The 115,343-nt window shown below is 41.5% G+C and carries 101 protein-coding genes, 7 tRNA genes, 1 CRISPR repeat array and 2 riboswitches (1 of these 111 cut by a window edge); of the genes, 90 read left to right on the top strand and 18 right to left on the bottom strand.

The window, feature by feature from the left end:
• The 26 genes from CALPO_RS0107650 to CALPO_RS0107535 all read left to right on the top strand — a co-directional run.
• Positions 1–311, top strand: partial view of a substrate-binding domain-containing protein gene (locus CALPO_RS0107650; protein WP_026486786.1) — the end only. 904 nt of this gene lie to the left of the window's left edge; 311 of the gene's 1,215 nt are visible here — the last part of the coding sequence; its start codon lies off the left edge, out of view; the stop codon is at positions 309–311.
• Between the two features lie 78 nt (positions 312–389).
• Complete coding sequence (locus tag CALPO_RS0107645; protein ID WP_026486785.1) at positions 390–1,562, top strand: levoglucosan dehydrogenase; 1,173 nt, start codon at positions 390–392, stop codon at positions 1,560–1,562.
• A 63-nt stretch (positions 1,563–1,625) separates the two neighbouring features.
• Complete coding sequence (locus CALPO_RS0107640) at positions 1,626–3,125, top strand: sugar ABC transporter ATP-binding protein (protein ID WP_026486784.1); 1,500 nt, start codon at positions 1,626–1,628, stop codon at positions 3,123–3,125.
• Positions 3,109–4,089 (top strand): ABC transporter permease, encoded by a 981-nt coding sequence (locus tag CALPO_RS0107635; RefSeq protein ID WP_026486783.1) that lies wholly within the window; start codon positions 3,109–3,111, stop codon positions 4,087–4,089. The genes CALPO_RS0107640 and CALPO_RS0107635 overlap by 17 nt, the downstream gene beginning before the upstream one ends.
• A gap of 117 nt (positions 4,090–4,206) precedes the next feature.
• Positions 4,207–5,364 carry a Gfo/Idh/MocA family protein gene (locus CALPO_RS0107630; RefSeq protein WP_026486782.1) on the top strand — a complete coding sequence of 386 codons (1,158 nt, stop codon included), beginning with the start codon at positions 4,207–4,209 and terminating at the stop codon, positions 5,362–5,364.
• A gap of 108 nt (positions 5,365–5,472) precedes the next feature.
• Complete coding sequence (locus CALPO_RS15365; RefSeq protein WP_281172765.1) at positions 5,473–5,880, top strand: sugar phosphate isomerase/epimerase family protein; 408 nt, start codon at positions 5,473–5,475, stop codon at positions 5,878–5,880.
• Positions 5,881–5,906: 26 nt separating this feature from the next.
• Complete coding sequence (locus CALPO_RS15360; protein WP_281172764.1) at positions 5,907–6,437, top strand: sugar phosphate isomerase/epimerase family protein; 531 nt, start codon at positions 5,907–5,909, stop codon at positions 6,435–6,437.
• Between the two features lie 192 nt (positions 6,438–6,629).
• Positions 6,630–8,042 carry an ABC transporter substrate-binding protein gene (locus CALPO_RS0107620; RefSeq protein WP_026486781.1) on the top strand — a complete coding sequence of 471 codons (1,413 nt, stop codon included), beginning with the start codon at positions 6,630–6,632 and terminating at the stop codon, positions 8,040–8,042.
• A 118-nt stretch (positions 8,043–8,160) separates the two neighbouring features.
• Positions 8,161–9,054, top strand: coding sequence for a carbohydrate ABC transporter permease (locus CALPO_RS0107615; RefSeq protein ID WP_026486780.1), 894 nt, complete (start codon positions 8,161–8,163; stop codon positions 9,052–9,054).
• Positions 9,055–9,069: 15 nt separating this feature from the next.
• The gene (locus CALPO_RS0107610; RefSeq protein WP_026486779.1) at positions 9,070–9,954 is read left to right on the top strand and encodes a carbohydrate ABC transporter permease; all 885 of its coding nucleotides are present in this window, start codon (positions 9,070–9,072) and stop codon (positions 9,952–9,954) included.
• 22 nt (positions 9,955–9,976) lie between these two features.
• Complete coding sequence (locus CALPO_RS0107605) at positions 9,977–12,685, top strand: alpha-mannosidase (protein ID WP_026486778.1); 2,709 nt, start codon at positions 9,977–9,979, stop codon at positions 12,683–12,685.
• A 67-nt stretch (positions 12,686–12,752) separates the two neighbouring features.
• Positions 12,753–13,721 (top strand): sugar ABC transporter substrate-binding protein, encoded by a 969-nt coding sequence (locus tag CALPO_RS0107600; protein ID WP_026486777.1) that lies wholly within the window; start codon positions 12,753–12,755, stop codon positions 13,719–13,721.
• A 109-nt stretch (positions 13,722–13,830) separates the two neighbouring features.
• Positions 13,831–15,354 carry a sugar ABC transporter ATP-binding protein gene (locus CALPO_RS0107595; protein ID WP_245589925.1) on the top strand — a complete coding sequence of 508 codons (1,524 nt, stop codon included), beginning with the start codon at positions 13,831–13,833 and terminating at the stop codon, positions 15,352–15,354.
• Entirely contained in the window at positions 15,338–16,342 is a 1,005-nt protein-coding gene (locus CALPO_RS0107590; RefSeq protein ID WP_084295231.1) for an ABC transporter permease, read from the top strand. The genes CALPO_RS0107595 and CALPO_RS0107590 overlap by 17 nt, the downstream gene beginning before the upstream one ends.
• 21 nt (positions 16,343–16,363) lie before the next feature.
• A complete protein-coding gene (locus tag CALPO_RS0107585; protein ID WP_218915172.1) occupies positions 16,364–17,269 on the top strand; it encodes a class II fructose-bisphosphate aldolase in 906 nt (301 codons plus the stop codon).
• 33 nt (positions 17,270–17,302) lie between these two features.
• Positions 17,303–18,472, top strand: coding sequence for a carbohydrate kinase family protein (locus CALPO_RS13545; protein WP_051585917.1), 1,170 nt, complete (start codon positions 17,303–17,305; stop codon positions 18,470–18,472).
• Between the two features lie 16 nt (positions 18,473–18,488).
• Positions 18,489–19,031 (top strand): D-lyxose/D-mannose family sugar isomerase, encoded by a 543-nt coding sequence (locus CALPO_RS0107575; protein WP_026486773.1) that lies wholly within the window; start codon positions 18,489–18,491, stop codon positions 19,029–19,031.
• A 245-nt stretch (positions 19,032–19,276) separates the two neighbouring features.
• Positions 19,277–20,845 carry a class I SAM-dependent DNA methyltransferase gene (locus CALPO_RS0107570; protein WP_245589924.1) on the top strand — a complete coding sequence of 523 codons (1,569 nt, stop codon included), beginning with the start codon at positions 19,277–19,279 and terminating at the stop codon, positions 20,843–20,845.
• On the top strand, positions 20,835–22,049 hold the full coding sequence (locus CALPO_RS0107565; RefSeq protein WP_026486771.1) for a restriction endonuclease subunit S: 1,215 nt from the start codon (positions 20,835–20,837) through the stop codon (positions 22,047–22,049). The genes CALPO_RS0107570 and CALPO_RS0107565 overlap by 11 nt, the downstream gene beginning before the upstream one ends.
• 35 nt (positions 22,050–22,084) lie before the next feature.
• Positions 22,085–22,864: a DUF262 domain-containing protein gene (locus tag CALPO_RS15355; RefSeq protein WP_245589923.1), complete on the top strand. Its 780-nt coding sequence runs from the start codon at positions 22,085–22,087 to the stop codon at positions 22,862–22,864.
• A 93-nt stretch (positions 22,865–22,957) separates the two neighbouring features.
• Positions 22,958–23,827: a hypothetical protein gene (locus tag CALPO_RS15350; RefSeq protein WP_245589922.1), complete on the top strand. Its 870-nt coding sequence runs from the start codon at positions 22,958–22,960 to the stop codon at positions 23,825–23,827.
• A gap of 36 nt (positions 23,828–23,863) precedes the next feature.
• Positions 23,864–26,965 carry a type I restriction endonuclease subunit R gene (locus CALPO_RS0107555; RefSeq protein ID WP_026486770.1) on the top strand — a complete coding sequence of 1,034 codons (3,102 nt, stop codon included), beginning with the start codon at positions 23,864–23,866 and terminating at the stop codon, positions 26,963–26,965.
• Between the two features lie 121 nt (positions 26,966–27,086).
• On the top strand, positions 27,087–27,983 hold the full coding sequence (gene dapA / locus CALPO_RS0107550; RefSeq protein ID WP_026486769.1) for a 4-hydroxy-tetrahydrodipicolinate synthase: 897 nt from the start codon (positions 27,087–27,089) through the stop codon (positions 27,981–27,983).
• A 32-nt stretch (positions 27,984–28,015) separates the two neighbouring features.
• On the top strand, positions 28,016–29,752 hold the full coding sequence (gene ilvD, locus CALPO_RS0107545) for a dihydroxy-acid dehydratase (protein ID WP_026486768.1): 1,737 nt from the start codon (positions 28,016–28,018) through the stop codon (positions 29,750–29,752).
• Between the two features lie 150 nt (positions 29,753–29,902).
• Entirely contained in the window at positions 29,903–30,619 is a 717-nt protein-coding gene (locus CALPO_RS0107540) for an FxLYD domain-containing protein (protein ID WP_026486767.1), read from the top strand.
• Positions 30,620–30,648: 29 nt separating this feature from the next.
• Positions 30,649–31,953, top strand: a complete 1,305-nt coding sequence (locus tag CALPO_RS0107535) for an S-layer homology domain-containing protein (RefSeq protein WP_026486766.1) — start codon at positions 30,649–30,651, stop codon at positions 31,951–31,953.
• 44 nt (positions 31,954–31,997) lie between these two features.
• Here the strand turns inward: CALPO_RS0107535 and CALPO_RS0107530 are convergent, their stop codons facing one another.
• Positions 31,998–32,258: a hypothetical protein gene (locus CALPO_RS0107530; RefSeq protein WP_026486765.1), complete on the bottom strand. Its 261-nt coding sequence runs from the start codon at positions 32,256–32,258 to the stop codon at positions 31,998–32,000.
• Between the two features lie 152 nt (positions 32,259–32,410).
• Here CALPO_RS0107530 and CALPO_RS0107525 point away from each other — a divergent pair, with 152 nt between their 5' ends.
• The 3 genes from CALPO_RS0107525 to nifJ (CALPO_RS0107515) all read left to right on the top strand — a co-directional run bounded on the left by CALPO_RS0107525 (position 32,411) and on the right by nifJ (CALPO_RS0107515) (position 37,874).
• Positions 32,411–33,223, top strand: a complete 813-nt coding sequence (locus CALPO_RS0107525; RefSeq protein WP_026486764.1) for a 5'-methylthioadenosine/S-adenosylhomocysteine nucleosidase family protein — start codon at positions 32,411–32,413, stop codon at positions 33,221–33,223.
• Positions 33,171–34,196: an SPL family radical SAM protein gene (locus tag CALPO_RS0107520; RefSeq protein WP_051585916.1), complete on the top strand. Its 1,026-nt coding sequence runs from the start codon at positions 33,171–33,173 to the stop codon at positions 34,194–34,196. The genes CALPO_RS0107525 and CALPO_RS0107520 overlap by 53 nt, the downstream gene beginning before the upstream one ends.
• A gap of 150 nt (positions 34,197–34,346) precedes the next feature.
• The gene (gene nifJ, locus CALPO_RS0107515) at positions 34,347–37,874 is read left to right on the top strand and encodes a pyruvate:ferredoxin (flavodoxin) oxidoreductase (protein ID WP_026486762.1); all 3,528 of its coding nucleotides are present in this window, start codon (positions 34,347–34,349) and stop codon (positions 37,872–37,874) included.
• Between the two features lie 32 nt (positions 37,875–37,906).
• Here nifJ (CALPO_RS0107515) and CALPO_RS0107510 read toward each other — a convergent pair whose 3' ends face one another.
• Positions 37,907–38,257 (bottom strand): phenylpyruvate tautomerase MIF-related protein, encoded by a 351-nt coding sequence (locus CALPO_RS0107510; protein ID WP_026486761.1) that lies wholly within the window; start codon positions 38,255–38,257, stop codon positions 37,907–37,909.
• Between the two features lie 171 nt (positions 38,258–38,428).
• Here CALPO_RS0107510 and CALPO_RS0107505 point away from each other — a divergent pair, with 171 nt between their 5' ends.
• The 4 genes from CALPO_RS0107505 to CALPO_RS0107490 are packed head-to-tail and all read left to right on the top strand — an operon-like array spanning position 38,429 to position 43,639.
• On the top strand, positions 38,429–40,123 hold the full coding sequence (locus CALPO_RS0107505; RefSeq protein ID WP_035172468.1) for a phospho-sugar mutase: 1,695 nt from the start codon (positions 38,429–38,431) through the stop codon (positions 40,121–40,123).
• 49 nt (positions 40,124–40,172) lie between these two features.
• Positions 40,173–41,837, top strand: a complete 1,665-nt coding sequence (locus CALPO_RS0107500; protein ID WP_026486759.1) for a B12-binding domain-containing radical SAM protein — start codon at positions 40,173–40,175, stop codon at positions 41,835–41,837.
• Positions 41,838–41,870: 33 nt separating this feature from the next.
• Positions 41,871–42,773: a radical SAM protein gene (locus CALPO_RS0107495; protein ID WP_026486758.1), complete on the top strand. Its 903-nt coding sequence runs from the start codon at positions 41,871–41,873 to the stop codon at positions 42,771–42,773.
• The gene (locus CALPO_RS0107490) at positions 42,770–43,639 is read left to right on the top strand and encodes an RluA family pseudouridine synthase (RefSeq protein ID WP_026486757.1); all 870 of its coding nucleotides are present in this window, start codon (positions 42,770–42,772) and stop codon (positions 43,637–43,639) included. Before CALPO_RS0107495 ends, CALPO_RS0107490 begins: the two co-directional genes overlap by 4 nt.
• On the opposite strand, the gene CALPO_RS0107485 is transcribed toward CALPO_RS0107490, so the two are convergent.
• Positions 43,611–45,779, bottom strand: a complete 2,169-nt coding sequence (locus CALPO_RS0107485) for a heavy metal translocating P-type ATPase (RefSeq protein WP_281172762.1) — start codon at positions 45,777–45,779, stop codon at positions 43,611–43,613. The genes CALPO_RS0107490 and CALPO_RS0107485 overlap by 29 nt on opposite strands.
• A gap of 126 nt (positions 45,780–45,905) precedes the next feature.
• Positions 45,906–46,826 (bottom strand): carbon-nitrogen hydrolase family protein, encoded by a 921-nt coding sequence (locus CALPO_RS0107480; protein WP_026486755.1) that lies wholly within the window; start codon positions 46,824–46,826, stop codon positions 45,906–45,908.
• A gap of 157 nt (positions 46,827–46,983) precedes the next feature.
• On the opposite strand from CALPO_RS0107480, the gene CALPO_RS0107475 reads away from it, so the two are divergent.
• The 5 genes from CALPO_RS0107475 (at position 46,984) to CALPO_RS14445 (ending at position 51,687) form a co-directional block, all read left to right on the top strand.
• On the top strand, positions 46,984–47,397 hold the full coding sequence (locus CALPO_RS0107475; protein WP_026486754.1) for an RrF2 family transcriptional regulator: 414 nt from the start codon (positions 46,984–46,986) through the stop codon (positions 47,395–47,397).
• Between the two features lie 77 nt (positions 47,398–47,474).
• Positions 47,475–49,358, top strand: coding sequence for an anaerobic carbon-monoxide dehydrogenase catalytic subunit (cooS, locus tag CALPO_RS0107470; protein ID WP_026486753.1), 1,884 nt, complete (start codon positions 47,475–47,477; stop codon positions 49,356–49,358).
• Positions 49,359–49,371: 13 nt separating this feature from the next.
• Positions 49,372–49,818 (top strand): 4Fe-4S dicluster domain-containing protein, encoded by a 447-nt coding sequence (locus tag CALPO_RS0107465; protein ID WP_026486752.1) that lies wholly within the window; start codon positions 49,372–49,374, stop codon positions 49,816–49,818.
• 10 nt (positions 49,819–49,828) lie between these two features.
• Positions 49,829–51,109, top strand: coding sequence for an NAD(P)/FAD-dependent oxidoreductase (locus CALPO_RS0107460; protein WP_026486751.1), 1,281 nt, complete (start codon positions 49,829–49,831; stop codon positions 51,107–51,109).
• Between the two features lie 407 nt (positions 51,110–51,516).
• Positions 51,517–51,687: a CDIF630_02480 family spore surface protein gene (locus tag CALPO_RS14445; protein ID WP_084295230.1), complete on the top strand. Its 171-nt coding sequence runs from the start codon at positions 51,517–51,519 to the stop codon at positions 51,685–51,687.
• Between the two features lie 496 nt (positions 51,688–52,183).
• A CRISPR array of direct repeats spans positions 52,184–52,947; the repeat unit is 30 nt; unit sequence GTTTTGAGTCTACCTATGAGGGATTGAAAC.
• Positions 52,948–53,079: 132 nt separating this feature from the next.
• Here the strand turns inward: CALPO_RS14445 and nifJ (CALPO_RS0107450) are convergent.
• A complete protein-coding gene (gene nifJ, locus CALPO_RS0107450) occupies positions 53,080–56,604 on the bottom strand; it encodes a pyruvate:ferredoxin (flavodoxin) oxidoreductase (protein ID WP_051585915.1) in 3,525 nt (1,174 codons plus the stop codon).
• Positions 56,605–56,739: 135 nt separating this feature from the next.
• Here nifJ (CALPO_RS0107450) and CALPO_RS0107445 point away from each other — a divergent pair, with 135 nt between their 5' ends.
• From CALPO_RS0107445 to CALPO_RS0107420, 6 genes are all read left to right on the top strand, one after another.
• Positions 56,740–57,774, top strand: a complete 1,035-nt coding sequence (locus CALPO_RS0107445; RefSeq protein WP_026486749.1) for a helix-turn-helix transcriptional regulator — start codon at positions 56,740–56,742, stop codon at positions 57,772–57,774.
• Positions 57,775–57,779: 5 nt separating this feature from the next.
• On the top strand, positions 57,780–59,585 hold the full coding sequence (pepF, locus tag CALPO_RS0107440; protein WP_026486748.1) for an oligoendopeptidase F: 1,806 nt from the start codon (positions 57,780–57,782) through the stop codon (positions 59,583–59,585).
• Positions 59,569–60,105, top strand: a complete 537-nt coding sequence (locus CALPO_RS0107435; protein WP_026486747.1) for an inorganic diphosphatase — start codon at positions 59,569–59,571, stop codon at positions 60,103–60,105. The genes pepF and CALPO_RS0107435 overlap by 17 nt, the downstream gene beginning before the upstream one ends.
• A gap of 100 nt (positions 60,106–60,205) precedes the next feature.
• A complete protein-coding gene (locus CALPO_RS0107430) occupies positions 60,206–61,153 on the top strand; it encodes an AAA family ATPase (RefSeq protein WP_026486746.1) in 948 nt (315 codons plus the stop codon).
• Positions 61,146–62,288 (top strand): DUF58 domain-containing protein, encoded by a 1,143-nt coding sequence (locus tag CALPO_RS0107425; RefSeq protein WP_026486745.1) that lies wholly within the window; start codon positions 61,146–61,148, stop codon positions 62,286–62,288. The genes CALPO_RS0107430 and CALPO_RS0107425 overlap by 8 nt, the downstream gene beginning before the upstream one ends.
• A 24-nt stretch (positions 62,289–62,312) precedes the next feature.
• Positions 62,313–64,457, top strand: coding sequence for a transglutaminase family protein (locus CALPO_RS0107420; RefSeq protein ID WP_026486744.1), 2,145 nt, complete (start codon positions 62,313–62,315; stop codon positions 64,455–64,457).
• Between the two features lie 27 nt (positions 64,458–64,484).
• Positions 64,485–64,568: riboswitch (cyclic di-GMP riboswitch) on the top strand.
• Between the two features lie 227 nt (positions 64,569–64,795).
• Here the strand turns inward: CALPO_RS0107420 and CALPO_RS0107410 are convergent.
• Both CALPO_RS0107410 and CALPO_RS0107405 read right to left on the bottom strand, forming a co-directional pair.
• Complete coding sequence (locus CALPO_RS0107410) at positions 64,796–65,992, bottom strand: Ger(x)C family spore germination protein (RefSeq protein ID WP_026486742.1); 1,197 nt, start codon at positions 65,990–65,992, stop codon at positions 64,796–64,798.
• Positions 65,989–67,575, bottom strand: a complete 1,587-nt coding sequence (locus tag CALPO_RS0107405; RefSeq protein WP_051585914.1) for a spore germination protein — start codon at positions 67,573–67,575, stop codon at positions 65,989–65,991. Before CALPO_RS0107405 ends, CALPO_RS0107410 begins: the two co-directional genes overlap by 4 nt.
• An 80-nt stretch (positions 67,576–67,655) precedes the next feature.
• Here CALPO_RS0107405 and CALPO_RS0107400 point away from each other — a divergent pair, with 80 nt between their 5' ends.
• From CALPO_RS0107400 to CALPO_RS0107340, 12 genes are all read left to right on the top strand, one after another.
• Entirely contained in the window at positions 67,656–68,780 is a 1,125-nt protein-coding gene (locus tag CALPO_RS0107400; protein ID WP_026486740.1) for a GerAB/ArcD/ProY family transporter, read from the top strand.
• Between the two features lie 168 nt (positions 68,781–68,948).
• The gene (locus CALPO_RS0107395) at positions 68,949–69,194 is read left to right on the top strand and encodes a TM1266 family iron-only hydrogenase system putative regulator (RefSeq protein WP_026486739.1); all 246 of its coding nucleotides are present in this window, start codon (positions 68,949–68,951) and stop codon (positions 69,192–69,194) included.
• A 4-nt stretch (positions 69,195–69,198) separates the two neighbouring features.
• On the top strand, positions 69,199–70,239 hold the full coding sequence (hydE, locus tag CALPO_RS0107390; protein WP_026486738.1) for a [FeFe] hydrogenase H-cluster radical SAM maturase HydE: 1,041 nt from the start codon (positions 69,199–69,201) through the stop codon (positions 70,237–70,239).
• Between the two features lie 50 nt (positions 70,240–70,289).
• The gene (gene hydG / locus CALPO_RS0107385; RefSeq protein ID WP_026486737.1) at positions 70,290–71,708 is read left to right on the top strand and encodes a [FeFe] hydrogenase H-cluster radical SAM maturase HydG; all 1,419 of its coding nucleotides are present in this window, start codon (positions 70,290–70,292) and stop codon (positions 71,706–71,708) included.
• 256 nt (positions 71,709–71,964) lie between these two features.
• A complete protein-coding gene (locus CALPO_RS0107380) occupies positions 71,965–73,284 on the top strand; it encodes an ABC transporter substrate-binding protein (RefSeq protein WP_026486736.1) in 1,320 nt (439 codons plus the stop codon).
• A 59-nt stretch (positions 73,285–73,343) separates the two neighbouring features.
• Positions 73,344–74,261: a carbohydrate ABC transporter permease gene (locus CALPO_RS0107375; RefSeq protein ID WP_051585913.1), complete on the top strand. Its 918-nt coding sequence runs from the start codon at positions 73,344–73,346 to the stop codon at positions 74,259–74,261.
• A 15-nt stretch (positions 74,262–74,276) separates the two neighbouring features.
• Positions 74,277–75,119, top strand: a complete 843-nt coding sequence (locus tag CALPO_RS0107370) for a carbohydrate ABC transporter permease (protein WP_051585912.1) — start codon at positions 74,277–74,279, stop codon at positions 75,117–75,119.
• Positions 75,120–75,176: 57 nt separating this feature from the next.
• Complete coding sequence (locus CALPO_RS0107365; protein WP_026486733.1) at positions 75,177–76,925, top strand: glycoside hydrolase family 2 protein; 1,749 nt, start codon at positions 75,177–75,179, stop codon at positions 76,923–76,925.
• A 303-nt stretch (positions 76,926–77,228) separates the two neighbouring features.
• Entirely contained in the window at positions 77,229–78,893 is a 1,665-nt protein-coding gene (locus tag CALPO_RS0107355; RefSeq protein ID WP_026486732.1) for a type 2 periplasmic-binding domain-containing protein, read from the top strand.
• Between the two features lie 82 nt (positions 78,894–78,975).
• Positions 78,976–79,107, top strand: a complete 132-nt coding sequence (locus CALPO_RS15125; RefSeq protein WP_281172761.1) for a hypothetical protein — start codon at positions 78,976–78,978, stop codon at positions 79,105–79,107.
• Positions 79,059–79,889, top strand: coding sequence for a uroporphyrinogen decarboxylase family protein (locus CALPO_RS0107345; RefSeq protein ID WP_407638228.1), 831 nt, complete (start codon positions 79,059–79,061; stop codon positions 79,887–79,889). The genes CALPO_RS15125 and CALPO_RS0107345 overlap by 49 nt, the downstream gene beginning before the upstream one ends.
• 201 nt (positions 79,890–80,090) lie before the next feature.
• A complete protein-coding gene (locus tag CALPO_RS0107340) occupies positions 80,091–80,936 on the top strand; it encodes a uroporphyrinogen decarboxylase family protein (RefSeq protein WP_026486730.1) in 846 nt (281 codons plus the stop codon).
• A 48-nt stretch (positions 80,937–80,984) separates the two neighbouring features.
• On the opposite strand, the gene CALPO_RS0107335 is transcribed toward CALPO_RS0107340, so the two are convergent.
• Positions 80,985–83,339, bottom strand: coding sequence for a beta-galactosidase (locus CALPO_RS0107335; protein WP_026486729.1), 2,355 nt, complete (start codon positions 83,337–83,339; stop codon positions 80,985–80,987).
• A gap of 272 nt (positions 83,340–83,611) precedes the next feature.
• Between CALPO_RS0107335 and CALPO_RS0107330 the strand changes: the two genes are divergently transcribed.
• The 3 genes from CALPO_RS0107330 to CALPO_RS0107320 all read left to right on the top strand — a co-directional run bounded on the left by CALPO_RS0107330 (position 83,612) and on the right by CALPO_RS0107320 (position 87,021).
• The gene (locus CALPO_RS0107330) at positions 83,612–84,673 is read left to right on the top strand and encodes a sugar phosphate nucleotidyltransferase (RefSeq protein ID WP_026486728.1); all 1,062 of its coding nucleotides are present in this window, start codon (positions 83,612–83,614) and stop codon (positions 84,671–84,673) included.
• A gap of 66 nt (positions 84,674–84,739) precedes the next feature.
• Positions 84,740–85,906: a glycosyltransferase family 4 protein gene (locus CALPO_RS0107325; RefSeq protein ID WP_026486727.1), complete on the top strand. Its 1,167-nt coding sequence runs from the start codon at positions 84,740–84,742 to the stop codon at positions 85,904–85,906.
• Positions 85,907–85,914: 8 nt separating this feature from the next.
• Positions 85,915–87,021, top strand: coding sequence for a glycosyl transferase (locus CALPO_RS0107320; protein WP_026486726.1), 1,107 nt, complete (start codon positions 85,915–85,917; stop codon positions 87,019–87,021).
• 18 nt (positions 87,022–87,039) lie between these two features.
• Here the strand turns inward: CALPO_RS0107320 and CALPO_RS0107315 are convergent, their stop codons facing one another.
• Both CALPO_RS0107315 and CALPO_RS0107310 read right to left on the bottom strand, forming a co-directional pair.
• Positions 87,040–87,978: an AEC family transporter gene (locus CALPO_RS0107315; RefSeq protein WP_026486725.1), complete on the bottom strand. Its 939-nt coding sequence runs from the start codon at positions 87,976–87,978 to the stop codon at positions 87,040–87,042.
• A 12-nt stretch (positions 87,979–87,990) separates the two neighbouring features.
• On the bottom strand, positions 87,991–88,770 hold the full coding sequence (locus tag CALPO_RS0107310; protein WP_026486724.1) for an alpha/beta hydrolase: 780 nt from the start codon (positions 88,768–88,770) through the stop codon (positions 87,991–87,993).
• A gap of 127 nt (positions 88,771–88,897) precedes the next feature.
• Positions 88,898–88,956: riboswitch (Fluoride riboswitch) on the top strand.
• A gap of 52 nt (positions 88,957–89,008) precedes the next feature.
• Between CALPO_RS0107310 and CALPO_RS15120 the strand changes: the two genes are divergently transcribed.
• The 6 genes from CALPO_RS15120 (at position 89,009) to CALPO_RS0107280 (ending at position 92,623) form a co-directional block, all read left to right on the top strand.
• Entirely contained in the window at positions 89,009–89,131 is a 123-nt protein-coding gene (locus CALPO_RS15120) for a CrcB family protein (protein ID WP_281172760.1), read from the top strand.
• Complete coding sequence (locus CALPO_RS0107300) at positions 89,128–89,475, top strand: DUF190 domain-containing protein (RefSeq protein ID WP_026486723.1); 348 nt, start codon at positions 89,128–89,130, stop codon at positions 89,473–89,475. The genes CALPO_RS15120 and CALPO_RS0107300 overlap by 4 nt, the downstream gene beginning before the upstream one ends.
• Before the next feature lie 35 nt (positions 89,476–89,510).
• Positions 89,511–90,689, top strand: coding sequence for an MFS transporter (locus tag CALPO_RS0107295; protein ID WP_026486722.1), 1,179 nt, complete (start codon positions 89,511–89,513; stop codon positions 90,687–90,689).
• 82 nt (positions 90,690–90,771) lie between these two features.
• Positions 90,772–91,143, top strand: a complete 372-nt coding sequence (locus CALPO_RS0107290; RefSeq protein ID WP_035172464.1) for a GntR family transcriptional regulator — start codon at positions 90,772–90,774, stop codon at positions 91,141–91,143.
• A complete protein-coding gene (locus tag CALPO_RS0107285) occupies positions 91,143–91,838 on the top strand; it encodes an ABC transporter ATP-binding protein (RefSeq protein ID WP_026486720.1) in 696 nt (231 codons plus the stop codon). The genes CALPO_RS0107290 and CALPO_RS0107285 overlap by 1 nt, the downstream gene beginning before the upstream one ends.
• Positions 91,835–92,623, top strand: a complete 789-nt coding sequence (locus tag CALPO_RS0107280) for a hypothetical protein (protein WP_026486719.1) — start codon at positions 91,835–91,837, stop codon at positions 92,621–92,623. Before CALPO_RS0107285 ends, CALPO_RS0107280 begins: the two co-directional genes overlap by 4 nt.
• Positions 92,624–92,664: 41 nt before the next feature.
• On the opposite strand, the gene CALPO_RS0107275 is transcribed toward CALPO_RS0107280, so the two are convergent.
• Positions 92,665–94,452: an ABC transporter ATP-binding protein gene (locus CALPO_RS0107275; RefSeq protein ID WP_026486718.1), complete on the bottom strand. Its 1,788-nt coding sequence runs from the start codon at positions 94,450–94,452 to the stop codon at positions 92,665–92,667.
• Positions 94,453–96,195: an ABC transporter ATP-binding protein gene (locus tag CALPO_RS0107270; RefSeq protein ID WP_035172462.1), complete on the bottom strand. Its 1,743-nt coding sequence runs from the start codon at positions 96,193–96,195 to the stop codon at positions 94,453–94,455.
• 239 nt (positions 96,196–96,434) lie between these two features.
• Between CALPO_RS0107270 and CALPO_RS14210 the strand changes: the two genes are divergently transcribed.
• The 4 genes from CALPO_RS14210 to CALPO_RS0107255 are packed head-to-tail and all read left to right on the top strand — an operon-like array spanning position 96,435 to position 100,840.
• On the top strand, positions 96,435–97,136 hold the full coding sequence (locus CALPO_RS14210) for a hypothetical protein (protein ID WP_051585911.1): 702 nt from the start codon (positions 96,435–96,437) through the stop codon (positions 97,134–97,136).
• A complete protein-coding gene (locus CALPO_RS13535; RefSeq protein ID WP_051585910.1) occupies positions 97,129–98,931 on the top strand; it encodes an ASKHA domain-containing protein in 1,803 nt (600 codons plus the stop codon). The genes CALPO_RS14210 and CALPO_RS13535 overlap by 8 nt, the downstream gene beginning before the upstream one ends.
• A 12-nt stretch (positions 98,932–98,943) precedes the next feature.
• Positions 98,944–100,182 carry an AraC family transcriptional regulator gene (locus CALPO_RS0107260; RefSeq protein ID WP_026486716.1) on the top strand — a complete coding sequence of 413 codons (1,239 nt, stop codon included), beginning with the start codon at positions 98,944–98,946 and terminating at the stop codon, positions 100,180–100,182.
• A gap of 22 nt (positions 100,183–100,204) precedes the next feature.
• Complete coding sequence (locus tag CALPO_RS0107255) at positions 100,205–100,840, top strand: corrinoid protein (RefSeq protein ID WP_026486715.1); 636 nt, start codon at positions 100,205–100,207, stop codon at positions 100,838–100,840.
• 9 nt (positions 100,841–100,849) lie between these two features.
• Here the strand turns inward: CALPO_RS0107255 and CALPO_RS14670 are convergent, their stop codons facing one another.
• Positions 100,850–101,023 (bottom strand): hydroxymyristoyl-ACP dehydratase, encoded by a 174-nt coding sequence (locus CALPO_RS14670; RefSeq protein WP_156940163.1) that lies wholly within the window; start codon positions 101,021–101,023, stop codon positions 100,850–100,852.
• A 149-nt stretch (positions 101,024–101,172) separates the two neighbouring features.
• Between CALPO_RS14670 and CALPO_RS0107245 the strand changes: the two genes are divergently transcribed.
• The 4 genes from CALPO_RS0107245 (at position 101,173) to CALPO_RS0107230 (ending at position 104,767) form a co-directional block, all read left to right on the top strand.
• Positions 101,173–102,870, top strand: coding sequence for an N-acetylmuramoyl-L-alanine amidase family protein (locus CALPO_RS0107245; protein WP_156940162.1), 1,698 nt, complete (start codon positions 101,173–101,175; stop codon positions 102,868–102,870).
• Positions 102,871–102,946: 76 nt separating this feature from the next.
• Positions 102,947–103,765 carry a ribonuclease PH gene (gene rph / locus CALPO_RS13530; RefSeq protein ID WP_051585909.1) on the top strand — a complete coding sequence of 273 codons (819 nt, stop codon included), beginning with the start codon at positions 102,947–102,949 and terminating at the stop codon, positions 103,763–103,765.
• A complete protein-coding gene (locus CALPO_RS0107235) occupies positions 103,689–104,288 on the top strand; it encodes an XTP/dITP diphosphatase (RefSeq protein WP_026486713.1) in 600 nt (199 codons plus the stop codon). The genes rph and CALPO_RS0107235 overlap by 77 nt, the downstream gene beginning before the upstream one ends.
• A complete protein-coding gene (locus CALPO_RS0107230) occupies positions 104,285–104,767 on the top strand; it encodes a metallophosphoesterase (protein WP_026486712.1) in 483 nt (160 codons plus the stop codon). Before CALPO_RS0107235 ends, CALPO_RS0107230 begins: the two co-directional genes overlap by 4 nt.
• 6 nt (positions 104,768–104,773) lie before the next feature.
• Here CALPO_RS0107230 and CALPO_RS0107225 read toward each other — a convergent pair whose 3' ends face one another.
• The gene (locus tag CALPO_RS0107225) at positions 104,774–105,862 is read right to left on the bottom strand and encodes a VIT1/CCC1 transporter family protein (RefSeq protein ID WP_026486711.1); all 1,089 of its coding nucleotides are present in this window, start codon (positions 105,860–105,862) and stop codon (positions 104,774–104,776) included.
• 169 nt (positions 105,863–106,031) lie between these two features.
• Between CALPO_RS0107225 and CALPO_RS0107220 the strand changes: the two genes are divergently transcribed.
• The 7 genes from CALPO_RS0107220 to CALPO_RS0107190 all read left to right on the top strand — a co-directional run bounded on the left by CALPO_RS0107220 (position 106,032) and on the right by CALPO_RS0107190 (position 106,618).
• Positions 106,032–106,102, top strand: a tRNA-Gly gene (locus tag CALPO_RS0107220).
• A 5-nt stretch (positions 106,103–106,107) separates the two neighbouring features.
• Positions 106,108–106,181, top strand: a tRNA-Arg gene (locus CALPO_RS0107215).
• A 7-nt stretch (positions 106,182–106,188) separates the two neighbouring features.
• A tRNA-His gene (locus tag CALPO_RS0107210) sits at positions 106,189–106,265 on the top strand.
• 9 nt (positions 106,266–106,274) lie between these two features.
• A tRNA-Leu gene (locus CALPO_RS0107205) sits at positions 106,275–106,358 on the top strand.
• Between the two features lie 8 nt (positions 106,359–106,366).
• Positions 106,367–106,440: transfer RNA gene (locus tag CALPO_RS0107200), tRNA-Gly, on the top strand.
• Between the two features lie 12 nt (positions 106,441–106,452).
• Positions 106,453–106,526 (top strand) — tRNA-Arg (locus tag CALPO_RS0107195).
• A 20-nt stretch (positions 106,527–106,546) separates the two neighbouring features.
• Positions 106,547–106,618, top strand: a tRNA-Gln gene (locus CALPO_RS0107190).
• A 65-nt stretch (positions 106,619–106,683) separates the two neighbouring features.
• On the opposite strand, the gene CALPO_RS0107185 is transcribed toward CALPO_RS0107190, so the two are convergent.
• From CALPO_RS0107185 to CALPO_RS0107175, 3 genes are all read right to left on the bottom strand, one after another.
• The gene (locus tag CALPO_RS0107185; protein ID WP_026486710.1) at positions 106,684–107,853 is read right to left on the bottom strand and encodes a tyrosine-type recombinase/integrase; all 1,170 of its coding nucleotides are present in this window, start codon (positions 107,851–107,853) and stop codon (positions 106,684–106,686) included.
• 77 nt (positions 107,854–107,930) lie between these two features.
• A complete protein-coding gene (locus CALPO_RS13525; protein ID WP_051585908.1) occupies positions 107,931–108,338 on the bottom strand; it encodes an ImmA/IrrE family metallo-endopeptidase in 408 nt (135 codons plus the stop codon).
• Positions 108,339–108,376: 38 nt separating this feature from the next.
• Positions 108,377–108,808 (bottom strand): helix-turn-helix domain-containing protein, encoded by a 432-nt coding sequence (locus tag CALPO_RS0107175; RefSeq protein WP_026486709.1) that lies wholly within the window; start codon positions 108,806–108,808, stop codon positions 108,377–108,379.
• Positions 108,809–108,990: 182 nt separating this feature from the next.
• On the opposite strand from CALPO_RS0107175, the gene CALPO_RS0107170 reads away from it, so the two are divergent.
• Together CALPO_RS0107170 and CALPO_RS14665 are read left to right on the top strand one after the other, a co-directional pair.
• A complete protein-coding gene (locus CALPO_RS0107170) occupies positions 108,991–109,230 on the top strand; it encodes a helix-turn-helix transcriptional regulator (protein ID WP_026486708.1) in 240 nt (79 codons plus the stop codon).
• A gap of 12 nt (positions 109,231–109,242) precedes the next feature.
• On the top strand, positions 109,243–109,404 hold the full coding sequence (locus CALPO_RS14665) for a hypothetical protein (protein ID WP_156940161.1): 162 nt from the start codon (positions 109,243–109,245) through the stop codon (positions 109,402–109,404).
• On the opposite strand, the gene CALPO_RS0107160 is transcribed toward CALPO_RS14665, so the two are convergent.
• Positions 109,393–109,716: a hypothetical protein gene (locus tag CALPO_RS0107160; RefSeq protein ID WP_218915171.1), complete on the bottom strand. Its 324-nt coding sequence runs from the start codon at positions 109,714–109,716 to the stop codon at positions 109,393–109,395. The genes CALPO_RS14665 and CALPO_RS0107160 overlap by 12 nt on opposite strands.
• A gap of 71 nt (positions 109,717–109,787) precedes the next feature.
• On the opposite strand from CALPO_RS0107160, the gene CALPO_RS0107155 reads away from it, so the two are divergent.
• The 8 genes from CALPO_RS0107155 to CALPO_RS13520 all read left to right on the top strand — a co-directional run bounded on the left by CALPO_RS0107155 (position 109,788) and on the right by CALPO_RS13520 (position 115,317).
• Entirely contained in the window at positions 109,788–110,072 is a 285-nt protein-coding gene (locus CALPO_RS0107155; protein ID WP_035172459.1) for an excisionase, read from the top strand.
• A 16-nt stretch (positions 110,073–110,088) separates the two neighbouring features.
• A complete protein-coding gene (locus CALPO_RS14660; protein ID WP_156940160.1) occupies positions 110,089–110,265 on the top strand; it encodes a hypothetical protein in 177 nt (58 codons plus the stop codon).
• Positions 110,266–110,444: 179 nt separating this feature from the next.
• A complete protein-coding gene (locus CALPO_RS0107140) occupies positions 110,445–110,660 on the top strand; it encodes a hypothetical protein (RefSeq protein ID WP_026486704.1) in 216 nt (71 codons plus the stop codon).
• Positions 110,660–110,962 (top strand): hypothetical protein, encoded by a 303-nt coding sequence (locus CALPO_RS0107135; RefSeq protein WP_026486703.1) that lies wholly within the window; start codon positions 110,660–110,662, stop codon positions 110,960–110,962. Before CALPO_RS0107140 ends, CALPO_RS0107135 begins: the two co-directional genes overlap by 1 nt.
• Positions 110,959–112,629, top strand: coding sequence for a DEAD/DEAH box helicase (locus CALPO_RS0107130; RefSeq protein WP_218915170.1), 1,671 nt, complete (start codon positions 110,959–110,961; stop codon positions 112,627–112,629). Before CALPO_RS0107135 ends, CALPO_RS0107130 begins: the two co-directional genes overlap by 4 nt.
• 14 nt (positions 112,630–112,643) lie before the next feature.
• Positions 112,644–113,048 (top strand): gp33 family protein, encoded by a 405-nt coding sequence (locus CALPO_RS0107125; RefSeq protein ID WP_026486701.1) that lies wholly within the window; start codon positions 112,644–112,646, stop codon positions 113,046–113,048.
• 24 nt (positions 113,049–113,072) lie between these two features.
• Positions 113,073–113,807, top strand: a complete 735-nt coding sequence (locus CALPO_RS0107120) for a hypothetical protein (RefSeq protein WP_026486700.1) — start codon at positions 113,073–113,075, stop codon at positions 113,805–113,807.
• Positions 113,808–113,862: 55 nt separating this feature from the next.
• Complete coding sequence (locus tag CALPO_RS13520) at positions 113,863–115,317, top strand: DUF927 domain-containing protein (protein ID WP_051585907.1); 1,455 nt, start codon at positions 113,863–113,865, stop codon at positions 115,315–115,317.
• Positions 115,318–115,343 lie beyond the last annotated feature (26 nt).

Raw genomic sequence — 115,343 nt, 5'->3', positions numbered from 1 at the left:
GTGTAGTAGCTGCGGTTAAGGCAGCTGGCAGGAAAGACCTCGTAGTGACAACAACTGACCTGGGAAATAATGTTGCTAGGATGATTGCAGAAGATGACTGTGTCAAAGGGGTTGGTGCGCAACGGCCTTATGACCAGGGTGTTGCTGAAGCTACATTGGCAGCATTCGCGCTATTAGGGAAACCAGCTCCTTCATATGTTGCTGTTCCATCTTTGGCGGTAACTAAAGATAACGTCCTTGAAGCATATAAGCAAGTTTATCATAGGAATCCACCAGAAGCTTTAATAAAGGCTGTGTCAAATACAAAATGATCCTTGGCATAGGGGTATTAAATTTGACGCAAAAATCAACTTAAATAAAGATTAAAATCAAGTGGAGGGGTGTAAGTTATGAAGAAATTTAATATTGGTTTAATTGGAGCGGGATTTATGGGTAAGGCTCATGCAATGGCATACGCTACTATGCCCATGTTTTTCTGGCCGGCGCCAGGTATACCGGTGAGGAAAATAATTGCTGACATTACAGAAGAAACTGCTAAAGATGCTGCAGCAAGGTTTGGGTTTGAAAAATATACTTCAGATTGGAGAAAAGTTATTGAAGACCCTGAAATCGATATTGTAGATATAGCAACTCCAAACGACACTCATGCAGAAATAGCTATTGCTGCTGCAAAGGCCGGAAAGCACATTTTCTGTGAAAAGCCGATAGCTAGGACTAGTGAAGAAGCTAAAAAGATGTATGAAGCAGTAAAGAATGCTGGTGTTAAAAACATGCTTGCGTTTAACTACAGAAGGACTCCAGCTGTTGCTCTTGCAAAGAAATTTATTGATGAAGGCTCGTTGGGAAAGATCTTGAACTTTAGAGGCACTTATCTACAAGATTGGTCTGCGGATCCGTTATCTCCACTTTCATGGAGATTCCAGAAGGCCATTGCAGGTTCTGGAACACTCGGTGATATTGGGACGCATGTAATTGATATGGCAAGATATCTTGTAGGTGAATTTGATGAAGTGATGGCTACGATGAAAACATATATAACAGAAAGACCAGTGCAACAGGGTACTGTTGATAAGCTCGGTACGGTAAAATTAGATAATAGTGTTAAAAAAGCACCAGTTGATGTGGATGATGAAGTATCTTTCATGATAAGGTTCAAAAATGGGGCTGTAGGGAGTATTGAAGCTACAAGAAACGGATGGGGAAGAAATAACTTTATAACATTTGAAATACATGGTGAAAAAGGTTCAATTTTCTTCAACTATGAAAGAAGAGACGAGTTGCAGGTGTACTTCGCTAGCGATCCTGCTGATAGGCGTGGTTTCAGGACAATATATACAGGACCGGCTCATCCATACGGAGAAGCTCTGTGGCCAATCCCAGCGTTAGGTATAGGCTACGGTGAAACTAAGATAATTGAGTGTCATGATTTTATTAAATCTATAGTAGAAGACACGGAAGTTTCACCGAATTTCGAGGACGGTTACAAAATTTCTTTGATATGCGATGCAATAATAGAATCATCTGAAAAGCAGAAATGGATTAAGGTAAATTTTAATAAATAAATTTTAGCCCCCATTTTGGGGGCTAAGAGTTGTTTATATTCAATTTTGTAAAGGTGGTAGGCAATGAATCAATATGCATTGGAATTAGAGGGTATTTGTAAGTCTTTTAATGGAGTCAAAGTGCTAGAAAATGTGAATTTTAAAGTTAAAAGAGGTCAAGTTCATGCTCTGGTGGGCAGTAATGGGGCTGGAAAGTCAACGCTGATGAAAATTTTAATGGGAGTTTATAGTTTCGATAAAGGAACCATAAAAATAAATGGAAAAACAGTAGAGATTAAAAATGCGAAAGATGCTCAAAAATACGGCATACGTATGATTTTTCAGGAATTAAGCCTTGTTCCTACATTGACGGTTGCAGAAAATATTTTTCTTATGAATGAACCTATTAAAAAAAGGTACGTCATTGATAAAAAAAATATGCTAAAAAGAACAAGGCATCTTCTCCAAGATCTAGGTATAAATATAGCTCCTGATACACTTGTAAGTACATTGGGAGTAGGTTATTGCCAGCTTGTTGAAATAGCAAAGGCGTTATCAAGGGATGCGAATATACTTATAATGGACGAGCCCACTGCTTCTTTATCGGAAGGTGAAACCATTATTCTATTTGACATTATAAAAAGGCTAAAGCAAAAAGATGTTTCTATTGTATATATATCGCATAGAATGAACGAAATATTTCAAGTTGCTGATGAAATAACTATTCTAAAGGATGGCAAAAACGTGATAACTACTGAAAGTAAGAATCTCAGCAAGGAAAAAATTATTGAACTGATGATAGGAGCAAATGTGGAGAAAACATTTGAGTGGAAAGAAAGGAACTATAATGGTGATGGTTCTTATATTCTTGAGGTCAAAAATCTTGACGTTGATTCTAGAATAAAAAATATATCTTTTAATCTGAAAAAAGGTGAAGTGTTAGGTATTGCAGGGCTGATGGGTAGTGGAAGGACAGAAATTTTAGAGTCGCTTTGTGGGATTCACAAGAAAATAAAAGGTGAAATCATTATAGATGGGAAAAAAGTTGAAATAAGAAATGTTAAAGACGCTATGAGGGAAGGTATAGTACTGGTCCCGGAAGATAGAAGACGACAGGGGCTTGTACTTATGCATAGTGTTAAGGAAAATATTGTATTACCTAATTTAAAAAAATTATTGAAAGCATTTGTAGTAATCGATGATAAGAAAGCTAGTACTATAGTGCAAGAAAATATCAAAAAACTAGCTATAAAAACGGACGATATGAATAAGCAAGTTAAATTTCTTTCAGGCGGGAATCAGCAGAAGGTTGTTATATCAAAATGGTTAGAAACCAATCCCAAAATTTTATTGCTTGATGAACCAACTGCTGGCATTGATGTTGCTGCCAAAGGTGAAATTATTGATATAATCCGTAATTTTGCGGATACGGGTAAAGGAGTAATTATAGTTTCTTCTGAATTAGCGGAGTTATTAGCTATTTGCGATAGGATTCTAATATTGAAGAAAGGTAAAATAACAGGAGAAATACTTAGAAAAGATATTAAGTCAGAGGAGGAGTTGCAATATGCAATCCAAGAGTAATATTAGCAATAACACATTTAGTGGTTTTAAAAAGATTGAATGGAGAAAATACATAGTTTATATTGCATTTGTAGCAGTATTCGTGTTTTTTGCTATTACTTTGCATTCTGAAGGATTTACAACTTTAACAAATTTATTAAACATTACCCGTCAAACAGCTATGATTTCAATTATGGCTGTGGCAATGACTTTTGTAATTGCTGCAGGGCAAATCGACTTATCAGTAGGCTCCATTACGGCTCTTACCTCTTTAGTAACTGCATTGATACTGGCTCATAATGGCAGCATTTTTCTCGCGGTACTTGGCGGTTTTTTAATAGGTGCTGCTATAGGTGCTATTAATGGTCTTCTTATAACTAAGACCGGCATCCCCGCGTTCTTGGCAACTTTAGGCACAATGGGAATTGCAAGAGGTCTTGCAATGTGGATTACTAATACTGCCCCTGTACCGATTTTAAACGAAACGTATAATTTTCTTTTTGGTACAGGTGATATAGGGGGATTTCCTGTACTTTTCATATGGACAATAATTGTTCTTATTATTGGGCACTTTGTTTTAAACCATACCCCGTATGGAAAACAAACCCTGGCTACAGGTGGTAATGAAATAGCTGCGAAATATACAGGGATCAATACCCAAAAAATAAAATTTATTGTAATGACGGTTTCAGGCATTGCAGCAAGTTTCGCCGGAATGTTATACGCAGGTAGAATGCAGGCTGGTAGGTATTCTTTTGGTGATGGTGATGAGCTTTCTGTTATCGCAGCTGTGATACTCGGAGGTACCAGTATGGCAGGTGGAACAGGTTCTATTATAGGTTCAGTAATTGGCTCACTTCTAATGGGAATGATTAATAATGGTCTTATTATAGCAGGATTAGATGTAAGTCAACAGATGGTAGTTAGGGGGATTATTATTATACTTGCAGTGGCGCTTGGGAATAAATACCAGAACAAGGACTGATAGAAAAGTTAGATATATTGATACTATTTTCGAAACAGGATAGGAGTGTATGGAGATTACAGAAAATCGAAAAAGATTGAGATACAGTGCAAAAATGATGTACGGAGGGGGTACAAAATGCAGAAAATAAAAGTAGGCATAATAGGCACTGGCTTTATAGGCCCTGCTCATGTTGAGGCGCTAAGAAGACTTGGGTTTGTAGATATTGTAGCTCTTGCGGACATTAACGAAGAAGTAGCAAAGCAAAAAGCGGAATTGCTAAATATAGAAAAGTATTATGGTGATTATAAAAGCTTACTAAACGATAAAGAAATAGAAGTAGTGCATGTATGTACTCCAAACCACCTTCATTACAAGATATCAAAGGAAGCCTTGCTAGCGGGTAAGCATGTTGTGTGTGAAAAACCGCTTGCTATGAATTCTTTTGAAGGAGCTGAACTTATTAAAATTGCAAAGGAAAAGAAACTTGTGAATGCAGTAAATTTCAATTTAAGGTTTTATCCTTTAATGCATCACGCAAGGAAAATAATTGAGAGTGGCGAATTAGGTAAGATTTTTGCCGTGAACGGTTCTTACCAACAAGATTGGCTTTTCTACGAAACTGACTTTAACTGGAGGCTTCAGCCTGAGTTTAGTGGGGATTCTAGAGCAGTTGCGGATATAGGGTCGCATTGGCTAGACTTGATTGAATTTGTAACAAGTATTAATGTAAGTTCGGTATGTGCTGATTTTGCAACATTCCATTCTGTAAGAAAAAAACCTCTAAAACCTGTTGAAACTTACTCTGGTAAAATACTGAGCCCTGAAGATTACGAGGATATTGAGATTAATACTGAAGATTATGCAACAGTGTTGCTAAGGTTTAACAATGGAGCTCATGGTTCTATGACCGTAAACCAGGTTGCCGCAGGAAGAAAAAATAGGCTCTACTTTGAAATTTATGGCTCAAAAAAAGCAATAGGTTGGAATTCTGAAAGGCCTAACGAGCTTTGGATCGGAAAAAGAGATGGGAATAACGAAGTTTTAGTTAAGGATCCATCGTTACTGAGTCCATATGCAAGGGAGATAGTCAGTTATCCAGGTGGTCATAACGAAGGATTCCCTGACACTCTAAAACAAATGTTTGCGAAATTTTACAAATATATTATACGAAAAGGTCACATTAAAGGAGAACCTCCTGAATTCCCGACATTCGAAGATGGGTATAGAGAATTATTACTTTGTGAAGCGATAGTTAAATCAGCTAAGAGTAATAAGTGGATAGAAATTGAATAAGGGATAGTAATCGCAGTTTCCACCTGAAGTTTTTCGGCGATACCATGTTTCCTGCAGTGTTGACAATAAGCAGAACTTCGTTAGTCTCTGAAAGAAAGGGGTTTTTTGATGAAATTAGGCGTTTTTATGGTGCTTTTTCAGGACAGAAAGCTGGAGGATGCCCTGGACCACATCGTGGAGCTGGGTGTGAACGTGGTAGAGGTGGGTTCTGGCGGCTACCCCGGAAAAGCCCATTGCAATCCTGAAGAGCTTCTTAAAGATCCGGCTAGCATAAAGAAGTTTAAAAAGGCTTTTGATGACAGAGGGGTGGAAATCAGCGCGCTGAGCACCCATGGCAACCCTGTACATCCTGACAAAGAAATCGCCAGGAAATTTGACGAGGATTTTAAGAATACCGTGCTTTTGGCAGAACAGCTGGGAATTGATAGGGTTATAACCTTTCGGGTTGTCCCGGGGACTCCCCTAATTCTAAGTATCCTAACTGGGTTACATGTCCGTGGCCTGAGGATTTTCTGAAGGTACTGGATTATCAATGGAATGAGGTGCTGATTCCTTACTGGGAGAAAGCGGTCAAATTTGCCAATGAACACGGCGTAAAGAGGATAGCGCTGGAGATGCATCCTGGTTTTTGCGTGTACAATCCTGAGACGCTGCTAAAGCTGAGGAAAGCGGTAGGGCCTACTATCGGCGCCAACTTAGATCCCAGCCATCTCTTCTGGCAAGGTATAGATCCGGTGGCTGCTATAAGGTATCTGGGCGACGCCATATACTTCTTCCACGCCAAGGACACCAAGATAGACCCCATAAATGCGCCAAGGATAGGAGTTCTGGACACCAAGCACTACAGTGATGAGGTAAACAGGGCGTGGATATTCAGATCTGTAGGCTATGGACATGATTATCAGTTGTGGAAAGACATCGTCAGCAATTTGAGAATGGTGGGGTACGACGATGTTCTGAGCATAGAACACGAAGACAGCTTGTTTACAGCGGAAGAGGGATTTAAAAAGGCCGTGGCGTTTTTAAAAGAAGTCATACCTTTTGAAGCAAAAGGCGGAATGTACTGGGCTTAACAGCCCAGTTTTTATATATTTTGTCTTTCCAAATACATACCGAATTTTTTTTATGTTGAGAAATTAATAATAGCAATCAAAGGATTTTAACGCTATCATAAATGTCCTAAAGTCGTCATAAATATTGTAAAGAGATAAATGTTTAAACCTGAACACAAAACCCATTAATTTAAGAAAAGGGGGATTGTATTGATGAAAAAACTGTTTTCCTTTTTACTGATATTTGTGTTTGTTATATCATTAATTGGTTGCGGTTCAAATAAAACATCGAACTCATCCAAGGCAAATAGCACAAAGACAGATAGTGTCTCATCAGGTGAAAAAGTAAAAGTAATCGTATGGGGACTTAATCCCATGGCGGTTGGCAGTGGTAATAAAGAAATGATAGACGCTTTTAATAAAACTCATCCTAATATTCAAATTGTACCCCAGTCTACTCCTGGCACAGGAGGTTACGCAACGCAAGATGTTACTAAATTACTCTCAGCTATAGCGAGTGGTTCCCCGCCAGATGTTACATGGCTAGACAGGTTTACTGCAGCGCAATTTGCGGCTAGAAATGCTTTAACACCGCTGGATGAATATATAAAAGCTAGTGATTTAGATATGAGTCAATATGCTAAATATACTGTAGATGAAGTAACGTTTAATGGCAACATATGGGCATTACCTTGGGATACTGATACAAGAATACTATTCTGGAATAAAGATTTATTTAAAAAAGCAGGTTTAGATCCAGATAGGCCGCCACAGGATTGGGATGAATTGCTAGATTATAGTAAAAAATTAACGATAACGGATAACAAGGGCAATTTCAAACAGATAGGCTTTATACCTAATTTTGGTAACAGTTGGTTATATTTATTTGGTTTTCAAAATGGTGGCAAGTTTTTGAGTGATGACGGGAGAACCGCACTTCTAAACTCACCTGAGATTGTTCAAGCTTTGGAATTTATGGTAAAAGGATATGATATATTGGGCGGAGCTAAGAAAATCAATGCTTATGCTTCTACTTTTCAGAGTGAAGCTAATGATCCTTTTTTGACTGGACAGGTAGCAATGTTGATTACCGTTAACAATGCAATATCCAGCTATGCGAGATATAAACCTGATTTAAATTATGGTGCAGCTTTACCACCAGCTCCAAAAGGTAAGCAAAAGATTACATGGAGCGGCGGATGGAGCTGGGCTATTCCTAGAGGAGCTAAACATCCCAAAGAAGCTTTTGAAGTTATTAAATGGCTTACTACTGAAGGAATAAAAGAGCAAGCTGCTGGAGCTGCAGCTTTTAATAAGAGCCAGGGTAGAAAATATTATGTACCTTTCCCTGCAGCGTATTTGCCAGCAAATGAAGAATTGATTAAAACATATGTTGATCCGATCGATAATCCATCTATAAAAAATGCAATAAAGGTAGGAATGGATGCTATGAGTGTGTCTAGAGCCCGTCCTGTATCGCCTGTAGGAGAAACCCTATGGACGGAACATAGTAGGGCTATAGATAAAGCTATTTATCATGAGATGGGCGCAAAAGAAGCTTTAGATGCAGCAAATCAAAATGTTCAGAAAGAATTAGATAAATTCTGGTCTAGTTTTAATAAATAAAATTCATAATTATAGCTAAACCGGCAGAACTCAGACCGGCTGGACGATGATATAAATGGGTGGCGGTCAATTACCGTCCCCCTATCCTGATTATTAATAAAAATATTGGGGTGAGTATATGAAAAAGCATATGAGCACTATGGCACGTAAAGAAGCGATTGCAGGTTATCTGTTTGCATCGCCATGGTTTATAGGCGTAATTCTTTTTACTATATACCCAATTATTGCTTCCATAGTATATAGCTTTATGGATTATAATATATTAGAAACGCCTTCCTGGATTGGGATTAAAAATTATATAGACATGTTCCATGATGATTTATTCTGGAAATCATTGGGCAATACTTTTTATTATGTGGTGTTTAGTGTACCTTTGACAATAATAATAGGTTTGGCAATAGCACTTCTACTAAATAACGATATAAAAGGGATAGCAGTTTATCGTACACTTTATTATATGCCGTCTATTGTTCCGCTAGTCGCTGGTTCCATATTGTGGGCATGGATATTTAATCCAAATTTTGGGATATTGACTAATCTAGTTGAATCATTTGGAATAGAGGCTCCGGGCTGGCTTTCAGATCCTGCATGGGCAAAACCATCATTAATACTCATGTCTTTGTGGGGCGCTGGTGGCGGTATGATAATTTATCTGGCAGGGCTAAAAAATATTCCACGAGTTTATTATGAAGCAGCTGAGTTAGATGGAGCAGGGACCTTACGGAAATTCTTTTATATTACCTTACCTATGTTAAGCCCTACATTATTTTTTCAATTGATTATGGGCATTATTGGATCATTTCAAGTATTTACGCAAGCTTTTATTATGACAAATGGAGGACCAAACGATGCGACTCTCTTTTATGTATTCTATCTATTTAACAATGCTTTTCGCTTTTGGAAAATGGGTTATGCTTCAGCGTTAGCATGGGTATTATTTGCAATTATTATGTTCTTTACATGGGTGAACTTTAAAATGTCAAAATATTGGGTGTTTTATGATCAGACATAAAGGGAGTGAAATGATATGTCTGTACATTTATACAGTGAAACGGCGTGGAAAAGACGTGCAAAGGCAAGAAAAATGGTATTAAAGGTAATAAATCATTTAATATTAATTGCTGGAAGCGTCGTATTTATTTTTCCTTTATTATGGCTGGTATCAACATCACTCAAACCTGATACACAGATATTTAAGGTACCTCCTGAATTGATTCCAAAACCTTTCGTATGGAAAAATTATGTAGATATGTGGATATATTTTCCGTTTATGCAATTTTTAAAAAATACATTAATAGTCGTTATTTTGAGCATGGCTGGGGTTTTGATAACAGCACCTTTAGTAGCGTATGCATTTGCTCGTTTAAAGTGGCCAGGTCGAGATATATTTTTTATGATCGTACTTGCAACAATGATGCTGCCTGGACAAGTAACAATGATTCCATTATATATATTGTTTCGTAGATTAGGCTGGGTAGATACTTTTTTGCCTTTGTGGGTACCGGCGTGGTTTGGCGGAGGAGCATTTTATATATTCCTTATTCGTCAGTTTTTATTAACGATACCAAAAGAACTGGAGGAAAGCGCTATTATCGATGGTGCAAACTATTGGCAAATTTATGCTAAAATAATGCTTCCGTTGATACAACCTGTGCTTACTACAATAGCTATATTTCAATTTATGGGTGCATGGAATGACTTTATGGGACCATTAATTTATATAAACGATCAAGCCAAATACACTTTATCTCTTGGCTTGAGATTATTTCAACAACAAACAAGTAGTTCACAAACAGAATTTGGTATGATGATGGCGGCTACTACACTGATGGTAATACCTGTTATTATATTCTTTTTCCTGGGACAGCGAAGGTTTATCGAAGGTGTTGTATTGACAGGTATGAAAGCATAGAAATATTTAGGAGGGAGTTATTGTGGATATATCATTGGAAAGTGTAAGTAAATATCTGTCGACTTTAGAAGGTACTATTGACGATATGCAAAAGGATTTAAAGCGTTTTTCTTATGAAATAAGGTTTGTGGAAAAATTAATGGAAGCATATCCTGATAAAAAAGAAGAATGGGCAAATTTAGTGGAGGAAGCCGTTAAAGGTTTAAGAGGAGATCTAGAAAGAGGTATCTCTGTAAAAGATGCTGTTACTAAAGCTGAGGATTATCTAAAACCTATTGCAGTGGTGGCCAAGGAGTTTACCATTCACTATGTGGGTCACGCACATATTGATATGAACTGGCTCTGGCCATGGCAGGAAACGGTAGATACCTGCTATAAAACCTTTAATACAGCAGATAAACTCATGAATGAATATCCCGATTTTAAATTTTCACAGAGCCAGACTTCTGTATACAAAGCCATGGAAGATTACAGCCCCGATACCTATGAGATGATCCGAAAGAGAGTCAAAAGCGGCCAATGGGAAATAACTGCCAACACATGGGTAGAAGGCGATAAAAACATGGCATCAGGTGAAGCATTGGTTCGCCAGATACTCTATACTAAGAGGTATTTTAAGGAGAAGTTTGGTTTGCCCTATGATGCAGTAAAAATAGATTGGGAACCAGATACATTCGGCCATGCGTGGACATATCCTCAGATACTGGTAAAGGCAGGTATAAAAAGGTATTACTTCTGCAGAGCAGGGAAAGGCTATAGGTTATTCTTATGGCAAGCGCCTGATGGGTCAAAAGTTTTGGCATGGAACGACGAAAAACTATGGTATCTAGGAGCTGTCAAACCCGAGGATGTGGTGGAAGCGGTAGATCATTATAAAGCCACCGGCATGAAAGATTATATGATAGTTTATGGTGTAGGCGATCATGGAGGTGGACCGACCAGAAAACATCTTGATACAATAAAAGAGATGGAAAAATGGCCTGTATTCCCTAAGGTAAAATTCAGCACCACAGACGAATACTTTACTATTGCTGAACGCTATATCGATAATCTCCCCGTGGTAAATGATGAACTTAACTTTACATTTAGGGGCTGTTACACATCTCAGAGCAATATAAAGAAGGCTAACAGATTTTCAGAGAATATGTTAGGCCAAGCTGAGGTCTACGCTTTACTAGCTAACAAGATAGTTTCACTGCCATATCCTGAAAAGCAGATTTACAAGGGCTGGGTCAATACTATGTTTAATCAATTTCACGATATACTCCCGGGCTCCGGTATTCATGCTACATATGAGTATTCCCAGGGTCTGTACCAGGATACCAAGGCACATACAGATATGGTAAAAGAACGATCAATTAGGGCTATTTCCAATCGTATCAATACAAAAGGAAAAGGCGATGTGGCTATTACGGTTTTCAACCCCTTGGCATGGACCAGAACTGACATGGTTACGGTAAATGTCTACGAGAAATTCGACAAGGATGTTAAATTTATTCTTGTCGATAATAAAGACAAGCAAATACCTGTTCAGTATACTTTTAACAGTTGGTTTGGATTTAACTTTCACACTATAACGTTTACAGCAGAGAATGTTCCAGGCTGCGGTTATAAAACTTATTACTTAAAGAAGACTATTTCACCTTCTGATGTAGGTGGTGCAAGGGTGGCCTTTGACGGCATGAATGAGAAGGTAATAGAGAATGAATACTTGAAATTACGTGTGGAGTCAGGTTCAGGCGCTATAGTAAGCCTTGTCGATAAGAAGTCAAATGTAGAATATGTACCCCAGGGCAAAAAATTGGGCATTCTACAGGTGTTGCATGAGGCTCCTAATAACATGTCAGCATGGGTTATAGGTCAAATTCTGGGGACCACAGATCTGGATAAAGATGCTTATTTGGAGATCGTAGAAAGAGGGCCGGTTAAGGCGACGATCCGAACTAGGAGGAAATACAACAAATCAGAGATCATTATGGATATATCATTATACACAGGTATACCTAGAGTGGATTTTAAGCTCGATGTAAACTGGCTGGAGATAGGTGATAAAAACTATGGTGCGCCGTTTTTGAAAATAGCATTTCCTATTAACGCCAGTAGTACCTGTGCTACATATGAAATACCCTTTGGTAGCATAAAGAGGGATAAAGGAGAGGATGTACCAGCGCAAAAATGGGTTGACATAATGGGTAAGGATGATAAAGGCGGTAGGCTCGGATTGTGTATCGTCAATGACTGTAAATACGGTTTTGACCATATTGATGATGCCCTAAGGATGTCGTTAATAAGGAGCACATTTAACCCTGATCCGTTACCTGAATTGGGTAAACATGAAATAGAGTTTGCCGTATACCCACATGGAGGGCAGTGGAAAGATTCTGATTCGACCAGGTGTGGTTATGAGTTTAATAACAGATTGGAAGCTCATTATGATGATCCTCATGAGGGTATACTGGATGATGTTTTGTCTGTTGTTGAAGTCATACCAAAGAATATTGTACCTTCAGCTATTAAGAAAGCCGAAGATGATGACTCAATTGTAATTAGAATGTTTGAAACCGATGGTGTTGAGGCAAATGCGAATATAAATGTACTTCTTCCTGTAAAAGAGGCAGTGGAAACGGATTTACTGGAAAAACCCATAGGTGATACCCTTAAAATCAATAATGGCATCTTAAGTGCTGTGTTTAAGCCATATGAAATAAAGACATTTAAAATAACTAAGTAAAGCTTCTCCTCCTTGGTAGGAATTTAAATGAAAAATTGTAAAGACCATATTATTGGAGGGAATTAAAATGAAAAAAGTTAAAAAATTGTTAACTATTTTATTAACAATTTTCCTGGTAGCTATATTATTTGTGGGGTGTAATTCTAGTAAATCTTCACAAACATCCAAATCAAATACAAAAAAACATTATAAATTTGGCTATACATGTATGACGATGAACAATCCATTTTTCCAAGTTATTGCGAAAACCATGAAAAGCGAAATAGAAAAGAATGGTGATGAATTGATTATTACAGATCCAGCAATGGATGTTTCCAAACAAATAAATCAAATCGAAGACATGATTGCTCAAGGTATCGATGCAATTTTATTAAATCCTGTTGATTGGGAGGGAATTAGGCCTGCTCTTGTTGAACTTAAAAGAGCTGGTATTCCAATTATTAATTTTGATACAGAGGTTAAAGATTTTAATTACGTTACTGCTTATGTCGGTTCGGATAATAAGAATGCGGGCAAAGTTTGTGGAGAAGATCTTGTAAAGAGGTTTCCTAAAGGTGGTAAGATTGCCATACTCGATTCTCCTACGATGAATTCTATAAATGACAGAATTGCTGGTTTTATGAGTGCAATTAAAGGAAAGGGTTTTACAATTGTTGCTCAGCAGGATGCTAAAGGCGATTTGCAAACTGCCATGCAATTAACGGAGGATATACTTCAGGCTCATCCTGATATTGTAGCTATAATGGGTGGGAATGATCCCACAGCTTTAGGTGCTTTAGCGGCAGCTAAAGCTGCCCATAGAACTGATATTTTAATTTACGGTGTTGATGGGTCTCCTGATGCTAAATCTGAGATTGCAAAGGGTGGACAGTTTGTAGGGAGCGGTGCACAGTCTCCAAAACAGATAGCTATTAAATCTGTAGAAGTGGCATATAAAATTCTTAAAGGTGAGCCTTACCAAAAAAGGACTCCGGTTCCAACTTTTCTTATAAATAAAGACAATGTTGATAAATATGGCATAACAGGATGGCAGTGAAGTTTAGGCTTTTAGTACTAGATAAGACATATTTAGTACTAAAAGCCTAAATAAGATAGGAAACATATATATTCCAATGTTATAGCTGTTGTTAAATTTTGAGAGGGAGATGGCAAGCCTAATGAGTGCTTCTTCTTTGCTACAATTAAAAAATGTTAGTAAACATTTCCCGGGTGTTAACGCTTTGGTGGATGTTGATTTTGAACTTCAGGAAGGCGAAATACACGCTCTCCTAGGAGAAAATGGAGCAGGAAAGTCTACTTTAATGAAGATTTTAGGTGGCATATATAGTATGGATAAAGGCGAAGTTTATATTTGCGGTAAAAAAGTAGAGATTAAGTCAGTTGAAGATGCTCGTGCATATGGGATAAGTATTATTCATCAAGAATTGGCGTTAGTTCCATATATGACGGTAGCAGAAAATATTTTTTTAGGAAGAGAACTTGTTGGCTTTGCAAAATTGGTTAATAAAAAGGCAATGATACAAGAAGCCCAGAAACTATTAGACAATTTTAAAGTTAATATAGATGCGACTTCCTTGGTTGCTAATCTAACAGGCGCACAACAGCAGATTGTTGAAATAATCAAAGCGATTGCTTTTAATGCAAAGATTCTTGTTATGGATGAACCAACATCGTATTTAACTGAAAGGGAAGTTAAATTTCTTTTTGAAATAATGAGAACCCTAAAAAGACAAGGTGTTGGAATTATATTTATATCTCATAGAATGTCGGAGCTATTTGAAATATCCGACAGGATAACTGTTATGAGAGATGGTCATTACATAGGTACAAAAGTTACCAAGCAAACTACGGTTGATGAATTGGTTTCGATGATGGTTGGTCGTGAACTTACCAATTATTATGTAAGAACCTACAATAAACCTGGTGAAACTATTTTGGAAGTTAAGCACCTGACAAGAAAAGGAGTATTTAATGATATATCTTTCAGTCTTAAAAAAGGTGAAATTTTGGGTTTCGCCGGTTTGATGGGAGCTGGTCGTTCGGAAGTTATGCGAGCCATATTTGGCCTTGATCCTATAGATTCTGGAGAAATCTTCATTAAAGGGAAAAAGGTAAATATAAAAGATCCGAACCAAGCGATGCAAATGGGAATCGCTTTGGTTCCTGAGAACAGAAAGGAAGAGGGGCTTTTTCTCATTGATAGTGTAAAATTTAATATTACTATAAAAGTATTGCAAGAATTTATAAAATTTATTAAAGTAAATAAAAAATTGGAAGATAAGATTGCCAGTAAATACGTAGATAGTTTATCCATCAAAGCATCGTCACTATTGCAGAAAGTAGGAGATCTTAGTGGTGGCAACCAGCAAAAAATCGTCATTGCTAAATGGTTAGCAACTAAGCCTGATATTTTAATTTTGGATGAACCGACTCGAGGTGTGGATGTAGGCGCGAAAGCTGAAATTTACGCAATTATGAATAGACTTGTTGCATCTGGAGTATCCATTATTATGATATCTTCTGAGTTGCCCGAGATTATTAACATGTGTGATCGCGTTGTGGTTATGTGTAATGGGACTATTACCGGCATTTTAGAACGAAATGAATTTTCACAAGAGTCAATAATGCATTACGCGATAGGGAGGAAAGAATATGTACGCACAAACTGACGTAACGAAAAAAAATGAGAATTTAGTTATTCGCTTTTTAAATCCTGTTCTTCAATATTTAAAAGATAATCTAGGAATTTTAGTTGGGTTTATTGCTATGTGCATTTTTTTATCATTTATATCACCATCGTTTCTTACTCAAACTAATATAATGAATGTACTTCGTCAAGTATCTACAAATTTGTATCTTGCTTGTGCTATGACCATGGTAATTATTTTGGGAGGCATTGATCTATCAGTAGGATCTATCATAGCCTTATCAGGTGTTATTACCGGTGGCATGATTGCTTTTAATGGATATTCTGTTCCAGTGGCGGTATGTATCGGACTATTGGTAGGCTTGTTAATTGGCGTGTTTAACGGAATTGTTGTTGCTAAAACTACTATACCACCTTTTATAGTTACCCTTGCAACTATGAATATCGCTCGTGGCCTTGCCTATATCTATACCGGAGGGCAACCCATACGCGTTATGTCTGATCAATTTACTTTTATTGGCGCCGGTTATTTGTGGGATGTTATCCCTACCCCAGTTATATATTTGATTGTCATAGTAATTATTTCGATGCTAATACTAAATAACACAAAACTAGGAAGGTATATGTACGCTGTGGGAGGAAATCGTGAAGCTGCGAGATTTTCAGGAATAAAAATTCCGAGAGTACTCTTTTTCGCTTATGCTTACAGTGGCTTAATGGCGGCTATTGCCGGAGTTGTATTAGCTTCTCGTATGTTCTCAGGGCAGCCAACAGCTGGTCAAGGAGCAGAAATGGACGCTATAGCCGCTGTTGTTCTTGGTGGTACTAGTATGAGCGGAGGGTATGGAACCATAGGTGGAACTATAATCGGGGCGCTTATAATTGGTGTGTTGAGTAATGGATTGAATTTGATGAACGTCAACTCTTTTTGGCAATATGTAGCCAAAGGTGTTGTGATTTTGATTGCTGTTTATATAGATTATCTGAAGAGGGGAAAAGTTAAATTATAAGTGTTCTATGGAGAAGTAGATTTGTTCTTGCCTAAAATAAAAGATATAGAGAGAAGGTATGTGAAAATGCTTGTAAGTCTTGCTGAATTGCTTTATGAGGCTCAAAAAAAGCAATATGCAATCGGAGCTTTTAATACACCTTCATTGGAGGCAATTAGGGCTGTTATTGCCGCTGCAGAAGAATTATCATTGCCAGTAATCATTTCTCATGCTGAAGTGCATCAAAAGTTTGTGCCTATTGAAATAATAGGTCCAATTATGTTGGCAGCAGCAAAATCAGCGGAAGTTCCTGTTTGTGTCCATTTGGATCATGGCCGAAGCCTTGAGTTAATTTATAAAGCTATGGATATGGGTTTTACCTCGGTGATGTTTGATGGATCGAATTTACCCTATGAAAAAAATATTGAAGTGACTTGTCAAATAGTTAAGGATGCTCATCATAAGGGTATTTCTGTAGAGGCTGAACTTGGAACAATGATTGAGTCTGAGCATAGCACTGAGATTACAAGTTCAAAAAGTGATATTAATTATATTTATACTGATCCAGATTTGGCTGCCGACTTTGTTCAGAGGACTGGTATAAATGCATTAGCAGCGTCTTTTGGAACTGTTCATGGTTTGTATTTAACATCTCCTAAGTTGGACTTTCAAAGATTGAGTGAAATTTATAAAAAAACCATGGTACCAATTGTAATGCACGGTGGATCTGGACTTGGCGAAAAGGATTACCATAAGGCAATTGTTAATGGTGTAAGGAAAATTAATTACTATACTTATATGGCCAGAGATGCTGGTGAGACTATCCGGGAAAAGTTAACTGAGTTAAGAGGTCCGGTATTTTATCACGATATTACAAGTTGGGCTATTGATTCTATGAAACAACACGCTATGAAAGTCATGAAAATTTTCGCCATGAAAAGCTATTAAAAACTAAATTTAAAACATGAAGGGAGGAAAGTAATGGGCAGTTATAATAAAATAGTAGTAGCAGGGTATATAAGTCTAGATATAATACCTGGCTGGACAAAAGGCGACTTATCTATGCTTATTCCGGGTCATTTGCTTAAAATGGAGGATATAAGCTTATCTACGGGAGGAGCCGTGTCTAATACAGGGATTGCTTTAAGAAAATTAGGTATTGATGTTTGCATGATTGGGAAAGTGGGGGATGACTACTTTGGAAAGATACTACTGGATATGTTGAGGCGTGAGAGTGAAGAAATTGCACAAAATATAATAATAAGTACCGGAGAAAAGACTTCTTATACTGTAGTACTAAATCCGCCAGATACTGATAGGATATTTCTTCATTATTCAGGTGTTAACGATACTTTTTCGGAGGAAGATATACCTTATGAAAGACTAATAGATGCCCTTATATTCCATTTTGGCTATCCGCCTCTTATGCGGCAGTTTTATATTGATGACGGAATTCATTTAAAGAATATGTATGAAAAGGTAAAAACGTCAGGAGTCATAACCAGTTTAGATATGGCCATGCCCGATCCAAACACAGATGCAGGTAAAGCCGATTGGGTAAAAGTGCTGAAAAACACACTTCCATATGTAGATATTTTTTTGCCCAGTATTGATGAATTGTTATATATGATTGATAAAGAGACCTATGGAAAATTAAATAGAGCTTCAAGGAAGGAAGAAGTAATAACAGTTGATCTGTTAAGTGATTTATCCAGAAAACTGCTGGATATGGGAAGCAAAATTATTGTCATTAAATTAGGAAATCAAGGCCTTTATCTCAGGACGGCAAATAGAGAGATTTTAGAGGAGTCTGCTTTGAATAAAGCAATAGACGTAGTCCAATGGAGCAACAGAGAACTTATAGCTCCGTGCTTTGATGCTCCAGTAGTAGGCACTACGGGTTCAGGTGATGCTACTATTGCCGGTTTTCTCGCTGCCATAGCTGAAGGAGCATCGCCTGAAATGGCAGTAAAGACTGCTATTGGCGTTGGTTCATTTAGTGTAGGATCTATAGATGCTACAAGTGGGATAAGGCCGTTAACAGAGGTGATTAAAAGGATGGAAGGTGGTTGGAAATGTCTTCCCCTAAATATTCCTCACAAAGATTGGGTACATAAGGATTTTTATGGTGATATATTTTATTTAAGATAAAGGAAGGTGGATTTTAGTGAAGTTTGAGGAATATAAAAAATTACAGGAAAAGACGTATGAATACCTTAAAAAAGCAAATATTGTTATAACTGAAGAAGAAAAGGAGAATATAGAAATCGCAGATTTTGGTTTAAACGACATAGAAAGAACTGGATTACAATTAGTTGTATATGTTAATACAGAAAGGGTTTGTGCAAAAGAATTGGTGTTATTCCCTGGTCAAACTTGTCCTGAGCATAAGCATCCAGAAGTTGACGGAAAACCAGGAAAAGAAGAAACTTTTAGGTGCAGATACGGTAAAGTTTACCTATACGTAGAAGGGGAACCTACTCAAAACAGGAAATGCAACCCACCTCATGGAGATGAACAATGTTATACAGTATTCCATGAAGTAGAATTAAATCCGGGAGAACAATATACTATTATGCCGAATACTCTTCACTGGTTTCAGGCCGGAGAAGAGGGAGCGGTGGTATCTGAATTTTCAACAAAAAGTATGGATGAATACGACGTATTTACAGATAAGAGAATTAAAAGGATACCTGTAATAGAAAGATAAAGTAATACTTTTATCAAAAGTCGGTGTAGCATATAGCATACATTGCTGATGTTTTAGTAAAGTAAATAAATTAAGATAAGCTCCACTTTTTAATGTATGTAGGAAGTGGGGCTTGTTTTATGCGGTTTTATGTGGGAGTATTTATTTTAGTTTTGACGAGAAAATATGGTATAACAGCAATAGATTGAATGTGTTTTAGCAAAATGATGTGTTATAATTGAAGTATCTAAAGAAAACGGAGGAAGTTGAAGGAAGGGGTAAAAACAGAAGTGGGTCAAAATAACGATGGAGTTTTAAATTTTGCTTCAACCCTTTGGGCAGCTGCTGATAGGTTGCGAAACAATATGGAGCCCTCGGAATACAAACATATTGTTCTTGGACTTATCTTTTTGAAATATATTTCCGATGCGTTTAAACAACGTCAGGAGGAATTACAGTATCTAATAAAAGACCCAAGCAACGAAGAATATTATTGTACAAACGATGAAGAAGTACAATTTATATTGGAAGATAAAGACGAATACATGGCAGTAAATGTATTTTATGTACCACAGGAAGCTCGATATGAGTACATTATGGCCAATGCTCAACGAAGCGATATTGGGAAGCTCATTGATAATGCCATGGATTTGATTGAAAAAGAAAATCCTAAACAACTAAGAGGAGTTCTACCTAAAGTATATACCAGAGCACCTTTGGATCCACATACTCTCGGCGAAATTGTTAATTTGATTGGAAGCATTGATTTTAACAAAGACGATGAAAAAGATATTTTGGGTAGGGTTTATGAATATTTCCTTTCTATGTTTGCACAGAAAGAGGGTAAAGGTGGCGGCGAATTCTTTACTCCGCACAGCGTGGTTAAATTGCTCGTCGAAATGATTCAACCTTTGCATGGCAGGGTTTTTGATCCCTGTTGTGGTTCTGGAGGTATGTTTGTCCAGAGTATGCGCTTTGTAGAAGCCCATGCGGGTAAAAAAGGAGATATATCGGTATATGGCCAGGAATCTAACCCGACTACTTATAGATTGTGTAAAATGAACCTTGCCATTCGAGGTATTGAAGCGGATATAAAGCTGGGTAATTCATATATAGATGATCAATTCAAGGATTTAAGAGCACATTACATATTGGCCAATCCACCGTTTAACGACAGTGTTTGGGGAGCAGATAGAGTAGCAGATGATGTAAGATGGAAATACGGGTTACCACCAGATTCCAATGCAAATTATGCGTGGATACAGCATTTTATTTATCACCTTGCGCCAAATGGTGTGGCTGGTTTTGTACTTGCCAACGGTTCTATGACTACAAGCAATAATGCGGAATACGAAATAAGGAAAAGAATTATAGAGGATAACCTGGTGGATTGTATGGTAGCACTGCCACCACAGCTATTTTATACAACAGGAATTCCTGCATGTTTGTGGTTTATCCGCAAAAGCAGGGAAACAAAAGAAACACTTTTTATTGATGCACGGAAAATGGGCGTTATGGTAGATAGGACCCATAGAGAGTTTACAGATGAAGAAATTCAAAAGATTGCTGATACATACCACAAGTGGAGGGATAAAAAGGGCTACGAGGATATCAAGGGCTTCTGTGCTGCTGTGCCAATGGAGGTCATTGCCGCAAATGACTACGTATTGGCTCCAGGTAGGTATGTGGGTATAGAAGATGCAGAAGATGACGGTATACCTTTTGAAGAAAAAATGGCAGAACTAACCGAGAAACTTTATCAACAAATGAAAGAAGCAAGAAGGCTTGATGAAATCATAAAGGCAAATCTGGAGGAGTTGGGATATGGGGAGTGAGTGGAAAGAAGTTGAGTTAGGTCAAGTGTTAGATGTTGTAACAAACTCATACAAGCCAAATGAAAATGAGGTTTTACCATATTTAGGATTAGAACATATAGAACAAGGAACTTTAAGGCTTTCTGGAATAGGAGTGTCTACCGATGTTATAAGTAATAAATACAGATTTGAACCGAATGATATATTATTTGGTAAGTTGAGACCTTATTTTAGGAAGGTATATAAACCACGCTTTAGTGGTGTTTGTTCAACTGATATAATGGTTTTGAGAACTAAAGATTGCGATATAGCAGATCAAAGTTTTCTTTTTTATGTTATAGCTTCAAAAAAATTTATCGATATAGCCACTGCTTCTTCTAAAGGAACTAAAATGCCAAGAGCAGATTGGGATCATTTAAAAAAAATGATGATTAAGCTTCCCTCAATTAAAATACAACAAAAAATTGCATCAATCCTTTCAGCTTTCGACGATAAAATCGAACTCAATAATGAGATGAACAAAACCCTTGAAGAAATAGCACAGGCCATATTTAAGCATTGGTTTATTGATTTTGAATTTCCAAACGAAAATGGTGAACCTTATAAATCCAGCGGGGGAGAGTTCGTAGATAGTGAATTGGGGCCAATACCGAAGGGGTGGGAAGTTAAAGCCCTTGATGAAATTGCCGATTTTTTAAACGGATTAGCAATGCAAAAATATCGCCCCGTCGATGAGAATAATTATCTCCCTGTATTAAAAATAAGAGAACTGAAACAGGGTGCAACCTCTTCCGATAGCGATAAATGTAGGACGGATATTGATCCAAGATATATTGTAGATGACGGAGATGTAATTTTTTCATGGTCAGGTAGTTTGGAAGTAAGAGTATGGTGTGGCGGCAAAGCAGGGTTAAATCAGCATTTATTCAAAGTTTCATCTGAGAAGTATCCTAAATGGTTTTATTATTATTGGATAAAATATCATCTTAACGATTTTAGAAGAATTGCTGAAGATAAAGCAACAACAATGGGTCACATCAAGCGAGAACATTTGAGTCAGGCAAAAGTAATCGTACCAGATGATGAATGGCTGAAGGAATTTGACAGAATATTAAGTCCTTTAATTGAGTTTTATATAAGCAACGGAAGAGAAGTGAAAATTTTATCCCAACTTCGCGATACCTTGCTTCCCAAACTTATATCAGGCGAAATAAGGGTAATGTGAAAATTGATTAACAACCTTGAAAGGAGTATAAAGACATGTCATTTCAAACACCGATTACGATATATGATGCCATAAAAAATATAAGTAGCAGGAAATATCTGCTTCCTGCGATACAAAGGGAGTTTGTTTGGAGCGAAGAGCAAATAGAACGGCTTTTTGATTCAATCATGAGGGGTTATCCTATTGGTTCTTTTCTTTTTTGGAAGGTTTCAAAGGAAAGCGTAAAAAAATATCAGTTTTATGAATTTATCTGCCACTATCATCAGGGCAAAAGCCACAATCAGAAAGCAGTTTTGATGGGTGATGAAGAAATTATATCAGTGCTTGATGGACAACAGAGACTTACTTCCCTTTATATTGCTTTAAAAGGAAGTTATGCATCAAAAATTCCTTATATGCGATGGGATAATCCTGCTGCTTTTCCGAAGAAATATCTCTATTTGAATTTACTTAAAGAAGCTGATGATGAAGATTTGAAATATGATTTCAGATTTCTTACCGAGGAAGATGCAAAAAAAAGAGATGAAAACACTTTTTGGTTTAAAGTAGGAGATATTCTTGATGAAAAGAAATTTAATCGTGAAGATCCTTCACTGATTAATGATTTTTTGATTGAAAATCAGCTTGCTACAAATAAATTTGCATCTAGAACACTTTTTAGATTATCAGATGTTATTTTTAAGCGAACATTGATAAATTATTACCTTGAAGAAGATCAAGAACTTGATAAGGTGTTGAATATTTTTATACGTGTAAATAGTGGCGGCACGGAGTTGAGTTATTCTGATTTGCTACTTTCAATTGCTACTGCCTAATGGTATAAAAGGGATGCACGAGAGGAAATTATAAAGTTCGTAGATGAAATTAATGATATTGGAAGAGGATTTACATTTAATAAAGACTTTGTCTTGAAGACTTGCCTTGTCCTCTGCGATATTAGTGATATCAGATTTAAAGTTGACAATTTTAACGCTCAAAATATGGCGGTTATTCAAGATAACTGGGATAAGATAAAGGAAAGCATAAGGACAAGCGTAGAATTAATAAATACATTCGGCTTTGATTATCAGACCTTAACTTCAAATAATGCAATTATACCAATAGCTTATTATTTGTATAAAAAAGGTCTAAATGGTAGTTTTGTAACTTCTGTTAAGTTTGGGGATGAAAGAGAAAAGATAAAAAAATGGCTTCATATTGTTCTTTTGAAGCAAATTTTTGGCGGGCAATCAGATAATATTTTAAGGACTATAAGAGAGGTTATAAGAGATAACTTGAATAGTTTCCCAGTTGACAATATGAAACAAAGGCTGAAAGGCACACCGAAATCGTTGGATTTTGGCGAAGATGAAATAGAAAATCTATTGGAATATGAATACGGCAAAAGATATACTTTTTCGGTCTTAGCTCTTTTATATCCCACACTAAATTATAACAATCTATTTCATCAGGACCATATTCATCCCAAAAGTTTCTTTACGAGTAGAGAAAAACTCCTAAAATTAGGAGTGAAACCAGAAGATATTGAATTTTGCATTGAAAATTATAATAAGATTCCCAATTTACAGCTTTTAGAAGGTAACGTAAATATGTCGAAGAGTGCAAAACCTTTCATCGAATGGTTCGATGAAAACTATAAAGATGACATTGCCAAAAATCAATATAAAGATCTTCACTATTTGAGAGGTTTGGATCTTTCTATTGTTAATTTTAAAGACTTTTTCTATAAGCGCAAAGAAATGATGAAGGATAAGCTTATGCAGATTTTAATGTTCTAAACAATATAGTGAATGGTATAAAGGGGTGAATTGACGATGTCTTTAAACGCTAATTTCGAGAGTGTTGTAGAGGAAGCAGCCATCAAATGGTTTAAAGACATAGGGTATGAATACCTGCACGGCAGCGAAATACCAATTGAGGATAGGGAAGACTACAGGGAGGTTATCTTAAAGAATAGGCTTTATAATGCACTGATAAAATTAAATCCCCTCCTTCCATCAAGCTGTATTGAAGATGCTATGCGCCAGCTAAAAAACTTTCAGTATCCAAGGATTGAGCTAAACAACAAGGAGATACACAAAATATACCGCAATGGTGCAGTGGTTACAAGACGCAACAATGAAGGTGAAGAAATTGGAGAAATAGTAAAGATATTTGATTATGAAAACCCAGAAAACAACGATTTTCTTGTCTGCAATCAGGTGAAAATCAAAGGTGCAGGTGTAAGAATTCCTGATATTATCGTCTATATCAATGGCCTGCCAGTTGGAGTATTTGAACTTAAAAATCCATTGGATGAGACAGCTACGATAGAAGGAGCGTATAGACAGCTTGAATTGTATAAAAGGGATATTCCAGACCTTTTTGCTTATAACGAGATCTGCGTTGTATCCGATGGGACGGAAGCAAAAGCAGGAACGCTTACTGCACCATGGGAGAGATTCTCTGCATGGAAGTCCATTGACGGAATACATAGCGTAGAGGGAATGCCAGCCCTTGAGGTATTGATAAAAGGTATGTTTGATAAAAACAGGGTGCTGGATATCATCAGGAACTTTGTCACTTTTACCACTACAAAAGACGAGGTAATTAAAATTATGGCCATGTATCACCAATATTACGGTGTAAATAAGGCAGTAGAAGAAACAATTAAAGCAACATCTCCTGATGGTGATAGGAGAATAGGTACGTTCTGGCATACGCAGGGTAGCGGTAAGAGCCTTTCTATGGTGTTTTATACAGGGAAGGTTATACAGCTTAAAGAACTTCAGAACCCTACAATTGTAGTTATTACAGACCGCAACGATCTTGATGACCAGTTGTATGGGACTTTCTGCAATTCAAGCGACTTAATTCCTTATCCAAAACAGGCAGAAAGCGTGGAAGACTTAAAAGAAAAACTTTCGCAAGTTGCAGCAGGTGGTATCTTTTTTACCACCATTCAGAAATTCCAGGCTGAAGCAGAAGAAGGTTTAGAAGTTATTGATCCCAAATTCAAAAGAGCCTTAAACAAAAGCAAAACCTACCCTCTGCTTTCTGACCGCAACAACATCATTGTCATTGTTGATGAGGCCCATAGGTCGCACTATGAGTTTATCGATGGTCTTGCCAAAAATATAAGACAGGCACTTCCTAACGCCAGCTTTATTGGCTTTACCGGAACGCCTATTGAGTTGGGGGACAAATCTACCCTTCAGGTATTTGGAGATTATATCAGCATTTATGATATGAAACAGGCAGTAGAAGACAAAGCTATTGTACCCATTTACTACGAAGGAAGATTGGTAAAACTTCACCTAATAAATGAGGATATTGACAGAGATTTTGAAGAAGTGACTGAGGGCGAGGAAGAAGAAGTAAAGAATAAGTTAAAGACAAAGTGGGCAGCTCTAGAAGCCATGGTGGGAACACAGGAAAGGCTTGAAACTGTGGCAAGGGACATTGTTGAGCATTTTGAAGAAAGATGCAAAGTGCTTGAAGGCAAGGGCATGATAGTCTGTATGAGCCGCAGGATTTGTGTTGACCTCTACAACGAAATAATAAAAATAAGACCGCACTGGCACAGCGATGATTTAGACAAAGGTGTAATTAAAATCGTAATGTCGGGGAATGCATCAAAAGATCCCAAGGAATTTTTGCCCCATCTGTATACCAAGTCCCAGATCAAAGAAATCGAAAAGAGGATGAAAGACCCCAAAGACCCTCTTAAGCTGGTAATTGTCAGGGATATGTGGCTTACAGGCTTTGATGTGCCATGTTTGCACACCATGTATATCGACAAGCCCATGAAGGGGCACAATTTAATGCAGGCCATAGCCAGAGTCAACAGGGTGTTCAAGGATAAACCAGCGGGATTGGTAGTAGATTATATCGGTATTGCTGATGATTTAAAACGGGCACTGGCGAATTACACCATAAGTACAGGCAAGGAGTCTGCTACCTTACCCATCGATGAAGCCATAAGGATTATGCAGGAAAAGTATGATATTGTCTGTTCATACATCCACGGTATTGATTTTGCAGGATGGGAAGGAAAAAGTGCAGACGATAAGCTTTATCTTCTGAAGCAGGCTATGGAATTAATCAACAGAGACGAAAACATAAAGAAAGATTTTCTTGATCAGTGCAATGCTTTAAGTAAGGCTTTTGCCCTTGTTGTACCGCGAGAAGAAGCAATGCGTATTCGCTCTGATGTAGCTTTTTTCCAAGCAGTAAGGAGTAATGTCGTCAAATACACTCCACCTAAAGGATTGTCGATTGAACAACTGGATAGTGCCGTAAAACAGATCATTTCTGAAGGTGTTGCGGCAAGCGACAAACCGATTGATATTTTTGATGCAGCTGGATTGAAGAAACCAGATTTATCTATTTTAAGTGATGAGTTTCTAGATGAACTTATGGGACATGAAAATAAAAACCTGCAGATTGAGGTTTTGCGCAAACTACTTAATGACGAAGTCAAGGCCAAAAGCAGAAAGAACCAGATAAAGTATGCTTCTTTTAAAGAGATGATAGAAAAGGTTTTAAATCAATATCACAATCGTGCAATCACATCTGCAGAGGTTATAAAACACCTTATTGATTTAGCCAAAGAAATGCAGAACATGGATAAACGGGCAAAAGAGATGGATTTAACAGAAGAGGAAGTTGCATTTTATGATATTGTTAGTCAAGGAAAAGAAGCGATTTTAAATGACGAAGAAGCAAAAGAGATTGCCAGGGAACTGGTGAGGATAATAAAGAATAAAACCGAAGGACAGGTAGATTGGACGATTAAAGAAAACATCAAAGCTTCTATTCGGGCAACGGTCAAGAGATTGCTGCGCCGAAAGGGCTTTAAAGACCAGGAAGAACTAGACAATGTAGTAAAAATGGTCATTGAACAGGCTGTAGCCTTATTTGAAGATGCGGCGTAGTTAAGTTTGCGTTGCAGAACCCATTTAAAGCGGGGTATATTGGTTATAAAAGCAAAACAAAAAGGGATAAACGTGGTCAGGCTATTTTATTAGTTCGAAAATGAAAAAGGATGGTGAGATCATGTTAAAAGGTGCTATTTGCCCGATGATAACGATTTTTGATGAAAATGGTAAAATAGACTATAAGGGTAATGAAATGATGATAAATAACTTAATAAATAATAAAATAAACGGTATCCTGTTTGCAGGAAGTATGGGCGAGTTTTTTAATATGACGTTACATGAGAAAAAGGAGATTATAGATCTGGCGGTTAGATCTGTTAACAAGAGAGTACCAGTTTTAATCGGTACAGGTGGTACTGTAATGGAAGAGGTAATTGAATTGACCAAGTACGCACAGAAATCAGGAGTAGACGGGGTTGTAGTTATATCGCCATACTATTTTAAACTGGACGAAGAAAGCATATACAGGTATTATGCTGAAATAGCAAAATGCGTAGATATACCTATTATTTTGTATAACTTTCCTGATAGAACATCAGTAAATTTAAGCCCTCATTTAGTTTTAAGATTGGCAAGAGATTTCAAAAATATTGTGGGAATTAAAGACACTGTGGACAACATGAGTCATACAAGGAGATTAATAGAGACCGTAAAATCTGAAGTAAATTACTTTATGGTTTTTTCAGGTTTTGATGAATATTTTATTCCAAATTTGATGGCTGGAGGAGACGGCGTAATTGGTGGATTAACTAATGTAGCTCCAGCGCTATTTGCAAAGCTATTAGAGGCTTTTAGGGAAAATGATATGGAAACAGTGTCATTGTTGCAAAAAAAAGTAAACAAACTCATGAATATTTACGATATATCACAGCCTTTTGTATCGGCTATAAAAGCTGCTGTATCTATGGTTTTAAAAGATATATCATCTACGCCCCGAAAGCCAGCTATCAAAATCAATGATGAACAGGCTAAAAAAATTAAAGATATTCTTTTAAGTGCAGGAGTGTTGTTATAAATTTTTAGGTAAAAGAGAAGGGAGAGGCACATATGTACAGTTCTACTAATCATCCAGTCAGTTCGTACGCCCGTAAGCTATGGGCTCAGTTTGACTGCTTGCAATTGGGTATGGACTGGGAAGAAGAGGATTTGAAGAAACCACAGATATTGATTGAGGATGTTTTTGGCGATAGCCACCCAGGTAGTGTACACCTCGCGAATCTTGCTCATCAAGCCAGTATTGGTGTATACGAAAAAGGTGGTAGGCCAGCTAATTTCCATGTAACAGATATATGCGATGGCTGTGCCCAAGGACACGACGGTATGAATTACGTGTTGATTTCTAGGGAAATTATTGCGGATATGGTGGAGATCCATGCGTCGTTTGTTCCTTGGGATGGTCTTATTTTAATTTCATCCTGCGATAAGTCTATTCCTGCACATCTTAAGGTGGCAGCCCGACTAAATCTGCCAACAATTTTTATACCAGGTGGTAGTATGCGACCCGGGCCTGATATGTCTACTTCAATTAAAGCAGGTGATATATCTCTTAGAGAAAAAAGGGAAGGTAGCATAACTTCAAAAGAAGTGCGCGATTATAAGTTGACAGGGTGCCCCTCGCCAGGAGCATGTCAGTTTTTAGGGACAGCTAGTACTATGCAGTGTTTAGCTGAAGCCCTGGGGTTAGCTTTACCTGGGAGTGCTTTGGTGCCGGCTACAATGAGGGATATTATAGCCATGGCAAGGAAAGCAGGAAGGCAAATAATGGATTTGGTTAAAAATAACATTAAAGTCCAAGATATCCTGACACCAGAGGCTTTTTATAATGCCATAAAGGTTCATGCAGCTATTGGCGGTTCTACCAATGCGCTGTTGCATTTACCCTCGATAGCCAGGGAAATGAATTTTGATTTGGATCTGGAAATTTTTGATAAGATAAACAGGTATATCCCTCATATAGGAAATATCTATCCTAGTGGCAAGTATCCTACAGAGGCGTTTTGGTTTGCTGGTGGAGTACCTATGGTGCAATGGCTATTGAGAGACTATCTTGATCTAGATGTGCTTACGGTAACCGGCAAGACGTTAAGACAAAACCTGAAAGACCTTGAAGAAGATGGATTTTTTGAAAGGGTTGAAGGGTACTTGCGCAATTACGGGCTTACAAGGGATGACGCGATAATGCCGGTTGAAAAAGCTAGAGAAAAAGGTTCTATAGCAATACTAAAAGGTAACTTAGCACCAGAAGGTGCTGTAATAAAGTACTCGGCTGTGGAAGAAAAAATGATGCATCATATAGGGAAAGCTCGAGTTTTTGACTGCGAAGAGGATTGCTATAGAGCGATTGTGGAAGGAAAGATAGAACCTGGCTGTGTTCTAATAATTCGTTACGAAGGTCCACGGGGTTCTGGAATGCCGGAAATGCTTATGACGACCGAAGCTATAGTCTACGATGAGAAGCTAAATGGGTCAACGGTGTTGATCACAGATGGACGTTTTTCAGGTGCTACCAGAGGACCTTGTGTTGGGCACGTATCCCCAGAGGCTTTTGTGGGGGGACCTATAGCTTTGGTTGAAGATGATGACATTATCGAATTAGATATACCAAACAGGAAATTAAATATAGTGGGTATTTCTGGGAAAGTTTGTTCAAATGAAGAGATTGAAAAGGTTTTAGCAGAGAGAAAATCCCGGTGGCAACCTCCTGACAAGAAAGTGCGTAAAGGGGTTTTTAAACGTTATACAGATAATGCTTTATCTGCTATAAAAGGTGCAGGACTTGAATAGAGGGATATAGTACCTTCGTTTTTTTACCTGATCCGGAACCCCTCAAAAGTTTTGGGCAACAGACAATATCCTGACATGGCGCGGTGTTATAATTTGGGTAGGTACAGGATAGAAAAGCAGTGGATAATACAATTTAAGGAGGTATGTTTTATGAGACTTAAAAATTGGCGATTTTGGATTGTCGCCATGGTAATTGTCATAGCTATCATAGCTGCTTTTGAGGGGTGTGGTGCATCTGATCAATCAGCGAGGGTTACCACAGGTAACATAGCTTCCTCTGATGCTAAAACGGGGAAGGACACAGTTAAGCCTAAAGAGTTGATAACATTTTCAAATGTGGTGTTGCATACAGAGGGTGGTGTAACAACTGTAAATGGTGAGGCTAAAAATAACGATAATGAAATGCATAGTTTTACACTAAAGGTAAGTTTTTATGACGCAAGCAAAAAACTTTTGGGAACAGCCGTGGGAGCCGTAAATGAACTTGCGCCTGGCGATACTAAGATTTTTACCGCTATGGCTACGGAGGATTATAGCAAAGCTGCTAGCTATAAAGTAGAAGTCGATACCATGGTGCAGTCGGTTAAATCGTATACAAGACCTAAAATTGAATTCTCAAACATTGTTGTTAAAGGACAAATGGGTGTCACCCAGGTAGATGGTGAAGTAAAAAATGGAGATAGCGTAAAACACTCATTTACATTAGTGGTAGGCTTTTACGATGGAAATGGCAAACTTCTTGGAACCGCTGCTGGAGCAGTAAATGATTTGGATGCAGGGTCGACAAAGACGTTTACGGCTATGAGCAGTGGTGATTATAGTAAAGCAGCTAATGTAAAAGTACAAATTGACAGTATGGTGGAGTAAGCACATAGTGTTAGGAGGTTTTCTTTCATATGTGTAATAGGAAAAACTATATTATTTGTCTTTTTATTTCTGCATTATTATTGCTTACATTTCTTCCTGTTAATACCGCATATGCTGTACAAAAAAAACTAGTAAAAGCCCATGACGGAGTAAAGTTGTATGAAGTAATTGATAATCCCAATGATTTTTTCCCAAGCGGATGGGAAATTAAAGTAAAGGGTTTTACGATTAAAGAAGGTGGGTACGTAGACGTAGATTTTGATTTAAATGATGTAAATGGCGATGGCAGAAGTGATCTTATCGTTTACTTATGCTCTGGGGGAAGTTCAGGTGCTACGGATTTAAGAATATACGACATTTCTAAATTATCGCCTAAGATAATATTTAATGAGAATAATTTGATGGACTATGATAAATATAATTTTGAGGTAAATTACGTAGGCGGTTTTAAAGTCAGTATTTATAATCCTGTAATGGATAAGACTTATGAAATACAGCTTAATCCAGACAATTACAAAGATTATCAGTATTTGTCTCAAATTGATACATGGCTAGATCCAGTGTATAATTATTTGGTAAAAGATATAGATAATGATGGAAAAATGGAAATAAATGCAGAACAAAGGTTTTGCGGTGTAGCTCATGCAGATACCATTGCTATATTAAGTACTATATATAAATTGCAAGATAATGAGTATAAGCCCTTTAAGATTTATTTAAGAGATTTAAGTGGTGATACATATGATATAACAAGTGACTTTGTAAAAATACATAGCAGCACACCAAGTCCTTGGGCTAAAAAAGCAGTTGATGCTTTTAATTTGTATAACTTAGCTGAACCTCTTTTTATGGATGATTATCAAAATTATATAAATCGGGAAGAACTTGCTATGCTTATTGTAAAAACATACGAAAAGATAAAAGAAAGCTTTATAGAAATACCTGTAGGCCTTGCATATTATCCATATTATGATAATTATGATGAAATGTATAAAGATTATATAATAAAAGTCAGTTACCTTGGAATAATGAATGGTTACGATAACAATAGATTTGGGGCCTGTGAACCAGTTACGAGGGAACAGATGGTTGTGACAATTGTGAGAATGTTAAAACTTCTGTATCCTGATGAAGATTATGATAATGTACCAAATATAGCATTTAAAGATGGTAATAAAATATCAAGTTGGGCTAAAAAAGATATAATGTACGCATATAAAGTAGGTATAATTAAAGGGTCGGGGAGTATTATTGCTCCTCAAAGTTATGCTACGAGGGAGCAGGCGATTACTGTATTGTATAGGTTGTTGATTGATAAAGGAATAATAAACTGATACAGTCGTATTTTGATACCGCGATGTAGGCAGGAGGTTAACAATTACTTACCTCCTGCCTTATTGCTTCTGAAAATTTCTATGGTATTTTTTGTACCGCTGTATAGCCCTGTTGCTGCTAATCCAATAGCTAATCCTTCTAAAATTCCTTTTAATATGTCTCCTGGGGCGATATAAAATATCCCTATTATAATGCCAATAATTGCGGAGGCTAAGGCGGACCATTTTTCTGGTAAGCCCAGTCGTTTGAGGACTTCAACAACGCCTACTATAAGGGGTATTATGGGCAAATTGTATATTTCCATAATATTCCCTGCCTTTTGACAATTAGATTTTTTTCAATATAATATATGAAAATAGGTTAAATAAAGCGCAAACAAATTTAAGGTTAATAATTTTCTATGGTTTATGACCTATGGTATAATTGATGAGAATAGATAATCCAGGGGGCTTTTGGATGCTTTATATATCTACAGCTTTACATGCCGGAGCGAAGCCTTTGATAAAGCATTACAGGTTAAAAAGGGATATGAGCGAGAATAGGTTTCAGATATTTAGCAATGATGATATTAAGCTGGTAATTACGGGCACAGGTAATGCGAATAGCGCTATAGGGGTAGCACACATGTTGGCGACAAATCCGGTGCAAGAGGCGGATTATATCGTCAACATAGGGGTATGTGGATCTTTGTGCAGCGATAGGGGGACTATTTATATTGTAAATAAAATCAGGGATCACGATACCTTGAGGGATTTTTACCCGGATATCTTGTTAAAGCATCCTTTTGAAGAAGCCTCAATAGAGGCTTCTTCACATCCTTTGAGAGACAGCCAGTTGTCAGAAGAGCTGTGGGATATGGAGAGCAGCGGTTTTTTTATGGCGGCGTCCAGATATGCAGATGTTCACAGAGTGTGGCTTATAAAAATCGCTGCGGGTAAGCTCGACGGCATCTCAGATGAGAAATTTGTAGAGTCACTGGTTGGCGAAAAAATGGCGGATATTGCGGTATTTTTATCGCGTTTAAAAGATACATCTATCGTTAAGCCGATTCTCAGTAGCGATGAAATTCAGACCATAGAAGATATAGCTTTAAATATTCGCTTGACCGAAAGTCAGAAAGCGCAGCTTCTTAAAGCCTGTATGGGGTACAAATCCAGAACAGGCAATGATATAGATTTTTTGCGAGAATACGCGAATTTAAAGGTGATGACCAAAGATGAAAGAAAAAGAGTGTTTCACTCATTGCTCGCAAGGCTTGGATCTTTTTAGCAGATTTTCCCATGTTTACGTGGAAGAGGACGCGATAGGATATCCGGTATCCAGCGATATATTGCAAAAATTGCCTAAAGCAAGGGTGATTACGGTTAAAAACTACAAAGACGTGTTTAACAAGGCTTCTCAGGATTTTGAAGCTCAGAAGAAGTCTCAGAAGCTCATACTGGCCAAAAAGAGGGGAGATATGGTGTACAGAGGTTCTACCCTCTGCGAGGATTTCGGTTATGAAAATTTTTACTACTCGTCCAGTGTGCTCAATTGCATTTACGATTGCGATTATTGTTATTTGCAGGGCGTGTACCCATCTTCAAACATCGTGGTCTTTGTCAACGTAGAGGATTTTTTCCACGCGGTTTCCTCGCTTACGCGAGATAAATTTATATACCTGTCTATTTCCTATGATTCGGATCTTTTGGCCCTTGAACGATTAACAGGACTTGCCACGCGATGGATACAGTATGCCGGATCTAATGAAAATTTGTTGGTGGAGATAAAGACGAAAAGCGGCTGTTACAGCTCTATTTCTGACATGAATATACCGCAAAACGTGGTACTGGCTTGGACGCTGTCGCCAGATGAGGTAATAGACCGATACGAAAGACTTACTCCCTCTCTGGATATAAGGATAGAAAATATCCGGAAGGCCATAGCAGGTGGACTGAAAGTGAGACTATCCTTTGAACCTATAATGATGATAGACAACTTTGAGGAGGTCTATTCTAATTTTTTTGAAAAAGTATTTAATGCCATACCTCTGCATGGCATAAGAGATGTAAATGCAGGGATATTTCGCATGAGCGAGGTACAGGCTAAGAGGTTTAATAAAAGGCGCAAACCTGCTGTTTTTTGCTATCCTATGGCAAAAAAGGATGGCGTGGTCACTTACAAGAGCTATGAAATCATGAGGGGTTTTGTGTGCGATCAACTGTCTAAATACCTGGGTAGTGAAAAAGTTTTTGTGAATTAATTCACTTTTTTATGCATTTGTGCTATAATATATTCGGTTGTAGAATTATTATTTTGCATACAATATGCAGGCATTTAATCAGCGGTTTATTTTGTCGGGTTGTTGTGATTTCTTAAATGCTTAGCTTATTATAAGGGAAGGGGAGAAAATATGGCAAAGGTTATGAAGACGATGGATGGCAACCAGGCAGCTGCCCATGTGGCATATGCCTTTACTGAAGTGGCCACCATCTATCCTATCACTCCTTCATCTCCGATGGCTGAATACGTAGACGAGTGGAGTGCCCATGGGAGGAAGAATATATTCGGTCAGCCGGTAAGAGTAGTAGAGATGCAGTCAGAAGCGGGTGCCGCAGGAGCGGTACACGGATCGCTTCAAGGCGGGGCTTTGACTACAACCTTTACAGCATCTCAGGGATTGCTGCTCATGATACCTAATATGTACAAAATTGCAGGAGAGTTATTGCCAGGCGTCTTTCACGTAAGCGCTCGTGCTGTGGCGACTCATGCCCTGTCCATTTTTGGCGATCATTCTGACGTGATGGCGTGCCGCCAGACGGGTTTTGCCCTTTTAGCTTCGGGAAGTGTACAGGAAGTTATGGATTTAGGCGGTGTCGCTCACCTATCGGCGATAAAGGGAAGAGTTCCGTTCCTGCATTTCTTTGATGGATTCAGGACGTCCCATGAGATTCAGAAGATTGAGGTCATCGAATACGACGATTTCGCAAAGTTGGTGGACTATAACGCGTTAAGGGAGTTCAGAAAAAGGGCTTTAAATCCAGAACATCCGGTGACGAGAGGTACTGCGCAGAATCCTGATATATTCTTCCAGAATCGCGAAGCGGCCAATAAGTTCTACATGGCTATACCTGAAATCGTAGAGAGCTACATGGCAGAGATAAAGAAGATAACGGGAAGAGAGTATCATCTGTTTAATTATTATGGCGCACCGGATGCTGAGAGAGTAATAGTGGCTATGGGCTCTGTGTGCGAGACCATTGAAGAGACAGTGGATTATTTGATGTCCAAAGGAGAAAAAGTCGGAGTAGTTAAGGTGCATCTTTACAGGCCGTTCTCCGTTGAGCATTTCTTAAAGGCTATGCCCGAGACGGTCAAAAAGATAGCCGTACTCGACAGGACAAAAGAGCCTGGTTCGCTAGGTGAGCCCTTGTATGAGGACGTGTGCGCTGCCTATTACGAAAAAGCCAATAGGCCTGTGATAGTAGGTGGCCGCTATGGTCTTGGCTCCAAGGACACGACGCCAGGACAGATAATAGCTGTGTACGAGAATCTGAAAGCTCAGCAGCCCAAGAACCACTTTACCATAGGCATTGTGGACGATGTAACGCTCACATCGTTGCCTTACAATGACGATATAGATACTGTGCCGGAAGGTACCGTAAGCTGCAAATTCTGGGGACTTGGCTCCGACGGTACGGTGGGCGCTAACAAGAACTCAATAAAGATAATCGGCGACCATACCGATATGTACGCACAGGGTTATTTTGCCTACGACTCCAAGAAGTCCGGAGGCGTTACTATATCCCACTTGAGGTTTGGCAAAAAGCCTATAAGGTCTACCTATCTGGTAAAGAAGGCCGACTTTGTGGCATGCCATAATCCCTCTTATGTGGATAAATACGACATGGTGTCTGATTTGAAGGATGGAGGCACATTCCTCCTAAACTGCAGCTGGTCTCCACAAGAGCTGGACAGCAAGTTGCCTGCGGCCATGAAGAGGTATATAGCAAAGCACAATATAAATCTTTATATCATCGATGCTGTTAATATAGCAAAGGAAATAGGGTTAGGTGGAAGGATTAACACCATAATGCAGGCGGCTTTCTTCAAACTGGCCAACATCATACCCATCGATGACGCTGTAAAGTACATGAAGAAGGCTATTGTGGATGCTTATGGCAAAAAAGGCGAAAAAGTCGTAAACATGAACTACGAGGCAGTGGACAGAGGTATAAGCTCTGTGATTAAAGTGGATGTACCGGCTAGCTGGGCTGAGGCACAGGATGAAGTTAAAGAGGAAAAGCCCGTTCCTGCGTTTATAAAGAACATCATGGAGCCTATGAATAGACAGGAAGGCGATAAATTGCCGGTCAGCGCCTTTGTGGGAATGGAAGATGGTACGTTCCCGCCTGGTACGGCTCAGTATGAGAAGAGGGGTATAGCTGTAGATGTGCCTGAGTGGATAATGGACAACTGTATCCAGTGCAATCAGTGCTCTTATGTCTGTCCTCATGCTGCCATAAGGCCGTTCTTGCTAAATGAAGAAGAGGTAAAAAATGCGCCGGCAGGCTTTACGTCAAAGAAAGCTATAGGTAGGGGTTTTGAAGGGTTGAACTTCAGGATTCAGGTAGATGTGCTTGATTGCACGGGCTGCGGCAATTGCGCTCAGGTATGCCCGGCGAAGGAAAAAGCCCTGGTAATGAAGCCCATTGAAACCCAAATGGGTCAGGTAACCAATTGGGAGTACGCCATGAGCCTGTCCCGTAAAGAGAACCCTGCTAATGTGGAGACGGTAAAAGGCAGCCAGTTTGAGCAACCACTTCTGGAGTTCTCAGGGGCCTGTGCTGGATGCGGTGAGACTCCGTATGCTAAGCTGATCACCCAGCTGTTTGGCGACAGGATGATGATCGCCAATGCCACAGGTTGTTCGTCTATATGGGGTGGCAGCGCACCATCGACGCCTTATACCACCAACAAAGACGGTCATGGACCTGCGTGGGCTAATTCGCTGTTTGAGGACAATGCCGAGTACGGTTTTGGAATGTACCTTGCCGTAAAGCAGATAAGAGAGAGGCTGGCTAACATGGCGAGGGAAGCCCTTGAACTCAACATAAGCGATAGCGTCAAAGACGCCCTCAAGGCATGGCTTGACAATATGTACGATGGCAAAGGTTCAAAGAAGGCGGCTTTGCAGCTGGTCTCGGTTTTAAAGGATTACCAGCCTGAGGACGATAGGGCAAAGAGCTTGCTCCACGAGATATACGACAACAGGGAATTCCTTGTCAAGAAGTCTCACTGGATCTTTGGCGGCGACGGTTGGGCTTATGATATAGGTTTTGGTGGACTCGACCATGTGCTGGCTTCAGGAGAAGACGTAAATGTACTTGTGTTTGACACAGAGGTATACTCCAACACAGGCGGTCAATCCTCAAAGGCGACTCCAACAGCTGCTGTAGCACAGTTTGCTGCTGCAGGTAAGAGGATAAGGAAAAAGGACCTAGGCATGATGGCTATGAGTTACGGCTACGTTTACGTGGCGCAGGTTGCCATGGGGGCCAACCAGAACCAGCTCATAAAAGCGCTGGTGGAAGCAGAAGCTTATCCCGGGCCCTCGCTGATAATCGCCTATGCTCCGTGCATTAACCACGGCATAAGGGGAGGCATGGGCTGCGCTCAACTGGAGCAGAAGAGAGCGGTAGAAGCCGGGTACTGGCACCTCTACAGGTATAACCCGCTGTTGAAAGAGCAGGGTAAGAATCCGTTTATACTGGATTCTAAAGAGCCTACGGCGTCCTTCAGGGATTTCCTCATGGGTGAAGTGCGTTATTCGGCGCTTACCAGGACGTTCCCGGAGATCGCTGAGGACCTGTTCTCAAAGGCAGAGAAAGATGCCAGAGAGAGATACGAAAATTACAAGAGACTGGCAAAAACCGAATAGGGAAATAAAAAAGGGCCTTTTAAGGCCCTTTTTTAAAACGTTGAGCCGTTCCAGCCCCAGTTGGAACCCTGGTATTCTTCAATGGTGACGTATATGTTTTCTCCTTTAAAAGAGGCTTTTTCAGAGTACAGGTCGCATATCTCCTTGACTAAGGCTTTTTTCTGATCGGGGCTTAAGGAGCCGATGAGTTTTATGTCTACCAGGGCGCCGTCTTGTACTTTTTCACCTCTGAAGTACAGCGTGTCGTCTTCGCTAAACCGCACCATAAGCCATGATTCGCTTTTGCCTGCGACCCTGTTCATTATTTCGCCTATACCTGACTTAAGCGCGTCTTTAGTGCTTTCATCTAGCGCTTTTGGCGTTATGGATGTTACAAGTGGCATAATACTGCTCCTTTCCGATGTATTTAGTAATATATTCTATACCATTATTCTATAATAAGGTAGTGAGAAATACAATAGCGGTGCACCTCTTGTATCCTGACCGTTTTGTTGTTACAATACTTGCTGTAGGGTGTGATCGTTTTTTAAATCCAGTAGAAGGAGGTTGTGCTGATGTACAAAGATGAATATAATTTCTGGTTGAACTCTGATTATTTTGATGAGGCTACTAAAAAAGAATTGAGGGCTATCGCCGGAGATGAGAAGGAGATAGAAGACAGATTTTACAAGGAGCTGGAATTTGGCACAGGGGGACTAAGAGGTAAGATCGGCGCTGGAACCAATCGCATGAATATATACACGGTCAGGAAAGCCACCCAGGGGTTAGCTGATTACATAACTTCACTAGGGGAGGACTATAAAGCCAGGGGAGTAGTTATCGCCCATGATTCAAGGCACGGTTCCAGGGAATTTGCTTTAGAGAGCGCTGGGGTGCTTAACGCCAACGGTATAAAAGCTTACGTATTTGATGGATTGAGGCCCACGCCTGAGCTGTCTTTTGCCGTAAGGAAATTAAAGGCGGCGGCCGGGATAGTGATTACGGCGAGCCATAATCCACCGCAGTACAACGGCTACAAGGTTTACCTGGAAGATGGGGGACAGGCCGTTTCCCCTTATGTCAATGAGATTATGGAAAGGATTAAAAAGATAAAAGATATAACGGCAATAAAAGTGATGGAAGAAAAAGAGGCCAGAGAAAAGGGCCTGTTTGTAATCCTGGATAAGAGCATAGACGACCAGTACGTGGATATGGTGAAATCCCAGGTTTTAAATCCCCAGCTTTTAAAAGAAAAAGGTGGAGAGCTGAGCATAATTTATACGCCTTTGCACGGTACGGGCAATGTTCCTGTGCGCAGGGTGCTTAAAGAGCTCGGCTTTACCGATGTAAGGGTTGTACCCCAACAGGAGGTGCCGGATCCTGATTTTTCCACAGTCAGGTCTCCCAACCCGGAAGAACACGATGCCTTTGAGCTGGCCCTCAGCATGGCCAAGGAGAGAGGTGCCGATATAATCCTGGGGACAGACCCTGATAGCGACAGGGTAGGTGTGATAGTGAGGGATAGACAAGGGCAATACGTTGCCCTAACAGGTCATCAACAGGGTATACTTTTGACATACTATATTTTGAGCCAGTTGAAGGAGAGAGGGCAGATACCCAAAAACGGCGTTGTCATCAAGACCATTGCTACGACGGATATGCTAGAACCTATTGCCAAGGATTTTGGCGTTGAAGTAGAGAACACCCTTATAGGTTTTAAGTTTATCGGAGAGAAGATAAAAGAATACGAGAGCACCGGTAAAGAGTTTGTATTCGGCTTTGAGGAAAGCTATGGTTATCTAAGAGGTACGCAGGTAAGGGATAAAGACGGGGTAATCGCATCAGCGCTTTTCAGTGAAATGGCTTTGTATTACAAGATGAAAGGCATGACGCTGTTAGACGTCATGGAGGAGCTCTATAAGAAATACGGGTATTATACCGAGTACCTCAAGTCCATCGTGATGGAAGGCAAAGAGGGTATGGAGAGGATTAACGGCATCATGTCAAAGCTGAGGGAGATGGACATAAAGGATTTTGCAGGATATGAGGTGGAGTGGAGGGACGATTACCTGACAGGTCAGGCCAGGTTGAGGTTACCTAAGTCCAATGTGCTCAGGTATAACTTCAAAGGGGGTGGCTACCTACTGGTAAGGCCGTCGGGCACCGAGCCCAAGATAAAGATATACATTTCCGCTGTGGATAGCAGCAAGGAAAAATCGGAGGAGAAAGTCAACAAGATAAAAGACGCGATACTGGATCTGGTAAAATAGCCGCTGATAATGCGGCTGTTTTACATTGTTTAAATTCAGGAGGAAAACAATGAAAGTGCTGTTAGTGGCGTTAAACGCCAGTTATTGTCACACAAGTCCTGCTGTAAGGCTTCTGGCGCGTTATTGCCAGCAAGACGGCGTAGATGTGGAATACCAGGAGTATACTATAAACGACAGCATGGATCTTGTCCTTGAGCGGATAGCGTCGTACGATGCTGATGTGGTTGGGTTTTCGTGTTATATATGGAATATCCAGCAGACCATGTACCTTTGTGAAAACCTGAAAAAGGTGAGACCACGGGTAAAAATAGTGTTGGGAGGGCCTGAAGTATCCTACAGTGCAGAAGAGATTTTGTCTCAGTGGAATTTTGTGGACTTCGTGGTCATGGGCGAAGGGGAAGAGAGCTTTAGGCAGCTTATTAGGCGCATAGCCCGTGGAGATGTAAAAAGGTGCGTGGTTAAACCGCCGGCCCAACCCGTGGATATGAATATGCTGCCTTTTGCCTATGACGTGGACGAGGATTACAGCAACCGATACATTTACTATGAGACGTCAAGGGGATGCCCTTTTGGGTGCAAATACTGCCTGTCCTCACGGGATAATGGCGTGAGGTACGCCAGTTTAGACAAGGTAAAGGAGGACCTCTACAGGATAGCTCAATCCAATGTAGGTGTCGTCAAGTTAGTGGACAGGTCATTTAACTGCGACACCGAGCGGGCTGTGGAGATATTTAACATCATTCGAGGGTTGCCCAGAGATGTGGTATTTCAGTGCGAGGTAAACCCTGAGCTGATCTCCGATGAGTTTATAGAGGCCATGAAAGGAATAGAGCACAGGCTTCAATTTGAGGCTGGCTTGCAGACCACAAATCCCGATTCGCTAAGGGCAGTAGGAAGAAATCCCAACGTAAACAGGGCTTTGGGCGAAATAAGGCGTCTGGTGGATTCAGGGGTAAAGGTACACGCTGATTTGATCGCAGGGCTTCCTTATGATACTTACGAGACCTTTGCCAGGGCATTTGACGATCTGTACATGTGCAGACCCCATGAGATACAGCTAGGGTTTCTCAAGCTATTAAAGGGCACGGCTCTCAGGGATATGGCAGGGGAATACGGTATTGTTTACAGGTCTCAGCCACCTTATGAAATACTGTACAATAGGTGGATGAGCTATGAAGACCTATGCGCCTTAAAAGGCATTGCATTCCTTGTAAACAAATATTATAACACGGGCAAATTTAAATACACCCTGGATTACGCCGTATCGCGCTATAAAAGCCCTTTCGCTTTTTACGAAGACTTTAAAAGATTCTGGTCAGCAAAAGGGCTTTATGGTCATAATTTATCCCTTGTCAATCTCTATAAATTGCTGCTAGAATACCTAAAGTGTAAAGAGGGCATTTATGCCCTGGAGTTTATAGGCGATATGGTTAAATTTGATTACATGCTAAACCATAATACCGCATCGGTTCCCGATTTTATGCCGTCAAGGTCTGATAAAAGAGATAGGGAGTATGTAAAATCCCTCTTAAAAGATAAAAAATGGGTGGATGAGCATATACCCGAGTTGACAGGCAGGTCTTTAGGGCAGATTTTAAAATGGGTTACCTTTGAGCGATTTTACCATGATGTACCCGCAAGCGAAAAGAAGGTGGATAAGTACGTAGTATTTGTTCACGGAAAAGTAAACAGGTATATAGACGTTTACATTTGAGCTTATAATACCGGTATTCAGTGGAGGAATCCTATGTGGAAAGAACTTTATAAATGCGAGCTTTGCCCACGAAGGTGTGGGGTAGACAGAAACATGGGAGAAAAGGGATTTTGTGGTGCCACCAGTGATATCGTGGTGGCAAAGGCATACCTGCATCGATGGGAGGAGCCCCCTATAAGCGGTACCCGCGGTTCTGGCACGGTTTTTTTCTCTCATTGCAATTTAAAGTGTCTTTTTTGCCAGAATTACAGGATAAGCCAGGAAAATTACGGGCGGGTGATTTCCGTGGAAAAGCTGGCCGATATCTTTGTGCACCTGCAGGATATGGGGGCTCACAACGTGAATCTGGTAACACCTACGGTATATATTCCCCAGATAAAGGACGCTATTATATTAGCCAGGGGAAAAGGGCTTAAATTGCCTGTGGTGTACAATACCAGCGCATACGAAAACGTGGAAGCCCTTGAAATGCTAGATGGCCTGGTGGACGTTTACCTTCCCGATTTGAAGTACTATGATGATACACTGGCAACCAGGTATTCAGGGGCTAAGGATTATTTCTTTTACGCCACCAGGGCTATTATGGAGATGTTCAGGCAGGTAGGTGAGCCTAGGTTTGACAGCGATGGTATTATGACAGGTGGGCTTATGATAAGACATCTCCTGTTGCCGGGTAAGGTAGAGGATTCTAAAAAAGTGCTGGATTGGATAAGGGATAACCTCCCTTCAGGTGTATACGTAAATTTGATGTCTCAGTACACGCCGTATTATAAAGCGGTGAATTACCCTGAGCTCAATAAAAAGGTAAGTGAAAAAGAGTACCAAGATCTTATCGAATATTTTTTCAATATAGGATTGGAAAATGGGTTTGTTCAGGAAGGAGAAGCGGCCTGTGAGGAATTTATACCCGATTTTGATCTGGAGGGGCTTGAATGAGGCTTAAAGTTGATGCCGAATGCGCCGGTATGAGCGTAGGGGAATTTTTAAAGCACATGAGGTTTTCCAAGAGGGCTTTACACAGGTTAAAATCCACAGGTAAGATATTTTTAAACGGCGAGATAGCGCATCCGTGGGATCGAGTGGAATGCGGCGATGTAGTGGACATAGACCTTGCGGAAGACTGCGACATAGTGCCATCGCCTGTACCTCTGGATATTATGTACGAAGATGAGGATATACTGGTGCTGAACAAGCAAGCCGGGGTGGTCGTCCATCCCACGGCGTATCATTACGATGACACCATAGGCAATGGAGTGATTTACTATTTTAGTAAAAAGGGCTTAAAGAGAGGATTCCATCCCGTAAACCGCCTTGATAGGGACACGTCGGGGGTTCTGATAATCGCCTTAAATCAATACGCCCACAACGCGATACAGCAGTACGGTCACATGGAGAAGGCTTATATAGCTATAGTAGAGGGCGTAATGGAAAAAGACGAGGGTACCATTGATGCGCCTATAGCCCGCAAACCAGGCAGCGTCATTGAAAGGTGGGTTTCTCAAGACGGCCAGAGGGCGGTTACTCATTACCGCACGTTGAAAAGGCTCGAGGACATGACGGCGCTTTTACTTAAGCTGGAAACAGGGCGTACTCACCAGATAAGGGTACATTTAAGTTATGCAGGGCATCCCATAGTAGGGGATACCCTTTACGGCCATGAAGATGAACGCATAATAAGGCAAGCGTTGCATTGTTGCGAGATGTCCTTTTCGCATCCCCGCACGGGCGAAAGAGTGCGTTTTGAAGCGCCGCTGCCCCAGGATATGAAAAGGCTTATTGGTATTGAACCCGCATTGAGTTAACTACTGCTATAAGTGCGACACCAACATCGGCAAATACCGCTTCCCACATGGTGGCTATACCGCCAGCACCTAACGCCAGTACGATAATCTTTACGCCCAGTGAAAATATTATATTCTGCCATACAATACGGCGTGTCCTTTTGGCAATCTTTATAGCGCTCACAAGCTTTGAAGGTTCGTCAGTCATTAATACCACATCAGCAGCTTCAATTGCTGCGTCAGAGCCTAAACCGCCCATTGCTACCCCGACATCTGCACGGGCTAACACGGGGGCGTCGTTGATACCATCCCCAACGAATACAAGCTTCCCTTTAGGTGATTTCTGCTTTTCCAGCATTTCAAGCTTTTCGACCTTTTGGTCGGGGAGAAGTTCGGCATGGACTTCATCAAGCCCTAACTGGTTGCCAATCTTTTCAGCTACTGCCTTACTGTCACCTGTAAGCATGACGAGCTTTCTTACGCCGATGCTTTTTAAGGCTTTCAGGGCATTGGCGGAGTCCTCTTTTACTTCGTCGGATATTACTATAAATCCGGCATATACGCCGTCTACCGCTATGTGTACGACTGTACCTACAGCGTCGGTATTAACATAGGCGATATTTTCCTGTGCCATAAGCTTTGCATTTCCTGCAAGGACTGTTCTTCCTCTTACCTTTACCTTTATTCCGTGGCCTGAAATTTCTTCATAATTTTCAATCTCGTTTTTATCTACTTCCTTACCATAAGCCTTCAAAATCGAAAGGGCAATAGGGTGGTTTGAATAGCTTTCGGCAAAAGCAGCGTATTCTAATAGTTCGTCCTTTGATACATTGCCTTGCGGGTTTACCTGTGTTACCTTAAACACACCTTTGGTCAAAGTACCGGTTTTATCAAATACAACCGTATCCACATCATTTAACGCTTCAAGATAATTACTACCCTTTACAAGCACACCGTTTTTAGAGGCTCCACCGATACCACCGAAGAAGCCCAACGGGATTGAAATGACCAGCGCACATGGGCAGGAGATTACCAAAAATACCATTGCCCTGTAAAACCAATCTGTAAAGGTAGCACCTGGGATAATAAGAGGGGGGACGATAGCGATAAGTGCTGCTGCTATTGTTACAACAGGAGTATAACGGCTTGCAAATTTAGTGATAAAGTTTTCGGTCGGGGATTTCCTGCTGCTTGCGTTCTGCACCAGATCGAGTATTTTGGATACGGTAGACTCACCAAACTCTTTAGAAACTTCGACCGTTAAAAGACCGTTTTTATTGATAAAGCCAGCTAAAACATCATTTCCGATCTCGACCTCTCTTGGTACAGATTCGCCGGTTAATGCAGAGGTATCTACCATTGATTTTCCTTCAATTATTTTACCGTCCAAAGGTATTTTTTCACCAGGCTTAACCACGATAATATCGCCAGTTTTAACATCTTTGGGCGATACTTTCTTAATTTCGTCACCTACTTTTAGGTTAGCAAAATCGGGGCGAATATCCATAAGTGCTACAATAGATTTTCTGGAACGGTTTACAGCTATATTCTGTAATAACGTGCCGACCTGGAAGAAAAGCATAACAGCTACGCCTTCGGGGAATTCATGAATAATAAATGCACCTACCGTAGCAATGGTCATTAAGAAATTTTCGTCGAATACCTGACCTTTTGTAATGTTCTTAAAAGCTTTTAGCACTACTTCGCCACCTGATAGGATATAGCTGATTAAAAAGAGCGTAAAATCTATCCAGTAAGGAAACTCAATCAAAAGGGCAGCGGCAAAAAATAATGCCGAAATGCCAAATCGTATAGCCTTCTTCCTGTTATTTGCTTCAATGTTTGAAGCTGCGTTACTGCTATCATCCTCACAAGCACACTTTGCATCCCGTTCTTTGTTGTCTACAACCTCAACCTCTGGCTCAATATCTTTTACTATTTTTTTCACCAAAGAGAAAATATCATTGCTATTAATCGTATCATCTATTTCAACAGACAGTGCTTTCGTAGCGAAGTTTAGGCTTGCATGCTTTACACCCTTTAGTTCATTTACCTTTGCTTCAATTTTCATAGCACAGTTTGCACATTCCAATCCTTCAAGGATTAGCTCCATTGTTGTCTTTTGGCTCATTTTACAACCATTCCTTTCAAAACTTTTCATTTATATGGATTAACCCTTTTACGTATGTATTATATGAACAATTGAATAATCATTCATATATCAATTCTAATTATATGGTGTAAAGTTAAATATGTCAATATAGAACGGAAATTTGATGTTTCCTTTTTATCTTCGCGCTTCTTTTCTTATGAAAGGTTCATTTACCTCGGGTGATATAAGCATTGCATATCGATCGGGCTTTCTGAATGCATTTCCCCATGTTTCCCGGCTTCTATACTCTCGCAATTTGTCGATATCAAACTCTGCTATATATATCCCTTCGCTTTTTCCGGCTTTGATGACGAGCATATCCCTTGATTTGCCATTTTCGTCATACGCCATTCCATCGTACGCCATGGAATTTCCCTGTTCTTCACCGGCGTAATTTGCCAGGGCAACTGCCACCATATTTTCAAAAGCTCTCGCCCTTAGTTGAGCAGCCCGGTTAATGTCCATTTCACAGGCGTTAGGTATTAATATAAGTTCAGCTCCTTTTAACATAAGTATCCTTGCGCTTTCGGGGAATTCTCTGTCGTAGCATATCATGGCTCCGACTTTTATATTGCTGCTTTTTGTATTTAGATCACATACATAGAAATCTTCCCCTGGTGTGCACGCTGCCTCTAAAGAAAAATCGCATGTATGGACTTTGGCATACGTCATAACGATTTTGCCGTGCCTATCTATGAGCGCCATTGAGTTCCTCGGCGAGCCAGGCCATTTTTCCAAATAAGTAATCGCGATAGCCATGTCTAATTCTCTGGCCAGATTGATAAAGTGTATAATAAAATCGTCATTTTGGCTTATAGCTTGTTCCTTCCATTTTTCTCTCAATTCCGGGTATTTAGGATTTAAAGGATTATAGTTGTGGTCCCAAACTTCGGTATGATAAGGTGTGTAACCGATATTCCACATCTCGGGGAAAAGGGCTATGTCAGCACCTAATTTGCTTGCTTTACGGCAAAATTCATCACCCTTTTCAAGGTTTTTTCTCTGATCATTCCCATGGGGAAACATCTGCAACAATGCGACTCTAATGGTATTCATAAATTTTACCCCCTGCTTTTATATTTAGACTGCTAAGATGATTATAACATGAAAGCTACAGCAATTTCTCTTTGGAAATGTTGACAAATAGACGACAATGGGGTAAAATAATAGTGTACTAATTTAGTATACTTTATAAGTAGATAAGGGTGAACAGATGAGGCTTACGCAGGCATCGGATTATGCATTGAGAATTGTCCTTCACCTTTCGAGGAAAAAAGGCGAGGTGGTAGAAGCTGACGCCATTTCGGATGCGGAGAAAATACCTAAGAGGTTTTTGCTGAAGATATGCAGGGACCTAATAAAGGCAGGTATTATTGAGTCATCTCGCGGTAAAAACGGAGGATACAGGCTGGCAAACAATCCTGAAAATATCACCATGAAAGACGTAATTCTGGCAGTAGAAGGCACTATGGCGCTGACCCGGTGTCAGATAGATCCTGCTGCTTGTAATAAAAACGCTACAGGTTACTGTGCCATACACAGGGCTTTTTGCTCGGTTATGGATGTGGTATCTAAAGAGTTTGAAAAATACGATTTTGCTACGCTAGCGAAGATGGATGGAAACTGATTTCGGTTTCTGTCTTTATTTATAAATAATAGTATACTAAAATAGTATACTTAAATACGCCGTAGGAGGAGATATGTATGGAAATTTGCACACTTTGTGAAACAGCTGATGAAAGATTAGGCGAGTTTATCAGGAGTAAAAAGGACCTAGAGACGTCGTTTCATCGAAAGCCGCGCCAGAATGTGAAGTGCGGGTTTGGCCTTCAAGGGGTATGTTGCAGGCTGTGTGCCAACGGCCCTTGTAGGATTACACCTAAACACCAAAGAGGCGTATGCGGGGCTGACGCAGATACTATTGTAGCGCGCAATTTCCTGAGGGCGGTAGCCGCAGGTGCAGGATGTTATCTACACGTGGTAGAAAATGCGGCCAACAACCTCAAAAAGATAGCTACAGGGCAGATGGATATGGAATTAAAAGGAATCAGGACGCTGCAAATGCTTTCGGAAAAATTAGGAATTGAAGCCCATAGCGAAAGTGAAAGGGCATCGAGGTTGGCAGATATGGTGATGGCAGATCTCTATAAGCCCAGGGAGCAAGAGATGGAAATGCTAAAGTATATGGCACCTGAGATGAGGTATGAGAAGTGGAGTAAGCTAGGCATTCTGCCGGGCGGTGCTAAGTCAGAGGTCTTTGACGCTGTGGTTAAGAGCAGCACCAATCTGTCCAGCGACCCTGTGGATATGCTGATGCATGTGCTGAGGCTGGGCATAGCGACAGGGATTTATGGTTTGGCACTGACCAACAAGCTTAACGATATAATGATGGGAGAACCTGTATTGAGGTCGGCAGCTGTAGGATTCAGGGTTATAGATCCTGATTACATAAACATAATGCCTACAGGCCATCAACAGTCGCTCTTTGGCGTTTTGCTGAAGCGGTTGAGCGATGAAGACGTAAAGAAAATGGCCACGGAGGCCGGGGCTAAGGGGTTCAGGCTTATAGGTTGCACGTGCGTGGGCCAGGACTTCCAGTTAAGGGGTGAGCACGCTGAGGAAATATTTGCAGGGCATGCCGGCAACAACTTTACCAGCGAAGCGGTGCTGGCCACAGGAGCGATAGACCTGGTGGTGTCTGAATTTAATTGTACCATACCCGGTCTGGAGGCTGTTGCTGATAAGTACATGGTAAAGCAGATATGCGTAGACGACGTGGCTAAAAAGGCCAATGCGGATTTGATTCAGTACAGCCCCGAAAAGGCGCTGGAAATAGCTGATAGGATTATCAAAGAAGCCGTGGCCAGTTACAAGTCCAGGAGAGGCAGGGTAAGCATAGATGTACCTGCTGATCACGGTTATGAAAACTCCCTGACAGGGGTAAGCGAGATGTCGCTTAAAGAATTTTTGGGCGGAAGCTATAAGCCCCTTATTGATCTCGTCGCCTCCGGCAGGATTAAGGGGATAGCGGGAATCGTAGGGTGTTCCAATTTGACCGCCATAGGCCACGACGTTTTCACAGTAGAGCTGACCAAGGAACTTATAAAACGAGATGTACTGGTTTTGTCTGCAGGATGCACCAGTGGAGGCCTGGAAAACTGCGGGTTTATGTCACCTGACGCAGTGGAACTTGCTGGCGATAGTCTAAAAGAGGTTTGCAGGTCTTTGGGCATTCCTCCTGTATTAAATTTCGGGCCGTGTCTGGCTATAGGTAGGCTGGAGATGGTGGCAGCGGAGCTAGCTCAAATGCTGAATATAGATATTCCCCAGTTGCCACTGGTGTTATCAGCTCCTCAATGGTTAGAAGAGCAGGCGTTGGCAGACGGCGCTTTCGGGTTGGCGCTGGGATTGCCTTTGCATCTAGCCCTTCCTCCTTTTATAACGGGAAGCAAGCTGGTGACAGAGATTTTGACAGAGCAATTACCTGACATTACCGGAGGAAGACTGATAGTGGATGGCGACGTAAAGTCCTCTGCCGATAAGCTCGAGGCTATTATCTTGGAACGCAGGAAACAGCTAGGGCTGTAAAGAGGTGTTAGAGATGAAGAGGATATATGTACAGCCAGATGCATGCCAGGGTTGCATGAACTGCGTCCTGGCATGTATGGCCCACCATGCAGGCGTCCGCTCGGTGTTGGAGTTGGACCTTTTGGATGAGGTCAATGAGTTTACCAACCAGATTGTTTTAGATGATCAAGGGAGGATTATACCTATTTTCTGCCGCCATTGTGATGATCCAGAGTGCGTAAAAGCGTGTATGTCCGGCGCCTTGAAAAAGGATGAGAAAACGGGATATGTAATCTGCGATCAAGAAATATGCGCTGGTTGCTTTATGTGCGTTATGTCGTGCCCTTATGGCATGATCAAACCTAACTGGGATGGGACTGCTGCTGTAAAGTGCGATATGTGCGTGGGAGAGGAGGCCCCTGCCTGCGTGCAAAGCTGTCCTACAGAGGCTATTCGCCTTATCGATGTAGCTTTAAAGTGAGGGGATATTCATGAGGTATGTGGTTATAGGTGCCAGCGCTGCTGGAATAAGTTGCGCGAGAAATCTTAGGAAATTAGACCGCGAAGGAGATATAACCTTAATTTCAAAGGATCAGATGGTATATTCCCGCTGTATGCTTCACCTTTTTATCAGCGGCGACAGGTCTTTGGATGAAATGAGATTTGTGGAAGGCGATTTTTTTGAGAGGAATAGGATACAGTGGATAAAGGGCACCGAGGTAGTAAAGGTTCAGCCTTATGAAAAACGCGTTGTCACTTCTGATGGAAAAGAGTATACATACGATAAGCTCCTTATAGCCACCGGTTCTACACCTGTTGTTCCGCCTTTGGAAGGGTTACGTGAAGGAATAGAGAAGGGCAGATACATCTTTACGTTAAAAAACATAGGCGATGCCCAGGAGATCAAAGAAGCGTCTAAGGCGTGCAAGCGCGCTGTGGTGATCGGTGGAGGACTTATAGGGCTGGACGTGGCAGTAAGCCTTAATAGACGCGGAATTAAAGTGATTGTAGTGGAGATGAAAGAGCATATATTACCTCAACAACTGGACCAAAAGGCGGCTGAGAACTACCAGGGGCTTTTTAAAGAAGAGGGGATAGATATTGTGACGGGTAAGGCCATTTCAAAAGTGATTTATGGCACTACGGGGGATGTGAAAGGAGTTGCCTTATCTGACGGAAGCACAATTGATGCCGATATGATAATCGTGGCGGTAGGTGTAAAGCCCAGTTTTCCCGAGGTGGAAGGGGGACAGCTTAAAACTCAAAAAGGCATTTTGGTAGACGAACATCAGAGAAGCTCTATAGAGGATGTTTACGCAGCTGGTGATGTATGTCAGTCTTATGAGATGTTCATAAGACAATACGCGCTAACGCCGATCTGGCCTGTGGCTGTAAGGCAAGGGGAGGTGGCGGCATACAATATGGTAGGGATAAATAAGGTCCTTGAAGATAACTTTGCTTTTAAAAATTCCATGAAGTTTTTTGGCCTGCCCACCATAAGCTATGGTTATGCTGAACCCCCTGATAGTAGCTACGATGTCGCGGTATGCGATGGTCCTGGGTATTATTATAAGGTGGTGTATAAGGGAAATATTATCTATGGAGCTATAATACAGGGAGATATAGCAGGAGCGGGTGTGTTGGGTAAGCTTATCCAGAACAGGTATGACGTTTCACGCAAATTGCAACGAGGAAGATGGGATAGTGTGTTTAGCTTGACTTATGGAGATTTTTTCAGTGAAAGTGAAGATGGAGCTTTTCATTTTGCCTAGATGATTCCAGAAACCACAGGATGCTCGGAGTAAAAGGTGTGGGGATCTGGTGGCTTTTTGTAGAGGGTGTCAAGGAAGGTGATATGTACAAATACGAGATCTGCACCAAACGGCATCGGTGGTGACCGACATCTATGGCAGTAATCCTACTTATGCATGCCGGAATGGGTTTTAATTACAAATGTACAAATGGAATATGGGCTGGATTGCAATACACTCCTGAAATCAGAAAAAAGTAGTTTATGAGAAAAAATCCCTGTCAGGTAAAATGCTGGGAGATTATAACCAAAAATTTTTAAATTTAAAGTTATTTATGGGAGCAGAACTCCAGTATAATTCTGACAGGAGATATGCGGATGAAATATGGTGTATCTGAAGATAATATTCTTTGAGGAGGTTGAATTCTTATGGGCAAAAAAGAGAAAGATAAGCGAGTCCATCCTTATAAAGTGATTGAAAAACATGAAACAGCCGCATGGGCCGACATACACAAGGTGAAACCTGTCTCCAATGTGGCTATACCTTCTGAGGCTGCTGTAAGAGATGCAAAAGACTGGGTAGATGCTAATCAAAAATAATTAAAACAACGCACTGTTCTTTTAAGTATTCATTGGCCTTGGCAGTGAATAAAATCTGGCTATTGGATATTCTCCAGTAGCCTTTTGATATCTAACTGATGATCGCCTCGACTCTCAAATCCTAGGCGCCTGGTGCGCGTGATAAATAATTTCTCTTGTTATTATAATCGGTGCTTATCTAGAGAGTTATATAAGATGAGATGAGGCGAGGGAATACTTAATTGGTTTCTTAAGATTAGACTTGAGTACAGTGGGAAAATAGGAAATGCTGTGGGAGTAAAATTGGAGATGACATAATCATATAGATTTTAAGTTTTCAATGTCGTCGACCTGCGGTAGCGTAAAAACAGCGGGGGTTAGACGACACATTTTTTTATATCAAAAACCTTGATTTAAAAGAAAAATTATAATATCATTGAATTGCAAATGATAATTGGGATGTTTGATTATTATTATTGCGTTGGCGTAAAAATACCGCTTTAAGTGCTCTGTACGGGTTTTGAGTCTACCTATGAGGGATTGAAACTCCGAGCCATAAACAGGATACCAGGAATAAATATAAGTTTTGAGTCTACCTATGAGGGATTGAAACTGACTTGCTATCTTTTCAACGTCCATAACTTGTGCTGGTTTTGAGTCTACCTATGAGGGATTGAAACCAGCAAAACAAAAAAATAAAAAAGGAGTGTATAAAATGGTTTTGAGTCTACCTATGAGGGATTGAAACTTAAGAGGTTGGGACATAGATAAAGCGTTAAATGAACGTTTTGAGTCTACCTATGAGGGATTGAAACACATGCCAATGTCGTCAAACATAATGACTCCGTTTGTTTTGAGTCTACCTATGAGGGATTGAAACACATGACAGCAGAGTTGAGAGGCGATAGTACCAGCAGTTTTGAGTCTACCTATGAGGGATTGAAACTCTCAACGATATGATGAACGGTACTAGCAGCCGTCAGTTTTGAGTCTACCTATGAGGGATTGAAACATAATAACATTCACCCTATTACGCCTATTGAAGCTGAGTTTTGAGTCTACCTATGAGGGATTGAAACTCACTTCAAAAATGGATGGAGATGGCAGAGAAGGTGCGTTTTGAGTCTACCTATGAGGGATTGAAACTCAGAATATTGAAATATACACCGCCTTGAGAATTGAGCGTTTTGAGTCTACCTATGAGGGATTGAAACATAAGCCAAAAAGCTGAAGATATAAAGAAAATAATAAGTTTTGAGTCTACCTATGAGGGGTTGAAACATATCTCGTTAAGTGTTTTTTAAAATGTTTTAGATAGTCTTACTTAGAAAATAAAAATACCGCTTTGACTTATTAAGTCTTAGCGGTATTAATCTGTATATAAAAAGTGAGCTGTATAGCCCACTTTTTATATCAAATGTATGATTGTTCTGATAACTTTTTGTACGTTTCATAACGCGCTCTGGCGTGCTTTTCTGCTTGCTCAAACAGCTGCTGAGCTATGTCGGGTGCTACATTCATAAGCGATGAGTAGCGTATTTCTCCTTGCAGGAAATCCTTAAATGACTGAGTAGGAGCCTTTGAATCCAGTATAAAGGGATTTTTGCCTTGCTTTTTGAGCTCAGGATTGTATCTGTACAGGTGCCAGTATCCGCTTTGTACGGCTTTTTTCTCTTCTGCTATGCTTGTACCCATACCCATCTTTATGCCATGATTTATGCAAGGCGCATAAGCGATGATAAGGGAAGGGCCTTTGTACTTCTCGGCTTCTGTAATGGCTTTTACGGTTTGATTCATATCCGCTCCCATGGATATTTGTGCTACGTATATATACCCATAGCTCATGAATATAAGGCCCAGGTCCTTTTTGGTTATCCTTTTGCCTGCTGAGGCGAATTTAGCTACCGCTGCTGTAGGTGTTGATTTGGAGGACTGACCTCCAGTGTTGGAATACACCTCTGTATCCAATACCAGGACGTTGACGTCGGCTCCTGAAGCCAGTACGTGGTCAAGCCCGCTATAGCCTATATCGTAAGCCCACCCGTCGCCGCCTATTATCCAGTGGGATTTTTTTACGAGGAAGTCTTTGTATGATACGATCTCTTCCAGCACTTTATTGCCCTTGTAGTTAAAATTTTTTAATTCATCGAGTAATCTGGCTGATGCCGTTTTAGAGGCATTGCCGTCGTCCATGGCCTCAAGCCATTCTTCCAGCGCTTCTTTTAGTCGCTGACTGATTGGCATGTCTAGAGCTTGTTTTACCAGGCCTTTAAGCTTCTCCCTTATGTGGTTTACGGCCAGAAACATACCGTAGCCGTATTCGGCGTTGTCTTCAAACAGCGAGTTGGCCCACGTCGGCCCCTTGCCCTGGGCGTTGATGGTATAAGGGATGGAGGGCGCACTGGCTCCGTATATGGAAGAACAACCTGTAGCGTTGGCTATCATCATCCTGTCGCCGTACAGTTGGGTTATGAGCTTTATATAAGGTGTTTCGCCGCAGCCAGGGCATGCGCCGTGGAACTCGAAGAGGGGCTTTGCGAACTGGCTGCCTTTTAAGGTGTGCACGTCCATGAGATTGTCTTTTATCGAAAGGGTGATGGCGAATTCCCAGTTGGCTGCTTCCCTTTCAGTTTGCTTTTCAGCGTCTACCATCACCAGGGCTTTACCTGGAGCAGGGCATATGTCAGCGCAGTTACCACACCCAGTGCAGTCCAGCGGGCTCACCTGTATGCGGTAATGAAGCCCTGCGAGGTTGCGGCCTACGGCAGGCTTTGTTGTGAAGGTCTGTGGTGCCTTTGCCAGCTCTTGCTCGTTTAGCAGGAAAGGCCTTATTACGCTGTGAGGGCAGATAAAAGAGCACTGGTTGCATTGTATGCATTTGTCAATCTGCCATTCGGGTATCATAATAGCTATGCCCCTCTTTTCATAAGCCGTGGTACCTGGTGGAAAAGTGCCATCTTCCATACCTGAAAAAGCGCTGACGGGCAGGTTATCCCCTTCCATTCTGGCCATAGGCCGCTGAATGTTTTTTACAAAAGGCGGCTCGTCCTCTAAAATTTCCTGATTTTCCTGGGCGTTTTTCCAGCTGTCGGGTACGTTTACTTTTACCAGTGAGCTTATGCCGCGATCAACAGCTTTCCAGTTCATTTCCACAATATTCTGGCCTTTTTTACCGTAATTTGCCACTACAGAATCTTTAAGGTATTTTACCGCGGCGTCCAGTGGAATGATATTTGTTAACTTGAAGAAGGCTGCCTGCATAATCATATTGATCCTGCCTCCAAGCCCGATTTCCTTTGCTATGGAGACCGCGTCGATGATGTAAAACTGAATGTTGTTTTGGGCGATGTACCTTTTAATAGAGGCTGGCAGCTTTTCTTCCAGCTCTTGAATGTTCCACGGACAGTTGAGGACAAATATCCCATTGGGCTTGAGGCCTTTTAATAGATCGTACTGGTATAAAAAAGACTTGTTATGGCACGCTATGTAATCGGCCTGGTGCACAAAGTATGGGGATTTTATGGGCTTAGGACTTATCCTCAGGTGGGATACGGTGGTTCCACCGGATTTTTTGCTGTCGTATGAGAAATATCCTTGCACGTACAGATCGGTATTATCGCCTATGATCTTTATGGCCGCTTTGTTGGCGCCGACGGTTCCATCAGAGCCCAAACCCCAGAATTTACAGCTTATGCCCTCTTGGGCTACACTTATATTTCCTTCAGGCAAAGAGGTATAGGTTACATCGTCTACAATACCTATAGTAAAGCGGTCTTTTGGATTTGGCGCTTTAAGGTTGTCAAAGACAGCTGCTATATGAGAAGGCCGCGTATCTTTGGAACCAAGGCCATACCTTCCGCCTATTATAAGGGGTTTATTGGGTGCGCTGTTGTATGCGTGAACTACATCCTGGTATAACGGCTCTCCCAGTGAACCGGGTTCTTTTGTCCTGTCCAGCACAGCTATCCTCTTTGCCGTTTTAGGCATGGCTTCAAAAAAGTGTTTAAGCGAAAACGGCCTGTAAAGCCTTACTTTTAAAACTCCTACCTTTTCTCCCTTTGATATAAGGTAGTCTACGGTTTCTTCAATGGTATCGCATACCGAGCCCATGGCTACTATCACGTCTTCGGCGTCAGGGGCGCCGTAATAGTCAAAAAGCCTGTATGCTCGCCCTGTGATTTTGGCCATTTCCTTCATGTAGTGTTCGACGACGTCAGGTACGGCAGCGTAAAACTTGTTGGAGGCTTCCCGCCCCTGGAAGAATATATCGGGATTTTGGGCCGTTCCTCTTATTACAGGGTGTTCGGGATTTAAAGACCTGCTCCTGAATTCATTGACTTTGCCGTAGTCCAGCAGTGTTGCGAAGTCCTGGTAATCTATTACGTGGATTTTCTGTATCTCATGGGATGTCCTGAATCCGTCAAAGAAGTGTAAAAAAGGTATTCTGCTCTTGATAGCGGCCAGGTGGGCAATTCCGGCTAAATCCATAACTTCCTGTACGCTGGATGAGCACAGCATAGCAAAGCCCGTCTGCCTACATGCCATCACGTCTGAGTGGTCGCCAAAGATGGACAGGGCATGGGTAGCTACCGCCCTGGCGCTGACGTGCAATACAGCTGGGAGCAGCTCGCCGGCTATTTTGTACATATTGGGTATCATAAGGAGAAGGCCCTGGGATGCGGTAAAAGTGGTGGCTAATGCCCCTGCCTGTAGGGAACCGTGCAGGGCCGCAGCAGCTCCTGCTTCTGATTGCATCTCCACTACTTTAACAGGCTGGCCAAAGAGGTTTTTTCTGCCTTTGGAGCTCCACTCGTCTACCATTTCCGCCATAGGCGATGATGGCGTTATGGGGTATATAGCTGCAACTTCTGTAAAGGCGTAAGCCACATAGGCTGCGGCAGTGTTTCCGTCCATCGCCTTCATATTGTTTGTCGTCATCGTCAAACCTCCTCATCTTGATTTGGTATTTATTATTTTTTGTTTAAGTAAGGTAAAACATGTATGAGCTGTTATTGTAAAATATTTTTTTTAATGGTAAAATGTAATTGCATTTTTAAAGTAGGGGTGGAGAGTTTGCCTAAGTCCGTTGACAGTACACAGGTAGAAAGACAATGGAAAATTCTCACCATACTCTCCTGGGAGAAAAATTGGCTTTCCATCTCGGATATATGCGAAAAGCTTGAAGTGCAGTTTGGCGAGAAAGTAAACAGGAGGACTGTGCAAAGAGATATTGATGCACTGTCTCTCGTATTTCCTATTTCGGAGCAGCAAGGTTCCAAGGGTACGGTTTATGCTTTGGATTCGCTTAAGATGGACAACATCATGATGAGCTTTAACGAACTGGTTTCACTTTATTTCCTCAGGGAGAACTTAAAAAACCACCGTGATGAACTGGGCAAAACCGCGTACCAGCTTATAGATAAGATAATAAAGTATCTGCCGGCTGTTTACCAGGATTTTATTGAGAGGCTTTATAGAGGTTTTATGGTGGAAAGCAATAAAAAGTCTGATCAGGTTTCCATGGACGTGATAGATACACTGTACAAAGCCATTAGCGAAAAGAAGACTGTAAGGATGAAGTATTATTCTTTTAGCTCTGATAAAGTGACTTATAGAGAGGTTGACCCTTACATCATTTATTACAAAGACGGCTACTATTACCTGGCAGGATTTTGCAGGGTGCATAATGACATAAGGGATTTCAGGGTTTCCAGGATAATGGATGTGGCTATACTGGATAAAAGCTTTGTGGTATCAAAGGATTTTGACAGGAATAAATACAACAAATACGCTTGGAATATATTAAAAGGGGGAGGACTCGCTACTGTTAAGGTCCTTTTTAAGGGCAACGCTGCCAGGCTCGTGAAGGAGTATGAGAGGCATAGAGCTGATAGCATTGTGGAAAACGAAGACGGTAGCGTGGTTTTTGAAAAAAAGGTATCTTCGTATGAGGAGATAATGCGATGGATACTGGGTTATGGCAGCGAAGCAGTGGTGATAGAGCCTCGGGAATTAGCTTGCTCCATAGTGGAAGAAATCAATGCCATGAAAGAGGCGTACGCAAAGCAGGGTTTAAGCGAAACCGATTTAAATTTATACAAGGAGTGATTTAGATGAATATGCTACCCAAGAGAGAGCAAATCAGCCCAGAGTACCGTTGGCGGCTTGAGGACATATACGCTACTGACGATCTGTGGGAGCAGGACTATAAAAGGTTGAAGGACATGCTGCCTGTTATAAAAAGCTACAGCGGTAAGATGGATTCGGCTGGGACTGTATACGAGGTCCTTAACCTGAAAGACGAGATAAACATGATAGCCGAGAAGCTTTTTACCTATGCCCGCATGAGAAGAGATGAGGACAATGGCAATTCCGTGTATCAGGCGCTGGCTGATAGGGCTGCGGCCATTATCACCGAAGTGCAGAGCTGTCTGTCTTTTATAGTCCCTGAACTGCTGTCAAAGCCTTATGAGGTTTTGTATGGTTTTTTGCAGGAGGACAAAAGACTTGAGCTGTACAGGAGGTACATTGAGGAACTTATAAGGCAGAAGGCACATGTATTATCGGCCCAGGAAGAGCGGCTGTTGGCCATGATGGGTGAGGTCGCCGATGCCCCTGATGCCGTGTTTACCATGATAAATGACGCCGATCTGAGGTTTCCTGTGATAAAAGGCGAAAACGGCGAGGATGTGGAATTAACCAAGGGGAGGTACATACAGCTTTTAAAAAGCTATAATAGAAGGGTTAGAAAAGACGCCTATGAAGCCCTATACGATACATACGGCAGGCTGAGGAATACCCTGGCTACTACTTATAATTACAATGTTAAAAAAGATGTGTTTTACGCCAGGGCGAGAAAGTACAATTCTTCCCTGGAGGCCTCTTTGGATGACGACAACGTGCCTGTGAGCGTCTATAACGGTCTTATAGATGCGGTAAACAGCAATCTAGGGCTTTTGCACAGGTATATGGCTTTGAAAAAAAGGGCTTTAAAGCTTGATAAACTTCAGATGTATGATGTGTATGTGCCCCTTGTAGAAGGCGTAAAAAAGAGGATACCTTACGAAGAGGCCGTGGATACGGTTAAAAATGCCCTTACCCCTTTAGGAGAGGAGTACGTAGATCTGCTGGATAAGGGCTTTAAAGGCCACTGGATAGATGTATTTGAGAATCAAGGCAAGACCAGCGGCGCTTATTCCTGGGGATGCTATGGGGTTCATCCTTATGTGCTGTTGAATTACCAAGAGAGCCTTGACGACGTTTTTACCTTAGCACACGAAATGGGCCACGCCTTGCATACCTATTATTCCAACGCTCATCAGCCTTATATATACTCTCATTACAGGATATTTGTGGCAGAGGTAGCATCTACATTAAACGAAGCTCTCTTGATGCATTATTTACTGTCCAACATTAAAGACCAAAGCCAGAGGCTTTACCTTATAAACCATTATTTAGAGGAGTTTAGGGGTACTGTGTTCAGGCAGACCATGTTTGCTGAATTTGAAAAGGTAGTCCACGAAAAAGCGGAATCAGGTATTCCTTTAACCGCTGATTTGCTATGCGATGTGTACAGGGATTTAAATGCCAGGTACTTCGGGCCTGATGTGGAGACAGACCATAGGATTGCCATGGAATGGGCCAGGATACCTCATTTTTATAGGAGCTTTTACGTTTACAAATACGCCACCAGCTTTTCTGCAGCTATTGCCATATCTCAGCGCATCCTGCAGGAAGGCAAACCCGCTGTGGACAGGTATATAGAATTTCTCAAAAGCGGCAGCTCCGATTATCCCATCGAGCTTTTGAAAAAGGCAGGTGTGGACATGACCACTCCTGAGCCAGTTCAGGATGCATTAAGCACCTTTGAAGACCTGCTTAACCAGATGGAGGTTGGGCTAAATGAGCATATGGCATAACGTGTCCATGGATAGGGTAACTCCTGAGAGGTTTATGGCTGTAATAGAGATACCTGCAGGCAGCAAAAAAAAGTACGAACTGGACAAAGAAACAGGGTATATAAAACTGGACAGGATATTGTACACCTCAACCCATTACCCAGCTAATTACGGCTTTATTCCCAGAACTTATTCAGAAGATGGGGATCCCCTTGATGTCCTGGTGCTGTGCCAGGAAGAGCTGGATCCCCTGGTTTTGGTAGAATGTTATGCTATAGGTGCTATCAAGATGATAGACGATGAGGATGTAGATGAAAAGATCATAGCGGTACCTGTGAGGGATCCGGCCTTTAACGGGTATAAAGATGTGTACGATTTGCCCTCCCATGTGATGGCGGAAATATCCCATTTTTTTGAGGTTTACAAGGAACTGGAGCATAAAGAAACCAGCGTCAAAGAGGTTTGTGGGAAAAAAGAGGCTGTAGAGATCATAAGGAAGGCTATTGAGCGGTATAAGGTGGAGTTTCCGGGCGGATTTTAAAAAGGCGGCGTAGGAGGGGCACTTTTGCTTTTTGCACCTTCATGTGTTATAATTTAAAATAGTAGTACAATTGCGAATCGTCACATAGGAGGGAAGAACAATAGGGTACAGGTTTAACATAGAGAAACTGATCAATAACATCCAAAAGGTTATTGTAGGCAAAGAATTGACCATAAGGCTTATGATCATAGCGCTTCTGTCCGGTGGTCACGTGCTAATAGAGGATATGCCAGGAGTGGGAAAAACCACGCTGGTAAAGTCCCTTGCCAGGTCTTTAAATTGTTCTTTTAGGAGGATACAATTTACCCCTGATCTTCTCCCATCGGATATAACGGGTGTGTCGGTATTCAACCAAAAAACCAACGAATTTGAGTTTAAAAAAGGTCCTGTTTTCAGCCAAATTGTCCTTGCTGACGAGATCAACAGGACATCGCCTAAAACCCAATCCAGTTTGCTGGAAGTGATGGAAGAAGGCCATGTGACCGTGGATGGCAACACTTATCCTGTAGAAGAGCCTTTTATGGTGCTGGCCACACAAAACCCCGTAGAATACGAGGGGACGTATCCGCTGCCCGAATCCCAGCTGGACAGGTTTATGATGAAGATATCCATGGGTTATCCCGACCATTGGGAGGAGAAGGCCATTATTAAAAGGTTTATAGAGCATGAGGTATTGAAAGAACTTACTCCAATTATGACCAAAGAGGAACTTCTGGAGATAAAGAGGAGCGTAAGGTACGTATACATAGACGACAGCATTATGACGTATATCGTGAACATCGTGCAGAGGACCAGGGACAATCGGTATGTGTATTTAGGTGCCAGCCCCAGGGCATCTCTTATGCTGGCCCGAGGGGCTCAGGCCAATGCCATTGTAAACGATCGCAATTATGTAATACCTGATGATGTAAAAATGCTGGCAGTGCCGGTGCTTTCTCATCGGTTGGTAATTAAGCCTGAGTACAGGTTAAAAGGTATGAGCAACGAAGAATTTATAAAGGGCATTTTAAATGAAGTCAATGTGCCCGTGGTGAGAGATTATGCTTGATCGCCTGTGGCCCTGGTTTAAGTTTAAATACGTTGTTGTATTTGGTTTGTTGATAGCGCTTTTTTTAATCGCCCTTTTTACGGGCGGTCCTTTTACTTATACGCTGTTTTACGTTTACCTGTTTACAGTAATGCTCTCTATAGTGTGGTGTTTTGCCTCTTCTAGAGGCATATCTTGCGATTTGAAAGCAAGAAATGAGAGGATTTTTGTAGGCGAAACCGCCGCTGTTGAAATCGTTGTAAGAAATACATATCCGCTGTTTTACCCTTATGTATCCTTATCGGAAATAAATTTCGGAAATATACTGAGATCTTCTTTTGCCCCGGCAGAAAGCAAGGTATTGGTAAAAGAACTATCTCTGCGACGCTACGGCGTATACAGGCTGGGCCCTTTGAATATAGAGATAAGGGATGGCTTTCAGCTCTTTTCTTATTCAAGGGATACCGGAAAATGCGCAGAGATAAGGGCTTATCCTAAGCTTATACCGATTCAAAGCCTGCACCTTGAGGCCCGCCAGCAATTTGGTACAATTCCAGTAAATGACAGGATATACGAGGATTACACCAGTATATCGGATACGAGAAAGTACAGGTATGGTGACAATTTGAAAAGGATTCACTGGAAGACGTCTGCTAAAAAAGGGGAACTTTACGTAAAGAACTACGAGCAGCTGGCTGATAACACCATGACTATTTTCTTGGACAGGTTCGAGGGGAATTACGGCGATGCGCTGGTAGATGAAAAAGCTATGGAGTACTGCGTATCCCTTTTCAAGTACTACCTTGAGTTAAACATACCCACAAAGGTTGTCACGGCCACGGCGGTGGTGGAGGGCAGAAATATACATCAGTTTACAGAGTTATTGGATAAGCTTATACTGCTGGAACCTAAGGAAGAGATCAAGGTTTCCGCTGTGCTTAAGGACTTTGTGGAAACATCCCAATACGGGGATTCACTGACGGTGATCACCCCTTATGCGGATTTTGAGCTGGTGGACCGGCTGTCGGCGTGCAAGGCAAAGGGCTGTGGGGTCGTGGTGTTTGTCGTAACGAGGGAAAAGGATGTAATTAAGTACTCCGACGTTTTGACATTTTTAAATGATAACGGCATTTACGCCAGGTGTATAAGCGCATGAACTTGAAAAAGGGGTTGTGGGGAATTGGGTAAAAAATGGGTGTTATTCGCGATTTCAGCGTTCATGGCTTTTACAATAAATGAGTCTGTATCCAGAGGGCTTGCATCCCCTTATTCTCAAAGCGCTGTATTGGCGCTTACAGTCCTCTTCATGCTGGCCTCTGCTTTTATATTTAAGTATCCATGGCATAGCGCTGTTTTTATTGGCTGTGGGATTTTGCTCTGGGCTTTTGCGCATTGGCATGGAGAGAAGGCGGTACACCTCGGAGATTTCATCGGGTGGTCAGTGCAATACATTAGTGGCAACGAGAGGGCAAACGGCTACGTAGTCCCCCTTTCGCTGTTGATGTACGCCGGCATTTCTCTGGCCATGTACGCGTTGGCGGTGAGGTTTAGGCTGTTTTACGTAGCCTTTGCCATAGGGATTGGAATATTTGCCGTGCAGTGGTATGGCTTTGTAGACAGGGCATATACCTATATGCTGTATTTTGTGGCCGCATCTTTAGTGTACTGCGCTGTATTTAATTACCCTTTTGATAACGCCGATATAAGGGTGATGGGATGGGGTTTTATGGCCTGTGCGATTGTGATGGGTGCAGTGCATTACATGCCTGTGAAGATACAGCCTGTTTCCTGGGAGAGGCTCAGCCAATGGGTACAGGATACATTCCCCGTGGTCAGGACATGGAGAGGGTGGAATGACACTGCGGGTGTTGGTTTTACGGGGTTTACAGAAGGAGCTCAGTGGTTAGGAGGTCCTGCTGTTTCTGATAATGGAGTGGCGCTTTATGTGAAAACCACCGCAGATACACTGTATTTGAGAGGTGGTGTGTATGATATGTATGACGGCAAAAGGTGGGCGAAAAGCGGTGAGCGATGGGTAGATGTCCAGGATGGATTTATACCCAAAGCCTATAGTAAAGGCGTCAAAGGCAGAAATATTACTGTGGATATTATGCAGGGGCCGTGGAGCACCAGGGTGTTGTTCACTGTTTTACAGCCTGTATACGTGAAGACGCCCGGCGGCGCAATTGAATCCGATGAAGACCTTCAGTTGCGCTATAGCCGTCGCGTAAGCAGTGGTTTTAAGTACACCTTTACGGCTTTTCAACCTGATGTAGACCCCAATGCGATGAGGGCTTATACATCCATGGAAGTGCCTGATAGCATGAAAAGGTATTTGCAGCTTCCTGATGAACTTCCCCAGAGAGTAAAAGACCTGGCTTTAAAGATAACCGAGGGTTATAAGACGCCTTTTGATAAGGCGCTGGCAATAGAAGCGTATCTGAGGCAATACGAGTACAATTTAGATGTCCCTTCAACGCCTGCTTCCAGGGATTTTACGGACTATTTTCTCTTTGAATTAAAAAAGGGCTATTGCACTTACTACGCCTCGGCTATGGCTGTAATGCTTAGATGTGTAGGAATACCTGCAAGGTATGTGACAGGCTTTATATATAGGGCTTCGGACAGCGGTGAAAGCGCGCAAGGAGGCTACAAGGCCGTTACCGACGCTGCTGCTCATGCGTGGGTGGAGGCTTATTTCCCGGGTTATGGATGGGTTAACTTTGAGCCTACGCCTTTTTATCTCCCCCTTTATTATGGAAGGAGTTATTCGGCTGGGGGCGCGACACCTTATGGCATTGCCAACGGGTATTATAGCGGTTACAGCCATGAAACATTTACGCCTGATTATACTCAGGGCACAAATAATAAAGGAAATGAAACACAAAAGGATAGCAGCGGTGAAAATAAAACCTATAGCGGCACTTCAAAATCAGAGAGCGACAAGCTCAACAAAGGGCCAGAATGGGCAAGAGGAGTGGCTATTTTAACAGCTGGACTTTTTGCCTTAGTTATTTTTGCCGTATGGGCTTTTAGGTACAGAAAGAAAAAGCCTGTGGTACCATTAGATCCCAAGCAAAGGGCTCTGTGGCAGTTTGAAGAGGTGTTAGCACATTTATCAAGTTGTGGGTTTAAAATGTATTCAGGGGAGACAATACTGGAATTTGCCGATAGGATATCAAAACACCTGGAATGTGAGATAAATTTTCGCGATGTGGCCTTTGCTTTTAACAGGGTGAGGTATGGCAGGGAGCCGCAAAAGGTAGATGTGGAGATGTTGGATAGTTTTTATCAATTGATAAAGACAAAAAATTTTAACTCTTGACAGATTGGCATATATGGTATAATTTATTAAAGTGTAGGGGATGATGATATATGGCCTGTATATGGGCACTTGGGCCATATGGAGTCAATAGTGCAACCGACCTACATAAAATTAAAAGATTTTATTGATCCAGGTAAGGAAGTCATTAGGTTTTTTTAACCTTATTCCAAATACCTGGATGATGCTAAAAAAATACGCCAGTGAGAGAACTATTATATATACTATTAGTTCTCTATTTTTTTTGCCCTTTACAAGGGGAGTAATCTGAATTGCCCCTATAATGACGAACAAAGCGGTTATGAGCAGAGCATTGAACATGTTTATTGACACCTTCCTCTTTAATATTTGGGTGGTTTGCTGGTTATGCCGGTGCGTGCCAGCCATGATTTTACTTTTATTTCTACAGGTAAATGGGGGAAGAGGTCCTTCCAATCTCCTTTAATCTGGTTCCATATTTTAGGATAATGCTGATGTATTTTTTCACCAAAGCCGAATACATCTGATTTGTATTCCTTTTGTATTTTGTTGAGGGCCAATTGTATCCGGTGCTTTATCGCTGCGTTTTGCAGCTGCTCTAGTTCACTTATCCTTTGAGGATTGGACAGGTCTATGGAGGTTTCTTGTTCATCAAGGGTGGTTTCAGCGGTGACAGATATCTGCATGGATAGCTTATTGTCCTTTAGCACAGGCCTTACGCTGGTTTTGGACTTTATGATTTCCAACGTGACCTTTCCCTTTTGTTGGTCAGGACCGCGGTTCAGTTCTATGGTACCGTTCTGTATCTTGCCGTTTATGAACAAAAGCCCGGAGGTCTCTAAGGCATTGGTGTAGCCTATGAACTTGTCTTTGTTAAATATCGCAGCGTTTTCTACCGATATTCCAGAAGGTTTGCCGTTTTTTTTGGTGACGCTGATCACCCCCATGATAGGTTGCCTTCCTTCTCCTGCTGTCAGCGCTTTAAAAAAATCATTTATATTAGTTACATAAGCTGTGGATGTCTTCATAGATCTTTTTATAGCTCCGAGGACCTCCTTATAGGGGATTTGCTCAAGTCCTGCAGGTGCCTGCATTATATCCTCTGGTTTGCCCTTGAGGACCATGAGATAGCTTGTCCTCCTGAACTCGTTTTGCCTGGTGAGGGCGTCCAGTATCTCGTTTAAGCCACTTCTTGCCAGTTTTTCAGATATGAAAAATATATCATTTTGCTGAATAAAAAGCTCTCGCGATAGGCTGTTGTTGAATTTTGATAGGGCTTTGGATAAAGTGGGGCCTTCCTCAGACATTATAAGGTAGGGTTTTGATGATTCGCCCCCACCCCCACCGCCCATTCGCCCGCCTCCTTTTGATTGGGCTAGCACCGAGGGTTTTAAGATATGCAGTATGAGCTTTATGTTATTTGCGTCTTTGTCTATTATCACCCCTTGCACAAAAGCCAGCTCATTTATTTCCCTCTTATCCCAGCAGCCTGTGAGAGCAAGCGAAAACGATAGAGATAATAATAAAGTTATAAAAAAGCGAAAAGACGTCTTTTTCATTGATGATCATCTCCATGGTCAGGCTGAGGTTTCATGTGGTCGGCTTGCCGCTTTACGTTTTTTTCGCTTATATGGGTAGGGCGGGACTTCATGTCCCACCACGGCGCCCTGACTAAGGTGTCTTTGAGGTCTGACACATTCGTAGGCGCTATAGGTGAGAGGTAAGGGACGCCAAAGGACCTTAAGGACGCCAGGTGCAGCATTAACGCTATTGCTGATAGCATGATGCCGTAAAAGCCAAAAATGCCGGCTATTAGCATGATAGGGAATCGCAGTAGCCTGATGGTAAAACCAAAAGCAAAAGAAGGCGCGATAAATGACGCTATACCTGTAAATGCCACCACTATGACCATAGCAGGAGAGACGATACTGGCGGATACGGCTGCATCGCCTATGATCAGAGCGCCTACAATGGAAACGGCCTGACCGATGACTTTTGGCAGCCTTATACCTGCTTCCCTTAAGAATTCAAAGCTTATCTCCATAAGCAATGCCTCAATCAAGGCAGGAAACGGCACGCCTTCCCTTTGGGCAGCTATAGCTATGGCTAGAGGTGGGGGAATCATCTCAGGATGAAAGGTGGTAGCCGCGATGTATATGGAAGGCAAGAAAAGGCTTATGAACAACGCAAAAATCCTTATCCACCGCAAAGGGGTTATTACAATATAGTGCTGGTAGTAATCCTCAGTGGACTGGAGGAATTGGAACAATACGGCAGGCACTATTAACACAAAAGGAGTGTTGTCGGTAATTATGGCTATTCTCCCCTCCAAAAGGCTTGCTGCCACTTTGTCGGGCCTTTCGGTATACTCCACTGTAGGGAAAGGGGAGGTGGGTGCGTCTTCTATTAATTCTTCAATGTATTTGCTCTCTAAAACGCCGTCTATTTGAATTCGCTTGATCCTGCTTTTCACTTCGTTTACCATGTCTTCGCTGGCAACGCCCTGGATATACGCTATGGCTATATTGGTTTTTGACAGGGTGCCTACTTTAAGGTTTTCTATCTTAAGCTGAGGTGTTCTAAGCCTGCGGCGTATAAGAGCGATGTTGGTCTTGAGATTTTCGTTAAATCCCTCGCGGGATCCTCTTACCGCGGCTTCGGATATAGGCTCTTCCACGACTCTCATGTCCCATCTTTGAGCGCTCACGATTATAGCGGTGTCATATCCGTCGATTAGCAGCACCACATTGCCGTTTAGTATACTGTCTTTCAGTTGATCCAGTTGGTTTTCTTCTCTTATATCCTCCATTGCCAGCAGGTTGTTTTTTATAACGGCGAACAGGTCTTTAATACCTCCGTTGGGATAGTCCCCGTTCATTAAAGGTCGGAGGAGGTTTTTTTGAATTGACTCTTTGTTTACCAGGCTATCGACCAATATAATGGCAGCTCTTACTTTTTTGTCGTATAATGTAAAATACCTATATACGATGTCCGTATCCTGATTAAATGAATTTTTGAAATAGCTTATATTCATGTCGAGGTTTTTAGACAGGTACTGTGAATTTTGCCACAACTGGGCATTGCTTGATTTTCTCGCGCTGTAGTCCCTTGCCGGTATGGGTTTGACGATTTTTTTCGCCATTTGTCTCACCTCGTAAATATTATTTGCACTGCTTTGAAATAATATAATTGAATAATTTTAGATTCAAATGAGGGGTATTTGTGTCAAAAAACGGGCGAGGCTATAGCATGTCCAGTGAAAAGATATCAAGTGTGCAGTTTATGTACATAATAGTGGTTTTAATTGTTACAACGGCGGATATGTTCCCACCGTCAATAGTAGCTGTTTTATCGGGTAGGGATGCCTGGGCGGCTGTATTGATATCTACTGTGATTGCACTTTTTATGATATACGTGTTTATAAAATTAGGAGACATGCATAAGGACAAGACTTTAATGGAGTATGCCGTAGACCTTTTAGGCCGCGTTTTGGGTAGGTTAACAGGTTTACTATACGCAGGTTATTTTATATACCTCAACTCCATCGCACTGCGGGAGCTGGGGGAGATGCTGAAATCAGCTTTTTTAATTAAGACGCCTATAACTGTGATTTTAATTACTGCTTCTATCGTGATGTGTTATGGAGTCTATTGCGGCTTTGAGGCTATAACGAGGGTTATCGAACTAGGATTTTTCATGGGGATGGGCCTTCTGGCATTTGTTATAATATTTTCTATTCCTATGGCGGATTTCTATGAATACCTGCCTGCTTTTGAAAATGGGATCATGCCTTCTTTAAAAGGAGCTCTAGTTTTGTTGTCCTATTTTGGAGAAAGTGCGTTGATTCTGATGATATATCCTGCTATAAGCAACAAAGATAAGGCGATGCCCGCTGGCTTATTGGCTGTCTTACTTTTGGGGTTGATATTAGAGTCGGGGACCATTGCCATTGCCGTATTTGGACCTATAGCCACGTCCAAGATCTTATTTCCGGCTCTTCAGCTGGTGAGGATGATAAACTACGCTGAGTATTTTCAGAGGCTTGACGCTATTATACTGGCTCTATGGGTAGTTGGCATTATGTTAAAGCTTTTGCTGTTGTTGAATACAGCCAATGCGTGTGTATGTCAGCTAGGAGGGCTAAAGGATCCTAAACCTACTATAATTCCATTGGGGCTTCTGGTTTTATCTCTGTCGGAGTTATTTTTTGACAACGTCTCGGATGTCTATTATTACCTTATGAGGTCCTATCCTTATTCTCTTTTTATAAGCGCAGGTATTCCCCTTTTGCTGTTCATAGTGTCTTTTTTAAAAGGCTATAAATTTAAGAGGACACCTGGAACTTGACTTACAGGTAAAAATATGTTAATATTATAACAAACAAAGTTTAATATTCATCCTGACTTAGAGGGGTAGTACCTGATAAGAAGGGAGGCGTAATTTACTTATATTTTGAGCAAATAAGCGAATTAGGTCTACCTTTTTAAGGTAGGCTTTTTTAGTTGGGGTGAGACAATGGAAAAGCGTATTGGCGTTATCGGCATAGTGGTAGAGCATAGGGAGCAGGTGGCGGATAGCCTAAACAGGATATTGAGCGAGTACGGGGATATAATCGTGGGAAGGATGGGTATACCTTATAGAGATAGGGGGCTTTCGGTTATATCCCTTATAGTAGACGGAACCACCGATGAGATAGGGGCTCTTACGGGAAAATTGGGAAATTTAGCCGGTGTTCGGGTAAAGACGGCACTTACGAGGTGATTATATGGATTACTTTGAGCTGGTAGACAAGGCCTATAAGGAACATAATCTTGCGAAAGGCGAAGTGATGAGGCTGTTGGAGCCCAAAGGGGTGGAAGAGGAGGCGTACCTTTTTAAAAAGGCGGATCAATTGAGGCATGAGTGCGTGGGCGACTGTGTGCATTTGAGAGGGTTGATAGAGTTTTCCAGTCACTGCAGGAGAAATTGCAAGTATTGCGGCTTGAGGCGCGATAATGTGTCCCTAGAGCGATACAGGCTGTCTCCTGAGGACATTGTGAAGATCGCGCACAATGCGGCATTGCTGGGATATAAAACCATTGTGCTGCAATCGGGCGAGGACGAATTTTATACAGCGGATGTTATGGCGTATATTATAAAGGAAATAAAGAAAATAGCCGATGTAGCTATAACCCTGTGCATTGGAGAAAGAAGCTATGAAGAGTACAAGATCATGAAGGAAGCGGGTGCTGATAGGTATCTTTTAAAGTTCGAGACCGCTAATCCTGGTCATTACAGGGAAATGCACCCTGATATGAGTTATAAAGACAGAATCGACTGCCTTATGGCACTAAAGGATTTGGGTTACGAGGTGGGATCAGGGGATATAGTAGGTTTGCCTGGTCAGACGGTAGAACATTTGGCTGAGGACATTATGCTTTTAAAGGAATTGGATGTGGAAATGGCTGGTATAGGTCCTTTTATACCCCATCATAGCACCCCCTTTAGAGATGAAGCCAGAGGAACGCTGGAGATGACGTTGAGGATGGTGGCTATTACAAGGCTTATGCTGCCTTATGCCAATATCCCTGCCACCACAGCGGTGGGCACCATTCACCCTCAGGGTAGGCAGAAAGCGCTGATGGCAGGGGCTAATGTGGTGATGCCCAATGTGATGCCTCCTGAGTACAGGCCCAGATACGAAATATATCCATCCAAGATATGCATAGGAGAGAAGCCTTCCCACTGCCGCCTGTGTATTGAGGGGATTATAAGGTCATTGGGAAGGGAAGTCGGCCAGGATTACGGAAGCTATAGGGGCAGGTGAAGCGTACTTTTTAACAAGTCGCTCAATTATCATGAGAGGAGATGTCGTATATGATAAAGGTGGAAGAATGGGAAAGGGCGGATTTTATAGATGAAGACCTGATATACAGGCTTCTGGAGGAGGGCAAGAAGCGCCAGTTTGATGTGGACAGGATAATCGAAAAGTCCCTTGAAGCTAAAGGGCTGACGCCCCTTGAGGTAGCGACCCTGTTGCAGGTGGAAGACGAGGGCGAACTGGAGAAGGTGTATAAGGCGGCCCGTATTATAAAAGAGAAGATATACGGAAAGCGCATAGTGTTGTTTGCACCGCTTTATATAAGCAATTACTGTATTAATAACTGCGCGTATTGCGCCTATCATAGGACTAATGACAAGATCAAGAGGAGAAAGCTCACCATGGAAGAGATAGCTGAAGAGGTGAGGATTTTAGAAACCCTTGGACATAAAAGGATTGCCCTTGAACTGGGAGAAGACCCTGTTAATAACCCTATAGAATACGTGGTTGATGCTATAAAGACCATATACGCTACGCAGAAAGACAGGGGGAATATAAGGAGAGTAAATGTAAATATAGCGGCGACTACCATCGATGAATTCAAAAAGCTTAAAGAAGCCGGCATAGGCACATATGTGCTGTTCCAGGAGACATATCACAGAGAAACGTACAAAAAGGTACATCCCATGGGGCCTAAATCCGATTATGATTGGCATACCACAGCTATGGATAGGGCTATGAAGGCGGGGATAGACGATGTGGGATTGGGCGTTTTATTTGGGCTATATGACTACAAGTTTGAGGTAATGGGCTTGATATTTCACTCCAAGCATCTGGATGAAACCTTTGGGGTAGGGCCCCATACCATATCGGTTCCCAGGTTGAGGCCTGCGGAAGGCGTGTCCTTTAAAAATTATCCGTATATGGTTTCTGACCGTGATTTTAAAAAGCTGGTAGCTATTATCCGTTTGGCGGTGCCTTACACGGGGATGATACTGTCTACAAGGGAAGCTCCTGGCTTTAGAGATGAAGTGATTTCTGTGGGTATATCCCAAATAAGCGCTGGCTCTTGTACCGGCGTAGGAGGGTATGCGGAGGAATACGAAAAGAAAGGGGAAATGGAGAAAACAGCTCAGTTTGAGGTAGGCGATAACAGGAGCCCTGAGGAAATCATAAGGATGCTATGTGAGTCTGGTTATGTGCCTAGTTACTGTACCGCTTGCTATAGAAGCGGCAGGACTGGTGAGAGGTTTATGGCATTGGCCAAAACGGGCAATATACAGAATTGTTGTCAGCCCAATGCCCTCCTTACATTTAAAGAATACCTAGAGGATTACGCGTCAGATGAGACAAAGAGGGTTGGCGAAAAGGTCATCCAGGAAGGGCTTAAAGAGATAAAGAGCGATAGGGTGAGGCAGATAACGGTGGAGCGTTTAAAAAAGATAGAGCAAGGACAAAGAGACCTGTACTTTTAAAAGTACAGGCCTTTTTTATATAGAGGAGAAAAACGGAGAAAAAATAAGAAAACGAGAGTAAAATTCTGAAAAAAAAAACGGAGAATATTCGGCTAATTTGATCAAATTTAGGCTTTGAAAATGTTTTTATGGAAGGTTATTATAAGCTTAGAAAGTTTATTAAAGATTTGAAAAAAGAAGGGGTGATTTAAAAGAGAGGGGAGATAACTGTAAGAAAGTGTTTAATTTATTTTTGAAAATAAAGGAGGATGGTTTTGTGAAAAAATTTAAAAATTTATCATTAGTATTAGTTTTTGTGGTCACTTTTATGTTTACATTAAGTGGTTGTTCCAATAAATCTTCGGTAACAGCAAGTAAGTCACAATCAAAGACGAGTTCGGCGAGTTCGTCATCGAGCAAAATACAAGTAGTATATTGGAATTTATTTACTGGTGGCGATGGCGATACAATGAATGAAATTGTAAAAGAATTTAATAAAGAGCATCCTGATATAGAAGTTATAGCGCGCATTCAGGAATGGGGAACTTATTATACGAAACTTCAAGCTGCGATAGCAGGTGGAAATGCTCCTGATATAGCTATTTCGCATTCATCTAGATTGCCGGAATTAGTAGATAAAAAAATCGTTTATTCACTTGATGAATATGCGAAACTTCTTAACATTGATTGGTCTGCTTTTAATCAAAATATACTGGATTCCACTATATTTAATGGCCAACATTATGCAATTCCATTAGATGCTCATCCGCATATCTTGTATTATAATAAAAAATTATTAAAAGATGTGGGGTTATTAGGTCAAGATGGTAAGCCAATAATAGAGCCGGGTCCCGATGGTTTTATTAAATTTTTAACGCAAATTAAACAAAAGGCTCCCAAAGGTGTTATTACGATGGCACTTCCTTCGTCAGGAGAAGATGCTTATCGTACTTGGTGGGCTTTATATAACCAACTAGGAGGTCCTGGGCTTTTAGATCAAACCGGTAAAAAGGTTATAATTAACAATGAACAAGGGAGAAAGGCTGCGGAATATATTTTAAACTTTTTTAAGAGTGGTTTAGTGCCAATTAATCTTCAGAATACTTATCAACTTTTCCAAGGTGGTAAAGCAGTTCTTTTACCGACAGGTGTTTGGGCTACAGCACAGTTTGAAACAACAAAAAATTTAGATTTTGGAGCTATGTCATTTCCACAAATATTTGATAAGCCTGCTACTTGGGCCGATTCACATACTTTTATAATACCGGTACAGAAAAAAGGTAAAGATGATAAAAAAATTAAAGCTGCATTAACGTTTGCTAATTGGGTAGTACAGCATGGATGGATGTGGTCAAAAGCAGGGCATATTCCGAGCGTTACTTCTGTAACAGACTCAGAAGAATTCAAAAAATTACCTTATAGATCAGATTATGCAAAAGCGGCTAGCGAAGCAGTATTTTTACCTCAATCGACTAAGACATGGCCTATTAAAGATGCATTAGTACAAGATTTGGATTTAATTTGGGCAAAAAAGATCCCTGTTGATAAAGGCTTGGAAAAAGCGGTACAAGACATGGAAAAAATACTTAATAGATAATATATGTGTATCTAGGGGTAACCCTAGATACAATTCTCGTTAATGGGAGGAAATAAAGTATGAATATTGCTATAGCTCGTAATACAAGTACGAGATATGGAAAAACAAAGAGAATTTACAATGATTTGTTAGCTGCAGGATTTTTGGCTCCTTATTTTGTATTTTTTATCGTATTTACATTAGCTCCTATTTTTTATGGTTTATGGGTAAGCTTTAACAAATGGAGTTTAACGGGGAGAGAGAGTTATGTTGGATTTGATAATTATCTAACAACTATTAAGGATGTGGATTTTTGGTTGTCATTATGGCATACAACTTTTTTTACTATTATTTCAACACCTGTATTAGTGATTTTACCTTTGTTATTAGCTTTGATCTTGGACCAAAATCTTAAGGGAAAAACTGCTTTGCGGGCGATTTTCTTTATACCCAATATTCTTTCTGTAGCGGTTATTAGTAGTGCATGGGTATTTATGCTACAACCATATACAGGATTTTTAAATTATCAATTGCACCAATTAGGCATTAAGTCTGAACCATTTTGGTTAAATGATCCTAAACTTGCCTGGTTTTCTATTGTACTTATTACTACGTGGTGGACGATAGGCTTTAATATGATTTTGTTTTTAGCGGGGTTACAGGATATACCGCAGGAACATTATGAAGCTGCTGCCATAGATGGTGCAAGTCCATGGCAGATGATAAGATATATAACGTTACCTGCTTTGAGAGGTTTAATACTTTTGATAACAATTTTACAAATTATTGCTTCATTCAAAGTCTTTGGGCAAATATGGTTGGTAACTCGTGGTGGTCCGGGTAATGCAACAAGGCCTATTATACAATATATATATGAAACAGGCTTTACCAGTAATGAACTGGGTTTAGCAAGTGCTATGTCGTTTTTGTTCTTTATTGTGTTAGTGGTGCTTTCATTTTTGCAGGTCAAATATTTCGGTAAAAACAGTAACGATTAAAAGAGGTGATATTTGATGGTAGAATATGTTGGTACTAAAAAGTTGACTATAGGTAGAATTGCTTTATACTTTGTAGTTTATATATTAGCTATATTATGGATGATCCCTCTTATTTGGATGATAATTACATCTTTAAAGCCGCAAGGAAGCCCTGTAACTGATGTAGCTGAATGGTTTAAATTGCCTTACACATTTGAAAATTATGTTTATGTATTTGAAAACGCACCTATCCTTAGATGGACATTTAATAGCGCATTTGTGGCTATTGTTGTTACTGCTTTTAGTTTGCTTTTTGCGTCATTAGCTGCATTTGCTTTATCTAAGATTAATTTTAGATATAAAGATGTTGCCTTTTGGCTGATTCTAAGTGGTATGATGGTACCAGGCGAAGCTGTGATTATACCTTTATATATGGAAATTAATAGTATGAATCTGCTAAATAGCTATTGGGCATTAATTTTGCCATCGCTTGCCGGGCCCTTAGGTGTTTTAGTATTAAAGGAGTTTTTTGATGGAATACCAAACGAATTAATGGAGGCTGCTACAATAGATGGTTGCAGTATGTTTGGGATATGGTGGAGGATTTTCTTGCCGCTGTCAAAGGCGTCATTATCATCTTTGGCGATATTCACGTTTTTAGGCTCGTGGAATAATTTCCTATGGCCGTTTTTATCAATTACTTCAGATAAAATAATGACATTGCCTGTAGGTTTACCTAATTTTATGAGTTCATACTCCCAGGATTATGTAAGGCCCATGGCGGCGAATGCTTTTGCTTCTTTACCTGTTATTATAGTATTTCTATTTTTCCAAAAAAACATTATAAAAGGCATAACTTTGTCAGGTTTGAAAGGATAAAAGCTTTTCAAGTCGAAAATTAATAAAGAGAATATTGTGTTAGAGGAGGTTGTGTTCATGAGCGATATACCAAGGCCAGAATATCCTAGACCCGATTTTGTGAGAAAGGACTGGCTAAATTTAAACGGTACATGGGACTTTGATTTTGACGATGACAACGTAGGGGAGAGCCAGAAATGGTATTTAAATCACAATTTTGCGGAGAAAATCGTGGTTCCTTTCTGTTTTGAAAGCGAGTTGAGCGGTATAGGGGATACATCACGACACGATCACATATGGTACAAACGCGCTTTTAGCGTGCCTGCGGCGTGGAAATCAAAAAGGGTATTTCTTCATTTCGGGGCGGTGGACTATATTGCAAAAGTATGGATAAATGGGATTTATGTTGGCAGCCATAAAGGCGGTCATACACCTTTCAGCTTTGATATAACAGATGCCCTGAAATGGGATGGAAACGAGATGTTGGTGGTAAAAGCCGATGATATCTCGGCGGATAAAAAGCAGGCCAGGGGTAAACAGACATGGATGGACGAGCCTTTCGGGTGCTGGTATACCAGGACCTCCGGTATATGGCAGACAGTTTGGTTAGAGCCAGTTGACGAGAGGCATATAAAAGGTGTGCATATAACACCTGATATCGATCGTCGAGAAATCGATATAGAGATAAGAGTAAGCGAAAAGGCCATTGGATGCAGCGTGAAGACCGATATATCCTTCCAAGGTATATCGATATCCTCGAGCACATTAAAGTGCATAGGCGCCAACTTAAAATTCTCCATGAATGTAGAAAGCAAGGATTTTGAATGGGGAATTAGGCTATGGAGTCCTGAAAGTCCCAATCTATATGATATAGAGTTTGCCTTAATAGACAATAGCGGACTTGTAATCGATAAAGTGTCTAGCTATTTTGGTATGCGCAAGGTATCTGTAAAAGATGGCAGGGTGCTTCTGAATAATCATCCTTACTATCAGAAGCTTATTTTAGATCAAGGTTATTTCCCTAAATCAAATCTTACAGCCCCTGATGAGGAGGCTTTAATCAACGATATAAAGATGACAAAAGCCTTTGGATATAATGGCGTAAGAAAGCACCAGAAAGTAGAAGATCCTGTATATCTATATTGGTGTGACAGGCTGGGACTTTTGGTTTGGGGCGAGATGGCATCGTTTTACGAGTTTAGCGCTGAAGCCGCTAACACTTATATCAAGGAATGGCAGGAAATAATTGAAAGGGATTATAACCATCCTTGCATCATAGCGTGGACGCCTTTTAACGAATCCTGGGGTGTGCCCGATATATTAGTAGATAAAGCACAGCAGGATTATACAGTAGCAGTGGTAAATATGATACGCTCCCTGGATTCCACGAGGCTGGTTATATCCAACGATGGATGGGAACATACAGATACAGACCTTTGCACCATACACGACTACAGGGCAGATGGCGATGATTTTATCAAAGCATATGCCGATAAAGAAAAAATGTTGAATGGAGCGCCGGCAGGCAGGTTCATTTTTGCCAGCGGTTACAGTTATAAAGGTCAGCCTGTATTGATTACAGAATACGGTGGAATAGCGTTTGAGTCTGATAAAGGTTGGGGGTATGGCAAAGGAGTGGCTGATGAAGAAGAGTTTTTGGAGCGATTCAAAAAGATTACCCATGCTATAATGTCAACAGATTATATTTGCGGTTTTTGTTATACACAACTTACTGATGTACAGCAAGAAGTTAACGGCCTGTTGACGTACGACAGAAAACCCAAGATTCAGCCTGAAAAGATTAAGGCAATTAATGAAGGGAGATAAGCAGTCCACTGAAATTGTGGACTGTTTTTGTTCTGTGCCCGGTATGTAATGTGACGGGCACATGATTGAGCGAATTTGAACTTTGAAAATGTTTTTGCAAAAAATTATAATTGAATTAAGCATAATACCTATCTAAAATTAATATATTTTAAGAGGGGAGGGATTATCCATCAGATAAACGATTTCCGAAATCCGATGCCTGAAATTCCTCAAAACAAAATTGCCGGTAAAGAGCCTGAACATGGTGAAAGTAATGATAAGCGTAATAAAAAGTAAAAAGTAAAAAAGGGGGAGTCATGTATAATGAAGATTAAAAGAGCGCTAATTATAGCGTTGTGTGCAATTTTCACGTTTTCAGTGCTCACGGCGTGTGGCAGTAAGCAATCTTCAAGCAGAGGGAAGAGTTCTTCCAGCTCTAGGGGCAGTCAGAGCGACAAGATAACGGAGATAAAGCTTCCCATAGTTAAAGAGCCGCTTACGCTTACGTTCTGGAGAGCGATGGATCCTAAAATGGCGGCGACTATGAAAGATTTTGGTGAGATAAAAGCTTATCAAGAGATAGAAAAGCGCACAGGTATTCACATTAAGTTTTTACACCCACCAATGGGGCAGGAAAGCGATCAGTTTAACCTGATGATGGCGTCCAATGATTTACCTGATATTATTTATCACAGTTGGTGGACAGCTCCAGGTGGCCCAGGGAAATATCTTAACGATGGTTCAATTATAAAATTAAATGACTTGATTGACAAGTACGCTCCTAATTTTAAAAAACTGCTCGAAGAAAATCCTGATATAAAAAAACAGGCGGAATTAGATGATGGAACTATATTCTGTTTTCCCTTTATACGCAGTGTGGGTGCTTTGATAAATGCCAACTGGGGACCGCAATTGAGAAAAGACTGGTTGGATAAATTGGGTTTGCAGGTTCCCAAAACTGTAGACGATTGGCACAATACGCTGGTGGCGTTCAGGGATAAGGATCCTAACGGTAATGGCAAAAAGGACGAAATACCATTTACAGGCAAAGGCTCTAATGGTCAGGGTATATTAGATTTAGGCAACTTTACGCCGGCGTGGGGTATATTAAATGGCTTTTACGTGGACAATGGCAAGATAAATTACGGGCCCATGCAACCGGCATATAAAGATTTTTTAAGGACCATGGCTCAGTGGTATAAGGAAAAGCTAATAGATCAGGATATAGCTACCAATGACAATAAGGCCTTTGATTATAAGATTACAAATAATCTTGCAGGTTCGTATTTTGGCCTACTGGCTGGCAATATGGGGAGATATCTGAATTTAATGAAACCGAAGCAGCCCACTTTTGATCTGGTAGGTGCTCCCTGGCCCATTGGACCGGCAGGAAAATCATATACTACTTCGACCTTAAACCTTAAGGTTATGAATGTGGGGGCGGCTATTAGCTCAAAAAATAAACATCTAAAAGAGACTATACAGTGGCTTGATTATCAGTATAGTCCAGAAGGGCATATGCTCCTCAATTTTGGCATAGAGGGCCAGAGTTATAATATGGTAGACGGTTATCCCAAGTATACGGATATAATTTTTAAAAATCCTAATGGCTTGTCATACGATCAGGCATTAGCACAATGGGCTCCTGCTATTTCTAGTGCTCCTATGGATCAGGATAAGCGCTATTATGAACAGATTTTGCAGTTACCGGAGCAAAAAGAAGCAGGGTTTACCACGTGGTTAAAGGCTGATCCTTCCCTTACTGTACCACTTATAACGCCGACGGAAGAGGAAAGTCAGAGATTGGCCTCTATAATGAATCAGATCAATACGTACCAACAGGAGATGATGGGTAAATTTATAATGGGAAGAGAGCCGCTTAGTGACAGCACATGGAATAAATATGTAGATACAATAAAGGGCATGGGTATAGATGAGGCTATAAAGATCCAAAACGCAGCATTAGAAAGATATAACAAGAGGCCATAAATATAGGATAGTAATGAATGCAGGCTAGAGGTCTCATATGTTCTCTAGCCTATGTTTTGTAAAAAAAGGGGGAAGTTGATTTATGACTGTAAAGGATATGTTTATAAAAGCATTGACATTTGACTCTACTGATAAAGTACCCTTGATGCCTGGGTATCCCAGAGAATCTACGCTGAAAGCCTGGCATGTATTCGAGAGGCAAAGGATTTTGTAACTCGAAAATGGCATAAATTCCCGGTAGAAGATCACAAAGATTGGGAAGACATGCAAAAAAGATATGATGTAGATACACCTGGTCGCTTTCCAGAGGACTTTTTTCAGAGATGTAAAGAGTTAAACTATAGAGATTACCCTTTAATTTTAAGTATAAATGGACCATTTTGGCAGCTAAGAGAGTGGTGTGGTTTTGAAAAGTTATGCATGCTTATGATCGATGATCCGGATTTTGTGAAAGAAATGGCTAATTTCTGGGGAGATTTTGTTTATAAAATGCTCGATAGGGTACTTGCGTATGTTACGATAGATAAAGTCACAATTGCTGAGGACATGGCGTACAAAGGCCATAGCATGATATCGCCTAAGATGATATATGAGTATTTGGTACCTGTTTATGACAAATGGATATCAAAATTTAGAGATAACGGATGCCAGATTATATCAGTGGATAGCGACGGTTACATAGCGGAATTAATACCGATATGGATAGAAGTAGGTATAAACTGTACAGAGCCAGTGGAAGTAGCAGCAGGCAATGATATTGTGCAGTATAGAAAGACGTATGGGAGAAAAATGGCTTTTATGGGTGGTATTGATAAAAGGGCCATAGCAAAAGGAGGCAAGGTAATGGAAGAAGAAGTCATGCGAGTTGTACCTCCTTTGCTCGAAGAAGGTGGGTACGTACCTGGTTGTGACCATGGGGTTCCACCGGATATTTCATGGCCTGATTACATTGAATACGCAAAATTGCTGGCCAAATTAACAGGATGGCTTAAATAAGAGTTATAATTTATAAAAAGCTGTTAGAAAGGTGGGTCTTAAATGACGAGTAAAGAGATTATAATCAGGGCACTGGAATTTTCTGGGCCCGAGCGCGTAGGTTGAGATTTCAACTCTCCATATCCCAGTGATTTTAAATGGGTAGGTCCCACGTCACCCCATAGGTGGGAGTGGGGAGATTATCCAGAGCTCAGAAAGCTGGTGCCGGACTTTAAAGGTCAATTGAGGAAGGATGAGTTTGGCAACATATGGGGCAGATTAGAAGGGCTGTCAAAAGGGGAAGTGATAAAAGGAGCACTGGAAGATGACTGGGAGCTTTTAAAAAGCTATAAGCTTCCGGAATTTTACACCGATATAGCGTACTACGAGAAGGCTAAAGCCGTGATAGAAGACAACAGGGATAAGTATATAGTTGGAGGGTTACCTGGCTTTCCCTTTGCCATCATGAGGTATTTGCGCCGCATGGAGAATTTCTTTGTAGACATAATGTTAAACGAAGAAGAGGTATTAAAGCTAAACGAAATGGTTGTGGATATGCTGGCGAAGATGATAGACATATACGGAGAGATAGGCGCAGATGGGATAGGGTTTGCCGAGGACTGGGGTACGCAGGAGGCATTGCTAATAAACCCCAAGACGTGGAGGAAGCTGTTTAAGCCGTCGTTTAAGTACCTGATAGAGAGGGCGCACAGCAGGGACATGCACGTATTGATGCATTCGTGTGGGTACATATACGAGATAATACCTGACCTGATAGAAGTAGGAGTAGACGCGTTGCAGCTGGACCAACCGGAGCTTATGGGAGTAGAGAGGTTAGCGGAAGAGTTTGGAGGCAAAGTAGCCTTTTACAGCCCTGTGGACATACAGAAAGTGATGCAGACAGGGGACAAAGAGCTGATACAGAGTGAGGCCAGGAAAATGATAGAGCAGTTTGGGAAATTTAACGGAGGGTTTATAGCCAAGGACTATCCCCAGTGGGATGCCATAAACGTCAAAGAGGAATGGGCACAGTGGGCCAGGGAAGTGTTTATGGATTATTGCAATTAGCCGCTGATGTTATAAGGGTTGGCAATTAATCGCCAACCCTTTGTTCTTTCAATTAAATATAGGTCTTACTTTAGCCTGTGTTATATTACACGTTAGTTTCGAAGTAAACTCCGGCCATTGTTGAATGTAAATCCTTTTGTTCTTATTGAGAGGGGAAATCTTTAATTTTAAATTCCTGTCTTCCAGTTTTTTTACGCTTATCTGGAATGTATTTACCCCGTCGTAAAAATCATCGTTTAAGATCTGGCCTTTATAATACGCCTGAATGACGTCTCCGATGTATTCGAGTTCAAGGATGGCGTCATCCAGTTCTTGTAAATTTGTTACATCCCAGGAGATGTTATACTGCTTTGCGCAATACCTTTCACTTTCATCCATGAACATGTACTTGTCGTATAAATCTGTTTGAAACCCTTGTTCTTTGATTTCAATACGGCTTTTTGATTGGACAAAAGAAAAATTTACCTTACAGAATCTGCCTGACGCTGTCTGTTCTATTATATGCCCGTTGAAATGAACGCTTTTATCAAGCTTTGGATAAAAGACAAGACTGCCATGGTTTTTTTCTCCATATACAATTATCTTATTGCCTTCAAAGCGAAGGTTGTGACTTTCGCTTATTATTATCACTTCTCTATTTAGTAGCTTTGCTTTCCAGCAGCTTTCCGCCTGTTGCTGGGTTAGTGTGTAGATTAGTATCTGTTTTCCGGTTTCTGGCGCAGTAAAGCTAAGGGGATACTCGATGCCTAGGGGGATATTGGATATTATAGTCCTGTTTCCTCTTACCTCTATGTTGACCCCTTTTGTATCACAAGTTACATGTCCTGATATATCCTTTTTAAATACATACTCAGGATTTACGCCATCGCAGACCTTAAAGAAGTAAGTTGATTTGTTCTTTTCTCTATCCTCTACTTTGCAAAGGGGCTGAACGGTAGCTGATTCTAGCGTAATTCCTCCAATGTCAAGGTTAAAGGGCCAGAAAAAGTATGCGCCTTTTGGCAAGTCAAAGGGCTGTGAAGGTATGACAATTTTTTCTCCGTCCATGAGGTCTATCGTTACCTGGATTTTAGGTATGTCTTGTATGCCGGGGTACCTCTGATGATTTGCGAAAAACACAAAGCCTTTTTTACCATCTGAACGAACGGCCATCCTGGGTGTCGTGGTGTCATACCTGTTAGCTGGCAATACATCAGGAAAATACACGCCCATGGGCGCAATAGTCTCACCAAAGTCATGGGCAAACATATGCAGGTTTCTGAGCTTATGATAATGTGGCCGCACCTGGCCGTATTGACCAATAGGTGCCTGAAAGTCGTAGGAAATCACGGGATAATCGTTGGGATAGCCGGTTTCTTTGCTCTCCTGTAAAGTCGTCAGTTTACCGATGGAATGTTTGCCGCCGTGGAACATATAATAACCTAGCAGGTTGCAGCCACAGCCCAGTTTTATTGTTGCCATTGATGCCACGTCATCAGAATTTATCACAGGTCGCCTGTGATAAGTTTTTTGATTTCCTCCACCTAACTCACAGGTTATATAAGGATAGTCGCTGTAATCAGTATCCTTACTATTGTCTTTTATTCCAGCACCCTCTTTTTTAAAAAGGTCATTTCCGATGGACGAGTCATTTCTAATGTCTGTAAAAAAGAAATTGGGATTGGGCAAAAGCTCATGGGTGTGCTGTTCCCATGGGGCTTCAGGATAGCCCCCAAATGAAGGGATGACCTCGCCGGAGGGAAATTTGGCCCCGCCGTTGGCTCCCCAACCGGTTACGGTATAAATAGGTACATGCATGTCCAGCTGCTGGGCTATTTCTTTTAGCGCTTTTATGTGCTTCTTATCATCGTAAAGCTCGTTTTCTAACTGTATGCCTATTATAGGGCCACCATCCTTAAAATACAACCCCTTAATCTGAAGAGCTATTTGTTCATACCACCTCCTGGCGTAATATAGGTATGTGGGGTCATTTGTCCTCAGCTTGCATCCTTTTTTTAAGAGCCAGTCGGGGAATCCGCCGTTTCTGCACTCGGCGTGAGCCCATGGCCCGGGCCTTAAAAATACAAACATGTTGTATTTATGGCACAGCTCAACAAATTTCCTTAAATTCTTATTGCCGCTCCAGTCAAAGTGATTTTCGATCTCCTCGTGGTATATCCACAAAACGTATGTAGCCACAATATCCACGTTGCACGCTTTAATTTTAAGCAGTTCTCTTTCCCACAGGTCTTCGTCGCAGCGCGAAAAATGGAATTCGCCCATTATTGGCAGCCATGGCTTGTCGTTTTTCTCTATAAATTTCTGGTTTACTCTGATTTTAAGTCCTTTATTTTCACAGCTAAATGGCAAGTACGTGATTGCGTTTTCCCTTTTGTCGACCTTTAGTTTTAACGTCCAGCTCATCTTTATACCTTCTTTCATCCATCGTTTTTACATAATATGAGTTTAACACTTAATGATTTAAAAGAAAAGCAAATTTTTATTATTGACAAACTGGATAATTTTATATAAAATAAAATTGTTAGCACTCATTAATGTTGAGTGCTGATAGCTTATTATGATCTAATTTTATGCTATTAAACCACATGTCTTCTAAAAGCCTGGTGTATATATCGATTTATATATAAATACTTTATATAAACTTAATAAAATTTAGGGAGGTGAATTTACATATGGTGAAGGCGCTTCTACTTGCAGGAGGCAAGGGCACGAGGTTGCAACCGCTGACTTATAAATTGCCAAAACCTATGGTCCCTATTGTGGGCAGACCTCTTTTGGAGAGGATCATATTGAATTTAAAGTCCAGCGGCATTGAAGAGGTAGTCATAAGTACTTGTTATAAGTCTCAGTACATCAAAAATTACTTTAAGGAAGGTCAGGACCTAGGGGTAAAAATTCACTATGTATCAGAGGCGACTCCTCTGGGTACCGGTGGCGCGATAAAAAACGCGGAGAAGTTCTTTGACGATACGTTTGTTGTGCTGAATTCTGATATAGTAAGTGATGTGAATTATAGGGATTTAATTGAGTACCACAGAAGCAAGAACGCTATAGCTACCATTTCCATGACATCCGTGGATAACCCCTCTCAGTACGGCGTGATAGAATTTGATAAAGACAATTATATTAAATCCTTTAAAGAAAAACCAAAACCCGGCGAGACAGACTCGCACTGGATAAATGCTGGTGTGTATGTCTTTGAGCCAGAGATATTCGGCGAAATCCCAGGCAAAAAAGTGGTGTCTGTGGAGAGGGATACTTACCCGGCACTTTTGCAGAAGGGCTATAAGATGGCTGCGTATCAGTTTTACGGATATTGGCTGGATATAGGTACATTGGAGAAGTACACAAAAGCCCATAAAGACGTATTGAGCGGAAAGTGCAATTTCTGCCGGTTTAGTGATAAAATAAAAGAGAGCGGTGATAGGGTGATCGTGGAAAAAGGAGCAGAAGTTCACCCCCAGGCAGAAATCATTGGCCCTGTTTATATAGGGGAGAATGCCGTGGTGAAGTCCGGCGCTAGAGTGGGTCCTTACACGGTGATAGGTAATAATAGCATTGTGAGCGAGAACAGCAAGGTGATAGGCAGTATACTGTGGGATAACGTCATAGTAAGCGAAGGGGCTGAAGTGGTGAGCTCCGTGGTGGTATCCGATTGCTGTATAGATTCAAATAGCCGCATTTTCCACACCGCTTATACAAACGATGTTTATACAGAAGGACTGCAATTGATATAAAAATAGCTCATAAAAATATACCATATGAGAGAGGAGGGATCCTGGTTTAATTAGCCAGGCGTTAAGATGGTTAAGAACATTGAAAAAGGCCTTAAAGTCGCTTTCCTGACTACGTATCCGCCGAGGGAGTGTGGGATAGCCACATTCTCTCAGGATTTGATAAAGGCTTTAAAAAAAGCCTGTTCCAACTGTAGCCTAGAGGTTATCGCCGTAAACGATGGCCATTACGATTATAAAGAGGATGTGGTGTATGAGATCGACCAGCACAGGAGAAGTGACTACATCCAACTGGCTGATAAGATTAATGGATCTGACATAGACGTATTAGTGATAGAGCATGAATACGGTATATTCGGAGGAGATTGGGGAGAATACGTTCTTGATTTAATTGAAGGCGTTAAAATCCCCATTGTCACGTGTTTACACACGGTTTTATCCAGTCCTTCAGAAAAGCCCAAAGAGATATTGGCCAAAATCGGTGAAAAGAGCGCAAAGGTAGTCACCATGGCACGCAACACCGTGGAGTTGCTTACGGGAATTTACGGGATACCTAGGGACAAAATAGAGATAATACACCACGGTGTTCCCATGAGGGATGTGGAGCCAAGAGAAAGATTAAAACAAAAACACGGATACGGAGGACGGCCTGTAATCAGTACCTTTGGGCTGATAAGTCCCGGTAAGGGTTTGGAGTACGGTATACAGGCTATAAGTAAAGTAGTTGAAAGGCACAGAGATGTGCTCTATTTGATCTTGGGGCAGACCCATCCCAATATAAAGAAAGAGCAAGGGGAAAGCTATAGGGAGAAATTGATTGCGCTGGTAAAGGAGCTGAAGCTGGAGGACAATGTAAAGTTCATAAACAAATACCTGACTAAAGATGAGATAATAGAATACCTTCAGCTATCAGACATCTACATGACACCTTATCTTGGCAGAGAACAGGCTGTGAGCGGGACGCTAGCTTATGCTATTGGATACGGTAGGGTTGTGGTTTCCACTCCTTACAGGTATGCCGAGGAGATGCTGGCAGAAGGGAGGGGTATGCTGGCCGATTTTAAGGATTCGGAATCCCTGGCAAAATGTATACTGTATGTGCTCGACAATCCTGAGAAAAAGAAGGAAATGGAAGAGAAAGTTATAGAGCTGGGGAAAGAGATGACATGGGATAAGGTAGCCGAGCGATATAATGAGCTTTTTATGGAGGTAGCCCGTGAAGCAAAGGAGGTGTAGTTCTGCTGATGGAAGATATGGTTGCAGTAAATACCGACCACCTTTTTAACTTAACTGACAGCATAGGTATTTATCAGCATTCCAGGTATTCAGTTCCAGATCCCAAACACGGGTACACTACCGATGACAATGCCAGGGCGTTGATTGTGGCTGTAGCCCTTTACGAGATTTACAGAAAAAAAGAGTATCTGGAACTGATTTATAGGTATACATCTTTTTTGCTTCATGCGCAAAACGACAGCGGCAGGTTCAGAAATTTCATGGATTGTGAGAGGAATTTTATAGACAAAGAGGGTACCGAGGATTGCTTTGGGCGGACTATATGGGCCATAGGGTATACTTTGGCAGGAGAAAGCATTCCGTCAGGGGTAAAAAATGCATGTGGTCATATGATGGCAAAAGCATTGCCCAACGTACTGGACCTAAAGTACATCAGGGGTATGGCATATACCCTTATCGGCTTAAGCTATGTGAGTTCGTATGCTCAGAAAAATGTATTTGGCGGCGGTGACGATGGCACAAGTGATGTGCCTTGGATTAATAGATGGGATATAAAAGGGCTGATGAGGACTCTGGCGGATAGGCTGGTAGCTAAGTATAAAGACAACAGGGAGAATGGCTGGTATTGGTACGAGGATATGCTGACTTACGGCAACTCTATGTTGCCTTGGGCGCTTTTTGAGGCTTACAAAGAGATCCAAAACAAAGAGTACCTTGATGTAGCTCAGGAAAGCTTAAAATTTTTGGAGGATATATACTTTAGAAATGGCTATTTTAAGCCTATAGGTTGCAAGGGATGGTTTATAAAAGGGGATAAGCCGGCTGATTTTGACGAGCAACCCATTGAGGCCGGTGAGACCGCGTTGATGTATTTTAGCGCCTTTAAGTTGCTTGGCGACAGCTATTACCTTGACAGAGGGCTTCAAACGTTTAATTGGTACCACGGTGAAAACTCCCTTAGAGTAAAGCTCATTGACCAGGATACCGGTGGATGTTACGATGGTATAACTCAAAAGGGGTTGAATTTAAATGAAGGGGCAGAAAGCCTGGTATCGTACCTGATGACAGCGCTAGAGAGAAATCGCATGAGCACACTCTTTCTAAAGGGGAACTGAGCGATCAGTCCCCCTTTATTACATAATGGACATATAAATAGGTATGACCAAAAGGCTCAGCGCGGTGGTGAGGGTGACCATCATGGCGGCAAATCTATGGTCACCGTTGTAAGCTCTGGATACGATAGCGATTTGAGTCATCACGGGAAGTGACGATTGTATTACAAACACCTTTTTCATAAGGGGATTAAGAGGAAAAAAATGCAGTGCGGTAAATGCCAGCAACGGCGATACGATAAAGCGTCCGATAAATATCAGGAAGATTTTTTTGTCAAATTTTATGTGTTCTATACCCGTGTTATGTATTACGATACCTGTGAAAAGCATGGATAAGGGCGTGGTAAGGTCGCCTATGTATTTAAAGGTGTCCATGGCAAAGCGAGGTAGCTTTATACCTATAAGTATGAGCAGCACCCCTGTAATAAACCCCATAAGGGCAGGGGATAAAATTTTTTTTACGGTCTCCGGAGAAAACAGAGGCATCTTCTCGTCTCTATTTCCATCCCGTATAATGCCGTATATGCCTATGGTCCAGAACAAGCTGGTATTGGCTACATAATACAGCAAGACATAGGGTATGGCTTTATCGCCAAACAGAGACTGGTTTACAGGTATGCCGATGAAGATGGTGTTAGAAAAAGCGAATAGCGCTGCGAACAAGCCCCGTTCATGGTTCCCTATTTTGAAAATATACGATACCGCTAAAGCCAGTATGTATGCGATGAATATGCTGATAAACGCTGCTAGAGAACCAAGCCCATAGTGCAGCAGCTTATCCCGCGTAAAGGTGCTCATGAGATTGGAGATCATAAGGGCTGGTAGAGATACGTTTACTACTATCCTGGAGAAAAGAGCGGCGGCTTTATCGTCAAACCAGCCCTTTGCTGTGAGGATATAACCTGTAATGATCATTATGAGTATTGTGAGTATGCCCTGTGCGGCACTTAGAGCTGCCATCACTTTGCCACCTTATAATGGAAGCCATTTTAAAACGCGCTGTATGTACTCATCCCAGAAACCCCATTCGTGCTGGCCGGGGCCTTCCTCGTAAGTGATGTCGAGGTTTAACTTTTTACAGTAATCCCTAAACGCTATGTTTTCGTTATAGAGGAAATCTTCCGTGCCGCAGCACTGGTAGAGCTTGGGCTTTGGCCCTCCTGAGTTTGCCACTTTTGCGGCCAGGTAAAAAAGGTCGTTGTCGCTGCCTTCTATGGACTGGGGATCGCCGAATATATTGTACATCTCTTCAGCAAACATAGGGGCTGAGGCGTTTTTTGCGTGAGAGACGATGTCCATTACCCCAGATAAACTGGCAGCGGCGGCGTACCTGTCAGGACACCTTAAGGCTAATTTAAAAGCGCCGTAACCACCCATAGACAGGCCTGCTACGAAATTGTCTTCCCTCCTGTCTGACAGAGGGAAAAACGATCGGGCCAGTGCCGGCAGCTCTTCGCTTATGAATGTCCAGTAGCGGTAACCGTTTTTCATGTCTGTGTAAAAGCTCCTGCCTACAGCGGGCATGACCACGGCTAATCCTAATGGCGCCACATACCTTTCTATAGAGGTTCTTCTCAACCATATGGTATGGTCATCGGAAAGCCCGTGAAGCAGGTACAGAGTCGGATGCTTTGAAGATACGGTGCGGCCTTTCATGCCTATTTGATTGCTGGTAGCCTGAGGTAAAATCACATACATAGATGTAGAGACGCCTAATACTTCAGAAAAAAAGTCACAATGTATCAGTGCCATATATATACCCTCTCTCCCATAAGATTTTACTCATAGTATACATTTTTTTTGAGCGCCAGACAAGTGTACTGAAGGTTTTCTATCTTGTTTTTTGCATACGCATATGATATTATATTTGTGTACGCAATCGATTATAGGCGATGGAGCTCGCCGTAAATGCTGTGTGCTGATGGCTCCTGCTTTACAAAATTAAAAGCAGGAGCCATTTTATTTTTGGGAATAGGAGGGGGATTTTGATTTGTATAGAATAATATTAGTAGGTGCTGGAGGCTTTATCGGAGCATCATTGAGGTATATTATCTCGGGTTTATGCGTAAAAGTTTTTGGGGATGCATTTCCCTATGGGAGGGGATCTAGGTGAATATCAAGGGCAAAGGGAAATTGTTGAAAATTTTTATCGGGGAATCAGATCAATGGCACGGTGAGCCTCTCTATCACGCTATAATAAAAAAAATAAAAGAAAACGGCCTTGCAGGTGCAACGGTTATACGGGGGATAGAGGGTTATGGTGCCAACAGCAGATTGCACAGTGCCAGGCTATTGAGGCTTTCGGAGGATCTGCCGATAGTTATTGAAGTGGTGGATGTGGAGGATAGGATAAACAGTATATTGAGTGTGCTGGATGGGATGATAAAGGAAGGGCTTATGATCGTCATACAGGACGTGGAGATATACAAATACGCCGGAAATAAAAAGCGCAATTAAAAGATCATAGGTATCATGATGGGGGAGGTATTTTTTTGTCTAATCGTGAAAAGGATTTCATGTTTTTTATGGTGGCAGGGGCTTTTCTGGGCTTTGCATCAGGTATTTCTGATTCTACGCTAAACAACTACTTGAACGAGGTTTTTAAGGTTTCTCCATTGCAAAGGGGGTGGATTGAATTTCCCAGGGAATTGCCCGGCCTTTTAGTTGTATTTATGGCTGGATTTTTATCCTTTTTAGGCGATGTGAAGATTGCGGTTGTGGCTAACATAGTCGGCGCATTGGGACTATTGGGTATCGGCTTTTTTTCTAAATCATTTAACATTCTATTGTTTTGGCTGGTGCTGTACAGCGTGGGGCTTCACCTGTACCTACCGGTATCTTCCAGTATAGGGATGAGTTTGTCTCGAGATGAAGACATGGGGAGGCGACTGGGGGCCTTAAATTCGGTGAATACCGTTGGGACAGTTATAGGCTGTTTGGCCGTTTTGTTGGGTTTTGGCCTCTTCAGGATAAATTACAGGATAGGCTTCTTCGTCGCCGCCATGGCATTTGCCGTGGCAGCCATCTTGACTTTTAGAATGCACCTGGAGAAGCCCAGAGTCGCAAAGCCAAGATTTGTGTTTAAAAGGGAGTACGGATTGTTTTACTGGCTTAACGTATTGTTTGGAGCCAGAAAACAGGTATTTATAACCTTTGCCCCGTGGGTGCTCATAAAGGTTTTTGATCAAAAGGTGGAGGTGTTTGCCGTATTGGGCATTGTAGGCGCGGTTATAGGAGTCTTCTTTAAGCCCTTAGTAGGAAAGCTTATTGACAGCATAGGCGAAAAATACATCCTTATGGGCGAGGCATTTGCCCTTATATTTATAAGCCTAGGCTATGCATATCTGGGCCAATGGAAAGAGGAAGGAATTGCGCTTTATGTGGCTTTTGGCTGTTACATAATCGATCAGATGCTTATGGCTGTGGGCATGGCCAGATCCACGTACATAAAGAAAATAATAAATGACCCTGAGGACCTTACGGCCACGCTATCCACTGGCGTCAGCCTGGATCACGTGGTTTCCATGAGCATACCTACTGTTGGGGGGTTGGTATGGACCTTGTTTGGCTACAAGTACGTGTTTTTGGGTGCAGCGGTAATCGCCGCATTGAACCTTATATCTACGTCGTTTATAAGCATAAAAAGTGAAAAATCCCATTTGCCAATGTAGGCTTATTGACAAATGTACAGTAATAGTGTACTATATTAATAGTACACTATTACTGTATTTATGTAGGAGGTGATTTGAGATTGTGAGCACATCAGAATTTGACGATAGGGCACCCATTTACGTACAGATTATGGACATCATAAAACGGGATATCGTAACAGGTAGATTGAAAGGCGGAGATAAATTGCCATCAGTAAGGGAAATCGCTGAAAGGCTCAAGGTCAATCCTAATACGGCTCAGAGAGCCTATCAGGAGCTGGAAAAAGAGGGCATCACGTATACTCAAAGGGGGCTTGGCTCTTTTGTCACCGAGGATGAAACTATGATAAGGGGTATAAAGGCAAAGATGGCCAGAGAAATAATTGCTTCATTTATCAAAGGGATGGAGAGCATCGGTTATAACAAAGAAGAAATGTTGGATGCATTGAAAAAGTATTTAGAGGAGGGGGTTTAATGAGTACTGTACTTAAAGCTACAGATCTCACGAAAAAATATTACCGCAAGACAGCTTTGAATAAAGTGAATATAGAGCTGGAGGAGGGCAAAATTTTAGGCTTATTGGGTCCTAATGGCAGTGGAAAAACCACTTTTATTAAAATAGCGACAGGTCTTTTAAAGCCTACGTCAGGGGAGATCACTATTATGGGAAAACAACCGGGGATGTATACTAAATCATTTGTGTCATATCTTCCCGATGTAAACTTCCTTTACAGGTGGATGAAGGTAAGAGACGCTGTAGATTTTTTCAGGGATTTCTACGCTGATTTCAACGTTGATAAGGCCGAAGAGCTTCTGAAATTCATGAATTTAAATCCCGATGACAGCATCTCCTCTTTGTCTAAAGGTATGATGGAGAGGTTAAATCTGTCACTGGTTCTGGCCAGGGAGGCTAAGCTGTATATCCTTGATGAGCCGTTGGCGGGGATAGATCCTAACTCCAGGGACAGGATAATTGATGCCATTATAAGCAACTACAGGTCGGAAGGAGCCATGATTATATCCACTCATCTGATAAAGGATATAGAGAAGGTATTTGACGATGTGGTGATGATATCCAACGGAAACATAGTTATAAAAGGGAATGCGGAGGAGTTGCGGGCTGAGAGGTCCATGTCAATTGAAGAGATATTCAAGGAGGTGTTTGCATGAATCTGTTAAAGCTCCTGAAGTATGAGTTAAAGGGCAATGTAAGGTTAATGGCTCTCTTTGCTAGTATACTGGCTATATGGGAAATTTTTTTGATGACAAGGATAGGCGTCTGGAAAGATGGAATGGCATTTATGCTATCAACAATAACCTTTATCGGCGTGGGGTTTTTGGTGCTGATTTATGGGGTAGGGGTGTTCAGGAAGGAGCTAAACGACGACACAGGGTATCTTTTGTATTCACTGCCTGTCAGCGGTTATGACATAACAGGGGCAAAATTGTTGATGGCCACGGTGATATATGTGGTATATACTTTACTGGCTGGTTTATTTTCGTGGGCTATTTTCTTACTTACCCTAAATGATGACAGGTTTAAGCGTTCGGTATCCATGGTAATTCCCGGTAATATTTTAAACGATGCTTTAATCAAGAATTCAGGTATCATAATGTACACCTACATTTCGGTATTGCTTTTTATGATTGGCCTGTGGTTGTTGAGCTATTTGTCTACTATTTTAAGCAGGGTGTTTTTCTATAAAAAAAGGTTCGGCGGTCTTATGGCATTGGGTATATTTATAGCTATAGCCTGGCTTATAGGTAGACTTTATTATGTCGTTATTGCGGTTTTTCCGTGGACGTACAATTTGACTATGGCCTATGAGCATGCGATGTGGGGTTTTAGATTTGATGTGCCGATAAATATTGCAGGGGATATCTTTAGTGTGTTGATTCTGGTGCTTTTATATGTGATCACATCGCATATGGTGCACAGGCGATTGGAGCTTTAGTTAATGTACAGCCTCAACCCGCCCACAGGATAGGATGAGGCTTACGATATCTTTTCCATGGCTTCGTACTGCGACCTGTACAGGTCGTAATAAAGGCCTTTGCGGTTTATAAGCTCGCTGTGGGATCCCATCTCTATGATCCTGCCGCCGTCTACCACGAATATCCTGTCAGCGTTTCTGATGGTGGAAAGCCTGTGGGCTATGACAAAGGACGTGCGGTTTTCCATGACTTTTTCCAGGGCTTTTTGCAGAATTACCTCGGTATGGGTATCTATGCTGGATGTGGCTTCATCCAGTATCAATATGTGCGGATCGGCTATTATGGTTCTGGCCAGGGCTATAAGCTGTCGCTGCCCTGTGGACAGCCTGTTTCCCATTTCCAGGATCTCTGTGTCGTAGCCTTTCTCTGTTTGGATTATAAAGTCGTGGGCGCCTACTGTTTTTGCTGCCTTTATTATCTCATCCATGGTGGCATCTGGCTTTCCATACCTTATGTTATCGGCTATGGTTCCATTGAAAAGGAACGTGTCCTGAAGCATTATTCCCATTTTGGACCTTAATGACTTTAGCTTAATATCCCTTATATCGCGGCCGTCTATGAGCACCGCTCCATCGGTCACATCGTAAAACCGGGCGATGAGGTTTATAATAGTGGTTTTACCGGCTCCGGTGGGGCCTACCAGAGCTATGGTCTCTCCTGGCCTTACCTTGAAGTTTACGCCGTTGAGCACAGGCCTTTCATTGTCGTAGCAAAATGTCACATTTTTAAATTCTACTTCCCCTTTTATCTCGCCTATGTCCACAGCGTCGGGCTTTTCTACAATAGCAGGCTTTATATCCATAATCTCGAATATGCGCTCTGCCCCTGCCATAGCCGATATCAAGGAATTGTAAAAGTTGCTCAGGTTCAATATAGGCTGCCACAGCATGCCTATGTAGCCGGTGAAGGCTACCAGAAGGCCTATGGTTATGCCACCGGTGTTTAAAAGCCTTATGCCGTACCAGTAGACCAGCGCCATGCTTATGCCCCACGATGCGTCCACCACCGGCCATAAAGCGGCGTTGACTCTGATAGCGCTGAGCCATACCCTTCTTATGTCCTTTAGCAGGTCCAGAAAAGTACCGCCTGTTGCTTTCTCCTGTACAAAGGCTTTTACCACCTTTGCCCCTGCAAAGGTCTCGTGGATGTAGGCATTAGCCGTAGAGAACTTCTTTCTGACCTGTTGCCACCTTTTCCTGGATATAACCTGTATACAGAAAAGGCTTATGGCGAGAAAAGGTAGGATGATAAGACCTACCATAGCCAGTTGCGGGTGCAGTTTAACCAGGATGATTATAATGGCCAAGAGGGTGATGGAATCGGGCACGATACTCGTTATCGTGTTTATTATTACGTCGTTTAACGAATTGACGTCGCCTATGACCCTCGATAGGATTTTGCCAACAGGTCTGCTCTCAAAAAAGTCGATGGATAGGTCCTGGAGGTGAGAAAACAGGTCCTGCCTTATCTGATAAAGGATGTTTTTAGCTACCTTTGACATCAGGCTTATCCGGTATCTGGAACAAAGCAGGGAAATGCCGTTTAAGCCGAGAAAAATTAACACGAGGACCATAAGGCCCTTTAAATTGCCTTTTGATATATAATTGTCTATAGACAACTTCATGAGGTACGGATTTAAAAGGCCTATAGCCGATGTTATCCCTATTAGTGATAGAATTAAAGCGATGGATTTTAAATAAGGTCTTAAGTACCCTGTTATCCTTACAAAAGTCTCTCGATTAAAGGGTTTTTCCAGCACCTCGTCATCTAACAGCCTATCTTTTGCCATTTACATCACCTCCCCGCCAATAAAGTCAAAGGCCTTGTATTGCTGGGTGTATAGAGAAAAGTATCGTCCCTTTTTGCCCATGAGCTCTTTGTGATTGCCTCGCTCTACGATCCTGCCTCCATCTAGTACGATTATTTCATCTGCGTCTTTTACCGATGATACCCTGTGGGCGATCATAAATGTGGTCCGACCCTTCATAGCGGCTTTTAACGCCTCTATGATCTCCTTTTCTGTGTACATATCCACAGCCGATGTGGCATCGTCCAGTATCAATATCCGAGGGTCTTTGAGAATAGCCCTGGCGATGGCTATCCTCTGCTTCTGTCCTCCTGATAAGCCTATACCCCTTTCCCCTATCACGGTGTTATATCCCTCGGGCATATTTACGATGAAGTCGTGGGCACCGGCTATTTTCGCTGCCTTTACGATTTCCTCCATAGAGGCATCAGGCCTGCCAAAAGCGATATTTTCAGCGACGGTATCTGAGAACAGAAATGTATCCTGCATAACAATACCTATGGATTCCCTCAGGTTTTTCAGGTCCATATCCTTTATATTTACGCCGTCCACGGTTATTTCCCCTGATGTGAGCTCATAGTACCTGCCTATGAGGTTTATTATGGTGGTTTTCCCGGCACCTGTGGCTCCCATTATGGCTATTTTTGCTCCTGGCCTTGCATCGATGTTTATCCCTTCCAATATATTTCTCCCATCTTTTTTATAACACACATCTTTAAAGACCACATGCCCTTTGACGTCCTTCAAAATTACCGAATCTCTGTTCACTACTACCTCGGGTTTTACGTCAAATATAGCCATGATCTTGGCGGCAGAGGCCTTGGCCTGCGCCATCAGGTTGATGAGCCATCCCATGTTTCTCACGGGCCATATGAGCATCCATATATAGCCGTAAAACGCCACCAGCTCACCTATGGTTATAACCTTTCTCATTACCATAATTCCACCTGCGTATACCATTAACACGATGCTTAGCCCGCTTAGAAAATCTATTACAGGAAGATACCTGGCCCAAATCTCTGTTTCCTCTATATTGAGCTGGAGAAAGGCTTGGTTTTCCCTGCGGAACTTTTCTCTTTCGTAATTCCACCTGCCAAAGGCGTGAACTACCCTGATGCCTGCTATGTTTTGCTCTGCGGTGGTGTTGAGCTTTGCTGCCTGATCGCTGATTTTGCCGTACACCCTGTCTATGAGCTTTTCAAAGCGAAAGGCTAGATAGGCGACAAAAGGGAGTGCTGCTATAGAAATTAATGTGAGCGTTGCGTTTATATGGAGCAAAACTATAAAGGCTGACATAAGGTATAAGATGCATTCTATGAGTATGCTGGCACCATAGGCTATGACTGCTTTGATGTTGTCCATGTCATTAGTCATCCTGGACATGAGTTCTCCTGTCTCTGTGTTGTCAAAGAAATTAAAGGGTAATGACTGTATGTGTTTAAAGAGGTCGTATTTTAAGTCCAGTATGGTGTTTTCTGACACAGCCTCCAGGCAATATGACCTTAGGTACATCAGCACGCCGCGGACTACGTTGATGGCTATCAGTGTCGCCAGTATCCTGTTTAGCAAATCCATCCTATGCCCCATGATAACCTTATCTATTAGGACTTCAGAAAAGTATGGGTTGTAAAGGTCCAGGCCCACGGTTAAAGCTATGGAAAGCACGGGGAGCAATACAGCGTACTTTTGCTTAAGCAGGTAGGATATCATTTTCTTATAAGGCATAAATTGTAGACCCCCTTGTATGTGTCGGGCACAAAAAAGCCACGGCAAGCAATTGTACCTGCGTTCCCGTGGCTTTATCGTCGTGTTGCAATCTAATACGATATTAACACGATTTCTATCAAAGCGCAAGAGGATTTTAAAAATTCATGCCGAAATAAAAAATTGAAAAAAATCATAATAAATTAAAAGATATGCTTACACGGGATTGATATTATTAATGTAGGGGAGAGATAAATAACATGCCTGTTGAAAGCAGTATTGCGGTTAAAATAAAGAGAAGTGTCGTTCTGAGGAATATGGGGTATGTAGGGAGGGAAGGCGTTTCTCAGGACGCCCTGCAGGAGGTAGATGAAGCCATATCCTCTTGTATGCCTTTTATTAAGCCTATGGTAGTTTACGATAAATTGCCTTTTGAAGTGGATCATCGGGAGAAGGCTGTTTGGATCAAAGGCCGGTATAGGTTTAAAGGGGATTATATCGTAAGAAATTTAGAAGGCGCTGATTGGATGGTTGTGGCGATAACGACCATTGGCAGGGGAATTGACGATCTTTGCGACAGGTGTTTTGAGCAAGGAGATTACTTTAAGGGATTGATATACGATGCCATCGGAGCCGCAGCGTTAAACAACTTGAACAGAAGGTTCTGGCTTAAGCTGGTAAGCGAAGCGAAAGGAGAAGGTATGGGCATAACCCACAGGTTGAGCCCCGGCCATAACGATTGGCATATAAAGGACCAGGAGACTGTATTCAGCGTCCTGGATGGCAGTTTGATCGGCGTTGAGCTTTCGGAAAATTATATGATGAAACCCGCTAAATCCTTAACTGTGGTATACGGCATGGGTAAGGGCATACCCGTGTCCAGGGTTGATCACGACTGTGTGGATTGCGAGCTTGAAGGTTGTGCTTTCAGGATGATGCCCAGGGGTGGATCCCATGTATAGGGTGAGCGTAGTAAAGGGCCAAAGCAGGGTATCCATACAGGTGGAGAAAAATAGGAAACTGTGGGATGTGCTCCTGGAACATGGAATCTTCCTGGAAAATTTCTGCAATGGCCATGGGACTTGTGGCAAGTGCAGAGTAATTGTACAGCCAGCAAGGGAACACCATCGCCTTACAGGGGTGGAAAGAAACTTTATATCTGAGGAGGAAGCGCAAAAAGGGTACAGGTTGGCGTGTGCCGTTTTGGTGGATGAGGACATGGTGGTGACGGTGCCTGAAAGGGATAGAGAGGCAGTGGTGCTTTTGTCCGCTCTTTACAGGGAAGTCCCGCTGGCTCCCAGGGTAAAAAAGGTAAAGCTGTGGTTAAAAGAGCCTGATCTTGACGACCAAAGGGATGATCTAAAACGGCTTACAGACAACCTGGGAAGTTTAAAAACAGGTCGCGATGTCATATGCAAGTTGCCTGGCGTGTTGAGGGAGAACGCATTTACTGTAAACGCCGTTATAAGAAAGGATGAGCTTGTGGATGTGGTACGGCCAGATCGCGATGGCCTTTACGGAATGGCGGTTGACATAGGTACAACTACCATAGCTGGTTATCTTGTGGATTTAAAGACAGGCAAGGAGGTAGACGTGTACTCCAGCTTAAACCCCCAGAGGCGATTGGGAGCTGATGTGATCAGCAGGATAAACCACGAGATAACAACAGATAGGGGCCGTGAGGAACTTCGCGATTTGATAGTAGGTGAGTTTAACCGAATGGTATCTCACTTCAGCCGGAGAAACAAGGTGAACAGAGATGATATATACGAGATCACCGTTGTGGGCAACACAACCATGATGCATATGCTGGCAGGCATTCCCGCCGACCATATCGCCAATGCCCCTTATGTACCGGCTTACACCAGGGAGCTAGAGGTCAAAGCCCGGGAGATGGGCATAGATATAAATCCCGACGGCTATGTGGTGATGCTGCCTATGGTATCGGGGTATATAGGAGCAGATACTGTGGCGGCAATCATGGCCAGCGGCATGTATGAAAACAGCGAGGTGAGTTTGCTATTAGATATAGGTACCAATGGCGAGATAGTCCTGGGCAACAGGGAGAGGATGGTCTCCTGTTCCGCCGCTGCTGGTCCTGCTTTTGAAGGCGCCAGGATAACCTTTGGCACCGGCGGCGTGGTGGGTGCCATAAGCTATGTTGACCTTGACAGCCAAGAGGTGTATAAGACGATAGGCGATGAAAAGCCTTTAGGCATTTGTGGTTCTGGGATTGTGGATGTTGCCTCTGAGCTAATCAAAAAAGGCATTGTAGATGAGACGGGCAGGATGAAGACAGCAGAGGAGCTGCAAGGCAAGCTGGATTCCAGGCTTCTTAAGAGGATAGTGGAGTACAACGGACAATTGGCCTTTGTGTTGGACCCACAATCGGGAATTCTCGTCACTCAAAAAGACATAAGGGAGTTGCAGCTGGCAAAGGGTGCTATAGCAGCAGGAATGAACATATTAGCAAAAAAACTAGGGTTACAGTGGGAGGATGTGCGCAGGGTTTATCTAGCGGGGGGATTTGGGAATTATATCAGGGTGGACAGCGCGGTAAACATCGGCCTTATTCCAGAGGTTTTAAAAGATAAGGTCGTTCAGTTAGGGAATGGCGCTGGGATGGGTGCCAGGATGGCTTTAATTTGTGATGAATACTTTAAACTGGCATCCAGGATCAAGGACAAGGTGGGGTACGTGGAACTGTCCGGTATTCCCGAATTCCAGACTGAATTCATGGATCAAATGTATTTTTGAGGACTGTTGCCTATGATTTCCAAAGACCTGCTGCAGAGAATCGTGGACGTTTATAAAAATTCCACAGGTATAGACTTGTGCGCTTTAAGCCCTCAGGGAGATGTGCTTTGCCAGTCCGGAGATGATCGCAGGTTTTGCTGCTATTTCAGGAAATTTGTAGGAAATGAGCTGTGCAAAAAGGTCCACGTACAGTCAGGTTTTACATCAGAGAAGCTGGGGGAAGGGTATGTATTTTGCTGCCCTGCTGGCATGGTCCACTGGTCGGCTCCTGTGGTTGTAAACAGAGTGGTAGTTGCGATATTGGTTGCCGGGCCTGTATTGATGACTGAGCCTGACGATTTGATGGTAGATGAGATAAAGGAAAAGTATGGCCTGAGAGCAGAGAAACTGGAGTTTTTAAAGAGGTCCTTGAGAGATATACCTGTGATCAAGCCGGACAGAATACGCTATTTGTCAGAACTGCTCTTTATGGTATCGGAGCAGGGTAGTTTTGAGGAAGTGGCCAGGTTTAGATCTATGAGGGAATTTTACGAGACGCAATCTAAGATTGCGGAGGAGATACAGGAGATTAAAGAAGGAGGCAATTCCTTTTGTTATCCTCTGGAGAAAGAGAGAGAACTGGTAAGGCTTGTAAAAGCAGGGGAGAAGATAGCCGCCAAAGCCATTTTAAACGAACTTTTAGGTCACATATTCTTTAAAAGCGGTGGCAACTTTGAGTACATGAAGGCCAGAGCTCTGGAGCTGGTGGTGGTGCTCTCCAGGGCCGCGGTAGAAGGGGGTGCGGACCTGGAGATGATCTTTGGCCTTAACTTAAGATACCTTCAGGATGCGGGCAGGATATCCGATGTAGAAGAGCTGTGTTACTGGCTTATAAAAGTACTGGATAGATTTACGGAAAGCGTATACAGCATTGGCCAGGCCAGAAATGCGGCAGTGTATCAGGCCATCGAATACATAAAGAATAATTACAAAGAAAACATATCCCTGGAAGACGTAGCCCATTATGTTCACCTGAGCCCTAATTACCTTTCAAGGTTATTTAAAGAAGAAATGGGCATGAGCTACACCGATTACCTCAATAAACTAAGGGTTGAAGAGAGCAAAAAGTATCTGGCTAAGCTGGATTTAAATATACTGGATGTAGCGTTAATGGTGGGTTTTCAAGATCAAAGCTATTTTACTAGGGTGTTTAAGAAATATGAGGGAGTATCCCCCGGTCAATTTAGAAAGATGAACTGGGGCTATATATAATGTGAGGAGGGAGTTTTAAATTATGGAAATTTTAAAGGAGATATCGGAGGCGCTGCAGGTTGGCAATGCTAAGAGGGTTAAGGAACTGGTGCAAAAGGCTCTGGACGACGGCATACCGGCTGGTGACATCCTGACTAAAGGGCTTATCGATGGAATGAACATCATAGGCGCAAAATTTAAAAACAACGAGGTGTACGTCCCTGAAGTGCTCATAGCGGCCAGGGCGATGCACGCCGGTATGGATATATTAAAGCCGGTACTCACAGCGTCAGGAGTGAAGCCTTTTGGCAAAGTGGTAATAGGCACTGTCAAAGGTGACCTACACGATATAGGCAAAAACCTGGTGAAGATGATGATGCAGGGCGTGGGCCTTGAGGTGATAGACTTAGGGGTAGATGTCCCGGCAGAAAAATTTGTAAATGCTGCTCGAGAAAATGGCGCTGATATAGTGGCGTTATCAGCGCTTCTCACTACCACGATGCCTGCTATGAGAGGCGTAATAGCTGCCCTTAAGGATGCCGGTATAAGGGATAAGGTGAAGGTTATGATTGGAGGTGCTCCTGTGACCCAGAGTTACGCCGATGAGATAGGGGCAGATGGTTACGCCAAAGATGCTGCTTCTGCTGCAGAAATGGCAAAGAACTTTGTGTTGTCATAGGCAGGGTTGTCATGGCGAATTTTCGCCTTTTTGTGTGGCGCTTTCAGCGCTTTTCTTTTTTTTCTCGACAAAGTAGGCACAGTTGGTAGGATTGTAGGTGGAATTGATGGGCTCTATGTGGTTTAAAGTGCACTTCCCGTCTTCTTGGTATATGCACTTTTCAGTACAATTTATATTCATCATTATAGTCCCTCCCGTCTTAATATGTCCAAAGAGAGCAAAAGTATAAGTAATGGTAATGTAATAGATCTGAAATATTTATGTAATAAAGTAGAGATAAAATGAAAATAAATGCTAAATTATATAGTAAGAGGAGGGGAGAGAGGAAAGACGTGAAGGTGTCGATAAAGAGCAGATTAGGTTGGGCGTTTATCTTAATGGTACTGTTTGTCATGGTATACAGCGTGGCATATGCTGGCGTAAGGAAGTACGTGATTGATGGGCGTGTGGTCTCGTATAACTATCCTCCTATAAGTATCTACGTAAATGGGGTTAAAAAAGCACCGGCCGTGGAGCCTTTGATGCTAAATAGCCGTGTATTAGTACATATACGCTTTATTGCAGAGCAATTTGGGGCAAAGATCACAGGCTACGACAGCAGCAAAGTGTCGATGAGTTATAACGGCAAAAACATAACCTTCTATTACAATAAAAACGTAGCTTATGTCAATGGATCGCCGGTGCAGCTAGATGCCAGTGTTAAATTGGTAAATAAAGGATACACGTATGTGCCTTTGAGGTTTGTAGTGGAGACGTTTTTTAATAAAAATGTACGGTGGGACAATTGGTCTGTTTACATCGACAATAAAGCGACCCCGGTGGTTAACGTCAAGAATGTAAGTTACGCCGATGGCAAACTTGTGGTTCAGGCCGATGGTGCTATCAGTTTTAACAAGTTTAATATGACATCACCTGATAGGCTGGTGTTAGACTTTAACAACGCTATACTTAACCTGCCTGATGGCAGTAAAGGTAAAAGTATTGATGTAAATAGCAATGGAATAAGGCAGATCCGCTATTCTCAATTTACCTCAAGCCCGGATCCCAATACGGTGAGGGTTGTAGTAGAATTTGACAAGATGGTAAATTATGAAATAGCCACTGCTGACGATAAAAAGGCGCTGTCGGTTGTATTTGATAAGCTGCAGCAGCCAGCCGATCCTCCAAGCCCACAGCCACCTGCATCTAATTATTACACTGTGGACAGCGTGCAGTACGGGATGTCGGGAAAAAGCGCTAATGTGACCATATCAACAAAGGCCACTGATTTTTATGTAGACAGGTTGGACAACCCCTCCAGGGTGTACATGGACATACACAATGCTCGGCTAAACAATGTCCCCGGTACTGTTTCGGTAAAGGATAATATAGTGGACATCGTAAAAGTGGGACAGTATTCTGCGGATACAGTGCGCGTGGCTGTTTATTTAAACGCCGACGTATCCTATCAAGTATTAAAACAGGATGGAGCTCTGGTGCTTTCGTTGACTCCTGTGGACAATTCTAAAAAGACCATCGTGGTGGACGCAGGACATGGCGGTTCAGACCCAGGGGCGGTAGGCAACAATTTGAGGGAGTCTGACGTAGTGTTGCAAATAGCTAAAAAACTGCAATCACTGTTGGCCGCAGGGGGATACAATGTGGTCATGACCAGAACCGACGATAGCTATGTAGGTTTGTACGACAGGCCTCAGCTGGCCAATCAATTAAATGCGGATGTCTTTGTGAGCATACATGCCAACTCCTATTCCAGTTCGTCTGCTAAAGGTACAGAAGTGCTTTATTTTAATAACATAAAGCTGGCTCAAATAGTCCACGATGAGCTTATGAAACAGGTGGATACAATAGATAGAGGCCTTGTGGAGAGGCCCCATCTGGTAGTTTTAAATAGCACCAATATGCCTTCTATCCTGGTAGAAACAGCTTTTATAAGCAACCCTGATGATGCTAAAAAGCTGTCTTCGGATGATTACCAGTGGAGGTTTGCCCGGGGAATTTACAATGGCATAGTTAAGTTTCTAAGTCAATAGGCCGCGGCCTATTTTTTTTATAGAAAATTTTGTGCTATAATATTTGCATCTGGATTTGAAAGGGGTACGTTGTTTAATGAGACGGGATAGAAGGTCGGCGGATGAACTGAGGGAGGTAAAGATCATCAGGAATTACCTTATGTATCCCGAAGGTTCTGTGCTGATAGAGATGGGGAATACCAAGGTTATATGCACGGCTACTATAGAAGATAAAGTGCCCCCTTTTTTAAAGGGCAAGAACAAAGGGTGGATTACCAGTGAGTACGCCATGATTCCCCGGGCCACTGAGGTGAGAAATGCCAGAGAAATATCAAAGGGCAGGGTTAATGGCAGGACTCAGGAGATACAAAGGCTGATTGGCAGGGCGCTGAGGTCGGTGGTGGACCTGGAGGCGTTAGGGGAGAGGACTATATGGATCGATTGCGATGTGATTCAGGCAGACGGTGGTACCAGGACAGCATCTATTACGGGTTCTTTTGTGGCGCTGGCAGAAGCCTTTGACAAAATGGTAAAGAAAAAGATATTGGATCACATACCCCTTACCAGCTACGTGGCGGCGGTTAGCGTAGGGATTGTAAACGGCGTGCAGATGCTGGATTTGTGTTATCAGGAAGACGCGTGTGCTAAAGTGGATATGAATGTAGTAATGACTGATAAAGGAGAATTTGTAGAGTTACAGGGCACAGGGGAAGAAAGCCCCTTTTCCCAGGGAGACTTGCTTGACCTTTTGGTGCTGGCTGAGAAAGGAATTAAGCAGCTCATAGATAAACAAAGGGAATCTCTAGGGGATATTGCAGATAAAATAGGGGTGAAATACAATGCAGGTACTTCTTGCGACGAAAAATCAAGGCAAAATAACAGAAGTGAAAGAAATTTTGAGGGATACGGGGATTGAACTTGTCGACATTAAAAGCTTGAATGTGGACGTGAGCGTTGCGGAAGACGGCAAGACTTTTGAGGAAAACGCACTCAAAAAAGCCTACGCATATCATGTGGCTACAGGTCTTCCTTGTATGGCAGACGACTCAGGGCTGGAGGTGGATTGCCTCAACGGGGAACCGGGGGTTTATACGGCGAGATACGCTGGTGAAAAAGCTACAGATAAGGATAATATCGCAAAATTGCTTTATGAGATGAGATCAGTTCCCCGTGAAAACAGAAGCGCTCGTTTTGTGTGCGCTATTGCGCTGGTGCTAACTGACGGCACGGTTATAATAACGAAAGCAAGCTGTGAGGGGATTATCGCCTTTGAAGAGCGAGGCAATGGCGGTTTCGGGTATGATCCTGTATTTTATGTTCCTGAGTACAAAAAGACGTTTGCTGAGCTTGATGAGGAGGTAAAAAACCACATAAGCCACAGGGCAAAGGCGTTGGCAAAGATGAAAAGGTATTTGGAAAAACTGGGTGTGATCGTATGAAGATAGGGGTTATAAGCGATACCCATAGGATGCTCTCGCTGGCCAAGGAGGCCATACGCCAGATGTCACCTGTGGATTTGGTGCTGCACCTGGGAGATAACTATACCGATGCCATTGCTCTGGCCAAGGCTTTTCCTGATATAAAGTTCGAGTACGTCATGGGCAATTGTGATTTTGGATACGGAGATAACACTGAAAAGTTGCTCAACATATGTGGTAAAAAGATCTTCATGACCCACGGCCATAGGTACGGCGTAAAGTACGGGTATAAAGAGCTGTACGAGAGGGCAAAGGAGCTAAATGCGGATGTGGCGCTGTTTGGACATACCCATTGCCCTCTTATGGAGCGCATCGGCAATGTTCACATCATAAATCCGGGCAGTGTTTCTATGCCCCGGTGCGGAGCTCATAAAACGTGCGCTGTCCTTTTCATTGACGAGAAGAAAATCGATTACGGGATGGTAGTGCTGGAGGATTAAAGCTTTTTATATATGTATGCCAAAGACTGTTTGTATGATGGTGCCAAAAATGTAGGATATGGCAGCGGCCCCCAGGCCTGTAGCCACCATTTCCATGGCTTTGTTTTTAATAGAGAGGCTTTCTGAAGCGATGGACACCACAAACCCCACAATTGATAGAGCAATTGCTGCTAAAATTATTGAGAGAATCAGTGACATCAGTGAGGACGTGCTTATTATAAAGAAAGGCAGAACAGGGAATACCACTCCTAGTATGTAGGACAACCCTGTATATGCAGCTGATTTGAACTCATTTTCAGTCACCTCCTCTGTCAGAAGCCCTATCATAGCCTGTTGATTTTCGCTCAATTTACCCACAACTTCACGGCTTATATCTTCGGGGATTCCTGATTGGGTAAGTTTGCTGTAGAGTTCGTCTTGTGCTCTCTGTTTGGATACGCTGAAGAGTAGTTCCATTTTGCTTTTTATTCCCTCGTTTACTTGCCTCTGGGACCTTACGGATGTAAATGCTCCAATAGCCATGGAAAGAGCACCTGCTACTCCTACTATGAGGCCATTTATTCCAACAGTAAAAGGATGAGAGGGGTATACGGCTGAAAGACCCGTGACCGTACCTAAGATTTCCACCAGGCCGTCATTCATGCCTAATATAAAATCCCTGATATTACCTATGTCAAAAGCGCCTTTCTGGTTGCCAAAGTGGCTTTCGTGCTCCAGCTCGTCTTGAATGATCTTTGCCAGCATATTTTTTTCTTTTTCTGTCAGTGATGACGCTTTGAGGTAATTGTAATATGATTTGGTGCTTGTGGCTTCTTTGGCTTCCAGCAGTGTTATAAATAGCCTGCTGCCTAACACTTTTTTGATTCCATTGTAAAGCCGCAGCTTTATCCTATTGGCTTTTTTTGGCTTTACCTTTACGTTCCTATCAATTAAGAACTGGTGCCAGAATGCAGTATGTTCAGCTTCTATTTTTGATAAATCCTCGTAATTCTTTTTGGCCTCTGCGTCCCTCTCTATTTTGGCTAGATAAGAGTATAGCTTTGTGGCTTCATACTCATCATGGTAAAAAGCAATGGCCTTTTGTATTTCGTCCATTTTCATCACCTTTTCACTGTTTAATAATGGTTTAATAATAATAGTATAATGCAAGGCTGGTTATAAAATCAATAACAACACTATCAATGAAAAGGGTATTGACAAACCTATTATTATTTAGTATACTATAAGTCGTCGGTGAGAATAGAAAGAAAGACAGGTTAGCATTGCGGGTGTAGCTCAATGGTAGAGCCCCAGCCTTCCAAGCTGGTCGCGAGGGTTCGATTCCCTTCACCCGCTCTAATGCGCCTATAGCTCAGTTGGATAGAGCAACGGACTTCTAATCCGTGTGTCGGGAGTTCGACTCTCTCTAGGCGCACTATGTGGTGGATATAGTTCAGTTGGCTAGAGCGCCAGATTGTGGCTCTGGAGGTCGTGGGTTCAAGTCCCACTATCCACCCCAGTTTAACATGCGGAAGTGGCGGAATTGGCAGACGCGCTAGATTCAGGTTCTAGTGGCCGCGAGGCCATGGGGGTTCAAGTCCCTTCTTCCGCACTGTTTATGCGGACATAGCTCAGCTGGCTAGAGCGCCACCTTGCCAAGGTGGAGGTCGCGAGTTCGAACCTCGTTGTCCGCTCTATTTTAATATGCGCCCTTAGCTCAGCTGGACAGAGTGACAGACTTCGAATCTGGAGGTCGTAGGTTCGAATCCTACAGGGCGCACATGGAAGAGATAAAAAAATTGGGATGTAGCCAAGCGGTAAGGCACCAGACTTTGACTCTGGCATTCGTAGGTTCGAATCCTGCCATCCCAGCTATCTATTCCCACACTTTTCCCACAGTAAAAAGTTGTAAAAGTAAAAACCTATACAAAAAGACGCTAATTAAAAAGGTCACTAATTTCTTCGGCAGCGTCTATTTTTTGTTCCTGCATCACATGTACATATATATTAGCTGTAACAGATATATCAGAATGTCCAAGGAGCATTTGGACAGTTTTTAATGGGACGCCTCTTTGAAACAATTTGGTAGCATAAGTATGACGCAAAGCGTGGAATTTTCGATATGGCACACCTGCTTTTTTAAGGAGTCTCTCATAGGCTCGAAGTAAGTTCCTGGCGTCTATAGGATTACCTGTTGCAGTTGCAAAAACATAACCATTATCATTATAAAGAGGGCCAGCTTTTAGTTTTTCCTCTTTTTGATTCGATTCATGCTTTTTTAATACAGGTATAAGGCTTGATGGAATAGGTACTGTTCGTGCGCTGTTTTTGGTTTTAAGAGGTTGCTCCCTGGTTTCGAGTTTTCTGTTTCCATTGGCATCTATTATAGTCACGGTTTTGATGGCCTGCTCTACTTTTATTTTTTTGTTTTCTAGGTCTACATGATCCCATTTTAGACCCAAAAGCTCTCCCTGCCGCAATCCGGTACCAAGCGCTAAGAGGATTAGTGCTTTTAGTCTATGGCCTTCCAAAGCTTTTTTAATGGCCTCTATTTCGTCATCCTTAAATATTTCAATTTCTGTTTCTTCCTGTTCAACTTCCCCTGGGATAACAAGACTTTTGCTCGAGCATGGGTTTTTTAAAATGTATCCTTCTTCTACAGCGTAGAAGAAAAACTTTTTGAGCAGCTTATTGAGGTTCTTTATCTGGCTGCTGGTTTTACCGCTCTCGTATAATTCGTTATAATATCGTTGCAATTGTATAGACTTTATAGCACTTAATCGTAGACCATATATTTGACTATTCTCGATATAGTTTCTATATATACCCTCGTATCGTTCAAACGTGGATGGCTTGATTCTGTTTGATACCCTGACCACTTCAAATAACCAAGTTTTCATCAAGGGCCCTAATGTCGCGTTCTGGAAATCAATATTTAGCCCACTCTTTATGCCATTTAGGTATTCATCTCTTTTGGCTTCTGCCTCTTTTTTACTTTTCCCGTAGAATTCTTTACGGATTAACTTTCCATTTGAATCTCTTCCGATAGTAACTGTTACACGATAATATTCATTACCGTTTTTTGTGTAGTTTGTTTTCTTGGCCATGAAATTCACCCTTCCTTTAATTCATAGCAAATTCTTATAAAAATTAATAAGACTCAAGTCTATATTCGATATATATACTATCTATATTGCATGGTTTTATATGCTGCTATTTCTTCTGCTACATTAAAAGCGTTTACAATTTGTTCATAAGTCATAAGCTCAATATCCATCGATTCAAATAATAAATATGTACCGAATAAATTAGCTTCTATTTCCAATCTGTTTTCAGACAAATATGTATATGCCCTCATAAAAGGACAATTTTCTCGAGGATGTAAGACAGCATGTCCAAGTTCATGAGAACATACTATAATTTTATTTTCGTAATTCAAGCCATTGTTAATATATATTTGTTTATTGCGATGAACATATTTGTAAAATCCCCATATCTGGCCCAAGGGGAGTGTGATAACATCTATGTTAAGCCATTCAGACAGCTCAAAGGGATTATTTGTATGATATTTCCTGACAAGCTTTTTTGCCATTGAAATTATCTGTTCTCGTGAGTACAAAGAACTCACCTCTATTTGCGGTATTTTTTAGGTGTATATTTTTCTTTATTTTTGATCTTTGCTAACCGTAGACCGAATTCGAGTGCTTGTTTTAACAATTCCCTATCTTCATCGGTAATTGGCTCATTGTAAAATAGCAAACCATCTGCGTGTTCTAAATCGTTCATCATTTTTTCGAGGTCTTTTGCAATGTCCTTTTTGTCTTTTTCAGTTAGCTTATCTTGTGTTATTTTCTCGGGATTTCGGATATCGCTTCTACCTAAAAGGTAGTCTACTGATACACCAAAAAAATCTGCTATTTTTTGCAATATCTCTGGATCAGGCATGCGTTGACCTGTTTCGTACATAGCAATTGTACTTGGAGAAAGTTGTAGTAAATCAGCCAGTTCACGTTGAGTTAATTGCCTTTCGCTTCGTAACTCTTTTAATCTATCTTTTAGCATCTGTAAGACACCTCCTTAATATTATTCCTTGCTCACGTTTATATTAAAAATATCACAATAAGTGAGGAATTACAATATAACACACGAAAAGTGATAATTTTTTAAAAAACTATTGACATACTCACGTTGCGTGATATAATATAATCAGAAAATAAATCACGTAACGTGAAGGAGGTGCTGTGATGATAAAACTCGCTGAATTAAGAAAAAAGAAAGGATTAACCCAAAAAGAACTAGCTGATATATTAGGCGTAAGTGAAAGTACAATTGCTATGTATGAAACAGGAGATAGGATTCCTTCGCTATTTAAAGCAAAAAAGATAGCTAAATTCTTTAATGTTAAAATAGAAGAAATTTTTTTTGGGAAAGAACATCACGTTACGCGAGCAGGTAACAGAAATCAATCCGAACAATCAGCATAGGAGGTGAGAAGGATGGAGGAAAAACGCAAAACTAACATAGCCAAAAGTTTAAAAGTTAATATCCTTTTTAGAGGCTTAGAAAAACTAAAAAAAACTAGTGCAGGCGATAAACCAAAAATAAAGGTTACCTGCACTAAAAGAACAAGCGTTGAAGTTGACGTTTTAGAATCCTAAATTCTTTGAAATATAAATTTCGGTAGCTTTGCTAAGCATATCGTTCCAACTAGAAAATACAGTGGAATTTTTAACGTGAGCATCTAACTCTTTATCAGGTATGGCCTCAAAGTCTTCTTGAGAGTTTATAACAAATTTACCAGCTTCAAAAAATTCATCAATGGTTGAAAAGTTGGTGTACTTATTCATAAACGAGCTAGTAAACAACTCATTAAATGATACAGTTTTTGTTTTTTCAAGTTCTTTAGCGGCTTTTTGTATTTGTTCAAATTTCTTTTGTAGTTTATCTAGACCTTCTATCTTAAAATCCACAATATCACCTCCTCTCCAAGAATATTGTACCATTTGAAGAGAGGGGAAACAAAAAAAGGGGGTTAGAATATATGGCCATAGCAAGTGCTAAAAGAGAAAATAACTACGATATTTTAGAACAACTTAAGAACATTATAAGAGATGCAATCAAAGAGGCAACTTACGAGCACAAATTGACACTCACAATAGAAGAAACAGCAAAATATTCGGGCATTGGAAGAGATAAGCTCATGGAATTGGCTCATAATCCAAATTCTGATTTCCCTTGCTTTAGGGTTGGATCGAAATTCTTAATTAACCGCGAGATGTTAAGAGAATGGCTTAGAAAAATTACCGAAGAAGGTAGAGTGTTATAAGGGGGAGACGATTTAAATGACATTAGAACAGAAAGCAAAAATCATTTTAGAGCATTTAGACACATTCGTCAATGTTAATTGGAACTTTGAAAAAGAATATATAAACGCGATTATGGCGGGGCTTGTATATATTCAAGAAAAAGAAAGGAATGAAAACAATGTGCATACCGGGATATCAGGATCTGAGCTATGAGGATAAAGTTATATTTAAAAGTTTTTTAAAGAGGTATTCAACGTATTCAAATAAGAGGCCGATTGCAGTTAAGGCTATAAAAGATAAATATAACGGAAAGTATTTAAAAGTTTATTTTAGCGACATGTGGTTGCACGTCAAAAGGTTTGGCGCGTGGTATTAAGAAGGGGGTTTTTATTATGATTAAGATTGAATTTGGCGAAGATCGGACTTGTATCGAATATGACAATAATGATAACACAAGCGACGAATTAATAGAAGGTTTCTATGGACTTGCAAAAGAATTGTTGAAACTTTCAGGAGAATATAAACCTAAGATGGTAATATATTTAAAGTCTATTGTGGATACGGCTATGAATTATCTTGAAGAATTTGATATAGGGGAGGATTTGTAATGTTTAAGATAGCTGAATTCAAGGGCGATATACAGGAGTTCAAAAGGTATGTTGATTCACTGATAGCAACAACAGAAGGTTTGTCAAGGGAAGATATCGAGTTTGAAATGGCGTCAGCGCTGCAGAAGATTTTTGATTTGGAAGTTGAAAGGAAAGCTGTATGGAAAGAAGTTGAAGAAGTAAAGAAGAAATATGAGAAAAAATTGCATGAAGCACAGTGGATAGATGGTGAGATAGCAAAATGCAGGGAATATCTCGCAACATTAGCGGATGATTACGTTAGGAAAAAGGATATAGCATGATAGAAGAATGGGGTAGAGATAAAATGAAAGCCACATTGGTTGAAGATCATATCGAAGTTACCCATTGTTTTGATGTAAAAGAAGCTATAAAAACCATTCCAGGCCGACGATGGGATCCTAAGAAAAAAGTCTGGATATTGCCAGCAACGCTCGAGGCAATAGACCATCTCAAATATATTCCGGGGAACGTCGATATTAGCATCAAAAATAAATACGAAGAATTAAAACGACTGCGAGAAAAAACAACAAATATAAAATTAGCAGAAGAAGTAAAGCCAATAGAACCGATGCCAATTAAAGTTAAGCCTTTTCAACATCAGGTAAAAGCCTATAATTTAGCACTATTAAATCCGAACTTTGCACTGCTCATGGAAATGGGTACAGGCAAGAGTCTTACATCAGTAGCTATTGCAGCAAGAAGGTATTTGCGAGGCGAAGTTAAGAAGCTTCTCATTGTAGCACCTACGAGCGTCTGCCCAGTGTGGCCAAAAGAATTTTTAGCAGCAAAAATAATGTACAAAATTGCAGTTTTAGAAGGTCCGATACAGCGAAGGATAAAAGAGCTAGAAAACTTATCACAATGGACAGATTTTTTACAAGTTGCAGTTATAAACTACGAAGCTACATGGCGCATGATAGATGCACTTCTCGCTTGGAAGCCAGATATGGTCATCGCAGATGAAAGCCAACGCATCAAAAATCCAACTGCCCAGCAATCAAAAGCAATGCATAAGCTGGGCAAGATTGCAAAGTACAAACTCATCCTTTCGGGTACTCCAGTGCAAAACACGCCTTTGGACTTCTTCTCGCAATACAAATTCCTCGATGACTCAATTTTCGGAACCAGCTACTACGCATTTAGAGCAAGATATGCAATCATGGGCGGCTATGGCGGCAAGCAGGTAATCGGATATAACAGACTGGATGAGCTTATACAAAAAGCGCACTCTATAGCTTTTAGAGTTACGAAAGAAGAAGCACTGGACCTGCCGGAACAAGTAGATGAATTTAGATACTGTGAATTAGAGCCAAAAGCAAAGCGCATCTATGAAGAAATCAAGAAGGATAGCTATACAGAGCTTGAAAATGGTGAGATCACAGTTAGAAATGTGTTAACAAGACTTCTGAGATTACAGCAAATAACCGGAGGCTATGTCAACACAGATGATGGAATACAAAAACAAGTTTCAAAGGCGAAATTAGAAACACTCAAAGAAATTGTTGAAGATATAGTTGAGACCGGCAAGAAGGTTGTAATATTCGCAAGATTCATCCCGGAAATACACGCAATACTCAAAATGCTACAAGAGATGCAGATCGGATACAGTTTCATAACTGGAGAAGTACCAATAAATGAAAGAGGTAAGAAGGTAAAACAATTTCAGGAGGATCCAGACTGTAAGGTGTTTATAGCACAGATCCAGACAGCAGGGCTCGGCATTACGCTTCATGCTGCCGATACGGCAATCTTCTACAGCGTTGATTTCAGCTATGCGAACTACGAACAGGCAAGAGCCAGGATACATCGTATCGGCCAGCGTAACAACTGCACATATATACACCTCTTGGCCAAAAACACCGTTGATGAACACGTGATGAAGGCCCTTCAGAAGAAGGAGGATATGGCCAAGATGGTGGTGGACAACTGGAGGATGTACTTTGAGTAAAGGAGATGTGATTTATGGAAATATTTGAGTTAGCGGAAAAGTTAAAGAGTCTTCGAGAGCGCAAGAAAGCACTCGAAGAGGAAGCAAAAAATTTGAGTCATGAAATTGAAGAGACGGAAGCGGAATTGACAAGTCGGATGATTGAAAGTGAAATGCAAAGCTTCCAGAAAGCAGGCACATTATTCTATCTAAATACAAAAGTATTTGCTTCACCGATACCAGAGAAGAAACAACAATTATTTCAGGCACTTAAAGACAATGGTTATGGTGACTTGGTTTATGAGACAGTCAATAGCAATAGCCTTTCAGCTTTTGTAAAGGAACAAATTGAGCAAAATGAGGACAAGCTGCCTGAATGGCTTGACGGACTTGTAAATGTATACGACAAGGTAACTATTGGTATGAGAAAAGCAAAATAAAAATTTAAGAGAGGAGAATTTGAGATGGAAGAAACAAAAAATTTAGCGGTTGTAAATGATTTTCAATTGCCACAAACAAATTCAAATATGAGTGAAGCGATGGCCGAAGAGATGGACGGTCTTCCCACCACTTTTGATAGAGTGAAGATACCAACCGGTGGAGGATTGGCCTTTGAGGTCCCTGGAGACGATCCAAACAATCCCGACATGGCAAAAGAGATAGTGGGCGTCATAGTAGATCATCATCCTATAAATGCCTTCTGGCAGAACAAATACGACGGAGCAAACAATCCTCCAGACTGTTCCAGCTTGGACGGAAAAATCGGCGTGGGTAGCCCGGGAGGTAACTGCAAAACATGTCCATATAATCAATTCGGCAGCGATGGCAAGGGCAAAGCCTGCAAGAACATGCACAGGGTGTACATTTTGAGAAACGGTGACGTATTTCCTCTACTGCTTACTCTGCCACCGACCAGCATAAAACCATTTGCGGATTATTTGGCAAAAAGGGTTATAACCAAGGGGTTAAGGTCTTATGAAGTCGTAACTAAAATAACCCTTAAAAAAGCTACGAACACTTCAGGTATAGTATACAGTCAGGCCCAATTCACGCTAGAGGGAATTCTGGACAAAGACACAGCAGAGAAGATGAGAATGTATGCTCAAGGTATCAAAGCAACGACAAGGCAGACGGCTATTGCTAATGATGAATATATAGTCGAAGAACCCAAAATGAATGACGAAGACCTCCCGTTTTAATGGCCCGGGCTTTATGCCCGGGGCTCTTCAACCATAACGACGGGAGGTGAGAATGATGGAAGATTTGGACTCAAGAATGATGGAAGATTTGGACTCAAAAATCGATTGGATACAATTTTATGGCAAGTATTTCCCCAAAATGAAACCAACTGGCACTAACAAAATGCTCGTTAATTGCCCTTTCCACGATGACCAACATGCTTCGATGTGGTTCAACACCACAAACGGGCTGTGGAAATGTGAAGCTTGTGGCGAAAGTGGTAATGGGCAGACCTTCCTTGAAAAAATGGAAAATATCGATGGCAAGGAAGCCTACAAAAGGCTTCTGCAAGAGGCCGGAGAGTACAAAGAACCACAAAAAAAGAAAACAATCAAATATACCGTTGAAGATTACTGCGCTGAAAAGCATTTCCCAATTGAGTATATAGCAAGTCTCGGAATTAAAAACGGCAAAGTTGGTATTTCGATTCCATACATGGATGAATCAGGGCAGGTAATTGCAAATCGACAGAGGTATCATCCCAAAAGCTCCATGCGGTTCAGCTGGAACAGGGGAAGCAAAGTTCATTTATATGGCCTTTGGAAAATGGCAGAATTCAGAGAAAAGGGCTATATCGTACTTGTAGAAGGCGAGAGCGACGCGCAAACTCTGTGGCTCTATAATATACCGGCACTCGGAGTTCCAGGTGCTAGCACATTCAATCCTGATTGGGTACCGATATTAGACGGGCTTACGATTTATATTCATCAGGAACCAGACCTTGGCGGAGAGACATTCTTAAAGAAAGTATGCGAAGCTTTAGCATATAAGCAGTTTCAAAGCAAGGTTTATAAAGTACAGATTCCAGGTGTCAAGGATCCTTCTAAATTACACATTGATGATGCAGAACATTTTGAACAACGTTGGAACGCTGTTATGAAAGCAGCTCAAGAAATAGACATAACGGAATTTAAGACAAAAGTCGAAGAGGTTATTCCTGGCGCACCAATACAGCTCAGGATGCCGGCAGGATGGAGAATGTCGCAAGAAGGAATATATTCAATCAATGACAAAACAGGCCTCCCAGAGCGTGTTTGCAGAACACCTATATTACTAAATTGCCGCCTAAAATCTTTGGATACTGGCGAGGAGAAGATGGAAATAGCCTTCTTCCGGGACGGAAGTTGGCAAAAAGAGATAGTTCAACGAAGCACAATATTCCAAAGCAGGACTATAACACAACTCGCAGATATAGGAATCACAGTAACATCTGAAAATGCTAAGCTTCTCGTAAAGTTTCTCGGAGCTCTCGAAGCTGAGAATATTGATATATTGCCGCTTAAAAAGTCAGTTAGTCAGCTTGGATGGTATGGAAAATATTTTTTACCATGTCATAGTGGAGACCTGGTATTGGACATAGATAGAAACTCGAGAAGGTGGGTAGATGCATACAGTCCTGAAGGCACATTGGAACAATGGGTCGAAAGCATGAGGCCATACAGAGAAAATGTGATTTCAGATTCATATTAGCCAGCTCATTGCTGCTCCGTTATTAG

It is taken from the genome of Caldanaerobius polysaccharolyticus DSM 13641, assembly GCF_000427425.1.
GTDB classification, from domain to species: Bacteria; Bacillota; Thermoanaerobacteria; order Thermoanaerobacterales; family Caldanaerobiaceae; genus Caldanaerobius; species Caldanaerobius polysaccharolyticus.
This window is presented reverse-complemented; position numbering and strand designations above follow the sequence as displayed.

Excerpts from the sequence above, each read along its gene's own strand:
- CALPO_RS0107520 (WP_051585916.1), top strand. The coding sequence starts at position 33,171 with ATGAAAGAAAAAGAGTGTTTCACTCATTGCTCGCAAGGCTTGGATCTT.
- CALPO_RS13520 (WP_051585907.1), top strand. The coding sequence starts at position 113,863 with ATGGAAGATTTGGACTCAAGAATGATGGAAGATTTGGACTCAAAAATC.
- CALPO_RS0107185 (WP_026486710.1), bottom strand. The coding sequence starts at position 107,853 with ATGGCCAAGAAAACAAACTACACAAAAAACGGTAATGAATATTATCGT.
- CALPO_RS15365 (WP_281172765.1), top strand. The coding sequence starts at position 5,473 with ATGAAATTAGGCGTTTTTATGGTGCTTTTTCAGGACAGAAAGCTGGAG.
- CALPO_RS0107310 (WP_026486724.1), bottom strand. The coding sequence starts at position 88,770 with ATGGCACTGATACATTGTGACTTTTTTTCTGAAGTATTAGGCGTCTCT.
- CALPO_RS0107125 (WP_026486701.1), top strand. The coding sequence starts at position 112,644 with ATGGAAATATTTGAGTTAGCGGAAAAGTTAAAGAGTCTTCGAGAGCGC.
- CALPO_RS0107485 (WP_281172762.1), bottom strand. The coding sequence starts at position 45,779 with ATGAAAAGTTTTGAAAGGAATGGTTGTAAAATGAGCCAAAAGACAACA.
- CALPO_RS0107395 (WP_026486739.1), top strand. The coding sequence starts at position 68,949 with ATGGAAAAGCGTATTGGCGTTATCGGCATAGTGGTAGAGCATAGGGAG.
- CALPO_RS14210 (WP_051585911.1), top strand. The coding sequence starts at position 96,435 with ATGCCTGTTGAAAGCAGTATTGCGGTTAAAATAAAGAGAAGTGTCGTT.
- CALPO_RS0107480 (WP_026486755.1), bottom strand. The coding sequence starts at position 46,826 with ATGAATACCATTAGAGTCGCATTGTTGCAGATGTTTCCCCATGGGAAT.
- CALPO_RS0107645 (WP_026486785.1), top strand. The coding sequence starts at position 390 with ATGAAGAAATTTAATATTGGTTTAATTGGAGCGGGATTTATGGGTAAG.
- CALPO_RS0107270 (WP_035172462.1), bottom strand. The coding sequence starts at position 96,195 with ATGCCTTATAAGAAAATGATATCCTACCTGCTTAAGCAAAAGTACGCT.
- CALPO_RS0107375 (WP_051585913.1), top strand. The coding sequence starts at position 73,344 with ATGAATATTGCTATAGCTCGTAATACAAGTACGAGATATGGAAAAACA.
- CALPO_RS14670 (WP_156940163.1), bottom strand. The coding sequence starts at position 101,023 with ATGATGAATATAAATTGTACTGAAAAGTGCATATACCAAGAAGACGGG.
- CALPO_RS0107630 (WP_026486782.1), top strand. The coding sequence starts at position 4,207 with ATGCAGAAAATAAAAGTAGGCATAATAGGCACTGGCTTTATAGGCCCT.
- dapA (WP_026486769.1), top strand. The coding sequence starts at position 27,087 with ATGTTAAAAGGTGCTATTTGCCCGATGATAACGATTTTTGATGAAAAT.
- CALPO_RS0107635 (WP_026486783.1), top strand. The coding sequence starts at position 3,109 with ATGCAATCCAAGAGTAATATTAGCAATAACACATTTAGTGGTTTTAAA.
- CALPO_RS0107595 (WP_245589925.1), top strand. The coding sequence starts at position 13,831 with ATGGCAAGCCTAATGAGTGCTTCTTCTTTGCTACAATTAAAAAATGTT.
- CALPO_RS0107120 (WP_026486700.1), top strand. The coding sequence starts at position 113,073 with ATGGAAGAAACAAAAAATTTAGCGGTTGTAAATGATTTTCAATTGCCA.
- CALPO_RS0107355 (WP_026486732.1), top strand. The coding sequence starts at position 77,229 with ATGAAGATTAAAAGAGCGCTAATTATAGCGTTGTGTGCAATTTTCACG.
- CALPO_RS0107565 (WP_026486771.1), top strand. The coding sequence starts at position 20,835 with ATGGGGAGTGAGTGGAAAGAAGTTGAGTTAGGTCAAGTGTTAGATGTT.
- CALPO_RS0107510 (WP_026486761.1), bottom strand. The coding sequence starts at position 38,257 with ATGCCACTTGTAACATCCATAACGCCAAAAGCGCTAGATGAAAGCACT.
- CALPO_RS0107280 (WP_026486719.1), top strand. The coding sequence starts at position 91,835 with ATGAATCTGTTAAAGCTCCTGAAGTATGAGTTAAAGGGCAATGTAAGG.
- nifJ (WP_051585915.1), bottom strand. The coding sequence starts at position 56,604 with ATGACGACAAACAATATGAAGGCGATGGACGGAAACACTGCCGCAGCC.
- cooS (WP_026486753.1), top strand. The coding sequence starts at position 47,475 with ATGGAAATTTGCACACTTTGTGAAACAGCTGATGAAAGATTAGGCGAG.
- CALPO_RS0107505 (WP_035172468.1), top strand. The coding sequence starts at position 38,429 with ATGTACAAAGATGAATATAATTTCTGGTTGAACTCTGATTATTTTGAT.
- CALPO_RS0107135 (WP_026486703.1), top strand. The coding sequence starts at position 110,660 with ATGTTTAAGATAGCTGAATTCAAGGGCGATATACAGGAGTTCAAAAGG.
- CALPO_RS15125 (WP_281172761.1), top strand. The coding sequence starts at position 78,976 with ATGACTGTAAAGGATATGTTTATAAAAGCATTGACATTTGACTCTACT.
- CALPO_RS0107230 (WP_026486712.1), top strand. The coding sequence starts at position 104,285 with ATGAAGATAGGGGTTATAAGCGATACCCATAGGATGCTCTCGCTGGCC.
- CALPO_RS13545 (WP_051585917.1), top strand. The coding sequence starts at position 17,303 with ATGGGCAGTTATAATAAAATAGTAGTAGCAGGGTATATAAGTCTAGAT.
- CALPO_RS0107405 (WP_051585914.1), bottom strand. The coding sequence starts at position 67,575 with ATGGCGAAAAAAATCGTCAAACCCATACCGGCAAGGGACTACAGCGCG.
- hydG (WP_026486737.1), top strand. The coding sequence starts at position 70,290 with ATGATAAAGGTGGAAGAATGGGAAAGGGCGGATTTTATAGATGAAGAC.
- CALPO_RS0107320 (WP_026486726.1), top strand. The coding sequence starts at position 85,915 with ATGGAAGATATGGTTGCAGTAAATACCGACCACCTTTTTAACTTAACT.
- CALPO_RS0107530 (WP_026486765.1), bottom strand. The coding sequence starts at position 32,258 with ATGGAAATATACAATTTGCCCATAATACCCCTTATAGTAGGCGTTGTT.
- CALPO_RS0107615 (WP_026486780.1), top strand. The coding sequence starts at position 8,161 with ATGAAAAAGCATATGAGCACTATGGCACGTAAAGAAGCGATTGCAGGT.
- rph (WP_051585909.1), top strand. The coding sequence starts at position 102,947 with ATGAGACGGGATAGAAGGTCGGCGGATGAACTGAGGGAGGTAAAGATC.
- CALPO_RS0107130 (WP_218915170.1), top strand. The coding sequence starts at position 110,959 with ATGATAGAAGAATGGGGTAGAGATAAAATGAAAGCCACATTGGTTGAA.
- CALPO_RS0107640 (WP_026486784.1), top strand. The coding sequence starts at position 1,626 with ATGAATCAATATGCATTGGAATTAGAGGGTATTTGTAAGTCTTTTAAT.
- CALPO_RS0107325 (WP_026486727.1), top strand. The coding sequence starts at position 84,740 with ATGGTTAAGAACATTGAAAAAGGCCTTAAAGTCGCTTTCCTGACTACG.
- nifJ (WP_026486762.1), top strand. The coding sequence starts at position 34,347 with ATGGCAAAGGTTATGAAGACGATGGATGGCAACCAGGCAGCTGCCCAT.
- CALPO_RS0107140 (WP_026486704.1), top strand. The coding sequence starts at position 110,445 with ATGATTAAGATTGAATTTGGCGAAGATCGGACTTGTATCGAATATGAC.
- CALPO_RS0107475 (WP_026486754.1), top strand. The coding sequence starts at position 46,984 with ATGAGGCTTACGCAGGCATCGGATTATGCATTGAGAATTGTCCTTCAC.
- CALPO_RS0107460 (WP_026486751.1), top strand. The coding sequence starts at position 49,829 with ATGAGGTATGTGGTTATAGGTGCCAGCGCTGCTGGAATAAGTTGCGCG.
- CALPO_RS0107620 (WP_026486781.1), top strand. The coding sequence starts at position 6,630 with ATGAAAAAACTGTTTTCCTTTTTACTGATATTTGTGTTTGTTATATCA.
- CALPO_RS0107425 (WP_026486745.1), top strand. The coding sequence starts at position 61,146 with ATGCTTGATCGCCTGTGGCCCTGGTTTAAGTTTAAATACGTTGTTGTA.
- CALPO_RS0107370 (WP_051585912.1), top strand. The coding sequence starts at position 74,277 with ATGGTAGAATATGTTGGTACTAAAAAGTTGACTATAGGTAGAATTGCT.
- CALPO_RS0107410 (WP_026486742.1), bottom strand. The coding sequence starts at position 65,992 with ATGAAAAAGACGTCTTTTCGCTTTTTTATAACTTTATTATTATCTCTA.
- CALPO_RS0107525 (WP_026486764.1), top strand. The coding sequence starts at position 32,411 with ATGCTTTATATATCTACAGCTTTACATGCCGGAGCGAAGCCTTTGATA.
- CALPO_RS0107465 (WP_026486752.1), top strand. The coding sequence starts at position 49,372 with ATGAAGAGGATATATGTACAGCCAGATGCATGCCAGGGTTGCATGAAC.
- CALPO_RS0107600 (WP_026486777.1), top strand. The coding sequence starts at position 12,753 with ATGAAAAAAGTTAAAAAATTGTTAACTATTTTATTAACAATTTTCCTG.
- CALPO_RS14660 (WP_156940160.1), top strand. The coding sequence starts at position 110,089 with ATGACATTAGAACAGAAAGCAAAAATCATTTTAGAGCATTTAGACACA.
- CALPO_RS0107365 (WP_026486733.1), top strand. The coding sequence starts at position 75,177 with ATGAGCGATATACCAAGGCCAGAATATCCTAGACCCGATTTTGTGAGA.
- CALPO_RS0107275 (WP_026486718.1), bottom strand. The coding sequence starts at position 94,452 with ATGGCAAAAGATAGGCTGTTAGATGACGAGGTGCTGGAAAAACCCTTT.
- CALPO_RS15355 (WP_245589923.1), top strand. The coding sequence starts at position 22,085 with ATGTCATTTCAAACACCGATTACGATATATGATGCCATAAAAAATATA.
- CALPO_RS0107175 (WP_026486709.1), bottom strand. The coding sequence starts at position 108,808 with ATGCTAAAAGATAGATTAAAAGAGTTACGAAGCGAAAGGCAATTAACT.
- CALPO_RS0107235 (WP_026486713.1), top strand. The coding sequence starts at position 103,689 with ATGCAGGTACTTCTTGCGACGAAAAATCAAGGCAAAATAACAGAAGTG.
- CALPO_RS0107225 (WP_026486711.1), bottom strand. The coding sequence starts at position 105,862 with ATGGACGAAATACAAAAGGCCATTGCTTTTTACCATGATGAGTATGAA.
- CALPO_RS0107555 (WP_026486770.1), top strand. The coding sequence starts at position 23,864 with ATGTCTTTAAACGCTAATTTCGAGAGTGTTGTAGAGGAAGCAGCCATC.
- CALPO_RS0107435 (WP_026486747.1), top strand. The coding sequence starts at position 59,569 with ATGAGCATATGGCATAACGTGTCCATGGATAGGGTAACTCCTGAGAGG.
- CALPO_RS0107540 (WP_026486767.1), top strand. The coding sequence starts at position 29,903 with ATGAGACTTAAAAATTGGCGATTTTGGATTGTCGCCATGGTAATTGTC.
- CALPO_RS0107155 (WP_035172459.1), top strand. The coding sequence starts at position 109,788 with ATGGCCATAGCAAGTGCTAAAAGAGAAAATAACTACGATATTTTAGAA.
- hydE (WP_026486738.1), top strand. The coding sequence starts at position 69,199 with ATGGATTACTTTGAGCTGGTAGACAAGGCCTATAAGGAACATAATCTT.
- CALPO_RS14665 (WP_156940161.1), top strand. The coding sequence starts at position 109,243 with ATGGAGGAAAAACGCAAAACTAACATAGCCAAAAGTTTAAAAGTTAAT.
- CALPO_RS0107260 (WP_026486716.1), top strand. The coding sequence starts at position 98,944 with ATGATTTCCAAAGACCTGCTGCAGAGAATCGTGGACGTTTATAAAAAT.
- CALPO_RS13535 (WP_051585910.1), top strand. The coding sequence starts at position 97,129 with ATGTATAGGGTGAGCGTAGTAAAGGGCCAAAGCAGGGTATCCATACAG.
- CALPO_RS0107610 (WP_026486779.1), top strand. The coding sequence starts at position 9,070 with ATGTCTGTACATTTATACAGTGAAACGGCGTGGAAAAGACGTGCAAAG.
- CALPO_RS0107590 (WP_084295231.1), top strand. The coding sequence starts at position 15,338 with ATGTACGCACAAACTGACGTAACGAAAAAAAATGAGAATTTAGTTATT.
- pepF (WP_026486748.1), top strand. The coding sequence starts at position 57,780 with ATGAATATGCTACCCAAGAGAGAGCAAATCAGCCCAGAGTACCGTTGG.
- CALPO_RS0107285 (WP_026486720.1), top strand. The coding sequence starts at position 91,143 with ATGAGTACTGTACTTAAAGCTACAGATCTCACGAAAAAATATTACCGC.
- CALPO_RS0107500 (WP_026486759.1), top strand. The coding sequence starts at position 40,173 with ATGAAAGTGCTGTTAGTGGCGTTAAACGCCAGTTATTGTCACACAAGT.
- CALPO_RS14445 (WP_084295230.1), top strand. The coding sequence starts at position 51,517 with ATGGGCAAAAAAGAGAAAGATAAGCGAGTCCATCCTTATAAAGTGATT.
- CALPO_RS0107255 (WP_026486715.1), top strand. The coding sequence starts at position 100,205 with ATGGAAATTTTAAAGGAGATATCGGAGGCGCTGCAGGTTGGCAATGCT.
- CALPO_RS0107335 (WP_026486729.1), bottom strand. The coding sequence starts at position 83,339 with ATGAGCTGGACGTTAAAACTAAAGGTCGACAAAAGGGAAAACGCAATC.
- CALPO_RS0107490 (WP_026486757.1), top strand. The coding sequence starts at position 42,770 with ATGAGGCTTAAAGTTGATGCCGAATGCGCCGGTATGAGCGTAGGGGAA.
- CALPO_RS13525 (WP_051585908.1), bottom strand. The coding sequence starts at position 108,338 with ATGGCAAAAAAGCTTGTCAGGAAATATCATACAAATAATCCCTTTGAG.
- ilvD (WP_026486768.1), top strand. The coding sequence starts at position 28,016 with ATGTACAGTTCTACTAATCATCCAGTCAGTTCGTACGCCCGTAAGCTA.
- CALPO_RS0107315 (WP_026486725.1), bottom strand. The coding sequence starts at position 87,978 with ATGGCAGCTCTAAGTGCCGCACAGGGCATACTCACAATACTCATAATG.
- CALPO_RS0107170 (WP_026486708.1), top strand. The coding sequence starts at position 108,991 with ATGATAAAACTCGCTGAATTAAGAAAAAAGAAAGGATTAACCCAAAAA.
- CALPO_RS0107535 (WP_026486766.1), top strand. The coding sequence starts at position 30,649 with ATGTGTAATAGGAAAAACTATATTATTTGTCTTTTTATTTCTGCATTA.
- CALPO_RS0107495 (WP_026486758.1), top strand. The coding sequence starts at position 41,871 with ATGTGGAAAGAACTTTATAAATGCGAGCTTTGCCCACGAAGGTGTGGG.